The sequence below is a fragment of the Falsiroseomonas frigidaquae genome, assembly GCF_012163145.1.
Classification (GTDB): Bacteria; Pseudomonadota; Alphaproteobacteria; order Acetobacterales; family Acetobacteraceae; genus Falsiroseomonas; species Falsiroseomonas frigidaquae.
This window is the reverse complement of record NZ_JAAVTX010000002.1, coordinates 1-114,237: the sequence shown is the minus strand read 5'-3', so window position 1 is coordinate 114,237 and position 114,237 is coordinate 1. Positions and strand designations below refer to the sequence as shown.

The following is a 114,237-nucleotide window of genomic DNA, read 5'->3' as shown; positions in this document are numbered from 1 at the left end:
GCGCCCCTTCTCGGCCAGGTGCATGCGCGTGGCGGCGGCCATCGTCTCGTCGACGATGCGGCGGATGCCGAGCGCGGCCATGTCGCGTTCCACGCCCAGCTTCTTCGCGATGCCGGTCTCGATGGCGCGCTGCACGGCATTCGGGTCCAGCGCCATCTCGCCGCCGAGGAAGTATTTCGGATCCAACCGGCCGAGCACCAGGTCGCCATCGGTCACGGTGGGTTCCGTTCCGCCGCGGCCGTAGCAGATCGGCCCCGGCTTCGCCCCCGCGCTGCGCGGCCCCACCTTCATCAGCCCCGAAGCCTCATCGACGCGGGAGATGGAGCCGCCGCCGGCCCCGATCTCGATCATGTCCACGACCGAGACCTTCAGCGGCAGGCCGGAGCCCTTCTGGAAGCGCCGCACGCGCCCCGCCTCGAAGTCGAACTTCCGGTCGGGCGCTGCATTCTCCACCAGGCACATCTTGGCGGTGGTGCCGCCCATGTCGAAGGAGACGACATGCATCTCGCCGGTCAGCCGCGCGAGGAAGGACGCCGCCATGGCGCCGGCGGCGGGGCCGGATTCGATCAGGCGGATCGGGAATTCCTTGGCATCCCGCACCGCGGCGATGCCGCCGCCCGAAAGCATCACATGCAGCCGCCCGACGAAGCCCAGCGCGGCCAGATCCGCCTCCAGCTTATCGAGGTAGCGGCGCATCAGCGGCTGCACATAGGCATTGGCGCAGGCCGTGCTGGTGCGTTCGAATTCGCGGATCTCCGGCGCAACGCGGGACGACAGCGAAAGCGGCAGGTCGGGGTACATTTCGGCCACGATGGCGCCTGCGCGAACCTCGTGCCGGTCGGCGTGGTAGGAATGCAGGAAGGCGATGGCGAGCGCCTCGATTTTCTCGACTTCAACGAGGCGCGTCACCGCATCGCGCACCGCCTGTTCATCCAGCGGCAGCAGGGTGGCGCCATGCACGTCGATGCGTTCAGGAATTTCCAAACGGCGGTGCCGCGGCACCAGGGTCGGCGGCGCTTCCAGATACAGGTCGTACAGATCGTAGCGCGTCTCGCGGCCGATCTCGATGACGTCCCGAAAACCGGCCGTGGTCAGCAGGCCGACCGTGGCGCCGGTGCGCTCGATGATGGTGTTGGTCACCAGCGTCGTGCCGTGGACGATGCTGTGCAGGTCGGCGGGCTTGAGGCCCGTCTCCTCCAGCAGCCGCATCGTGCCGGCGATGATCGCCTCGCTGGGATCGTCCGGGGTGGTCAGGCGCTTGCCGGTGGCGACCAGCTTGCGAACCGGATCATGCAGCACGAAATCCGTGAAGGTGCCGCCGACATCGACTCCGATGCGTGCCGTGCCCGCGCTCATGCCTTCACCCCATAGTCACGCATTGCCGCCTCTTCGGTGATGTAGCCGTCGCGGATATCCGCGCGCACGGCTTCGGGGTCGCGCTGCTTCGGATCACCGAAGCCGCCGCCGCCCGGATACAGCAGAGTCACGCGCCGTCCCGTGTCCACGCTGGTGCGGGATTTCGGATGCGGCCTGGTGCCGTCATCGATCGCGATCACCGCCGGCGCGCCGGGGCCACCGCCGAGCAGGCCTTCTGCCGGATGGTCGCGACGATCCGACAGCAGGGAAAGCCGCACCGCGGCCGGCGTGCGCACCTCGATCTCCGCTTCCTGGCCCAGCCCGCCGCGGAACCGCCCGGCGCCGCCGGAATCCGGACGAAGCTGCTTGCGCCAGACCAGCAGCGGCGCGACGCTCTCATAGGCCTCGATGGAGCCGGCGCCGACATTGGTCGGAAACGCCGTGGTCGGCAGTCCGTCGCGATGCGGGCTGGCGCCCATGCCGCCGCTGGCGAACAGCACCTGGGAGAAGCGGTCGCCGTTCTGGTCCATGCCGCTGAACAGCGCGCGCATGGTCGGCGCGCCGCCGCATTCCGCCAGCACCTTGTCCGGCAGCACATCCGCCAGCGCCTTGTAGATCACGCCCGCCAGCAGATGGCCCGTGAGCTGCCGCGCGCTGCAGGGCGCGGGGAAGCGCGGGTTGAGGATGGAGCCCTCCGGCGCCGCGACGGTGATGGCCTGGTAGCTGCCCTCATTGCGCGGCGTGAAGGGATCCAGCGCGCATTTCACCGGATAGACCGAATAGGCATGCGTGTAGTTCAGGACGCAGTTGATGCCGCGATCGATCTGCGGCGAGGTGCCGGCGAAATCGATATGCATCGTCTCGCCCGAGACTGTCACCGCGCAGGTGATGCGCGTGACCAGCTCGTCGAAGCCATCCGCCTCGATGGTGGCGCTGTAGGTGCCGTCCGGCACCTGGGCGATGGCGCGGCGCATCGCCTGGTCGGCGCGGATCTGCAGCGCCTCCGACAGGCCCTGCAGATCGTCCAGCCCGGTGTCGTCCAGGAATTCGGCGCAGCGGCGCACCGCCACCTCATTCGCCACCACCTGCGCCTCCAGATCGCCCATCACCGGGCCCGGGATGCGGACATTGGCGGAGAGCAGCTCCACCAGATCCTCGTTGCGCTGGCCGGCGCGGAACAGGCGCGACGGCGGAATGCGGATGCCTTCCTCGAACAGCTCCCGGCAATCCGCCGACCACAGCGCGCCGCCGACATCCGGCGAATGCGCGATGGACCCCGCGAAGCCCACGATTTTTCCGCCATGGAAGATCGGCGAGACAGCGGTGAAATCCGGCAGATGCCCGGTGGCGAGAAACGGGTCGTTGGTGATCACGCAATCGCCCGGCTGCCACGTCTCGATCGGGAAGCGGGCGAGAAAGTGCTTCGTGGTCTTCGGCAGGATGCAGGAGAAGGAGGCGATGCCGCCAGTGTTCTCCGAGATGGAATCGCCGTTGCGATCCATCAGCACCGTGGCGAAGTCGTTCGACTCGCGGACGATGGTGGAGAAGGCGGTCCGCAGCAGCCCCGTCGCCGCTTCATCGGCGATGGAGATCAGGCGGCTCCAATAGACCTCCAGGGTGATCGGATCGAAGGACTCCAAGGGGCAAGCCTTTCCGTTCATGCGATTGAAACGCTAGTCGCGACGAAACAACCCGTCCAATATCAAACGCATCTATATTGAGAGGTAACGGGTATGGAGCTGCGGCATCTGCGCTACTTCGTGGCGGTGGCGGAGGAACTGCACTTCACCCGCGCCGCGCGCCGCCTCGGCATGGCGCAGCCGCCGCTGAGCCAGCAGATCCAGCAGCTGGAGGCGGAGCTGGCGACACCGCTGTTCGAGCGCGGCACCCGCCGCGTGGCGCTGACGGAGGCCGGCCGGATGCTGCTGCCGGAAGCCCGCGCGGCGCTGGACCAGGCCGCCCGCGCCGCGACGGTGGCGCGGCGGGCCGGGCGCGGTGAGATTGGCGAGCTGCGGATCGGCCTGTTCGCCTCCGCGCCGCTGCTGCCCGTCTTCACCGAAGCCGTTCTGAGCTTCCGCCGCCGGCTGCCGGATGTGCATCTGGCCTTGCAGGAAAGCCCCACGCTGCAACAGGTGGATGCGCTGCGGCGCGGCGCGCTGGATGCCGGCTTCCTGCGCTGCCCCTCTGCCGACGACATCCCGGGCGATGTCACGGCGGTGGAGTTGCTGCGCGAACGCCTGGTGGCGATGATGCGGGAGGATCACAAGCTGGCCCGCCACCCGGGCCCGCTGCCGATCGCGGCGCTGGCGGAGGAGAAGCTGATCTTCTTCTCCCGCTCCGTCGGCACCACCCTGCACGCCCAGTTCGGCGCCCTGTGCCGCGGCGCCGGCTTCACGCCCAACATCACGCAGACGGCGCGGGAGAATTCGACCCTGATCGGCCTGGTGGCCGCCGGGCTGGGCATCGCCGTGATGCCGGCCTCGCTCGCGCAGATCCGCGTGGCGGAGGTGACGCATCGCGACCTGGCGGAGCCGGGTGCCACCACCAGCATCTGGCTTGCCACGCCACGCGGGGCGCCGAGCGCCCTGGCGCGTGCCTTCCTGGATTGCGCCGGGGCCGGCCGGAGCTGATCGCGATCGCGTGATTTGTGCATTGCAACATTGACTTCCATTGGAAACCGGCCAGTATTCATCCAACAAAAACTCCCCGGTTTCCTGAGGTCCCATGCCCCAATTCCCTGGCAGGCAGCTTGTGCCGCGCCTGGCCGTCCTCGGCCTGATCCTGCTGACCGCCGCCTGCGAGGACCAGCCGCGTGGCGCCGCGGCGCAGCCCGCGCCGCCCCCCACGGCGGTCACCGTGGTGACCCTGCAGCGGCAGGAGGTGCCAGTGACCACCCTGCTGCCCGGCCGCACCGCCGCCTTCCAGGAAGCCGAGGTCCGCCCCCAGGTCGGCGGCCTGGTGCGGGAGCGGCTGTTGACCGAGGGCCAGGCCGTCACCGCCGGCCAGCCGCTGTTCCAGATCGACCCGGCCACCTATGAAGCCGCCCTGTCCCGCGCCGAGGCCGCGCTGGCCCGTGCAGAAGCGACACAGCGGGCGGCCGCCGGCACCGCCAACCGCTACCGCACCCTGGTCCGCACCCAGGCGGTCAGCCAGCAGAACCTTGAGAATGCGGAGGCCGCGTTGCGGGAGGCGCAGGCGGATGTGCTCTCGGCCCGCGCCTCGCTGGAGACGGCACGGATCGACCTGGGCCACACCCGCGTCACCTCGCCGATTGCAGGCCGCACCGGGCGGTCCAGCGTGACGGTGGGCGCGCTGGTCACGGCAAACCAGGCGGCCTCCCTGGTGACGGTGACGCAGCTCGACCCCATCCATGTGGACGTCACCCAGCCCAGCGCCGCGCTGCTGCAGCAGCGACGGGACATCGAGAGCGGCGCGCTGCGGCGGGCCTCGGCCGAGATCGCCCCGGCCCGGCTGATCCTCGAGGATGGCAGCCGCTACCCGCATCCGGGCCAGATCCAGTTCTCCGAGGTCATCGTCGACCAGGGCACCGGCTCCGTCACCCTGCGGGCCGTCTTCCCCAATCCCGACCAGCTTCTGCTGCCCGGCATGTTCGTGCGGGCGGAGGTGGAGGAAGGCGTCACCGACCGGGCGCTGATGGTGCCGCAGCAGGCGGTTCTGCGCACCCCGCGCGGTGAGCCGATGGCCTATGTGGTGAATGCCGAGGGCGTGGTGGAACAGCGCATCCTGCAGGCCGGCCGCGCCATCGGCACGGATTGGATGGTGACCGGCGGCGTGCAGGCCGGGGATCGCGTGGTGGTTGAAGGCGTGCAGCGCATCCGCCCCGGCGCCCGCGTGAACGCGACGGAGCGCGGCACCACGCCCGTCGCCGCCGCCGCGCAGCCCCGCAGCTAGGCATTCCGACATGGCACGCTTCTTCATCGACCGCCCGGTCTTCGCCTGGGTCATCGCCATCGGCATCATGCTGGCCGGCGTCCTGGCGCTGCGCACCCTGCCGGTGGCGCAGTACCCGGCCATCGCGCCGCCCGCCATCTCCGTCCAGGTCAGCTACCCGGGCGCCTCCGCCGAGACGGTGCAGAGCACCGTGGTGCAGGTGATCGAGCAGCAGCTCAGCGGCATCGACGGGCTGATGTACTTCTCCTCGCAGACCACGAAGGATGGCGCCGCCACCATCCAGCTCACCTTCGCGCAGGGCACCAACCCGGATACGGCGCAGGTGCAGGTGCAGAACAAGGTGCAGCTCGCCGTGCCGCGCCTGCCGCAGACGGTGCAGCAGCAGGGCATCCGCGTGGCGAAATCCACCAGCAACTTCCTGATGGTGGTGGGCTTCGTGGCGACCGATGGCCGGATGGGCAATGCCGACATCTCGGACTTCCTGGTCGGCACCATCCAGGACCCGATCAGCCGCACGCCGGGCGTCGGCGACTACCAGGTGTTCGGCGCGCAATTCGCCATGCGGATCTGGCTGGATCCGGCCAAGCTGGTGAATTATGGCATGACGCCGGGCGATGTCCGCACCGCCATCCAGGCGCAGAACGTGCAGGTCTCCAGCGGCGAGATGGGCGCGCAGCCCTCGGTGCCCGGCCAGCAGCTCAACGCCACCATCATCGGCCCGTCCTACCTGCAGACGCCGGAGCAGTTCGGCGCCATCCTGCTGCGCGTCCAGGGTGACGGCGCGCAGGTGCGGCTGCGCGACGTGGCGCGCGTCGAGATCGGCGCGGAGAACTACGCCTTCACCACACGCTTCAACGGCCAGCCCGCCGCCGGCATCGGCATCCGCCTCGCCAGCGGCGCCAATGCGCTGGATACCGGATCTGCGGTGCGCGCGACCATCGACCAGCTGCGCCCGAACTTCCCGCAGGGGCTGGAGGTGGTCTACCCCTACGACACCACCCCCTTCGTTCGCCTGTCGATCACCAGCGTTGTGCACACGCTGATCGAGGCGGTGGTGCTGGTGTTCCTGGTGATGTTCCTGTTCCTGCAGAACCTGCGGGCGACGCTGATCCCGACGCTGGCAATTCCCGTGGTGCTGCTCGGCACCTTCGCGGCGCTGTCCGCGGCCGGCTTCACCATCAACACGCTGACCATGTTCGGCCTGGTGCTGGCCATCGGCCTGCTGGTCGACGACGCCATCGTGGTGGTGGAGAATGTGGAACGCGTGATGGCGGAGGAACACCTCTCGCCTATCGAGGCGACACGCAAATCCATGGACCAGATCACCGGCGCGCTGATCGGCATCGGCCTGGTGCTGTCCGCTGTGTTCCTGCCGATGGCCTTCTTCGGCGGCTCCACCGGCGTGATCTACCGGCAGTTCTCCATCACCATCGCCACCGCCATGGCGCTGTCCGTGCTGGTGGCGATCTTCTTCACGCCGGTGCTCTGCGCCACCCTGCTGAAGCCGCACAAGCCGGGGCAGGGCACGCGGGGCTTCTTCGGCTGGTTCAACCGCGGCTTCGATCGCACCACCCGGGTGTATGAACGCGGCGTGCGCGGCAGCATGCGGCGGCCCTGGCGGATGATGGCGATCTACGCGGCGCTGCTGGCCGGCCTCGGCTTCGCCTTCCTGCGCCTGCCCGGCGGCTTCCTGCCGAATGAGGACCAGGGCACCGCCTTCGTGCAGGTCATCGCACCGCCCGGCGCCACCACGGACCGGACGCAGCGCGCACTCAATGAGCTCAACCGCTATCTGCTGGAGGATGAGAAGGACGTGGTGCGGTCCTTCTTCGGCATCAACGGCTTCAGCTTCAGTGGCCGCGGCCAGAATGCCGGACTCGGCTTCATCAGCCTGCGGCCCTGGGATGAGCGGCCGGGCGCGCAGAACAGCGTGCAGGCGCTGACCGGGCGCATCATGCGCCACTTCGCCACTTACCAGGATGCCATCATCGTCGCCTTCGCGCCGCCAGCCATCACGGAACTCGGCAACGCCACCGGCTTCACCTTCCAGCTTCTGGACCGTGCCGGCGCCGGCCATGCGGCGCTGATGCAGGCGCGCGACCAGTTGCTGGGCCTGGCGGCACAGAGCCCGGTGCTGGCCGGCGTGCGGCCGAACGGGCTGAATGACGAGGCGCAGTTCCGCCTTCTGGTGGATTGGGAAAGGGCCAGCGCGCTGGGGCTTTCCGTCTCCGATATCAACACCACGCTGTCCACCGCCTGGGGCTCGACCTATGTGAACGACTTCATGGATCGCGGCCGCATCAAGCGCGTGTACATGCAGGGCATCGCGGAAGCGCGCATGCTGCCGGGCGACCTGGATCGCTGGTTCGTCCGCAATGCCAGCGGCCAGATGGTGCCCTTCTCCGCCTTCGGTCGCACCGAATGGGTCTATGGCTCGCCGCGGCTTGAGCGGTTCAACGGCATCGGCTCGCGCGAAATCCAGGGCGCGCCGGCGCCCGGGCGCACCAGCGGCGAGGCGATGGCGGAGATGGAGCGGCTGGCGACGCAGCTGCCGCCGGGCTTCGGCTATGCCTGGAGTGGCATCTCCTACGAGGAGCGTGGCGCATCCGGCCAGGCGCCGGCGCTCTACGCCATCTCGCTGCTGGTGGTCTTCCTGTGCCTCGCCGCGCTGTATGAAAGCTGGTCGATCCCGACGGCGGTGATGCTGGTGGTGCCGCTCGGCGTGCTCGGCGCGGTGCTGGCCAGCCTGGGGCGTGGCATGTCGAACGACGTGTATTTCCAGGTCGGCCTGCTGACCACCATCGGCCTGTCCGCGAAGAACGCCATCCTGATCGTGGAATTCGCGAAGGAGGGCTTCGACCGCGGACTCAGCCTGGTGGAAGCGGCGGCGGAGGCGGCACGGCTGCGGCTGCGGCCGATCATCATGACTTCGCTCGCCTTCACGCTGGGCGTCGTGCCGCTGGCGATCTCAACCGGCGCGGGGTCCGGCGCGCAGAACGCGATCGGCACCGGCGTGATCGGCGGCGTGGTCACCGGCACGGTGCTGGCCGTGGTCTTCGTGCCGCTGTTCTTCCTGCTGGTGCTGCGCCTGTTTCGGGCCAAGCCGAAGGCGGAGACGACGGCGACGCAACCCCTGCCGGCGCCGGCGGAGTAGCGGCGCGATGACGGTGGAAAACGGCGCGGCAACCGGTGGCCTGGAACGGCGAAAGCCGGGGCGGGACCCGATGCCGGAGGCGATGCGGGCGCGGCTGGTCTGCGATGCGGCCGCCCATGTCTTCCTGCGCGACGGCTATGTGGCGTCCCGCATGGATGACGTGGCGCGCGTCGCCGGCATGTCCAAGCGCACGCTGTACCAGCTTTATCCCTCCAAGGCGGCGCTGTTCGAGGCGACCATCGCGGATGTCCTGGCGCCGCTGCATCTCGACACGGAGATGGAGCGTGATCCGGACCTGCGGCGGTCCCTGAACGGCATCCTGCTGGCTGCGGCACAGCACCTTCTTTCGCCGGCGCAGTCCGCGATCTTCCGCCTGGTGATCGCGGAGGGCCATCGCTCCCCGGAACTGGCGGAGGCGTTCCACCGCGTGAAGCTGAGCCGCGGCGCCAGTGCCCTGCAGCGGCGCCTGGCCGTGGAGATCCAGGCCGGCCGGCTGAAGCTGGCGGATGCGGGGGAGGCGTCGCGCATGCTGTTCGGCATGGTCTGCGGCGCCACCCAGATGATGATGCTGCTCGGCGTCTGCGCGGCGCCGGAGACAACGGATCTCGCCGTGCTGGTGCGCGATGCGGTCGAGGTTTTCCTGGGTGGTGCGCTGCGCCAGGCATCGGCGCCGGTGGTTTGACGCAACGCTTTGCTGCGGCCTAGCATCGGGTCGCAGTTGGCGGGGCGGGCATGACGGCAGCGGGCAGCGTGGCGGAACTCTCGGTCGCCGTGGATGCGGGCGGCACCTTTACCGACATCGTGCTGGTGGACCGCGCCAGCGGCCAGCGCTGGCAGGCCAAGGTGCCCTCCACCCCTGCTGACAGGTCACAGGCTTTCGCGGATGGCATCGCGCAGATACTGGCGCAGGCCGGCCACGTCGCGGCGCAGGTGACGCATGTGCTGCACGGCACGACCGTCGCGACCAACGCGATCCTGGAACACAAGGGCACCCAGGCCGGGCTGCTGACCACGGCCGGCTTTCGCCATGTGCTGGAGATCGGCCGGCACGACATTCCGCGGCACGAGAACCTATATTCCTGGGTGAAGCCGCGCCGCCCGATTCCACCCGAGCATGTGCTGGAGGCGCGCGAACGCCTGGCCGCCGATGGCAGCGTGGTGACCCCACTGGAGGAGGCGGATGTGCGCGAGGCCGCCGCCGAATTCCGCCGCCTCGGCGTGCAGGCCGTCGCCGTGTGCTTCCTGCATGCCTATGCCGATCCGCGCCACGAACAGCGCGCAGGTGCGATCCTGGCGGAGGCGCTGCCGGGCATTCCCATCACGCTGTCCACCGAGGTGCTGCCGGTCTTTCGGGAGTACGAACGCAGCATGGCGACCGCGCTGAACGCCTATGTCATGCCGGCCGTCGCCACTTATGTCCGCCGCGTGGAACAGCGGCTGCGCGACGGCGGCATCGCCGCGCCGCTGCTGCTGATGAAATCGAGTGGCGGCGTGATCCGTGGCGAGGGGGCGGCGCGGCAGCCGGTGCAGACCGCACTCTCCGGCCCCGCGGCCGGCGTGGTGGGGGCGCGCGCGGTGGGGCTGCGGGCAGGCCATCCGCGGCTGATCACGCTGGATGTCGGCGGCACCTCCGCCGATATCAGCCTGATCGATGGCGAGCCACGGCTGACCAGCGAGGGCCGCGTCGGTGACTGGCCGCTGACCCTGCCGATGATCGACATCCACACCATCGGGGCCGGCGGCGGCTCCATCGCGCGGGTCTCGCCGGAGGGTGCGCTGCTGGTCGGGCCGGAAAGCGCGGGCGCCGATCCCGGCCCCGTCGCCTATGGCCGCGGCGGGGAGGCGCCGACGCTGACGGATGCGAACCTGGTGCTCGGCCGCCTGCCGCCCTCGCTGCTGGATGGCGGCATCCGGTTGGATGTGGCCGCCGCCGCACGCGCCATCGAGGCGCAGATCGCGAAGCCGCTAGGGCTCAGCCTGCAGGACGCGGCGCGCGGCATCGTCGCAGTGGCGGACAACGCCATGGCGGGGGCGATCCGCGTGGTCTCCGTGCAGCGCGGCCATGACCCGCAGGATTTTTCCCTGTTGCCCTTCGGCGGGGCCGGGCCGTTGCAGGCGGGGGCGATCGCGCGGCTGCTGGGCATGAAGCGCATCCTGGTGCCGGCGCGGCCCGGCGTTCTCTCCGCGGAGGGTCTGCTGGCCGCGCCGCTGCGCAACGAATTTGCTCGGACTGTGATGCTGCGGGCGCCGCTGACCGATGTGGCACCGCTGGCCAATGCCTTCGGCGCGCTGGATGCGGAAGCCGCGGCCTGGCTCGTCGCGGAATCCGTGCCGGAAGCGGCGCGCGAGATTCGCTGGCGCGCCGGCATGCGCTACATGCACCAGGGCTTCGAACTCTATGTGGACTGGCCCGGCCGCAGCGCCGATGCAGCGTCCCTGGCGGAGGCGGTGGAGCGGTTCCACGCGCAGCACGAACAGCTCTACACCTTCGCGCAGCGCGACACGCCGGTGGAGGTGGTGACGCTGGAGGTCACCGCGCTCGGCCGCCTGCCCGGCCCGGCGGCCGAGGCCGCGCCACCCGCCGGCGAGACCACGCCGGCCGGCGATGCGCTGGTGCATCTGGAGGACGGCCCGGCCCGCGTGCCGGTCTGGCGCCGCGATGCGCTGGGCGCCGGCGCCGTGCTGCGCGGCCCCGGCATCGTCGTGCAGATGGATGCCACCACCTGGCTGCATCCCGGCGACGTCGCGACGCTGGACGCCTTCGGCAACCTGGTGGTGGAGGTGGGGTAACTACCCCGCCATGGCCTGCCACCAGGCCTTGGCATCACGATGCGTGCCGTGGCGGTGGAACAGCGCCGTGTTGTCGGCACGCTGGGCACGCAATGCTGCGGTGGCGTCTTCATCCACCTCGCGATCGGGGCCATCACGCAGCACCACGCCGTAATCGGCGCGTGCGGCCTCGACGCTGACGAAGCCGCCGCGCACATCCTGCCGCACGCGCCAGGCCTCGCGATCGAAGGGATGGCCCCAGCCGCCGCCGCCGGTCGATTCCATCCGCACCACATCGCCGCGCTGCACCGGAATGCCCTGCGCCAGCCGCGGCAATTCGCGTTCGCCCGGCGTGCCGGGGTTGAGCAGGAAGCGCCCGGGGCGGCCGCTCTCGCCGCCCTTCACGCCCCATGGCGGATTCTCGACATTGTCCATGCGCGTGTTCAGCACGGCGCCATCCACCAGCACCTCCATCTCCCGCACCATGCCGCAGCCGCCGCGCCAGCGCCCGGGGCCGCCGGAATCCGCGCGGATCGCGTAGGTGCGGATGCGGACCGGCATGTCGGTCTCCAAAAACTCGATCGGGTAGTTTTGCTGCGCGACGTAGTAGATGACGTCGAGCCCATCGGCGAAGGGCCGCGCGCCCTGGCCGGTGCCGTGGCCGCCGGATTTGTAGAACAGCGAACCATCCGAGGGCTGCCGGCCGGTCAGCGTGTAGATGGTGTAGATGGAACTCGCCGCCGGGCTCTCACCCTCCGTCGCCTGCGCGATCAGGCCGAGGCAGCTGGAGATGACGCGCGCCAGCGTGTTGGAACGCTGGCCGAGCGGCGCCGGGAAGGCAGGCTGGATGATGGTGCCGTCCTTGGTCCGCACATCGGAGATGGCGCGCAGCAGACCCTCATTCATCATCAGACCCGGCTCATCGCGCAGCAGGTACAGGCCGAAGACCGTGTTGGGCACGGTGGGGTTCATCAGGAAGTTGATGGGCCCTTTGGCCTGCGCGTCAGACTCGGTGGTGTCCAGCGTGAAGCCATCCTCCCGCGACTCCAGCGTGAAGCGCACGGTGAAGGGCCCGCCGCCCTTGCCGTCGCCATCCACGCGATCCGCGAAACGCCAGCTATGCCCCGGCGGGAACAGCTCCGCCAGGCGGCGGCGGAAGACGCGGGAGGATTGGTCGATCATCGCCTCCACCGCGCCGAGGAACACCTCCGTGCCGAAGCGGGCGAACAATTCGCCGAGCCGCTTCTCGCCGAGCCGAACCGCCGCTGTCAGTGCCCGCGTGTCGCCGCGCGCATGCTGCGGGAAGCGGGAATTGCGGACGAAGGTCTCGAAAAGGTCTGTGTTCAGCTCGCCTTCCCGATACAGCCGCACCGGCGGCACGATGATCCCCTCCTGGAAGATGCTTTCGGTGCCGGGCGTGTTGGAACCCGGCCAGGCGCCGCCGATATCGCGAAAATGCGCCCAGCTCTGCGCGAAGGCCACCAGATCGCCATCCACGAAGACCGGCGTAGCAAAGACCTGGTCGGAAGTGTGGGAGACGCCGCCGCGGGAGGCGTAGCAGTCATTGTACCAGAAGATGTCGCCCGGCCGAATCTCCGCCGCCGGGAAGCGGTCGAGAATCGGCCGCAGCACATCGCCGAACAGCGGCAGCTTGGTGCCGGTGACGAGCCGGCCATCCGCGCCGTAGAAGCCGATGAAGTAATCCTGCTTCTCCCGGATCACCGGCGACATCGCCGTGCGTTCCAGCAGCGCCTCGCATTCCGCCTGGGCGGATCGCAAGGCGCCCTTGATGATCTCGATGGTGACGGCGTTGACGCTCATTCCGGCCATGCCTGCTCGCCCAGATCCCAGAACAGCCCGGCGGCAATCTCCAGCCCCTCCCGCATGATCGGCAGCAGCGCATGTTCATTCGGCGCGTGCTGGGAACAGCCGCTGTAGGAATGCGGGATGTAGATGGTGGGCAGGCCGAGCGTGACGGCGAAGGTATCGTTGGGAAGCGACCCGCCCGCATTCGGCACGATCATCGGCGTCTTGCCGGTGCTGCGCTGGACGGAGGCCGCGACCATGCGCGGCCAGGGCCCATCCGGATCCATCCGAGTCGCCGCCCATTCGGCACCGGACTTCACCGGATCAACCGTCACGTCATCGAAGCCGGCCGCCGCCAGATGCGCGCGCAGCGCCGGGATGAAGGTGGCGGGCTTGCGGTCCACCGTGTAGCGGATCTGGCAGCGGGCCACGGCCTCTGGCGGCACGGCGTTCACCGGCGCCTCGGGGTGGCCGCATTTGAAGGCAAGCACCTCGAAGGTGTTCCAGCCGAAGACCTTCTCCGCCGCGGTCAGCCCGCGCTCGCCCCACCAATGGTTGATCTGCGGACCGTCCTCGCCGCCATCCACTTCGCAATGCGCCAGCGCGGCGCGCACGCTGTTGGGGATGCGCTCCGGCAGGATGTCGCGCGCCAGCACATGGCCGTCGCGGTCGATGATGGCTGCGATGGCATGCGCCAGCCGCACGCCGGGATTGGCCAGCAGCCCGCCCCAATTGCCCGAATGGTGCCCACCCTCGCGGTACTTCACGCGCAGATCCAGGCTGAGGGCGCCGCGCGTTCCGAGCACCAGCGCCGGCACATCCGGCACCAGGCGTGGCCCGTCCGAGGCGATCAGCACATCCGCCTTCAGCTCATCCCGATGCGCGCGGCAGAACTCGTCAATACCGGGGGAGCCGACCTCCTCGCTGGTCTCCAGCAGGATGATGACATTGAAGCCGAGCTTGCCACGCACCTTCAGCACCGATTCCAGCGCCGCCAGGTTGCAGCAATGCTGGCCCTTGTTGTCGACGATGCCGCGGCCGTACAGGCGTTCCCCGCGCTGCGTCAGCACCCAGGGGGACAGCCCCTCATGCCATTCGGCATCCAGGCCGCGCACCGTATCGCCATGGCCATAGGTCAGCAGGGTGGGGAGCGACGCATCCTCGATCCGGCGGCCGATCAGGAAGGGGCCGCCCTTGCCGGTGGGGTTCGGGTGGATGCTGCAGGTGAAGCCGATGCGCTCCAGATCCGGCGCCATCTCCTGCTCCAGGTAGCGCCACAGATGCGGGCCGCTATCCGGGTCCTGGCTTGCCGTCGGGCAGGCGACGCGGCGGGCGAGCAGCGCCAGCAGGCTGCCATCATCCAACAACCCGCTGGCGGCGGCGATCGCGGCCTCGCGCGTCATGCCGCGACGGCCTGCTGCACGCGGCGGGTGGCGGCGCGCAGTGCGGCGACGAAGCGATTCTGCCCGCGCATCAGCTCCACCTGCGCCGGCTTCTGCAGCGCGGCGTCGAGCTGCGGCAGCTCCGCCGCCACGGCAAGGCCGGGCAGGGGCGGCACGGTATAGGCCGGGTCATGCGCGAAGCGCGCCTCCCGCGTATAGTTGATGGGCACCAGAATTCGGGAAAGTTCATGCACCGCCGCGTTGCGGGCCGCGACCGGCGCAGCGCCCAGCCTGCCGAGTGCCTCACGCAGCCCGGCCACCGCGACCTTGGCCGGGGACAGATCCGCGGCGCCCTGGGAGGCCTTCTCATAGCCCGCGATGGTCGCATCGAATTCGTCGCAGGTCGCGATCCAGTCGAAGGGCAGGGCCTCGGCATTCGCGATGCGCAGCACGGACAGAAGATAGATCTTCATGTCCGTCATCAGCACGCCCTGGTCGGCGATCTCCAGCGTGTCGTTCTCCGTGTGCCAGGCGATGTTCGCGCCGCAGCCGGAGACGTCGTAATAGCCCTTCTCCTTGCGCAGCGCCTCCGGCATCGTGCTGGACAGCATGAAGAAGCTGGGCAGGCCGATATTGTTGAAGGAGTAGTCGCCGGCCTGCGGCGGCCGGATGGTCTTGATCTCCGCATCCGGCACCACGTCCCGGATGGCGCCGGCGGCCAGCGCGGCACTTTCGGTGAAGGCGCGCGTCTGGTGGTAGGAGGTGGCCCAGCGGCAGCCGGGGCTGTCGCAATTCACCTGGGCCAGGCAGTTCTCGTCGAGGTCCTGCGCGAAGGCATCGGTGAACCATGTGGAGCCGGCATAGCGCCCCGTCGAATGTCCCGGCCACCAGGCAATCTTCACGCTGCGCTTCAGCTCGCCCCGCTTCGCCCACAGCACGCGGGCGATCTCCAGCATCGTCGCATCGCCCGTGGCATTGTCGCCGACGCCGACCTCCCAGGAATCGTAGTGGCCGTGCAGCAGCACGAATTTCTCCGGATCTTCCGTGCCAGGAATCGTGACCACCGGAATCTTCTGCGGGAACCAGCCTTCCTGCATGTCCGTCATGATGGTGGCCTCGCCGCCAGCCTCGGCCAGCTCCATCAGCTTCATGCCATCCGGATTGTTCACGGCGACCACCGGGATCTTCGGCTTGCGCGGCAGGTCGTGCAGGTCCGGGCTGCCCCAGATGGTGGTGCAGGTGCCCCAATGGATGTCGATGCCCGGGTTCACGGCAATCAGCCCGACGCCGCCCCATTCCTCGATCAGGCTGGTCAGCGCCGGGTTGCCGAAGCCCTGCATGATGACGATCTTGCCGCCAACCTTGCGCTTCACCTCCTCGACCGAGGTGATGGAGCCGCCGAACAGCGTGGCGATGTCGCGGGTGTAGGACCGCAGCGCCTTCGGGTTGGCGTTCAGCTTCACCAGCGGCGCCGTGCGCCCGCCCGGCACCGGCAGGGCGGAAGAGGGCGGCTTGGCGCGGTAGCGCACGCCACCGGCCGTCACCGCGGCGTCCAGCGGCACGGAGAGGCAGATCTCCGGCTCATGCACCTCCACCGGGATGCCGTGGCGCTGCAGCTTCGCCACGATGACGTCGGCCGCCTTGTTCACATCCTCCGGCCGCCAGCGATGCATGCCGGCGAAGGTGGTCACCAGGTCCCAGGGCGCGTCCAGCGAGACGGCATCGAGGAAGCGCTGTTCTTCGGTGGAAATCGGCATCGGTAGGGGTCCCCTCTCGGCGGCGCGGCGCAGGATGGCAGCACCAGCGGCCGCGCCGCGCAAGCCACCGTGCCGAAAGCCTCTGGGCGATGCCCGGACGCGATCGCGCGCTTCGCAGGAATCTATGGTGTAGCTGGCACGGATTGTGCTGACATCGGGATGCCATCTGGGGACGCCGCCATGAACCGCCGCGCCATGCTGCTCGCCGCTTCCGCTCTCACCGGCCTGTCGAGGCTGCCGCTTGGTGGCGGTTCGGCGCAGGCACAGGCCGCGCAGGGCGACCCGATCCGCCCCCTGGTGCTGCTGACCCGCCCGCAGGCGGCGGCCCCGGCGGCCTATCAGGCGGCGGAGCTGATTGCACAGGAATGGCGCAAGCTCGGCCTGCAGATTGAGCTTCGGCCACTGCCCAACCAGCAGATGAGCCAGGTGGTCTGGTACGAGCGGCAGCGCTGGGACTTCACCATGTGGCAGATGGTCGGCCGGCCGGAGCGCGGGGACCCGGATGAGATGGTCTACAACCTGCTGCATTCCGCCAATATCGCGACCGGCTACAATTTCGTCGGCTACAACAACCCGGCCTATGACCGACTGGCGGAGGCGCAGCGCAGCGAGATGGACCAGGCGCGCCGCCAGGCCCTGGTGCGCCAGGTGCAGGAGGTGGTGAACCAGGACCAGCCCTATGCCTTCCTGGTGCATCCGGTGAACCTGCAGGCCTTCAACAAGCAGGTCTTCGTCGAGTCCAGTGCGGTGAACCAGGCGGGACTCGGCATCCGTAATTTCTGGAACTGGATCAGCCTGCAGCCCACCGGCGCGCAGCGCGACATCATCGTCAACAGCACGGAGCCGGTGAAGGCGACCAACCCCTTCTATGTCAGCGGCGCGCCGGATAGCTGGGTGACGGATCTGGTATGGGACCGGCTGATGCGCGTGGGCCCGGACGGCCTGCCGCAGCCCTGGGCGGCGGAACGCGTGGTGCAGCCGGACCCGCTGCATATCGAATGCACGCTGCGCGACGGCATGGCCTTCCACAATGGCGATCCGGTGACGGCCGAGGATGTGGTCTTCTCCTTCGAGGCGCCGGGCACCGGCAATGAATCGCCGATGTACCGCCCCTTCGTGCAGAACATCGCCAGCGTCGTCGCCACCGACCCGAAGACGGTGCGCTTCACCCTGAAGCGGCCCGATGCCGCCTTCCGCATCGCGGTGCTGGCCAAGCTGAACATCGTGCAGAAGAAGACCTGGGCGCCGGTGCTCGCGGAGTACCAGAACCGCCCGGAGAATCTGGAATCCTATGTCGAGGAACGCCCAATCGGCTCCGGCCCCTACCGCTTCGTCCGGTCCCGCGTGAATGAGGAAGTGGTGCTGGAGGCCAACCCGAACCACTGGGCGAAGCCGAAGGCGGATCGCTGGATCATGCGCATTATCACCAACACGGAAGCCACGCTCGGCGCCTTCCGTCGCGGCGAGATCAACGTGCTGGCCGACTATTTCGGCGACCCCGATCTGGTGAAGGAGATGGCCGAGGCCAATCCCCGCATGATCGCGGTGCGGGAGGAGGTGGATATCGGCTTTCAGTTCGTCGGCATGAACCTGCGCCGTGCACCCTTCTCCGACGCCGCCTTCCGCCGCGCGCTCTCGGCCTCCGTGAACCGGGAGATGATGGCCGGCGCGGCGTGGAACGGGCAGGCGGTTCCGGCGAATTCGATGGTCTCGCCGGCGCTGGAGGCCTGGCACGATGCCGGCATCGTCGGCCGGGTGCCGGGCGGCAACCTGGATGGCGCAAAGCGGCTGCTGCAGGAAGCCGGCTACCGCGTGGTGAATGGAAAGCTGCACTACCCGGCGGGGGTGCGGGAAACCACCACGCCGTTCCAGTGAAGGGCGCCCGCATCTCGTGAAGCGCTTCGCTGGGCGGATTGCGCATGCCGCCTTCGTGCTCTGGGCGGTCGCGACGCTGACCTTCCTGCTGTTCCGGCTGATGCCGGGCGATCCGACGCTGAACTTCCTCTCTGATTCCTTCAGCGAGGAAATGCGTGCGGACCTGCTGGAATCCTTCGGCCTGGATAAGCCGCTGCCGGAGCAGTACCTGATCTATCTTGGCAGCCTGCTGCAAGGCGACCTCGGCGTCTCCTTTCTGCAGAAGCGGCCGGTGCTGGACATTCTGCTGGCGGCTCTGCCCAACACGGCTGCGCTGACCATCACCGCGCTGGTCATCGCCTATGCCTTCGGCATCATCGCCGGCGCCTTCCTGGCATTCGCCCGTGGCACGGTGACGGAGGGAATCGCCATTCCCGCCGCGCTGATCACGCGTGCGGCGCCGGAGTTCTGGCTCGGCATGCTGCTGCTGTCCTGGCTGTCCTTCGCCTGGGGCATCTTTCCCTCCGCGGGTGCCAATGTCGCGGGGTCTGAGTTCACTTCCGAATGGGCGCGGCTGACCTCGGCGGATTTCCTGTGGCACCTGATCCTGCCGGCGCTGACCCTCGCGCTGTACCTGCAGGGCCTGCCGCTGCTTCTGATGCGCGCGACGATGCTGGAGGTGCTGAACGACGAGTTCATCGTCATGGCCCGGATGAAGGGCCTCTCGCGCTGGGCGATCGTGATGCGCCACGCCGCGCGCAACGCGCTGCTGCCGGTGGCGACGGCCTTCGCCCTCGGCCTCGGCAGTTCCTTCGGCGGCAATGTGGTGATCGAGACGGTGTTCTCCTGGCCCGGCCTCGGCCGCGTGCTGGTCTCCGCGGTGCAGGGCGCGGATTACCCGCTGGCGCAAGGTGCCTTCATCATGATCGCGGCGGTGCTGGTGCTGATGAACATGGTGGCGGATCTGCTCTACGCCTGGCTCGACCCGAGGGTGTCCGTCGGTGCCCGGCGCTAGCGCGATGCGGCGCCGGCCGCTGCCAGGTTTCGTCGGGTCGGGCCTGGGCTTCCTGCGCAAGCAGCCCTTCGCGGTCGCGGGCCTGGCCATCTACCTCACCTTCATCCTGCTCGCGATCTTCGCCGACCAGATCGCGACGCATGATCCGCGCGAAATCCTGTTCCGCGGCGCCTATCGCGTGGCGCGCTACCTGCCGCCCTCCGCCACGCATTACCTCGGCACGACGGCTGGCGGGCGGGACGTATTCTCGCAACTGGTCCATGGCACCCGTTCCGCCTTGCAGGTCGGCGTCACGGCGGCTTTCTTCGTGGTGGTGATCGGCACGCTGCTCGGGCTGCTGTCGGGCTATCTCGGCGGCTGGGTGGACCGGGTGATCATGCGGATCTCGGACATCATCCTGGGCCTGCCCTTCCTGCCCTTCGTGCTGGTCATCTCCGCGCTGACTCGGCCCGGCACCACCACGCTGGTCGCCTCCGTCGCGCTGATGCTGTGGCCGAATACGGCGCGCGTCATCCGGTCGCAGGTCCTGTCACTCCGGGAACGCGGATGGGTGGAGGCGGCGCGCGTCACCGGCTGTTCCACGCCGCGCATCATCTTCGTGCACATCGCGCCGCAGGTGGCGCCGCTTGCGGCACTCTATGGCTCCATCGCCGTGGGCTGGGCGATCCTGACGGAGGCCTCCGCCTCCTTCCTCGGCTTCGGCGATCCCAATGCGATCTCCTGGGGCCTGATGCTGCAGGACGCCTTCGCCAACCAGGCGCTGTCGCGCGGCGTCTGGACCTGGTTCGTGCCGCCGGGCCTGTGCATCGTGCTGCTGGTGCTGGCCGGCTTCCTGGTGTCGCGCGGGTCGGAGAAGCTGCTGTTTCCGAAGCTGGGGGATTGATGGACGCGCTGCTGGATGTCCGCGATCTCGCCGTGCATTACCGCACCGCCGCCGGGCCGGTCCGCGCCGTGGATGGCGCCAGCTTCACGGTGCCGGCGGCCGGCATCGTCGGCCTGGTCGGCGAAAGCGGCTGCGGCAAATCGACCCTCGGCCGCGCACTGATGGGCGTGCTTCCGCGCAGCGCATCCATTGCCGCCGGCCAGGCCGTCTTCGAGGGGCGGGACCTCGTCACCCTCTCCCCGGCGGAGCGCCGCAAGCTGCTGTGGCGGCGGCTGGCCTTCGTGCCGCAGACGGCGATGAACGCGCTGGACCCGGTGCAGCGGCTGGCCGCGCAGATGCAGGAAGTGCTGGTGGAACGCGGCGGCCTGTCACGCGCCGCGGCCGGGGCGCGGGCGGTGGAGCTGTTCGCCATGGTCGGCCTCGATGCCGGCCGGCTGCGCGACTGGCCGCATCAGTTCAGCGGCGGCATGCGCCAGCGCGCCTCCATCGCGCTCGCGCTCGCGCTGAACCCGGCGCTGCTGATCGCGGATGAGCCGGTGACGGCGCTGGATGTCATCGTGCAGCGGCAGATCCTGGATGTGATGCGGGACCTGCAATCGCGACTCGGCCTGGCGATGATCCTGGTGACGCATGATGTCGCCGTCGTCGCCTATGCCTGCGACCGCGTGGTGGTGATGTATGCCGGGCGCGTGGTGGAAAGCGGCCCGGTGCGCGCCGTGCTGGAAGCGCCGCTGCACCCCTACACCATGGGCCTGATGAACGCCTTCCCGGACCTGGAGCGTGCGGGGGGCGAGCTGGTGCCGATCGAGGGCGCGCCGCCCTCCCTGCTCAACCCGCCCACGGGCTGCCGCTTCGCCGCGCGCTGCCCCTTCGCGGTGGCGCGCTGCGAAAAGGATCCGGCGCTGCTGGAACAGGCCCCCGATCATCACGTGGCCTGCTGGCGTGCCGCGGAAGCGCCGGCACTGCGGCCACTGGCCTCGGAGGCCGCGACATGGTCCCGCTGATCGCGGCGAATGACCTGGTGAAGGCCTTCCCGGCCTCGCGCAGCCTGCGCGACATGGCGCGCGGCCACCGGCCGGTGCTGCGCGCGGTGAATGGCGTCTCGCTCGCGGTTGCCGCGGGGCGCGCGCTCGGCATTGTGGGGGAGAGCGGCTGCGGCAAGACCACCACGGCGCGCCTGCTGCTGCGGCTGGAGGAAGCGACGAGCGGCACCGTGCTGTTCGAGGGGCAGAACGTCTCCGCGCTGCATGGCGCTGCGCTGCTGCCCTTCCGGTCCCGCGTCCAGCTCGTTTTCCAGAACCCCTTCGACGCGCTGAACCCGCGCTTCACCATCCGCCGCTCCCTGACCGAGCCGCTGCGGAATTTCGGCCTGCCCGCCGCGCAGTGGGAGGCGATGATCCGGGAGGCGATGGCGCGTGTACGGCTCGATCCGGCGGAGGCCTATCTCGACCGCCACCCGCATGAACTCTCCGGCGGCCAGCTGCAGCGCGTGGTGCTGGCGCGCGCGCTGGTGACGCATCCGCGCGCCATCATCGCGGATGAGCCGGTTTCGATGCTGGATGTCTCGGTGCGCGCCGGCGTGCTGAACGTGCTGCGCCGGGCGCGGGACGAACTGCAACTCGCCGCCATCTACATCAGCCACGACCTGGCGCTGATCCGCTACGTCTGTGAGGAGGTGGCGGTGATGTATCTCGGCCGCATCGTCGAAAGCGGACCGACGGCGGAGGTCATCGCCGGCGCCGCGCACCCCTATACCCGCGCCCTGGTCGCCGCCGTGCCGGTGCCGCGGGTGGACCAGGACCGCGGCGATCTGCCGATCATCGGCGGGCTGCCCGACCAGCGCAACCAGCCCAGCGGCTGCGCCTTCCGCGACCGCTGCCCGCTTGCCTTCGCCCGCTGTGCGGAGGAGGCTCCACCGCTGCGCGCCATCGCGCCAGGTCGCCACGCCGCTTGCCATCTCGCCTGAGGATCACCGCGCATGGATGATGTCGCCCCGCGGCTCTGCAACCCGGTTACGCTGGAGATCGTGCGTGGCGCCATCCGCGCCGCACAGGCGGAGATGGAGGCGCTGATCGAGCGCACCGCCATGTCCGCCTTCATCCGAGAGAAGAAGGATTTCTACACCGCGCTCTTCGATGCGGATGGCGTCATGGCCGTCGGTTCCAATGTCCCGGTCTTCGGCGACATCTGCAGCCCCGTCTTCCGCGACTTCCCGATCGAGACGATCCGCGATGGCGACCTCTATTGGTACAATGACTGCTACGGATCGCGCGGCGCCGTCAGCCATTCCAATGACCAGGTGTTCCTCGCGCCCGTCTTCCTGAATGGCGTCCGCGTCGCCTTCGTCATGGGCTGGGCGCATTTCGCGGATATCGGCGGGCTGCGCCCCGGCTCGATCAGCCCGGATGCGACGGAGATTTTCCATGAAGGCGTCATCATCCCGCCGACGCGGCTGATCACCGCGGGCGAGACCAACCACGCCGCGCTCGCCATCTTCTACCGCAATTCACGCTACCCCGAACAGGCTCAGGGCGATACGCGCGCCTTGATGGCGAGTGTCGAGCTCGGCGTGGTGCGGATGCGGGAAGTGGCGGCGCGCTTCGGTGCGCCCGTGCTGGCCGATGCGCTCCGGCAATTGCTGACACGTACGCGCGACACGGTGCGGGACCGGTTGCGGCGGACCTTTCCCGTGGGCACGCACCGCTTCACCGATCGCATCGATGGCGACGGGCATGGCAGCGGCACGCTGCGCCTGCGCTTCGCCCTGACGCGCACGGCGGAGGATCGCTTCATCCTGGATGCGACGGAGACGGACGACCAGTCGCCCGGTCCGGTGAACTTCCTGATGAATCCGGATGTGCCGGGCATGGCGCTCGGCCTGTATTTCCTCGGTGGCGATGCGACGCAGGTGGTCAATGCAGGCGGACCGCGATCGCTGGATGAGGTGCGGCTGCGGGAGGGTTCGCTGCTGCAGCCGCGCTTCCCGGCGGCCCTTGGCATGCGCGGCCTGACCATGATGCGGATGCTGGCCGCGCTGAACGGCCTGGTTTCCGTGGCGGGTGGCGAGGCGCCGGCGGCGCATGCGGCCTATGTCATCATGCTGCTGCGCGGCACGATGAACGGAAGACCCTTCCTGATGAGCGACGGCATCGGCGTCGGTTATGGCGCGCGCGGCTTCGCCGACGGCATCGACGGCGTGTATTTCGTGGCGCAGGAGAATTACCCGGTCGAGTTCCTGGAACTGGAATACCCGGTGCGCCTGCGCGAATACGCGCTGAACTGCGACAGCGGCGGGCCGGGCCGCTGGCGCGGCGGTTGCGGCATCATCCGCGAATATGAGGTGATGGCGGAGGAGTCCGTCCTCGCCATCCGCATCGATGGCGTGGAGAACCCACCCTGGGGCGCCGCCGGCGGTCAATCAGGCCGGCCGGGCCGCGTGGTGCTGAATCCCGGTACGCCGCAGGAACGCGAGCTGCGCCCACTCTCCGACGGCAACCGCGTGGTGCGCGGCGACATCTTGCGCATCGAGACCGGCGGTGGCGGTGGCCGCGGCCATCCCTTCGACCGTCCGGCGGCGGCGGTGCTGGAGGATGTGCTGGGCGGCCTGGTCTCTCCCGAAGCGGCGCGCCACGACTACGGCGTGGCCATCGCCGGCCTCGGCATCAATGCCGACGCCACCGCCGCCCTTCGCGCGCAGCGTCCGCTGACAAAAGCCTTTCATCGCCGGAGCTATGCCGATGTCCTTGACTGAGACGCGCCCGCTTTCGGTCGCGGTCGATATCGGCGGCACCTTCACCGACATCACCTTGCAGGATGGCGCGACCGGCCGCGCCTGGACCGCCAAGACGCCCTCCACCCCGCACGATCCCTCCGAGGCTTTCCTCACAGGCGTGCGTCTGGCGCTGGAGAATGCGGGGGAATCAGCGGCGCGGATCGGCCGTGTGCTGCATGGCACCACCATCGCCACCAACCTGATCCTGGAGAACAAGGGCGCCACCACCGCGCTGGTCACGACGAAAGGCTTCCGCCATGTGCTGGAGATCGGCCGCCAGGACATTCCGCGCCGGGCGAACCTGCATGCCTGGGTGAAGCCACGCCGGCCCGTGCCACCCTCCCGCGTTTTCGAGGTGACGGAGCGTGTCGCCGCCGATGGCACGGTGCTGCTGACGCTGGATGAGGCCAGCGTACAGCGCGCGGCGGAAGCCTGCCGCCAGGCCGGTGTTGCCGCCGTCGCCATCTGCCTGCTGCACGCCTTCACCGCGCCGGCGCATGAACGTCGCGTCGCGGAACTGCTGCGCGCGGCGCTGCCGGGCGTCGCCGTCACCGCCTCCGTCGATGTGCTGCCGGTGGTGCGGGAATATGAGCGCTCGCTGGCCGCCATCCTCAACGCCCAGGTCATGCCCGCCGTCTCCACCTATGTGCGGCGGCTGGAGGAAAGGCTGGCGGAGGATGCGATCGAGGCGCCGCTGCTGCTGATGAAATCCAATGGCGGCGTCGCCGGCGCCGCTTCCATCCGCCGCGCCCCCGCCGTCACCGCGCTCTCCGGCCCCGCGGCCGGCGTGGTCGGCGCGCGGGCGATGGCGGAGGCGGCGGGCGTGCCCCGCATCCTCACGGTCGATATCGGTGGCACCAGCGCCGATATCTGCCTGATGCAGGGCGGCGCCATCAACCTGACGCAGCGCGGCAGCGTCGGCGACTGGCCCCTGCCATTGCCGATGCTGGACATGGTGACGATCGGCGCCGGTGGTGGCTCCATCGCGCGCGTCACGGCGGAGGGTGCGCTGGCGGTCGGGCCGGAAAGCGCCGGCGCCAATCCCGGCCCTGCCTGCTATGGCCGCGGCGGGCAGCGGGCCACAGTGACGGATGCGCATGTCGTGCTCGGCCATCTGCCCACCGCGCTGCTCGGCGGCCGCATGCATCTGGACGCCGCGGCGGCGGAGGCGGTGGTGCGGCGCGAGGTGGCGGAACCGCTGAACCTGTCGCTGCACGAGGCCGCGCGCGGCATCCTCGCCGTGGTTGATTCCAACATGGTCGGCGCGCTGCGCGTGGTGTCCGTCGAGCGCGGCCATGACCCGCGCGACTTCACACTGGTGCCCTTCGGCGGCGCCGGGCCGCTGCATGGCTGCGCGCTGGCGGCGATGATCGGCATCGACCAGGTGCTGGTGCCGCCCTCGCCGGGCGTACTCTGCGCGCAGGGGCTGCTCTCGGCCGATCTGCGTGCGGAATTCAGCCGCTCCGTCCTGCCCGGCCGGGCGGATGTGGCGGCGATCGAGGCTGGCTTCGAGGCGCTGCTGGCGGAAGCCGAGGCCTGGTTCCTGGAGGAGGCCGTGCCCCCCGCGGCGCGCCGCACCGCCCGCGTGGTGCTGATGCGCTATGCCGGGCAGGGCGGCGAATTGCCCGTGCCCTGGCATGGTGCGGATGCCGCGGCGGATTTCGCCGCCGCGCATCGCGCGCTGTACGGCTTCGACCTGCCGAAGGGCCAGGCGGAGATCGTCACCCTGCGGCTGGAGGCGGTGGGCGCGCTGCCCCCGCCGCATCTGGCCACGCTGCCCCCCGGTCGCGGTGCGCAGCCCCATGCCACGCAGACCGTGCATTTCGAATCCGGCACCGCGCAGGCGGCGCTGTATGATCGCGCCGTGCTCGGCCAGGGCGACACGCTGCACGGCCCCGCCATCGTCACGCAGCTTGATGCCACCACGCTGATCCCGCCCGGCTGGACGGCGGAGGTGCTGGCGCATGGCGCGATGCTGCTGCGCCGAAGCTGAGAAAGCCCGACCCCATGATGCACCTCGCCGCCTTCCTGTTCACGCCGGGCAGCCATTCCGCCGGATGGCGCCACCCGGACGCCATCACCGAATGCGACATGGAGTTCGCACAATATGTCCGCATCGCGCAGGCGGCGGAGCGCGGCAAGATGGACACGATCTTCTTCCAGGACACCGTCGCGGTGAATGGCAGCGGCGCGCTGGATGGCGTCAGCCGCTACCGACCGGGCCAGGGGCGCACCGCCTATCTGGAACCCACCACGCTGCTGGCGGCGCTGGCCGTGGTGACGCAGCGCATCGGCCTGATCGCGACCGCCACCACCACCTATAACGAGCCCTACAACATCGCGCGCCGCTTCGCCTCCATCGACCACATCAGCAATGGCCGCGCCGGCTGGAACCTGGTGACCTCGCAGATCGAGGACGAGGCCGGCAATTTCGGCGCCGACCACCACATGCTGCACGCCGAGCGCTATGAACGCGCCGAGGAATTCTACGACGTGGTGGCCGCGCTGTGGGACAGCTTCGGCGAGGGTGCGCTGATCCGCGACAAGGACAGCGGCAACTACATCGACCCCACGAAGATCCATTTCCAGGATCATGTCGGCAAGCATTTTCGGGTGCGCGGCCCGCTGAACGTGGCGCGCTGCCCGCAGGGGCGGCCCGTGGTGACCCAGGCCGGATCTTCCGGTCCCGGCATGGAACTCGCGGCACGCACCGCGGACCTCGTCTTCACCGCGCAAAGCGACCTGGCGGAGGCGCAGGCCTTCTATCGCGACCTCAAGGCGCGCGCCCGAAAGCACGGGCGCGATCCGGCACATGTAAAGGTCATGCCCGGGCTGATGACCATCATCGGCGCGACGGAGGAGGAGGCCCAGGCCAAGTACCGCGACCTGCAGGGCCTGATGTCGGACGAGAACGCCATGCGGCTGCTGGCGCGGCTCTGCGGCGACCTCGATATCTTCGCCCTGCCGCCGGACGCGCCGCTGCCGCCGCTGCCACTCAGCAATGCGGCGCAGGCGCGGCAGCGGCATCTGATGGACAAGGCGAAGCGGGACAACCTCTCCATCATCCAGACCGCGCGCTACCTGGCGACCTCGCTCGGCCACCACCTGCTGGTCGGCACGCCCGCGCGCATCGTGGACACCATGCAGCATTGGGTGGAGCAGGGCGCCTGCGACGGCTTCACCCTGCTGTCGCCGCACTACCCACTGCCGCTGGAGCAGTTCGTGGACATGGTGGTGCCCGAATTGCAGCGGCGCGGCCTGTTCCGGCAGGACTACACCGGCACCACGCTGCGCGATCATCTCGGCCTGCCGGTGCCGCCCAACCGCTACGAGGCGTAGCCTACAGGCCCAGGGCGCGCGCCTTCACCCGGATCAGCGCCGCCAGCATCTCCAGCGTCGGCATCCGCACGCCGGTCAGCGCGGCCAGTTGCAGCGGCACGTTGTACAGCGCGTCGATCTCCATCGGCCGGCTGGCCTGCAGGTCCTGCAGCACGCTCGGGCGATGGCCGAGGTGCATGTTGATGCCGACGATGCGCTCCACATCGATCTCCGCCTGGCAGCCGAGTGCGGCGATCAGCTCCGCCGTCTCCGCCAGCACGCGGCGCGACGCCTCGATCAGCACCGGCTCCTCATGCGTCGATCGCACCGGCGTTTCCGTCAGCACGCAGAGCGGACCGGCGCTGAGGTTGAAGGCCAGCTTCTCCCAGATCCGGTCGCGGATGCGGGTCTCCACCTGCACCGGCAGGCCGGCCCTCTCCAGCGCCTGCTGCAACAGCACGGCGCCGGGCGAGATGCTGCCATCCGGCGCGCCGAGGATGGTGGGCCGGCTGCGCGGATCGGTCAGCCGCACCACGCCAGGCTGCGGCACCGAACTGGCGGGCCAGGCGATGCCGCCCACCAGCCGGCGCGGCCCGATGGCGGACCACAGCACGTCGCCGGGGTCGAGGGTTGGCAGGCGTCGCCCATCCCAGGCGCCGCCATGTCCGTGGAAGTACCACCACGGCACGCCATTGGTCAGGAAGGTTACCGGCGTATCCGGCGCCAGCAGCGGTCCGATCAGCCCGGCAACGCTGGGCAGGGACGGCGCCTTCACGGTGACGAAGACACCGTCCTGCACCCCGAGATCGGCCGGATCCTCGCTGGCACGGACCTGCACGGTGAAGGTCTCGTCGCGCGTTTCCACCGTCAGCCCGCGGGCGCGGATGGCGGCGAGGTGCGAGCCGCGGGCGACGATGGAAACATCGATGCCGGCGCGCGCCATGTAGGCGGCAATGAAACCGCCGATTGCGCCGGCGCCGAAGATGCAGATACGCATGTCACGAACCCTTCAGGCTGATGTGGACAGGGGCGCCGCACTGTAACCGAGGCGGGCTCGACTGTGACAAAGATTGACACAGAGGTTGAGCAGCGTGAAATAACGCCAATGGTAACCCGCCGGACCAGAAACGTTTCCCTGACGACACAGCTCGATGCCTTCATCGATGCCCGCGTTGCCTCCGGCCGGTTTCGTAGTTCCAGCGAGGTCGTACGCGCCGCGTTGCGCCTGCTGGCGGAGGCCGAGGACGGCCGGTCCGGGCCTCCCCCGAATTCGGCGCCGCCCCTCCCGGCTCCCCGCTTCGCCCGGCCGCATGAGGACGCATTGTTCCTCGAGGTGGCGGAGGACGCCCCGGCGATGCTGTGGATCGGCGACGACCAGGGAAGCTGCGTCTTCCTCAACCGCGCGCTGCGCGACTTCTGGGGCGTAGCCGCCGATGGCCTTGCCACCTTCGCATGGAGCCAGATCCTGCACCCGGAGGATGTGGCGGCCGTGGGTGGGCCCTTCGCCGCCGGCATGCGCGATCAGGCGCCCTTCGTCGCGGAGGGGCGCTACCGCCACGCCGCCGGTGGCTATCGCCTGCTGCGGACCGAGGCGAAGCCGCGCTTCGGCACCGATGGCCGCTTCCTCGGCATGGTCGGCATCAATATCGACGTGACCGACATCCGCCATGCCGAGGCGGCACGGCGCGAAGGCGAGGACCGGCTGCGCGACCTGGTGGCGACGCTGGACCTCGCCGCGGTGCTGGTGCGTGACCTCGACGGCACGATCCGCTTCTGGTCCGCCGGCTGTGAGCGTCTCTATGGCTGGACAGCGGCGGAGGCGGAGGGCCGCCTTGTCCACACGCTGCTGGCCTCACGCTTCCCCGTGCCCCAGGCCGCGGTGGAGGCGGCGCTGCTGGAGGAGGGGCAGTGGCAGGGCGACCTGCGCCAGCTGCGGCGGGACGGCACGCCCTGCATCGTCGCTGTGCAGAAGTCGCTGCGGCGGAATGCGGCGGGCCGCCCGGTGGCGGTGGCGGAGAGCGTGACGGATGTCACGACGCTGCGGCAGACCGCGACCGACCTGCGGGTGAGCGAGGAGCGCCTCCGCCTCGCGCAGGAGGCGGGGGGCATCGGCATCTTCGAATTGGACCTGGCGAGCGGCCGCGTCGACTGGTCGCCCGAGATGTTCCGCCTGCATGACCTTGACCCGGCCACGCCGCCCGAAAGCCTTTTCGCCGCCTGGCTGGAGCGCGTCCATCCGGAGGATCGCGGCCTGGTCGAGGCGCAGCTCGCCGGCCTGATGGCGGAGACTGGCCCGATGCAGGTCGAGTTCCGCATCACGCTGCCGGATGCCGGGACGCGCTGGATCCTGGCGCGCGGCGTCATGGTGCGGGATGAGGTGGGGCAGCCGCTTCGCGTCCACGGCGTCAACATGGACATCTCCGACCTGCGCCACGCCGAGGCGAAGGCCCGCGAGAGCGAGGCGCAGCATCGCGCCCTGTTCGATGCCGCGCCCTTCGCGATCATCGTCATCGATCCGGCGACGCATGACATCCTGGACGTCAACCAGCGTGCCTGCGACGACTACGGCTACAGCCGTGCCGAGTTCCTGCGCCTCGCAATCGGCGACATCGACACGATGGTCGATCCCGAGGCGATGCGCGCCCGTGGCCGGCAGGGCCGCCTGAGCAACGGCGCGCAGGAATTCGAGGCGGAGCACCGGCTCCGCAACGGCGCCATCCGGGATGTGCTGGTACGCGTGGTGGGCGTGGAGGTCGGCGGGCGCAACATGACCTATGGCGCGCATATCGACATCACCGATCGCAAGAGGGTCACGACGGCGTTGCGGGCCAGCGAGGCGCGGCTGCGACTGGCGCTGGAGGCGGCTGGCTTCGGCACCTGGGAATACGACATCCGCCGCGACCGGGGGGCGCGCAAAGGCCTGTTCGCCAACGATTTTCCCGGCGTCCCGGCAAAGGATTTCACCCTGGCCACCTGGCTGTCGCCGGTTCATCCGGATGACCGCCCGATGGTCGAGGCCCGGCTGCGCGCCGTTCTTGAACGCCGCAGCGCCGGCTACGAGGCCGAATTCCGCGTGCCGCGGCCGGAAGGCGGGTGGCGCTGGATGGCGTCCCGAGGGGCGGTGGTGGAGACCGACCCGCACGGGGAGCCGCTGACCCTGGCCGGCATTGCGCGCGACATCACTGAGAGCCGCCAGGTGGCGGAACGCCAGGCGCTGCTGGCGCGCGAAGTGGACCACCGCGCGAAGAACGTGCTGGCGGTGGTGCAGGCGGCCCTGCGCCTGACCAAGGCGGCGGACCTGCCCTCCTATATCCGCGCCATCGAGGGGCGGGTCGCGGCGCTGGCCCGCACGCAGACGCTGCTGGCGGAAAACCAGTGGAACGGCGCCATGCTGGGCCTGCTACTGCAGGGCGAGATCGCCCCCTTCGCCGGCGACCAGCGCGCGACGCTGGAAGGCCCGGCCGTGGCGTTGACGCCGGCGCTGGCGCAGGCGCTGGCCATGGCGATCCATGAACTGGCCACCAATGCCGTGAAGCATGGCGCGCTCTCCACCCTGTCGGGGCGGGTTCGGGTGGCCTGGCACGTTACCGGCGACGCGCCCGGCCGGCTGCACCTCGAATGGTCCGAGACAGGTGGTCCGACGCTGGATGGCGCGCCGGCGCGGCGCGGCTTCGGGTCCCGCGTGCTGGAGGCGACGCTGTGCGGGCAACTCGGCGGCCAGGTGTCGCTGGACTGGCGGGCCGAGGGGCTGGTCTGCCGGATCGCCGTGCCGCTGGCCCGGCGCGGCGACTGACCTTTCCGGGCTTCCCAGGCGACGGCGGCCCCCCCGTTTATAGCGCCCCGGTCTATGGCGCCCCGGTCTATGGCGCCCCGGTCTATGGAGCCCAGGGCTCCGGTGCGCGGCAGTCGATGTCGGTCGCCACATCCACCACCACCGTCTCCTCCGCCGCCAGCGCCTCGGCCAGAGCTGCGGCAATGTCGCCCGGGCGTTCCACGCGGATGCCGCACAGGCCGAACTGGCCGGCGAGGGCCGCGAAATCCGTCGGCCCGAAGCGCAGCACCTGTTCCGCCGCCACCGGGCGGTTGCCGGCCTGCTTCAGGTAGTTCGGCCAGCCCTGGCCGAAGCCCGAATTGTTGTTCACCACCAGCACCACCGCGATGCCGCGCCGCTTCGCCGTCTCCAGCTCCGTCAGGTGGTAGTACAGCGCGCCGTCGCCGGACCAGCACACCACCTTGCGCCCCGGCGCCGCGCATTTGGCCCCCAGCGCGGCCGGGAAGGCCCAGCCGAGCGAGCCCGCGGCGCGGAGGTAGGTCTGGCCCGGCGCCAGGTCGATCAGCGTGCCGGTCCAGATGCCGGAATAGCCGGTATCGGCCACCAGGATGCCATCCGCCGGCAGTGCGCGGGTGATCTCGGCCGCCAGCCGCGCCGGGTCGATCGCCGTGGCCTCGCTGGCCAGGCGCGGCGCCATGGCGGCACGCCATTCCGCCATCGCCGCCTGCGCCTCCGCCAGCAGGGTGCCGTCCCGCAGCGGTTCGCCGAGTTCGGTCAGCAGCGCCGCCAGCGTGGCGCGCGGGTCGCCGAGCAGGGCGACCTCCGTCGCGTAGCTGCGTTCGAATTCCAGCGGGTCGGCGTCGATCTGGACGATGCGCGTGCCAGGGGCCGGGATGCGCCAGGCATGGGTAAGCTGGTCCCCGGTATCGCAGCCGATGAACAGCACCAGCTCCGCCGCATGGATGATGCGGTTGGCGGGCGGCGCCGAATAGCTGCCGACAACGCCGATGGCATGCGGGTCCCGCGTGTCGATCAGCCCGCGCGCACCGAGCGAGGTGGCGACGGGCGCCCGCAGCAGCCGTGCCAGGGCAAGCAGCTCCGCCCCGCAGCCGGACAGGGCCGCGCCGTCCCCGGCCACGATGGCGATGCGGGCGGTGGCGCGCAACGCGGCGGCGGCGGCGCGCAGGTCAGTGGCATCCGCCACCGGGCGGTGGCGCGGTGCCGTCCACGCATCCAGCGCCGCGGGCTCGGCCGTGGTCTCACTGACCTCGACGAACTCTCCCATCAGCCCCTTCAGGTCCAGATGCACGGGGCGGGGTGGCGCGCTGGTGGCAGCGGCCCAGGCCTGGCGGAATTGCCGTGGCAGGTCGGCCGCCTCATCCACCTGCGCCGCATGCCGCGTGACGGGCGCAAACAGCGGCGCATGCGGCACTTCCTGATAGGCGTTGCGATGCTGGTGATCGAGCGGCTTGTGCCCGGTCAGCGCCAGCACCGGGCTGCGGCCCAGCCAGGCATCCTGCAGCCCGGCCGCCAGGTTTGCCGCCCCCACCGATTGCGCCGCCACCACGCCGGGCCGGCCGGAGATGCGGCCATAGGCATCGGCCATATAGGCGGCGGCCTTTTCCGTATGCGCCAGCACCGGCTGCACGCCAACGCGCTCCATCTCCAGCAGCGTGCGGCGCAGCACCGCATCGACGAAGAAGAAATGCGTCTGGCCGGAGGCCTTGAGGCTGCGGGCCAGCCATTCGGCGCCATTCATCGCGGTGTCTCCTCCATGTTCAGCCGGTAGATGCGGGCCGCCGTGCCGGCGAAGAGCGCGGCGCGTTCCGCCGGGTTGAAGCCGGTGCTCATGCGCTTGAAGGCGTTCCACAGCACGGCGTAGTCGCAGCAGCCCTTGTCCACCGGGAAATTGCTCTCGAACATGCAGCGCGCCGGGCCGAAGGCCTGGATGCAGGGCTCGATCCAGGGCCGGAACAGCGAAGCGAGCTGTTCGGAAGTTGGCGGTAGCGCCGGTTCATGCAGGTTGAAGCCGCCCACCCGCATGCCCAGCCCGCCGAGCTTCACCACCACATTCGGGCAGGCCGCCAGCGCCGTGATGCCGGCGCGCCAATGGGCCGCGACCTCCGCCCGCATCGTCGCATAGCGGGCGACGCCGATCGGGCCGCCGACATGGTCCAGCACGATGGTGGTCTCGGGGAAGGCACGCGCCAGGTCGAGCAATTCGTGCAGCTGCGTGTGGTACAGCCAGGCATCGAAGCTCAGCCCGTGCCGCGCGAGCTGCGCGAAGCCGCGTCGGAAGGCCGCATCGCCCAGCAGCCCGGCGGGGGGCGGGACGGAGGTGCTCTGCACCGCCGGATCGGCGTCATGCGCCGAGATGTGGCGGATGCCGCGCAGCCTTCCGCCGGCCGCCGCCGCATGGGCTTCCAGCACCTCCGCCACCGCATCGCCCAGCCGCAGCTCGGCATGAGCGACGATGCCGGCGGCAAGCCGGGTGGGGCCCTGGTGGCGCGCGGCGATATCGGCAACGAATTCCGTCTCGCCGACCGGGCGCAGCGCCTCCGGCCCCGTCTGGCGCCACATGGCGCGGCATTCGATGAAGACGGTGGCCAGGATATTGTGGCCGGCGCCGACATCGGCGGACAGCTCCTCCGCCAGGTAGCGCCCGCGGTGGTCGTCCCACAGATGGTGGTGCGGGTCGATCACCGGCAGCGACGGCTCCAGGATCGGCTCCCGGTGCTGCGCCAGCCAGGCTTCGCGAACGGGCACGTGCGGGCTCTTCGGCCCTGCCTCTTGCGCCATCTTGCATGTCTCCTCCCGGCCAGGGGTAAAGCGGGTGCTTGCGCCTGTCGAGCCTTGACGGTTCGCACCCCAGCGCGGAGGCTTGGCGGCCATGGCCCGCATCGCCCTCGAATTCCGGCATCTCGAGGCATTCCGCGCCATCATGCGCAGCGGCACCGTCACCGGCGCGGGCGCGCTGCTCGGCGTCTCCCAGCCCGCCATCAGCCGGCTTCTGGCGCAGACCGAGACCATCGCCGGCTTTCCACTGTTCGAGCGTGTGCGCGGCCGCCTGGTGCCGACCCCGGCGGCGCAGGCGCTGCATGAGGAAACCGAGCGCATCTTCACCGGCGTCGAGGAGCTCGGCGCGCTGGCCGAGCGCCTGCGGGCCGGCGCGCCGCGCCGCGTGGTGATCGCGGCGCTGCCGACCATCACCCTCTCCGTGCTGCCGGAAGCTGTCGCCGCCTGGCGCGCGGGCGGGCGGGCGGAGACGCTGTCCATCCATTCCCGCACGGCGGGCGGCGTGCTGGGGCTGGTCGCCTCCCGCCAGGCCGATCTCGGCGTGACCATCGCCGCGCCAAGCATTCCGGGCGTGCGCTCCTCCCTGCTGATGCGCAGCCGCGCCTTCTGCGTGCTGCCGAAGGGCCACCGCCTGGCGCGCCGCGCCGTGGTGCGAGCGACCGATCTGGATGGCGAGGCCTTCATCGCCCTGTCGCGGGAGGAGGGGCGGCAGGGGCTGGTGGAGGACGCCTTGCGCAGCAGCGGCGCCAGGGTGCGGGAGGCTGTGGAATGCCGCATGGCGACCGGCGCCGTCGCGCTGGCCGCCGCCGGCACCGGCATCACCCTTGCCGATGCCTTCGCCGTCGCCACCTTCCTCGGCCGGGGCATCGTGCTGCGGCCCTTCGAGCCGGCGGTGACCTTCGACTATCGCTTGATCTGGCCGGAGGCAGTGCGCGACAATTTCGGCCGCGCCACGCTGGCGCAATGTATCCGGGAGGCGGCGCGCGCGGTGCGCGACCGGGTCGCCGCGCATACCGCATAACCGATTCATATGGGCCGCGGGGCACGCTTCATGCGAGCCTCCGCCGGATGAGTGATGCCATCTTCGCCCCGGGTTTCCAGGACACCCCCTATTGGTGGGAGGCGGCGCCGCCCGCCGAAAGTCAGGCCGCGCTGCCGGAGACGGCCGAGGTCGTCATCATAGGCGGCGGCATCGCCGGCCTGTCCACCGCGCTGGAGCTCGGCCGCAACGGCGTGAAGGCGCTGGTGCTGGACCGCGAGACGATCGGCTGGGGCGCATCCTCCCGCAATGGCGGCGCGCTGTCCGGCGCGGGCAGCCTCGGCAAGGTGCGGGCCGATCTGAAGGAGGCCTTCGGCGCCCGCTTCGTCGCCGAGATGGCGGAGGAGGGCGAGGCGGCCTTCGAGGATTTCGCCGCGCTGATCGAGCGTGAATCGCTCGACTGCGACTTCACCCGCAGCGGCCGCTTCGTCGGCGCCCATGCGGCGAAGGCGATGGAGGGGCTGAAGCGCCGCGCCGAATTGCTGAACGAGGCCGCGGGCGCGGAGGAAGCCTTCGTCGTGCCGCGCGACGGCGTGGCGGCGGAGATCGCGACGGAGAAGTATCATGGCGGGCTGGTGATGCTGCGCGCCGGCGGGCTGCATCCGGCGAAATATGTCCGGTCGCTCGCCCAGGCCGCAGCGCGGCATGGCGCGACGCTCGCCTCCGGTGTCGCGCTGCAAGGCTATGCGCGGCAGGCGGATGGCAGCTTCGTTCTGGAGACCAGCAAGGGCCGCCTGCACGCGAAGCACCTGATGCTGGCGACCAACGGCTATACCGGCGCCGCCACGCCCTGGTTCCAGCGCCGGCTGATCCCGGTGGCGAGCTACATGATCGCGACGGAGGAGCTGGGCGAGGAACGTGTGCGCCGCGCGCTGCCGAAGCTGCGCGTCTATGGCGACACCAAGAAGATCCTCTACTACTTCCGACCATCCCCGGATCATCGCCGCATCCTGTTCGGCGGCCGCGCCAGCTTCGTGCAGACCGACCCGAAGCTCGCGGCGGCGACACTGCACCGCTTCCTGGTGGACCTGATTCCGGACCTGGTGGGCGTTCGCATCACGCATGGCTGGAAGGGCAATGTCGCCTTCGCCTTCGACATGATGCCGCATGTCGGCATCCAGGATGGCGTGCATTATGCATTGGCCTGCAATGGCAGCGGCGTGGTCGGCATGACGCATTTCGGCCGCGTCGCGGCGCAGCAGATCCTCGGCGGCTCCAACCGCGTCTCCGCCTTCGCGCGGCTGCCCTTCGAAACCCGTCCGCTTTATACGGGGAACCCTTGGTTCATGCCGATCGTCGGCACGGCCTATCAACTGCGCGACCGGCTGGATGGCTGGCGTGTCAAGACAGGAGTTGAATGACCATGCCTGTCCGCAAGACCCTGCGCCGGCTGCTCGCCCTTGGCGCCGTGTGCCTGCCGCTGGCCGCGGCACCCGCCGGCGCGCAGACGCTGACCATGGCGGTGCAATCCACCTTCGGGCTCGACCCGCATTTCTTCTTCAACGGCCCGAACATGGCGGCCGCTCGGCACATCTACGACACGGTGATCAGCCGCGACGAGAACAGCCGCCAGGTGCCCGGCGCGGTGCAGTCCTGGCGCGCGGTGGAGCCGACCATCTGGGAACTGAAGCTGCGGCCCGGCGTCACCTTCCATGATGGCTCGCCCTTCACGGCGGAAGACATCGCCTTCTCCATCGCCCGCATCCCCAACGTGCCGGGCAATATCGGCCCCTACACGATCAACCTGCGGACGATCGACCGCGTCGAGATCGTCGATCCGCTGACGGTGCGGCTGCACACCTCCGTTCCCAACCCGACAATTCCGGGCCAGCTCACCAACGTCTTCATCGTTTCCCACCGCGCGGCGGCAACCGCCGTGCCGCAGGATTTCAACGCCGGCCGCGCCGCCATCGGCACCGGGCCGTTCCGCGTGGTTGGCGGTGTCTCGCCCTCCGGCATGAAGCTGGAGCGGAATGCCACCTACTACGGCACGCAGCCGGCATGGAGCGAGGTGGATGTGCGCGTCGTCTCGAACGATGCGGCGCGGCTGGCCGGGCTGCTGGCGGGCGACTACGACCTGATCGAGGATGTGCCGCTTGGCGATGTCGGGCGGCTGCGCCGGGAAGGGCGGGTGAATGTCGCCAGCCGGCCGACCGACCGCATCATGTATCTCTCGGTCAATGTGGCGCCGGATTCGCTGCCGCTGGTGGTCGGCGCGGATGGCCAGCCGCTGCCGGTGAACCCGCTTTCGGATGTGCGGGTGCGCCGCGCGCTGTCCATGGCGATCGACCGCACGGCGCTGACGGAACGCATCATGGAAGGGCTGGCGGTGCCCTCCGCCCAGCTGACGCCGGAGGGCTTCGGTGGCCACGACGCGTCTATCCGCGTGCCGCCGGGTGATCCCGCCGGGGCGCGGCGCCTGCTGACGGAAGCGGGCTATCCGGATGGTTTCGGCCTGACCATCTCCTGCTCCAACGACCGCTACGTGAATGATGCGCGGGTCTGCCAGGCGCTGGGCCAGATGCTGTCGCGCGCCGGGCTGAAGATGACGGTGGATGTCACGCCCAGCACGGTGTTCTTCCCGCGCATCCGCCCGGCGCGGGTGACGCTGCCGATGCATTTCGTCGGCCGGTCCTTCTCCTCCGGCGATGCGTCCTATGTGCTCACCACCTCCTTCCACACGCGCGACCTGCCGCAGAACCTGGGCGGCGCCAACCGCAACGGCTTCAGCGTGCCGGAGATCGACCGCAAGATCCGGGAGGTGATGGTGCGCATGGATGATGGGCGCGAGGCGGCGCTGCGCGAATTGATGGCGGAGGTGGAGGCGCTGTATCCGCAGATCCCGCTCTATGTGCAGATGAGCGCCATCGGCACGCGCCGCGGCATCACCTATACGCCGCGGATGGATGAGCAGGTGGTCGCCGTCCACGCCCGGCCGGCCCAATAGCGATGGCCTTTCGCCCCACCCTGTATGGCACGCGCCACGCCGTCTCGGCGGGCCATTACCTGGCCACCGCCGCGGGCCATGCGGTTCTGGAGGCGGGCGGCAACGCCATTGATGCCGGCGTCGCCGCCGGCATCGTGCTCGGCGTGGTGCAGTCGGACATTGTCAATGTCGCCGGCGTCGCGCCGATCATCCTGCGCACCGCCGCGGGGCAGGTCGAGACGATTGCGGGCCTCGGCCACTGGCCGATGGCGATGCCGGCCGATCTGTTCATGCGCGAGCACAAGGGCAAGATGCCGCCGGGCGTGCTGCGCACCGTGGTGCCGGCGGCACCCGATGCCTGGATCACCGCGCTGCAACGCCACGGCAGCATGAGCTTCGGCGAGGTCGCCGCGGCCGCCATCCGCCATGCGCGGGATGGCTTTGCCATGCACCCGACCATGGCGAAGAACCTGGTGCAGAAGTTCGACTCCTATGCGCGCTGGCCGAGCACCGCCGCGATCTACCTGCCCGGCGGGAAGGCGCCCGCGATCGGTGAGAAATTCGTGCAGACGGACCTCGCCGCCATGCTGTCCTACATGGTGGATGAGGAAGCCGCAGCCGGTGGCGACCGCGCCGCCGGCCTCGCCGCCGCGCATGCCGCCTTCTACAAGGGCGAGATCGCCGCGAAGATCGTCGCCTTCCAGCAGGATCAGGGCGGCTTTCTCTCGCGCGAGGATCTGGCGAATTTCCGCAGCCGCATCGAGCCGGCGGTGACGCGCATGTGGCGCGGCCATGCCATCTCCACCTGCGGCCCCTGGTGCCAGGGGCCGGCGCTGCTGGAGGCGCTGCTGGTGGCGGAACGCATCGGCCTCGACGGCCTGGCCCACAACAGCGCCGCCTACCTGCATGTGATTGCGGAGGCGCTGAAGGCGGCGCTGGCAGACCGCGAATACCATTTCGGCGATCCCGCCATGGTCGATGTGCCGCTGGACCAGTTGCTCTCCGCCGCCCATGTCGCCGCCCGCGCCGAGGCCTTCCGCGCCGACGCCGCCTGCCCGGACATGCCGCCGCCGCTGATCGGCAATGGCACGGAGATTCCCGCGGCGATGGTCGAAAAGCCGCCGGAGGTGGAGGCCGATACCTCCTATGTCTGCGTCGTCGATCGCTGGGGCAATGCCTTCAGCGCCACGCCCTCCGACGGGTCCTGGAATGCGCCGGTGGTACCGGGCTTGGGCATCGTACCCTCCGCCCGCGGATCGCAGAGCCGGCCGGACCCGGCGCATCCCTGCGGCGTCGCGCCGGGCAAGCGGCCGCGGCTGACGCCGAACCCGGCGCTGGCTGTGCTGGCCGATGGCGGGGTGATGCCGTTCGGCACGCCGGGCGGCGATGTGCAGGTGCAGTCCATGCTGCAGGTGCTGCTGAACGTGCTGCATTTCGGCATGGAGGTGCAGGACGCCATTGAGGCGCCTCGTATCGCGACCTACGCCTTCCCCTCCTCCTTCGCGCCCTTCGAGTATTTCCCGCGCAAGCTGGCCGTGGAATCGCGCATCCCGGCCGAAACGCGCGCCGCGCTGGCCGGGCTGGGGCATGAGATCCAGGCCTGGCCCGACTGGGCCTATGCCGCCGGCAGCGTGGAGGCGATCCGCACCGATCCGGCAACCGGCCTGATGGCCGCCGGCGCCGACCCGCGCCGCCCCGCTTACGCCATCGCGAGCTGAGCGCGGCGGCGTTCGTAGCCCGGCAGGACTTCCGGATTCACCAGCCGCGGCAACGCCTCGCCCCGCGCCGCGGCGATGAAACCCTCCGCAGCGAAGCGGCCGACGCGGGCGCGGCTTTCCTGCGTCACGCCGGCGGTATGCGGCGTGGACACCACGCGCGGATGCGCGAGCAGCGGATGGTCGGCCGGCGGCGGCTCGCGTTCCCACACATCCAGCCCGGCGCCGGCGATGTGGCCGGATTGCAGCGCGGCGAGCAGGGCGGCCTCGTCATGGATATGGCCGCGTGCCGTGGTGACGAAGATGGCGCCCGGCCGCATCGCGGCGAAGGCTTCCGCGCCGATCAGGCCGCGCGTCTCAGCCTCCAGCGGGCAATGGACGGAGACGATGTCGCTGGCCGCCAGCAGCGCCGGCAACTCCACCTTGGTGGCGCCGCGCGCGGCGCAATCGGCGGCGGAGAGGTAGGGATCGCAGGCCAGCACCTGGCAGCCGAAGGCCAGGCGCAGGATCTCCGCCACGCGCCGCCCGACATGGCCGAGCCCGATCAGCCCAACCGTCCGCCCCGCCAACTCCCGCCCCATGAAGGCGCCGCGATCCGCGGCGCCGCCGGCACGCATGGCCTGCTGCGCTTCCGGCATCCGCTTCAGCAGCGTCAGCATCATGCCGACCGCGTGTTCCGCCACGCCTTCCGCATTGCCGCCCGCCTGGTTCAACACGGCAACGCCGGCCGCGGTGCAGGCGGGGACGTCGACGGTGTCGTAGCCGGCGCCATAGCTGGAGACGACGAGCAGCCCCGGCAGGCTGGCGAGCAGCGCCGGCGTGGCGTGCCAGGCCAGCGGCAACTCATCCCGCGCCGCCTGCACGTAATAGCCCTGGCAACTGGCCAGGCCGGCGCGGATGCTCTCCGCCCCATCCGCCAGGGACAGGCGGATGATCTCAAGCTCCGGCGCGGCGGATGCGGTGTCGAGGAAGCTCTGGTGCATCGGCCGGTCGAGATAGCCGACACGGAAACGCAGACGGGACATGCGGCTCTCCTATCGCCAGGCGCATTGCTGGCCTCGCCGGGCGCCGCTGTCCAGCCTGCCCATCCTGCTCAGATGCGGGTGACGCCCTTCTCGGTCAGCAGCTTGCGGACCCAGGCGCGATCGGCGCGGCCTTCGTCGATGCCTCGGATCGTCTCATGTTCCTTCCGCGCATGCGCCTCGGCGGCGGCGACCACCTCCGCGGCATCCTCCCGCGGCACCACCACGATGCCATCCTCATCCGCCGCGATCAGGTCGCCCGGCATGACGACGAGGCCGCCGCAGGATACCGGGTAGCCGATTTCCCCGGGGCCGTCCTTGTACGGCCCCGCGGGCGTCACGCTGCGCGCCCAGACGCCGAGATGCAGTTCCGCCAGCCCGGCGATGTCGCGCACCGCGCCATCGACGATGATGGCGGCGATCCCGCGCTTGGCCGCGTGGCGCGCCATGATGTCGCCCATGATCGCGGTGCCGAGGTCGCCACCGGCATCGCAGATCACCACGTCGCCGGGCTGCGCCAGGTCCAGCGCCTCATGCAGCATGAGGTTGTCGCCCGCCCGTGCGCGCACGGTCACCGCCGGGCCGGCCAGGGCTCGGCGCCCGCCATAGGCCTTGAAGCCGCCACGCATCGACTGCATGCGGTTGACGACGTCGCCGATGTTGGCGGCCGGCACCGCCACCGCGCGTGTCGCGAGGGCGGCATCCACCCGCGTGAAATCGGCCTTGATCCTGAATCCGACAGTCATGCGTGCAATCCTCTATTCGGCGCTGATGCCGGCGTTGCGAACGATGCGGGTCCAGTTGACGATTTCCGCCCGGACGAAATCCGCGAACTCATCGGGCCCGGCATAGAAGGGCTCGTTGCCGAGCTGCTCGAACCGCGCCACGGTCTGTGGGTCCTGCATCGCGGCGCGCGTGGCGACATCGATCTTCGCGACGATCTCGGGCGGGGTGCCGGCGGGGGCGAAGACACCGCTCCAGGTGCTCATCTGGAAGCCCGGCAGCGTCTCCGCCACCGCGGGCACGTCGGGCATGGCCGGCCGCCGCTGCGGCGCGCAGGTGGCGAGCAGCCGCACGCTGCCCTTGCGGGCCAGCGGCAGGGCGGAAGTCGAGGTATCGAACATCATCTGGATCTCGTTGCCGAGCAGCGAGGCCGTGGCGGGGGAGGTGCTGCGGAACGGCACGGTCAGCACGTCGATGCCCGCCTGCGCCTTGAACATCTCGCCCGCCAGATGGGTGGAGGTGCCGTTGCCACCATGGCCATAGGCGAGCGCGCCCGGCCGCGACTTGGCCAGCGCGATCAGCTCCGCGACGCTGTTCGCCGGCACGGAGGGATGCACCACCAGCACGTTGTAGCCGGTCGAGACCCGCGTGACCGGCGCGAAATCCCGCACCGGATCATAGCTCAGGCGCGCGCCATACATCGGCACGTTCACCGCATGCGTGGTGATCGAGCCCATCAGCAGCGTGTAGCCATCCGGCGTTGCGCGCGCCGCGACCTCGGTGCCGATGATGCCGGATGCGCCGGCGCGGTTTTCCACCACCACGGGCTGGCCCAGTTCCACCTGCATCCGTGCCGCGATCAGCCGCGCCATGATGTCCGTGGCGCCGCCGGGGGCGAAGCCGACGATCAGGCGGATGGGCTTGTTCGGCCAGGCGGCCTGCGCGAGAGCGGGGCGGGCGAGCGCGGCACTGCCGAGCAGCAGCGCGGGAATTTGGCGACGCGTGAGGCGCATGGCGGTGACTCCTTATCGGCACCCGGTGCGGTGCTGCCAGAAGGCGAGCGGCTTCATGTCATCCTGGCAGGAGGGGGCGCCCGATGGAGCGCCGGCGCGCGTGGCGCATCGCCTTCGAAGCATGCCTTGGGTTCCTCCGACCTGCCCCTGTGCCGGGGCTTCGAGGATCAGACATTAGATCGATCTAACTGGCAAGGGCCTTCGGCTTGAGGCAGGCTGCGGCGCATGTCGGATCGAATCACGCTGAAGCACGTCGCCGCCCATGCCGGCGTTTCCCGGGCGACGGTTTCACTGGTGCTGCGCGACAGCCCGCTGATCGCGGCGCCGACCAAGGCGCGGGTCCGGCAGTCACTCGCCGCGGTGGGCTACCTGTACAACCGCGGCGCCGCGACGATGCGCGCGACCGGCACTCAGACCGTCGGCCTGCTGGTCAACCAGATCGATAACCCGTTCTTCGCGGAACTGACCGCCGGCGTCAGCGCCGCGCTGGATTCCGCCGGCTACATCGCCTTCCTGTCCGTGACGGAGGATGTGGTGGAACGCCAGGCGCGCGCGATCCTGCGGCTGCGCGAACACCGGGTGGATGGCGTCATCCTGTGCCCGGCCGCGGCCACCACCGGGCAGGACATGGCGCATCTGGCGGAGGCCGGGATGAAGCTGGTCCAGGTGATGCGCTTCGTGGAGGGCAGCGCCGGTGACTATGCCGGGCCGCAGAACACGCATGGTCTCGGCCTGCTGACCGAGCATCTGATCCGCCTGGGCCACCGGCACTTTGCCTATGCCGGCGGGATGGCGCTGCATTCCGCCAATCGCGAACGCATCGGCGGCGTCACCGACGCGCTGCGCCGCCATGGGCTCGCCGGGCCGCATTTCCTGCCGGTGGAGAATACGCGCCTCGGCGGCATGCAGGCCGCGGCGCAACTCTGCGCCTTGCCGCAGCGCCCCACCGCGCTGATGTGCGGCAACGACGTCACCGCCTTCGGGGCCATGGTGGGCCTGCAGCAGCGGGGGCTGGTGGTGGGCCGGGATGTGGCAGTCACCGGCGTGGGCGACGTGCCGGAAGCGGCCGCCTGCCAGCCTGGCCTCACCACCCTGGCGGCCAGCCCGCGCCGCATCGGGCAGGAGGCCACGCGCCTGCTGCTGCGCCGCATCGCCGATCCGGCCCTGCCGGCGGAGCGGCTGGCCCTGCCGATGCGCCTGGTGGTGCGCGGGTCCTGCGGCAGCGGCGTGGCGCAGCCATAGGCCTTACCGCGCGAGTTGCGGCGCCGCGGCCTCCCAGATCGGCAGGATCTCGGCGCTCGGCAACACGTCGTAGCGGGACCGCTGCACCAGCAGGGACGCGGCGTGCAGCTCCGGGTCGTGGTTGGCCACCGCATCCTCCACCACCACCGGGTAGTAGTCGTAGAAGCCCGCATCTCGCGCGGTGGATTCCACGCAGCCCTGGGTGATGAAGCCGCAGCACACCACGGTGCGGATCCGGTGCACGCGCAGCAGCATGTCGAGGTTGGTGCCGACGAAGGCAGAGCTGCGCCATTTCTGCACCACGATGTCGCTGCCCGCTGGCTGCAGCTCCGGCACGAAATCCGCGCCCCAGCTTCCGGCGAGACACACCTCCGGCTCCTCCGTGATGCCGTTGCGCACGGTGAGGAAGCGCAGCCAGGCGGGGGAGGTGGAGTGGCCATGCGCCAGCTTCTGGTTCTGGATGAAGAACACCTGCACCCCTGCCGCGCGGGCCCGGTCCATCAGCCGGGCGCAGGCCTGGATGGCGGCGGGGAAGGCGGACATGTCCTTGCCGGCACGGGCGAAGATGCCGCCCTCGGCGCAGAAGTCGTTCTGCGGGTCGATCACCACCAGCGCGGTATGCGCGGGGTCCACCAGCTCCGATGTCTCGGTGAAGACCTGCTGGTTGTCGATGGTGATCATGGCGTGGCTCCATGTGGCAAAGTGCGGTGCAGGTGTTCGGCAATATCGCGCCGCCTTGCGACCCAGACATCGCCGCCGCGAGCCTTCAGCGCACGCAGAATGCCCTCCACCGCGCGGAAGCGGGCGGGGCGGCCGCAGATGCGGAGATGCAGGCCGATATTCAGCAGCTTCGGCACGCCGCGCGCGCCTTCCTCGATCAACTGGTCCATCGCGGCCTCCGCATAGGCGACGAACTGGTCGGGCAGCACGAAGCCGTTCGGGTGGAAGAACTTCATGTCGTTGCAGTCCAGCGCATAGGGCAGCACCAGCATGCCTGCATCCCAATAGGGCAGGTCGTCGTCGAAGGCGTTGCTGTCGTAGCGGTAGCCATGCCTGGCCAGCAGCCCGCGCGTCCAGGGCGATGCGCTGCCGCGGCAGAAGAAGCCCACGGGGCGCTCGCCGGTCGCGGCCTCGATGGCGGCGGTGGCGCGCAGCAGCCCGGCTTCCTCCTCCGCCTCGGTCGCGTAGTCAGCATGCGGGCGCCAGACCCAGCCATGGTTGGCCGCCTCATGCCCGCGCCGCACCACCTCCGCCGCCAGCGCCGGGGTGCGTTCCACGGCGCGGCCGCACATGAAGAAGCTGGCCTTCACCCCATGCCGGTCGAAGGCCTCCAGGAAGCGCGGCAGCCCGGCGCGCAGGCCATAACCAAAAATCTGTTCCTGGCCGATGTCGCGGCGGCCGGGCGGCACCACGCTGATGACCTCCCCGATGCGCTCATTCTCCGCATCGCCTGCCTCCACCGCCATCTCCGCCCCTTCCTCGTAATTCACCACGAGGGAGACGGCCAGCAGCGCGCCGCCCGGCCAGGCGATCCGCGGCGGGTCGAAGCCATATCCCACCAGGTCGCGGCGCATCCTGCTTCTCCTGCTTGCTGGCCCGGATGTTGCAATACCCGTGCCGCATCCGCTGCCAGGAGAGTGCTCATGAAATGTCTCAAGCGCCGGCTCGCAGCCGGCCTGTTCGCCGCCGCGACCACGCTCGGCCTTGGCGCCACGGCCCAGGCGCAGGCGCCCATCCCGCTGCGCGTCGCCGGCAATTTCAGCCAGAACACCAAGCATGTGGATGGCGTGGAGCGGCCCTTCTTCGCAGGTCTCTCCGCCGCCGCGAACACGCCGCTGGCCGTCACCTACAACCCGTTGGACGTGCTCGGCATCCAGGCCGCCGACAGCCTGCGTCTGCTGCGCTCCGGCGCGTTTGACGTGATGAGCGTGCAGATCGGCATGGTCGCCCGGGACGATCCCTTCTTCGAGGGGCTGGACCTGATCGGCGTCTCCACCACCGTGCCGGAGCTGCGCCGGGCGGTGGAATCCTATCGCGAGGCCTTCGACCAGCGCCTGCAGCAGCGTTTCGGCACGCGGGTGATGACGCTGTGGCCCTTCGGCCCGCAGATCATCTACTGCAACGCGCCCATCACCTCCGTCCGCGATCTGCGCGGCTTGAAGGTGCGCTCCTTCACGCCGACCATGTCCGCCCTGCTGCAGCATCTGGGCGCAACGCCGGTGACGCTGCAGTTCAGCGAGGTGTACCCCGCCCTGCAGCGCGGCGTGGCGAGCTGCGCCATCACCTCCGCCACCTCCGGCAACACCGGCAACTGGCCGGAAGTGACCAGCCACATCCTGCCGCTGGGCCTGTCCGGCGCGGTGCAGGGCCATTTCATGACCATGGCCGCCTGGCGCCGCTTCTCGCCGGAACAGCAGACGGCGATGACCCGCGAGTTCCGCCGGATGGAGGATGCGATGTGGAACATCGCGACCAATTCCAATGGCGATGCGCTGTCCTGCTCCACCGGCGGCCCCTGCACGGAACACAAGCCCTTCCGCAACACGCTGGTCGCGGTGAATGACGCCGATGCGGCGCTGGTGCGCGAGGCGGTGAGCGCGGTGATCCTTCCGAGCTGGCGCGACACCTGCAACCGCGTCTGGGCGCAATGCACGCAGACCTGGAACGGCACCGTCGGCGCCGCCCGCGGCTTCACCATCAACTGATCCTTGTCCGAAATGCTGGCGCATTTCGGCCCTCAGACGCCGGGCGGGCCGCATCCGCGGCCCTTGGCTTCGCCGCACAAGCGGCGGCGGCCGTTCGGCCGCTCGGCCGGCAAAGCATGCCGGCCGCCTTTTCTGGCGGTGAAGCGCCTATCCGAAGCGCTCCACCGCGCCCGCCGCGATGCGGAAGGCGGCGGCGAAATCATCCATCTCCATCGCCTCCGCCGGGTTGTGGCTGCCGCCATCATTGCGGATGAACAGCATGGCGGAGGGCACGCCCTGGCCCGCGAAGGTCGCGCAATCATGCCCGCCGCCGGAGGCGATGGGCATGGTGGGAATCCCGGCCTCCGCCGCCGCCGCGCCCAGCGCCGCGCGCAGCCGCGGGTCCATCAGGGCCGGGGGCACATGCAGCGCCGGGCCGTAGTCGATCGCGACGCCGTTTCGCGCCTGCGCCTCCGTCGCCGCCTGCGCCAGCCAGGCCTCGGCCCGCGCCAGGGTCGCCACATCCTCGCTGCGGATATCCAGCGTGAAGCGCACCTCCCCGGGCACGCGGGTCGGCGCGTGGCGCGTGGCGTCGGTGCAGAATTCACCAATGGTGCAGACCAGATCCGCCCCGGCTGCTTCCTCCGCCGTCCAGAGATCATCCAGCCCCGCCACCAGGCGCGCGGCGGCGATCACGGCATCGCGACGGTTGCGCCGCGGAGCGCCTCCCGCATGGGCATCCTGCCCGATCGCGCGGCAGTTGCGATGGCGCAGCGAACCGCGGATGCCGGTGACGATGCCGGCGGGCAGCCCGGCCTCCACCAGCACCGGCCCCTGTTCGATATGCGGCTCCAGGAACCAGGCGATGCGCGCGGCATCCAGGCTGGCGCGGCCCTGGCGGATGAAATCGGGGTCGAAGCCCTCCTCGGCCATGTGCTCGGCCAGGCTCCGGCCGCTGTCGGCCCGCCGCAGCGTGTCCGGCGCCTCGCGCGGCAGCAGGCCGAAGGCGGCGCGGCTGCCGAGGTAATTGGCCGGGAACCAGACCATCTCCTCCGCCCGGATCGCCAGCACGGTCAGGTCCCGGTCCAGGCGCCGGTCCAGGTGGCGCAGCCGCGCCGCAACGGCCAGGCCCATCGCCACCCCCGCCGCGCCATCGAAATTGCCGCCATGCGGCACGCTGTCCGCATGGCTGCCGATGATCCCGGCGGGCAGGCTGCGGTCGGTGCCGGGCAGGGTCATGGACAGGGTGCCGATCGGATCCACGCGGATTTCCAGCCCCAGCCCCTCCGCCGCCTCCCGCGCCCTTGCATGCGCCAGCCGCTCCCCGGCGCCGTAGGAGGCGCGGGTGACGCCCGGCGCATCCAGGCTGCCGTCGCGGATCGCGTCCAGGAAACCGGCGGCAAGGTCAAGCGCGCGGGCTTCGGCGGCGGCGATGGTCATGGAGATCTCCGATGAGCAGGATCGTGACGGCAGAGGCGCTGATCGCCGGCGCCACGGACCCGGTGGCGCGGGAAGGCGAGGGGGTGCTGGTCGGCGCCGATGGCCGCATCGCCGCCCTCGGCCAGGTGGCGGAGCTGGTCGCGGCCGCGCCGGGTGCGGAGCGCCTGCACCTGGAAGGCTGCGTGCTGATGCCCGGCCTGGTGAATGCGCACCAGCATGGCCGCGGTCTGACGCAATTGCAGCTCGGCTTCCCGGACATGATCCTGGAGGCCTGCAGACCACCAAGCGGCGGCGTGGCTGGCTCGACCCGGCGGCGATGGTGCCACTGGCGGCGATGCAGATGCTCGCCTCCGGCGTCACCGCCACCATCCACGCCAATACCACCTGGGGCGCGGCCGGAAGGCAGCCGGATGATTTGGTGCGCACCATCGCCGCCTATGATGCGGCCGGGCTGCGCGCCGTGGTCGGCATCGGCGCGCAGGATCGCGCCAGCCTGGTCTTCCCCGCCGAGGCGCAGCCCGGCTTCCTGGCTTCCCTGTCCGAAGACCTGCGCGCGCTGGTCGGCGACCCGGACCCGCCGATCTTCGCCCGTACGGCGGCGGAGGCGGAGGCGCTGTTCGATGACCTGTCGGCCAGGTTGCCCGGCCATGGCCGCATCCGTCTGGCCTTCGCGCCCGCCGGCCCGCAATGGGTCAGCGATGCGCTGTTCAGCGGGCTGGCTGCGGCGGCGAAGGCGCGTGGTGCGCCGATCCACATGCATGCGCTGGAAAGCGTGGCGCAGGCCGCCGCGGCGCCCGGGCTGTATCCGGAGGGCACGCTGGCGCGGCTCGAATCGCTGGGCGTGCTCGGCCCGCTGACCCCGCTGGCGCATGCGGCGCAGTTGACGCCGGGCGATATCGTGGTGGCGGCGCGCAGCGGCACGCGGCTGGTCCGCAACCCGGCCAGCAATCTGCGCCTCGGCTGCGGCCAGGCGCCGCTCGCGGCCTATTGGGCGGCCGGCGTGCGCGTTGCGGTCGGCACGGATTGCCAGACGATGGATGACGACGAGGATCTGTGGAAGGAACTGCGCCTGGCCGCGCGCCTGTCCACCGAACCCGCGTGGCACGGTGCCGGCCCGCCGGATGCCGCGCGGCTGCTCGCCATGGCGACGACGGAAGGCGCCGCCGCCATGGGGCTGGCTGGGCAGGTGGGCAGGCTGGCGCCGGGCCTGGCGGCGGACCTCATCGCCGTGGATCTGCGTCGGGTGCGCGGTGCCTATGCCGATCCCTCCGTCCCGCTGCTCGACCTGCTGCTGGCGCGTGCCGATGCGCGGGATGTGCGGCTGACCATGGTGGATGGCCGCGTGCTGTACCGCGACGGCCACTTTCCCAACCTGGACGCCGCCGCCATCACCGAAGCCGCCGCGCAGGCCGCGCAGCGCGCCCGCGAGCCCTGGACCCCGGCGCGGGAGGCGCAGGTGGCCGCGCTGGTGGCGGCGGTGCGCGGCCACTACGCGGCCCGCTAATCGAAGGCCAGCCCCGGTAGCCACAGCGCGATGCCGGGGAAAGCGATCAGCAGCAGGATCAGCAGCACCATCGCCGCCAGGAAGGGCAGGGTGCCCTGGATCACCTCACCCACCGAACCGCTGCTCCGCACCCCCTGCACCACATACAGGTTCATGCCCACCGGCGGCGTGATCAGCGCGATCTCGCACATGATGACCAGGAAGATGCCGAACCACACCGGGTCCACGCCGAGCGCCACCACGATCGGCACGACGATGGGAATGGTCCCCACCATCATCGACAGCGTCTCCAGGAAGCAGCCGAGCACAAGGTAGAAGACGAACAGCACGAACAGGATGCCAATGGGGCCCACACCGAGCGAGGTGACGAAGGCGGACAGCGCCTGCGGCACGCCGAGGATGCCCAGCACGAAGTTCAGGTAGAAGGCCGCCGCCACGATCAGCAGGATCATGGAGCTGACGGTCACCGTCGTCTCGAAGCATTCATGCAGCAATTGCACGCGGAAGCGGCCATGCAGCACGGCCAGCACGAAGGCGGCCACCACGCCCACCGCGGCGCTTTCCGTGGGCGTCGCCCAGCCGGCATAGATGCTGCCCATCACCATCACGAACAGCCCGACCGGCGCCGCCAGCCCGCCCAGTGCGCGGACCCGCTCCCCCAGCGGCAGCCGTGCCTCCGGCGCCCCGCCCAGCGCCGGCCGCCACAGGCACAGCCCCGCCGCCACCAGCATGAACAGCCCCGTCAACAGCAGCCCCGGCACCACCCCCGCCGCATACAACCGCCCGACGGAGGTATTGGTCATCGCCCCATAGATGATCATGTTGATCGAGGGCGGGATCAGGATGCCGAGCGTGGCACCCGCCGCAATGGTACCGAGCACCAGCCGCGGATCGTAACGCCGGCTTTCGAAATTCGGCAGCGCCACCGTGCCGATCGTGGCCGCCGTGGCAACGGAGGAACCGGAGACGGCCGCGAACATCGCGCAGGCCCCGATATTCGTGTGCAGCAGCCCGCCCGGCAGCGGCCCGAGCCAGGCGGCCAGCGCCTTGTACATCCGATCCGTCGCGCCGCCCTTCACCAGCAACTCGCCGAGCAGCACGAAAAGCGGCACGGCGAGCAGCGTGAAACTGTCCGTGGCGCCCCAGAGCTGGGTGCCCAGCGCATTGATCACCGGCGCGCCGAGATAGAGATCCGCCCCGACCAGCGCCACCGCCGCCATCGCCACGCCGACATGCAGGCCGGAGAACAGCATGGCCAGCATCAGCACGAAGCCGATGGCGGCCTGCGCCACCCCGAAGCCGGTCACTGCAGCTTGCTCCGGCCGGTTTCCGCCGCAATTTCCTCATCCACCGTGGGCGGGCCGTACCAGGCATTGACCTCCCGCACCCGGCCGCGCATCAGCAGCGACGCCGCGTGCATCGCCAGCACCAGCGCCACCAGGCCGAACAGCGCCAGGCCGGCAAACCAGACGCCCTGCGGAATCCACAGCGGCACCTGCAAGGGGCTGGTGGAGACGGACATGAACTCGATGCTGTCCGCAACCTCCGCCCAGCCGCGGCTGGCGGCGAAGACCGCGAAGGCAGCGATGGCCAGCGCCGCCACCACATGCAGCACGGACCGCGCCACGGCCGGCATGCGCGACAGGAACAGGTCGATCCGCGTATGCCGGCGCACCACCAGCGTATGCCCGAAGCCGAAGGCGGCCAGCGCCGCCAGCGTATAGCCGCCGATCTCATCCGTGCCCTGCAGCGACACGCCGAAATAGCGCCGCGCAACCAGGTCGGCGCAGACCAGCAGGCTGTAGCCGAGCAGCCACCAGCCGCACAGCAGGCTGAAGAAACGCGTGGCGGGATTGAGCCGCGCGGCAACCGGGTTGGTGGGCGCGCGGGAGTCGGAGAGCGAGGCCATGGCCACCCTGTTGCTGAGTCCTGGCGGGACCAAGCAACATCGGTGCCACGGCAGCCGCTACGGCGCGCGCATCGCCACCAGCGCGTCCAGCGCCACGCCGCCTTGCGCCTGCACCAGGAAGGGGTTGATCTCGATGCTCTCGATCCCCGGCTGGGCCGCCGCGAAGGCGGCAACGGCACACAGCGCCTGCACCAGCGCCGCCTTGTCCAGCGCCGGCGCCCCGCGCCAGCCCGCCAGCAGCCGTGCGCCCTGCACGGACTCCACCAGCGCCGCCGCACGTTCCGGCGTCAGCGGCGCGGAGGCGAAGGCGACGTCGCGGAACAGCTCGACGGAGACGCCGCCGAGGCCGAACATCACCATCGGCCCGAAGATCGGGTCGCGCTGCACGCCGATGATGGTCTCGACACCGCCGCGAACCATGGGCGCCACCAGCACGCCATCCAGCTTCGCATCCGGGCGGGCGGCGCCGGCGCGCTGCATCAGCGTCGTGAAGCCCTGCCGCACCGCATCCGCATCCGGCAGGTTCAGCAGCACGCCGCCGATCTCCGTCTTGTGCGGGATGTCGTCGGACAGGATCTTCATCACGACGGGATAACCAACAGCGTCTGCCGCGAGCACGGCCTGCCCGGCTTCCGCACAAACGTGCTCGGGCAGAACCTTCACGCCGATCTCGGCGAGCAGCGCCTTGGCCGCGGCCTCGTTCCCCGCGGCGACATGGCGGGGCGCGGCGGCTGCGACATCCTTCGGCGCCGTAGCCGCTGCCTGCAAGGCGCGCAGCCGCGCGGCGCCGGTCACCGCCTTCACGGCGCGGGTCGGATCCTCGAACACCGGCACGCCCAGCGCTTCCAGCCGCGTGCGGATTTCCTCGACCGAGGTCATCACCGCCACGACAAGCCGATCCGGCGCCGCCTGGCGCAGCGCGGCCAGCGTCTGCTCCAGCGGCGGGAAGCGCGGCACGTTGCGGCCGAGATGCGCCAGGTAGAACAGGAAGCAGCCCAGCTCCGCACCACGCAGCATCTCCTGGCTGATCGCCTCGAAGACATGCATGCGGCCATTGAGCTGCGCCGTCGTGTCGATCGGGTTGCGGCCGCCGGCGACGGGCTGGATCTCGCGGATGCGCGCCATGGCGGCATCCGGCATCGGCGGCACGGAGAGCCCCGCCTCGATGCAGGCATCCGCCATCAGCACGCCGATGCCGCCGGAGACGGTCAGCACGCCCACCGCATCATTCGGCGGCAGCGGCGCGATGGCGCAGAGATAGGCAATGTCGATCATCTCCTCGATCGACTGGGCGCGATAGGCGCCGCATTCGCGGAACACCGCGCTGAAGATGCGATCCTCGCCGGCCAGCGACCCGGTATGCGTGGCGGCCGCCGCGGCGCCGACCTCCGTGGTGCCGACCTTCATGATGATCACGGGCTTGCGCGCCGCCGCCGCCTTCAGCAGCGCGCGCCGCAGCGCCGCGCCATCCTTGCAGCCTTCGAGCGAGGCGCAGATCACCCGCGTGCCCGCATCCTCCGCCAGGTAGTCGATGGCCGCGGCGACATCGATATCGGCTTCGTTGCCGGTGGCGATGGCGCGGCTGATACCGATGCCGCGCAGATGTGCCGCGGCGTAGATGTGGCTGCCATAGGCGCCGCTCTGCGTGGCCACGCCGATCACGCCCGGCCCCGGCTGCGCGGTGGCGAGCAGGGAGGAGAAGGTGCCGAAGAAGCCATCCGGCGGGCTGATGCTGCCCAGCGCATTCGGCCCCGTGATCCGCATGCCATGCCGGCGCGCCAGCGCCGCCACGCGGTCCTGCATCGCGGCCCCTTCTGCGCCCTCCTCGGCAAAGCCGGAGGACAGCACCTGCACATGCAGGATGCCCTTCGCCGCGCATTCCTCCAGCGCCGGCTCCACCAGCGGCGCGGGCAGCAGCATCAATGCCGAATCTGGCACTTCTGGCAGGTCGCGCACGCTCGGCCAGGCGGGCAGGCCCTGGACCTGCTTTGCGGTGACGTTGATCGGGTAGATGCGGCCGCGATAGCCGAGTTCCCGCAGATGCAGCAGCGTGCGGCCGCCCAGCTTGTCGGGATCGTTCGAGGCGCCGATCACCGCGACCGAGGCGGGGCGGAACATCTTCTCCAATTGGTGCATCGTGGTCCCCGTCACGCGACCTGCGCCAGCAGGCGGTCTGCCTGGAAGCTGCGGTCGCCAAACTCGAACTCAGCCATCATCACGCGGCGTGCCAGGCGGATGGCGGCGACACCCTCGGTCAGGCCCATGCCGCCATGCATCTGGATGGTCTCATGCGCCACCAGACGCCCGGCCTCGCCGAGCCGCAGCTTGGCCAGCGCGATATCGCGCCAGGGCAGCGCATCCGTCGCCGCGGCCTCACGCAGCGCATGCGCCACCAGGCCGCGCAGGTTCTCGTACTCCACATACATCTCCGCCACGCGATGGCGTAGCGCCTGGTAGGAGGCGAGCGGCGCGTTAAACTGCACGCGGTCGGATAGGAAGGCGATGGTCTGCTCAATGATCGCGCCCATGGCGGAGACACCCTCGACGCAGGTGATCAGCGCGCCGAGGTCGCGGGCACGATCCGCTTGGTCGGCGATGCCGCGCGCCAGCACCTGCTCCTGCGCCACCGCCACGCCCACGAAATGCCAATCGGCGGCGAGCCGCCCGTCGATCCGCATCGAGAGGCTTCGGGTGATGCCGGGCGAGTCGACCGACAGCAGCAGAAGCTCACCCGCCTTCGTGGCCAGCAGCAGATGCGTCGGATCCGGCGGTGTCTCCACGCCGACCACGCCGCCTTCCAGCGTCCGGTCGAAGCTCAGCCTCGTCGCGCCGGGATCCTGCGCGGCATCGGGCAGAATCACGCAGATCCGCGCGGCACCCTCCGCCACCTGCGCGAGCATGTCGCGCGCGCCCGCAGCGGCCAGCAGGGCAGGGGCGACGACGCAGGCGGTGGCTATGGGCAGCGGCAGGCCGCCGCGCCCGGCACCACAGGCCAGCGCCGCGACGTCGGACAGGTCGCCGCCCGCGCCCCCCGCATCCTCGGCCACCATGGTCGCCATCCAGCCAAGGCCGGCGATGGCATCCCAATGCCGGCGCAGGCAGGCCAGTTGCTCGCCCGCGTCAGACAGCGCGGAAAGCTCCGCATCGACCTCGAGCGCCAGGCGCTGGGCCATCTCATAGGCATCGCCGCCGACCAGCGGGCTTGCGGTGAAGGGCATGGCGTCAGGACCCGAAAAGCTGCTTGGCGATCACGTTCTTCTGCACCTCGCTGCTGCCGCCATAGATCGTGCGCACGCGCATATACATGTAGTTCTGCACCCACTCGATGCCCGGCGCCTCGGCATTTGGCCCACTGCCATCGATGCGGCGGAAGCGCGGCGCCAGCCGTTCGCCGACGGCATCCATAGCCACCTCCGCCACATGCTGGTGCGTGACGCTGGTGGAGAGCTTCAGCACCGAGGGCAACAGGCCGAGCGGCCGGCCTTCCATCACCGCCGCCACCGCTTCCTTGCCCAGCGCCAGCGCCCCGCGCAGTTCCGCCTCCGCCAGCAGCAGCCGAAGTTCCAGCGCCGCACGCTTCGCACGATGCGTCTCGCCGGCCAACTCCTGCGCGACCAGTTCGCGCGTGCGCTCCAGGTTCTTCAGCGCCGGTGCGACATTGGCGCCGCCGAGGCGCTCGCGCTCCAGCAGGAACTTGCCATAGGTCCAGCCCTTGCCTTCCTCGCCGATCCGGTTGGCGACCGGCACGCGCACATTGTCGAGGAACACCTCGTTCACATGGTGCCAGCCATCGATGGTGCGGATCGGGCGGATGGTGATGCCGGGCGAGTTCAGCGGGATCAGCAGCATGGTGATGCCCTGCTGCTTCTTCGCCTCCTTGGAGGTGCGGACCAGCGTGTACATCCAATCCGACTCATGCGCGTGGGAGGTCCAGGTCTTCTGGCCGTCCACGATGTATTCATCGCCCTCCCGTCGCGCCGCGGTGCGCAGCGAGGCAAGGTCCGACCCGGCGCCGGGTTCGGAATAGCCCTGGCACCACCAGTCCTCGCCGCTGAGGATGCCGGGCAGGAAGCGCGCCTGCTGCTCCGGCGTGCCGAATTCGATGATGACCGGGCCGATGTGGCGCAGCCCGTGATGGTATTGCGGCGGGCAGTCATTCTCCGCCATCACCTCGTCGAAGATGTGCCGCTGCTGCGGGTCCCAGCCGGTGCCGCCGAACTGCTTCGGCCAGCTCGGCGCGCCCCAGCCATGCGCGTGCAGGATCTGCTGCCAGGGCTGCCAGATCTTGCGCGACAGCTTGCGATAGGTGGCGACGACGGCGCGGATTTCGGGCGGGCAGCGCGTCTGCGCGAACTCCGTCACCTCGCGCCGGAAGGCCTCGTAATCCACTTCCATCTCAGCGGCCCTTGAAGACGGGCTTGCGCTTCTCGAGCTGCGCGGCGCGGGCCTCCTTCGCATCTTCCGTCTTCGCCAGCTCGTAGGTGAAGTTCTGCTCGAAGCGATAGGCGTCCTTCGCCGGCATCAGCTCCACCATGTTGCAGCTGTTCTTGGCGTATTTGATGCCGAGCGGGCTCTTCTGCGCGATGCGCGTGGCCATCGCCATGGCGGCGGGCATCAGCTCCTCCACCGGCCAGACCGAATCGATGACGCCGAGCCGGTACAGGTCGCTGGCCGGTAGCCGGTCCCCGGTGAACATCAGGCGGCGCGCATAGGATTTGCCGAACAGCTCGTTGATCATCGCGGCGCCGCCCGCCAGGCCGACATCGATCTCCGGCATGCCGAACACGGCGGTGTCGGAGGCCAGCATGATGTCGCAGGCGGCCATCAGCCCGAAGCCCGCGCCGAGCGCTGCGCCGTTCACCGCTGCGATCACCGGCTTTGCGCATTCCTTGATGGCATTGCCGGTTTCCCGCGTGATGCGGTTGTGGTGCCAGAAGGTGCCGGCCTTGGTCGGGTCCGGCCGCTGCTTCAGGTCGGCGCCGGCGCAGAAGATCTTGCCCTGGCCGGTCAGCACCACCACGCGGATGTCGTCGCGGTCCGTCACCTCGTCGAAGATCTCGATGATGCGGTTGCGCATCTCGGCATTCACGGCATTGACCGGCGGCCGGTTCAGCGTCGCCACCGCCACGTAGTCCGAGACTTCCAGCTTCACGACATCCGACGACATGGCGCTTCTTCCTCCTGGCTCTGAAACCGACCGATCGGTCGGGAGGCTATGCGCGCGCGGGGCGTCGCGCAAGTGGCGAAGATGCGCCTTGCCTAGTCCGCGGCCTTCACGTTGCGGCGCGTCGCCTTCTTCGGCGCCTCGGCGCGCAGGCCATCCAGCAGCATGTCGCAGAACTGGCCTGCGATCTCCGGCGCCTTGAGCGGGCCGGCCGGGTTGTACCAGCGCGGCATCCAGTTGATCGTGCCGAGCACAAGACGCCCGGCAATCTTCACATCCGTGCTGCGCAATTCCCCGGCCTCGATGCCGGCCTGCAGGATGTCCCGCAGCAACTGCTCGTAACGGTCGCGCCAGGCGATGCGTTCCTTGCGCGCCCTGGCCTCCGGATCCGACCAGAAGGCGGTGGAGCCGGCGATCCAGGCCCAGCGGAAGGCCTCGAAGAAGGTCGCAGTCTCCACGACGAAGCGCCGCAGCCGGTCCACCGCCGGCAGCGTGACATCATCATGCCGCGCCACATGCAGGTAGATCGATTTCGTCGCGCCCATGGCGAGTGGGCGCAGGATCGAATCCTTGTCCGGGAAATAATGGTACAGCGTCGCCTTCGAGATCCCGCATTCTGCGGCGATGTCGCGCATCGAGACGCCATCGAAGCCGCGTTGCGCGAATTGCCGGCAGGCGACTTCATAGATCTGGATGATGCGGCCGCTCGGCACCTCGCCATTGCCGTCAAGCCCCAGCAGGCCGGCCAGATCGTCCGCCGCAAGGGGCGCGGCGACCTGGCGTGGCTTTGCCCTAGCGCGGGGTGATGCCCACGCGGCGGATGACTTCACCCCACTTCGCGACTTCGGTTCGGAGTAGGCCACCCAGTTCCTCCGGTGTGCTCGAGACCGGCGGAGATGCGCCGGCCGCCCGCATTCTCTCACGCAGCGCCGGGTCCGCAAGCACCTTCACCAGCGCCTGGTTCAGCCGCTGGATGATGGGCTGCGGCGTGCCGGAGCGGACGCAGACGTAGTTCATCACCGTCACCTCGAAGCCCGGCAGCGTCTCCGCCACCGTCGGCACGTTCGGCAGATCGGGCGACCGGCGGGCGCTGGTCACGGCGATGGGACGCAAATTGCCGGCCTCAATGAGCGGGATCATCGGTCCGTAGGTGTCGATGGAGACGTCCACGCGCCCGGCCGCCACATCCTGCAGCGCCAGGCCGGTGCCGCGATAGGGCACGTGAGACATGCGGATGCCGGCCTGCATGCACAGCAATTCACCCGACAGGTGGCTGCCCGCGCCGATGCCGGAGCTGGCGAAGGTCAGCTCGCCGGGCCGCGCCTTCGCCAGCGCGATCAGATCCGAGACGCTGCGCGCCGGAACGTCCTTGTTCACCACCATCAGATAGGCGCCCTGCGTCAGCAGGCTGACCGGCGCGAAGTCGCGGTCCGGGTCGTAGGGCAGGTTCGCCATCAGGAAGCGGTTCGTCACCAGCGGTCCCGGCGTGCCGTACAGCAGCGTATACCCATCCGCCGGGGCCTGGGCCACGGCGGCGGTGCCGATCGTGCCGCCGGCGCCACCGCGATTTTCCACCACCACGGTCTGGCCGAGCTCCGCGCCCAACGGCTCCGCCACGAAGCGGGCGGTCAGGTCGGCGCCGCCACCTGGTACGAAGGGCACGATCATGCGGACCGGCCGGGTCGGGTAGGATTGCGCCAGGCTGCCGCGTGGCAGCAGGGCGGCGGTGGCGAGCGAGGCAGCGGCCGCGAATGCGCCGCGTCGGCCAATGCCACCCTTCTCGTGGTGCTTTCCGGTCATGTCGATGCTCTTTCCCCGTTCCGGCGACGCTCCTTCGACGGCGCCGCATCTGGACCAACCGATCGGTCGGTGCTGATCGCATAGCGTCATCCGGCATCGCCACGCAAGACGCCCCCGACTCATGCCCCGCCTTCATCCTCATGGCTTGCGGCAGCGGCGGCGGGCGCATAGTCTGCGGGAACCAACCGATCGGTCGGCATCCGATCAGTCGCACACAGGAGCGCCGGAATGGCGCCGCGGGAGGGAACAGCAGATGCGCCAACATGTTCGTCGCAGCACTCGGTCCGGCGCCTTGCGCCACGTGATCGCGGCGCTGGCGGCGCTGCCGCTCAGCGCCGGGATGGCGGCCGCGCAGACCCTCAACATGGGCATCGGCTCGCCCGTCTCCTCCATCGACCCGCATTACCATTTGCTGCGCAGCAACAGCGAAGTGTCGCAAATGCTGTTCGACACGCTGCTGACCACCGACGCGCAGGCGCAGCTTCGCCCGGGGCTCGCCGAGAGCTGGCGGGCGATGGGCGAGGAGGGCTGGGAGTTCAGGCTGCGCGAGAACATCCGCTTCCATGATGGCACGCCCTTCACGGCGGATGATGTTGCCTTCACGCTGGAGCGCATCCCGACCATCACCGGGCCCGGTGCATCCTTCACCACCCATATTCGTCCCGTCAGCCGGGTGGAGGTTGTGGATGCACGCACCGTGCGGCTGTATACGCGGGCGCCCTCGCCACTGCTGCCGGTCTATCTCAGCCAGGTTCCCATGCTCGGCCGGCGGCTGCATGCGGATGCGACGACCGCGGATTTCAACAGTGGCCGGGTCGCCATCGGCACCGGTCCGTTCCGCTTCTCCAGCTACACGCCCGGAGACCGGCTGGAGGTGACGCGCAACGAGGCCTATTGGGGCGAGAAGCCCGAATGGGCCAGCGTGAACTACCGCATGATCTCGAATGACGGCGCGCGCACCGCGGCCCTGCTGGCCGGAGACGTGGATTTCATCGACCAGATCCCGACCGCGGACCTGGACCGCCTGCGCGCTGACAACCGCTTCCGCGTGGCGGAGACCACCAGCCTCCGCGTCATGTACATCACGCTCGATGCGGAACGCACGCCGCCGGTGCCGCAGATGGCCGCCGCCGATGGCGGCCCGCTCCAGCGCAACCCGCTGGCGGACCAGCGGGTGCGGAAGGCGCTGTCGCTGGCGATCGATCGGCGCCTGATCGTGGAACGCGTGATGCAGAAGGCCGCGCTCGCCACTGGCCAGTTCATGCCGCCCGGCGCCTTCAGCCATATCGACAACCACCCGGTCCCGACGGCGGATGCGGATACGGCGCGCCGCCTGCTGGCGGAAGCGGGCTATCCGCAGGGCTTCCAGATCACCCTCGCGGGGTCGAATGACCGCTACATGAACGATTCCCGCGTGGTGCAGGCGATCGGCCAGATGTGGACCCGCATCGGCGTGCGCACGACGGTGGAGGCGCAGCCCTATGCCACCTTCATCGGCCGCGCCACGCGGCGGGAATTTCCGGCCGCGCTGCTGACCTGGGGCAACTCCACCGGCGATGCCTCCGTGCTGCTGAACTCCGTGCTCCGCACCCGCAACCGGGACCGTGGGCATGGCGCCGCCAATCGCACGCATTACAGCAACGCCGAGGTGGACCGGCTGACCGGCGAGGCGGAGCGGGAGATGGATGACGCCAAGCGCGACCGCCTGCTGCAACAGGCCAGCCTGGCCGCGATCGATGATGTCGCGCTGGTGCCGCTGTACCTGCAGAACGCGCTGTGGGCCATGCGCCGGGACCTGACCTACACCGCGCGTGCGGATGAGCGGAACGACCCCACGGCGGTGCGGCGCACCCAACGCTGACGGTGCGCCGCACGTCGCGCTAAGCCCAGGCCGTACCCTTGTCTTGCACCCCGGCAGCGCGCATTGCACGCTGCCGGGATTCGAGGCGGGGAGATGTCGTTGAACAATTCTGTAGCCCTGCCAGCCGCACCGCCAGGCCGGGTTCTGGTCATCGGCGCCGGGATCGTCGGGCTGGCGCTCGCGTGGCGCCTGCGACGCGGCGGCGCCACGGTCACGGTCGTGGATGCCGAGCCGCCGGGTGAGGGTGGCGCCAGCTTCGGCAATGCGGGCGCCATCAGTTCCAGCTCCGTGGCGCCCCTGGCGATGCCGGGCCTGCTGCGCCAGGTGCCGCGCATGCTGCTGGACCGCGCCGCGCCGCTGCATGTGCCTGCCAGCTACTGGCTGCGCGCCGCCCCCTGGCTCGCCCGTTTCGTCGCCGCGGCGCGCCCCGCCGCGGTGTTGCGCGCGACCGCGGCACTCGACGGGCTGCTGCATCTCGCGACGGAGCAGCACCACGCTCTGGCACAGGAGATCGGTGCGCCGGAATTGCTGCGTCCGCATGGCCAGCTCTACCTCTACCGGAATGCGGCGCAGCTCGCGAAGGACGCAGCGGCCTGGGAGATCCGCCGCGCGCATGGCGCCAGGCTGGAACAGCTGGACCGCGCCGGCATCCTGGCGCTGGAGCCTTCGGTCGGCCCCGCCTACCAGCTTGCGATGTTCCTGCCGGACCACGCGCATTGCGCCTCCCCACTCCGCTACGTTCGCGCATTGGCGCAGGCCTTGGAGCAGGCGGGCGGCACGATCCTGCGCGATCGCATCGTCGCGCTGACGGTGGCGGATGGCCGCATCAGCGGCGCGACGGGGGCTGGCGCGCTGCATGCGGCGGATACGGTGGTGCTGGCAGCTGGCGCCTGGTCCGCGCGGCTGGCGGCGCCGCTCGGCTACCGCATCCCGCTGGAATCGCAGCGCGGCTACCATGTGGACCTGACGCAATCCGGCATCAGCCTCACCCGCCCGGTGATCCCGGCCGACCGCAAGGTGTTCATCACGCCGATGGAGAATGCGCTGCGCGTCGCTGGCACGGTGGAATTCGGCGGGCTGGACCGTGCGCCGGACGCGGCCCGCGCGAAGCTGCTGTATGACGATCTGGCGGCGGTGTTCCCGGACGCGCAGGTGACCCAGGCGGATGGCTTCTGGATGGGCCACCGCCCCTGCCTGCCGGATTCGGTGCCGGTGATCGGCCCGGCGCAGCGCGTGCCCGGGCTGTGGTTCGCCTTCGGCCATGGGCATCTCGGCCTGACCGGCTCCGCACCGACGGCCGAGCTGCTGGCCCCTTCCATCCTCGGCCAGCCCAGCAACCGGGATCTTGCGCCCTATGCGGCGGAGCGCTTCTGAGGTCAGCTGGCGCGTATGCCGGCCTCGGCGATCAGCTTCTCCCACTTCGCGGTTTCCGCGGCGACGAATTGCCGTGCCGCCGCGATGTTGCGCTCCGCGGCCGGCGGCACCTCGACGCCCAGCTCGGTCAGGCGCGCCTGCAGGGCCGGCTCGCCCAGCGCGGCGGTAACGGCTTCCGAGATTGCTGCCAGCGTCGCATCCGGCGTGCCGGAGGGCGCCAGCACGGCGTTCCAGGTTGTGGCCGCGAAGCCCGGCACCGTCTCCGCCACCGTCGGCAGGTCGGGCAGGGCGGAGGAACGGCGTGGGCCCGTGGTGGCGATGCCGCGCAGCGTGCCGCCGCGCACCTGCGCCGCACCGGTCGCGACGCTGTCCATCACCAGCGCGATGCGTCCGGCGATCAGGTCCACCACGGCGGGCGCCGTGCCGCGATAGGGCACATGCTCCGCCCGCACGCCCGTCATGCTCTTCAGCAGTTCGACGCCGAGATGCGAGGACCCGCCGGCACCGCTGCTGCCATAGGCGTGCTGGCCGTCGCGCAGGTAGCGCAGCAGCCCGGGCACGTCCCGCACCGGGCTTTCGGGCGGCACCATGATGACCTGCGGCACCACGCCAACCAGCGCCACGGGCGCGAAATCGGCGGTGGGATCGAAGGTCAGCCGTGTGCCGTGCAGCGCGCGGTGCACGGCATGCACCACGGTGGTGAACAGCAGCGTGCTGCCATCCTTCGGCGCGCGCGCCACCGCCTCCGTCCCGATCAGCGCGCCGCCGCCGGCGCGGTTCTCCACCACCACGCGCTGCGGCAGGCTGGCGGAGAGGCGTTCCGCCAGCAGCCGCGCCACCGTGTCCGTCGGGCCGCCAGCGGCGTAGGGCACCACCAGCCGGACCGGCCGGTCCGGCCAGACCTGGGCGCGAGCCCGGGTTGCGACCAGCGGCAGGGCCAGGCCCCCCAGCAGAGTGCGGCGCATCAGCATGTCGGTGTCTCCTCCTGGCCCTCGATCGCGGCCTTCAGCCCGTGATCTTGGCCGCTTCGATCACGCGGCGCCAGCGGTCCAGGTCGCGTTCCAGGAAGGCACCGAATTCCGCGGGGGTGGAGGCGGTGACGATGGCGCCCAGCGACTTCAGCCGCTGGTTCGTCTCCGGCTTTTCCAGCGAGGCGCGGACCGCGGCGTTGAGCCTGGCCACCACGGGTTCCGGCGTGCCGGCGGGGGCGGCGATGCCGAGGCCCTGGCTGTAATCCTCGAAGCCCGGATAGCCGATCTCCCGCATCGTCGGCACCTGCGGATAATCCGGGCTGCGTTCCGCGGTGGATACGCCGAGCGGGCGCAGCGAGCCGCGCGCGATGTGATCCGCCAGGCCGATCATCGGATAGAACATGAAGGAGACGCGGCCCGACATCACCTCCGTCAGCGCCGGCGCGTTGCCGCGGAAGGGCACATGCGTCATCTCCGTGCCGGACTGCACCGCCAGCAGCGCGGCGGCCAGATGCGCGGAGCCGCCATTGCCGGCGGAGCCATAGGTCACCTCGCCCGGCTTCGCCTTCGCCGCATCCACAAGCTGCGCCAGCGTGCGGTACGGGGTGGTGGCGCCGGTCACCGCGATCAGCGGCAGCACGGCCAGCAGGCTGACCGGCGCGAAGTCGCGCAGCGGATGGTAGCGCGCATTCGGCAGCAGGATGGAATTCACGCTGTGCGACAGCGTGGTCACCATCAGCGTGTAGCCATCCGCCTGCTCCCGCGCCACCGCCTCCGTCGCCACCAGGGCATTCGCACCCGTGCGGTTCTCAACGATGACGGATTGGCCCAGGCTGGCCGACATGTCCTGCGCCACCACGCGCGCGATGACGTCGGTCGGCCCACCGGCGGCGAAGCCGACGACGAGGCGGATGGTGCGGCTCGGAAAGCTCTGCGCCCGTGCAAATCCGGGCAGCGCAAGCGCGCCGAGCAGGCCCGCGCCGGCCTGTCGCCTGGTGATGTTCATTATTGTTTCTCCCCCTGTTTTTGTTGGCGCCCTGGTCTTCAGGCCGCCAGGCGCGCGTAGTCCAGTGTCGCCATCACCTGCACGCGCAGGATGTAGCGTGGCTCATCGGCACGGTAATCCGCGACGGCGTTGTGCGTCGTGGCGATGTTGTCCCACATCAGCACGTCGCCCGGCGTCCAGCGATGCGAGTACAGGTACTTCTCCTGCGACTGATGGCGGAACAGGAAGTCCAGCATGGCGTCGCTCTCCGCCTCCTCCATGCCCTCGATCCGCATCGCATAGCCGGGGTTGCAGTACAGCACGCGGCGGCCGGTGATGGGGTGGGTGCGGAAGATCGGCTGGCTCACCGGCGGCTTGCGGCGGAGCTGTTCCTCGGTCAGCGGTGGCCGGGTGGAGCCGGGGCGCTGGCGCATCATCTCCCAGAACTTGTTGAAGTCGTGGATCGCGGTGCGGCCTTCCAGGCGCTGCTTCACCTCCGCCGGCAGATCCGCATAGGCCGCATGCATGTCGAGGAACTGCGTGTCGCCCAGCGGTCGCCCGTCGCGCACCGGCACCTGCTTGGCGTGCAGGATGTTGGCGAGCGCGATCTCCGTGGAATAGCTCATGTCGGTGTGCCAGCCCTGGCCGGCATCGTTCAGCCCGACCGGCTTGCCGTCCTGCACCACGTTGGACAGGATCATCACCTCCGGATGGCCGTCCGGGTGGAACATGTTGGCGACGTTGTGCTCCAGCGTGCCGAAGCGGCTGCCCAACGCACTGATCTGCGGTGCTTCCAGCGACTGGTCCGGCGCGCAGAGCACGCCATGCGTGCCAAGCGCGCGCAGCAGCGCGCGGAAATCGGCATCCGTCAGCGGCCGGGCGAGGTCCACGCCGCGTACCGTTGCGCCGACTCCGCCCTGATTTGCAATGACCTGCATCGGGCATCCTCCCTCATCTTGCGCGGGAGGCTCCCCGAGCCCCGGTCGCGGGTCAACCGCCGTTGCAGCATGCTGCGCCGATTCCACATATATGAAGCGGTGCCGAGCGGGAGGCGAGGATGGATGGCGTGGTGAAATCCGCGGGCCGGGTGCTGGAGATCTTCGAGTTCTTCGCCCATCGCCATGCGCCAGCCACAGTGACGGAGGTTGCCGCGGCGCTTGGCTTCCCGTTGAGCTCGACCTCGGTCCTGCTGAAATCGCTGCTGTCGCTGGGCTACCTGGAATACGAGCCACGCGCGCGGGACTACCAGCCCACCATCCGCTTCGCCGTGCTCGGCACCTGGATCTTCGATCGCTTCTTCGCCGAGGAAGGCGGCATCCCGCGCCTGATGGATGAGTTGCAGGCGGAGACGGGGGAGACGATCGTACTGGCGATGCAGCACGGCGAATACGTGGACTACATCCGCATCCTGCAATCCATCCGCCCGGTGCGCTTCCACATCAAGCCCGGCTCGCGCCGGCCGATCTTCCTGCCTGCCGCCGGCAAGGTGCTGCTGGCACAGCAGAGCGACGCGGAGGTGGCGCGGCTGCTGCGGCGCATCAATGCAGGGCGCGGCGCCGTGCCGCTGGCGGTGGCGCCGCTGCTGGCGGAGCTGGCGCAAATTCGTGTGCAGGGCCATGCGCGCAGCGAGGGCGCGGTGGTGCCGGATACGATGATGCTGAGCATGGCCCTGCCGGTGACGGAAGGGCATCGCCCGCTGGCTGTCGCCGTCAGCGGGCCGCTCGCGCGCATGCGGCGCAGCCGCGGCGGCATCCTGCGCCTGATGCGGGAGAAGATCGCGACGCTGCGCCCGCTTTCCACGGATCGACGCTGATCTGCGCGCGCTGTCTGGTGCGCGCGCCATGCGCTGGCTAGGTTGGTGGTGGAGAGGAGAACACCATGCAAGACCTGGCCGCACGGCTGAAGACGATCGGCGATTCCTACCCTTTCACCACGCGCTGGCACGTGAAGGATCTGCGCCGCGACGCGGAGGCGCATCATGAGGGCGATGTGCCGATGCCCTCCGCCAGCGTACGCAAGATCTCCATCATGATGGCGGCGCTGGCCGCGGTGCATGAAGGCAAGCTGCGGCTGGATGATCCGGTGGAGATCGAGGCGCGGCTGCAGAAGGACGTTGCCTCTGGCACCTATCGCTACATGACGCCGGGCTGCATTATCCCGTTGCGCGACGTGATCGTGAACATGATGATCACCAGCGACAATGTCTGCACCCAGGCGGTGCTGGAACGGCTGGGGCCGGAGACGATGACCGACTATTGCCGCGGCATCGGCATGCAGGGCACCGACCATCGTGGCCTGATCCCGCCGCTCGGCATCGGCTGGGATCATCCGCCGGAGGCGGTGGCGACGACAACGCAATCGGACCAGGTGCTGCTGCTGGACCTGATCCTGCGCGGGACGGAGGATGCGGCCGTGGCGAAGCGCTTGGGCAGCTCGCCGGAGCTCTGCCGCCTGGCGATGGATATCCTGAGCTGGCAGATCCTGCGGAACCTGATTCCCTCGCTGCTGCCCTATGGCACGAAGGTCGCGCACAAGACCGGGCGCGGCCGGCGCGGGCGGATGGATGCAGGCATCGTCTTCGATGGCGGCAAGCCCCTGTTCATCCTGGCCGCCGCCACGGATTGGGTGCCGGAGACGATGCCGGACGGCCTGCCCGGCTTCGCCGCCTCCTTCGCCAGCATCGGCCGCATCGCGCGCGGCTGCTGGGACGCCCTGCGCTAGCAGGCACAAAAAGCCCTCTCCCCCCGCATGGGGGGAGAGGGTTGGGTGAGGGGGCCTTACCAACCGGAGCTCAGTTGGCCGGGCGCACATCCTGCGGCCGGGTCCGCTCATCCGTGCGCGGCGTGTGGGCGAAGCCCTGTCGCATCGCCCAGACATTGCGCTGCACATGCGTCGGGATGATCGCCTGGTCGGCCATCGCCATGCGCATCGCCTCCTGCAGCAGCGCCTCCCGCTTCGCGTCATCCAGCTCCCGCATGCCGCGCATCAGCAGTGCATCGAATTCCGGATTGGAGTAGCGGCCGCGATTGACCGCGCCCATGCCGCGCGACCGATCGAAGGTCGCGAGCACCGAGCGCATGCCGCCGGAAGGCTCGCCCGTCGAGCTGCCCCAGGAGACGAGGAACGACGAGAATTCCTGCCGCGAGGCGCGCGTCACGAAGCTGGAGAAGGGCTGCACATCCACCGCGGTGCGAACGCCGATGCGCGACCACATCTGCGCCACTGCCTGCACGATGCGCGCATCGTTCGGGTAGCGGTCATTCGGGCCGTGCAGCGTAATGCGGAAGCCCTCCGGGTAGCCGGCCTCGGCCAGCAGGCGGCGTGCCTGGGCCGGGTCGGCCGGCGGCGGCGGCGCCAGTTCCGGCGCGTGGCCGAAGGCGCCCGGCGGCATGAACTGGTTGATCGCCGCCGCATTGCCTTCCATCACCCGCTCGACGATTGCGGCGCGGTCCACCGCCAGCGCCAGCGCGCGGCGCACGCGCACATCGCGCAGCGGGTTGCGCGGCAGCGGCTGGCCGGCGTTGTCGGTGATGAACGGCGAAGGCCCGTCCCGCATGTGGTCGAAGTGGAAATACACCAGGCGCAGGCTGTCGATTTCCGAGATGCGGATGCTCTCGTCCCGCCGCATCCGCGCCAGGTCGGCCGTCGGCACCTGGTCAATGAAATCCACGTCGCCCGCGAGCAGGGAGGAGGTGCGCGCGGCGGCGTTGGTCACCATGCGGTATTCCACCCGCTGCCACGGTTCCGCCCCGTCCCAATAGCTGTCGTTGCGCTCCAGCTCGATCCGGTCCGGCGACCGGCCGCCGATGATGCGGAACGGGCCGGTGCCGATGGCGAGGCGGCCGGAATTGAAATCCTCCGTGCTGGCGCCCTCATGGATCTTGCGCGACAGCATCGGCACCTGGGACAGGTTGGCGGGCAGCACCGGGTCGGGCCCGCGCGTCTGCAGCCGCACCGTGAGCGGGTCCACCACCTCCACGCCGATGATCGAATGGGTGTAGGTGCGGAAGGAGCCGGGGCTGTTCACCACCTTCGGGATGCGGTCCAGCGTGAAGGCCACATCATCCGCGGTGAAGGGCGTGCCGTCGTGGAAGGTCACGCCGGCGCGCAGCTTCAATTCCCACACATCCTCGCCGATCGGCCGCCAGCTTTCGGCCAGCGCCGCCACGGGGCGCGAATTCGGGTCCATCTCCATCAGGTTGGAGAAGATCGTCGCGGCGAAGGCGTTGTTGGGGGAGATGTTGTGGTAGTGCGGGTCCAGCGACGTGACCTGCGCGCCCACCGCCATGCGCAGCGTCTGCGCGCCCGCGCTCTGCCCGCCGGCCGTCTGCACGACGCCCGCGCCGAGCACGCAGCCGGCCAGCAACAGCGTCTTGAGGGTTCCGGTCTTCATCGTTTCTCTCCCTGTCTTGTTTCTTGTCGCGTCAGCCCAGCAGGTATGCGGCACCTCCGCGCTCGCAGATCGCGCGGATATGGCGGTCCAGCGCGGGCGGCACCGGAATGCCGTCCCGCAGGCGCCGGGCCCGTGCCGTTTCCTCCGGGTCGCCGGCCACCTGTACCGGGCGGGCCGGATCGGCGGCCGGCGTGGCGCGCAGCACGTCGATGGCCTCATCGAGATCGTGCTCGAATTCGCCCTCCTCGCGGAACGCCGCAGGATTCAACGCCATGAAGAAATGCCCGAGCCCGTCCGGGTCCTTCTCCGACTGCGTGCGGTTGCGGATCGGCGAGAAGCTGGCGCCGACCAGCGTGCCGCCCAGGATGTGCACCATCATCGCCAGGCCGTAGCCCTTGTGGCTCGCCATCTCCGGCGTGCCGCCCAGCGGAGTCAGCCCGCCTTCAGGGCGCTGCATGACGAATTCATGCGCGAGGTGCGGGTCCGTGACGCTGGCGCCGGCGCCGTCCATCACCCAGCCGGCCGGCACCGGGCGGTCGTTCAGGTGGTAGACCTTCACCTTGCCTGCGGCGACCGTGGTGGTGGCCATGTCCAGCACGAAGGGCGGGTTGCGCCCGGTGGGGGCGGCGAAGGCCAGAGGATTGGTGCCGAGCACCGGCACCGCGCCACCCGTCGGCACCATGGAGATGCCGCGCGTGGCGCTGGTGACCATGCCGACCGCGCCGCGCTTCGCCGCGAGGCGCGCATAGATTCCGGCCGCGCCGAAGTGGTGGGAATTGCGCACGCCCACCACCGCCACGCCGGTCTGCATGGCCTTGTCCACCGCCAGGTTCATGGCGAAGACGGAAACCGGGTGGCCGAGCCCCGCGCCCGCATCCACCAGCGCCGTCGCCGGCCCCTGGCGGATGATGCGCGGGCGGGCCTGCAGGTCCAGCTTGCCCTCCCGGTACCGCGCCTCATAGGTCATCAGCATAGAGATGCCGTGCGAATCCACGCCGAGCAGGTCGGTCTCGACCATCATCTCCGCCGTCGTCGCCGCCAGATCCTCCGCCATGCCCCAGCTATTGAGAATGGCCAGGATCTGCGCGTGCACACGCTCCGCCGGCACCATCAGCCGGGCCTCCGCCGTGGTGGCGCTCATGCTTCCTGTTCCTCAACCACGGGGTTGCGCAGCGTGCCGAGGCCGGTGATCTCCACCTCGAAGACATCGCCGGCGCGCATCCACAGCGGCGGCGTGCGGCGGGAGCCGACACCTTCCGGCGTGCCGGTGGCGATGATGTCGCCCGGCTCCAGCCGTGTGATGGCGGAGACATAGGCGAGCAGCGTCGGGATGTCGTAGATCAGGTCGCCGGTGGAGGCGTGCTGCACCTCCTTCCCGTTCAGGCGGGAGACGAGGGTCAGCTTCGTCGCATCCCCCACCTCATCCGCCGTCACCAGATACGGGCCGCAGGCGCCGGATCGGTAGAAGTTCTTGCCGGAGGTGGTGGTGTGCTGCTGCCAGTCGCGCAGGCTGCCATCGGTGAAGCAGGCATAGCCGGCGATGTGGTCGAAGGCGCGGTCCTTGGCGATGTGGCGGCCCGGCTTGCCGATGATAAGCGCCAGCTCACCCTCATAGTCGAATTGCTCCGACGCCTTGGGCCGCCACAGCGCCGCGCCATGGCCCACCACCGAATCGTTCCAACGGCCGAAGACGCGCGGGAAGGGCGGCGGTGCGCGGCCGGATTCCTCCGCCACATGGGACCGGTAGTTGAGGCCGATGCCAATGATCTTCTTCGCATCCGGCACCACCGGCAGGAAGGCCACGGCATCCAGCGCATGGTCCACGCCCTGCTCCGCGCGGGCGGCTTCCAGCGCCGGCGCGCCGCCGGCCAGCAGCGCCCGGAGCGATGGGTAGCGCGTGCCCAGGCGACGACCGAGATCGACCACGCCGCCGGCTACCGCGGCGCCGTAGCTGGCGCCGGCGGCGGTCTCGAAGCTGAGCAGCTTCATCGTGCGGCGGCCATCGCCGGCTGGGGCATGAAGCCAGGCTGGAAGACGCGGTCGGCCATCACCTGGCAGCGCTTCATCATGCGCGGCTCATCGGCACGGTAATCCGGCAGGGCGTTGTGCAGCGTGCCGATATTGTCCCAGATCAGCAGGTCACGCTCCGCCCAGACATGGGTGTAGATGAAACGCTTCTCCAGCTGATGCGCGAAGAGCTGCTCCAGCACCCGGTCGCTCTCGGCCTCGTCCAGCTCGTTGATCCGCATCGCGTAGCCGGGGTTGCAGTACAGCACCTTCCGGCCGGTGATCGGATGCGTCAGGAAGACCGGATGGACCGAGGGCGGGCGGCTGGCGCGCTGCGCGGCGGTCAGCGGGCCACGGCCGCTGCCCTTGGCCAGCATGCCTTCCCAGAACTTGTTGAAGTCGTGCGTGGCGGTCATGCCGTCCAGCCGCTGCTTCAGGGCGGGGTCCAGCGCCTCATAGGCTGCATGCATATTGGCGAAAAGCGTGTTGCCCAGCGGCTTGCCGTCGCGCACCGGCACCTTGTGCGCGTTCAGCACGTTCACGAAGCCCATCGTGTCGCGATAGGACATGTCGGTGTGCCAGTCCTGGCCGGCATCGGCGATGCCGATCGGCTTCCCGTCCTCGACGATGTTGGAAAGAATGCCGACTTCCGGCACCTGCGGGTCCTGGAACTTGCCGGTGACGGAGGCCTGGATGCTGCCGAAGCGGGCCGAGAAGTCACGCAGCGCCGCCGGTTCCAGAAGCTGCTCCGGGAAACGCAGCACGCCGTGCTCGCCCAGGGCGCGCAGGATGACGGCGAAGTCGCCGTCGGACATCGGGCGGGACAGGTCGATGCCGGTGACGGTCGCACCAAGCACATCGCCGGTGGGGCGGATATCGGGCATGGGTTTCCTCCTGACCAGTTTCTCGGGCCGACGCTGAACTGCCAGTTTCACCTTGGCAGGAACAGCGCCGTTTCCCACATTTTGGGAAAGTTAAGCCCGCACCCCCGTCGCTCGCAACCCCCATTCGCGGTATCAAGCTCGTCATGTCCTCCCAGACGCCATCCCAGATACGTACCGAGATGCTGCCCGGAGCCACGCCGGAGGTGCCCGTTGAAGCGCCCGCGGTGGCCGCGCCGGGCAGCCTGGTGCGGATGCTGGAGGTGCTGGACCAGTTCACCCCGGACCAGCCGGTGATCCGGGTGGATGATCTGCAGGCGCGGCTCGGCTACACGAAATCCACCGCCTATCGTTACGTGAAGGCGCTGTGCGATGCCGGGCTGCTCGCCCAGGCATCCCAGGGCCGCTACTCGCTCGGCCCCCGCATCGTCGAGCTGGAGCGGCTGATGCGGATCGCCGACCCGCTGCTGCAGGCGGGCGAGGCGGTGCTGCCGGAACTGGCGGCGGAGATGCCCAACAGTATGGTCCTGCTGTGCAGCCTGTACCGCGACAAGGTGCTCTGCGTGCACCGTGAGGGGCCCGAGGCGATCGAGGCCGGCGGCCGCCGCATCAGCATCCTGCGCGCCCGGGGACTGCCGCTGCCGCTGTTCCAGGGCGCCGCCTCGCTGGTCATCCTCGCCAGCCTGCCGACGCCGCGCATCCGCGCCCTGTTCGTGCAGCGCCAAGCGGAAATGGCGGCGGCGGGGCTGGGGGCGGACTGGGCTGCGGTGCGCCAGCGCCTGGCGGGCATCCGGCGGGATGGCCAGGTCACCACCGTCGGCCGCTTCAACCGGCATCTGGCGGCGGTTTCCGTGCCGGTGCGGTCGCGTGACGGCGCGCAGGTCGCCGGCAGCCTCACCCGGATCATGCCGGCAGAAGCCTATCCGGGGGAGGATCCAGCCCTGCTGTTGCAGCGGCTGCAGGCCTGCGCGGCGCAGGTTTCCGCCCGGCTGGCCTGAGCCGGGCCGGGGAACTTCCCGCTTGCCACTCCGTTGCACCGCCAATGGCAGCATCCCAGGACGACCACGAAACGGGGCGGCAGGGCTCCGCCGCCGCCGGCGGTGGCCGCCTGCTGGCTGTGCTCGCCGCCCTGGCCCTGGCCGGCCTGGTCGCCTGGTATTTCCTCTGGCCCTCCACCAGCGAGGACCGCGCCGAACCCGCCGCGCCACCACCCACCCCGGTGGTGCTCGCCACCGCGGAGGCGGCGCGCCTGGTGCGGCAGGTGCAGGCACTCGGCACCGTCCAGGCCAGCAGCAGCATCATGCTGGCCGCCGAGATCACCGGCCGGGTCACCGAGCTGAGCTTCGAGGAAGGCGCGGAAGTGGCGCAGGGCGAGGTGCTGGTCACCCTGGACCCCGGTGCCGCGGAGGCCGAGTTGCGCGCCGCCCAGGCCGAGGCGACGGAGCTTGAGCAGCAGCTTTCTCGTTCCTCCCGCCTCGCCCGGGGCGGCTTCGCGCCGCGCGGTGACGTGGCCGACCTGCGCCAGCGCCTGGCCGGGGCCGAGGCCCGCTCCGCCGCCGCGGAATCGCGCCTGTCGCAGTCGCGCATCGTCGCGCCCTTCGATGGGCGGCTGGGCTTGAAGCAGGTCAGCGTCGGTGCCCTGGTGCAGCCTGGCACGCCGCTGGTGGCGCTGGATGCGGTGGACCCGATCGAACTGCATTTCGCGGTGCCGGAGCAGGAGATCGGGCGGGTCGAAGTGGGTGCCACGGTGATCGCCACCTCCTCCGCCATGCCGGGCCGTGAATTCGAGGGCCGGGTCCAGGTCATCGCCCCGCGCGTCGATCCGGCGTTGCGGACCGTGACCGTAGTGGCCCGGCTGCCCAATCTGGACCGCCGCCTGCGCCCCGGCATGCTGATGCAGGCCACGGTGGCGGCGGAGGTGGTGGAACAGGCCGTCACCGTGCCGCCCCGCGCCGTGGTGATGCAGGGGCCGCAGCATTTCGTCTTCCGCGTGCAGGACGGCGTCGCCCGCCGCACCCAGGTCCGGATCGGCCAGCGCACGCCGCAGCGGATGGAGATCCAGGACGGGCTGATGGCCGGTACCGAGGTGGTGCTGGAAGGCCTGCAGGGCCTGCAGGACGGCGCCCGCGTCCAGGCCGCTTCACCCGCCGCCGTGGCGGAACGCTGATGCGCAGCGCCTTCGACCTGCCGGTGCTGCGCCCCGTCGCCGCATTGGCCTTCAACCTGCTGCTGATCGCCATCGGCATCGGTGCGGCCTTCACGCTTTCGGTGCGCGAATACCCGGATGTGGACCCGCCGGTCGTTTCCGTCCGCACCCTCTACACCGGCGCCCCGGCCGAGGTGGTGGAGCGCGAGGTGACGCGCAACATCGAGGACAGCCTGTCCGGCATCGCCGGCATCCGCATCATCCGCTCCATCACCCGCGACGAATCCTCCGTCGTCATCATCGAGCTGAACACCGGCACGGACCTGAACGCCGCCGCCGCCGAGGTGCGCGACAAGGTCGCCGCGACGCGCCGCGACCTGCCCGACGGCATCGAGGACCCGGTGGTGGAAAAAGCCTCGGCCGACGAGGATGCGGTGATGTACCTCACCCTCCGCGCCGAGGGGCTTGATACGGCCGAGCTGACGGATCTCGCCGAGCGCCGCCTGGTGGATGCGCTGGGCATCGTGCCGGGCGTGGCGGGCGTCGAGATCTTTGGCGGACGCCGCTACGCCATGCGGATCTGGCTCGACCAGCCGGCGCTGGCGGCGCGCGGGCTGACGCCGGTGGATGTGGCGAACCGGCTGCGCGCCGAGAACCTGGAAGTGCCGGCCGGCCGCCTGGAAACCGGCCGGCAGGAACTGACGCTGCGGGCGCTGACCCGGCTGGGCTCGGCCGAGGAATTCGCCGCCCTGGTGCTGCGGGAGGGGGAGGGTACCGGCCGTGTCCGCCTCGGCGACGTGGCGCGGGTCGAGATCGGCGTGGAGAATTATCGCTCCGCCTTCCGTGTCGGCGGGGAACAGGCAATCGCCATCGGCATCCTGCGCCGCGCCGATGCCAATGCGCTGGAAGTGTCCAGCGGCATCGCGGAGACGGCGGAGCGGCTGGCCGGCGCGCTGCCGCCGGGCGTGCGGCTGGAACTGTCCTATGACGAGGCGCTGTTCATCCGGGAGACGCTGGCCAACGTCGCCTGGACCCTGGCGCTGACCATCGGCATCATCGTGCTGGTCATCTACCTGTTCCTCGGCTCACTGCGCGCCACGCTGATCCCGGCGCTGAACATCCCGGCCTCCATCATCCCCGCCATCGCGGTGGCGGCGGCGCTGGGCTATTCGATCAATGTCCTGACCATCCTGGCGGTGATCCTGGCCATCGGCTTCTGCGTCGACGACGCCGTGGTGATCCTGGAGAACATCCGCCGCCGGCAGCAGGAAGGCGAGCCGATCCTGCTGGCCGCGGTGCGGGCGACGCGGCAGGTGGGCTTCGCGGTCTTCGCCTCCTCCGCCGCGCTGCTGTCCGTGATCCTGCCGCTGGCCTTCCTGCAGGGCAATGTCGGGCGGCTGTTCGCGGAATTCGCGGTGATGCTGGCGGCGACCGTGGTGTTCTCCACCGCTGCCGCGCTGACGCTGGCGCCGCTGCTTTCGGCTCGCTTATTTGCGGGTGCAGAACATGATGGCCGCGTCGCGCGCGCCAGCCTGCGCGCCCAGCATTGGCTGCGGGACCACTACCGCGCGGCGCTGCGCCGGCTGCTGGCGCGGCCGGCCCTGGTGCTGCTGGGCGGCCTCGCCTTCGCCGGGGCGGGCGGGCTGGCCTGGGTGGCGCTGCCGCAGGAACTGGCGCCGGATGAGGATCGCGGCGCGGTGCTGATCATCGCCGAAGGCCCGCAGGGCGCCGGCTACCCGGACACGCTGGCGGCTGTGGAGCGGATCGAGGCGGCGCTGTCGCCGCTGGTCGGCGATGACGGCCCGGCCGAGGAATTCCTCAGCATCGTCGCCCCCGGGCGTGGCGGCGCGGCGCAGACCAACCGCGCCATCGTCATCCTGCGGCTGAAGCCCTGGGGCGACCGGGATCTGGGGCAGGCGGCGCTGGTGGCGGATCTGCGCGGCCGGCTGGCCGCCATCCCCGGCATCCGCGCCTTCGCCGTCGCGCCGCCCAAGCTCGGCCAGCGCCGCAGCGGCCGCCAGTTCCGCTTCGCCGTGGCGGGGACGGAGCGGGAACGGGTGCGCGAATGGGGTGCCACCATGCTGGAGCGCAGCGGTGACATTCCGGGGCTGGTGGCGCTCGATACCTCCTACAAGCCGACCAAGCCGCAGCTCGAGATCCGCATCGACCGTGACCGCGCTGCTGTGCTCGGGCTGGATGCCGCGACGATCGGCGAGACGCTGGGCGTGCTGTTCAGCGACCGCGAGGTGACGCAATGGCTGGACCGTGGCGAGGAGTACGAGGTGATCCTAGGCGCCGAGCCGGCGGCGCGGGCGGCGCCGGGCGATATCCGCAACGCCTACCTCCGCGCCCGCAACGGCGAGCTGATTCCGCTGTCTTCGGTGGTGGAGCTGCGCGAGGTCGGCACGGTGCAGGAACTGCGCCGCGTGGACCGGCTGGCCGCGGTGGAGATCGGCGCCAACCTGGTCCCCGGCACAACGCTCGGCGCTTCCATCGAGGAGGCCGAGGCCGCCGCCGCCGAGGCCCTGCCGCCCGAGGCGACGCTGCGCTGGCTCGGTGAAAGCCTGGACCTGCAGGAAACCGGCCAGGCCATCCTGGTGATCTTCGCGCTGGTGCTGGTGCTGACCTTCTTGGTGCTGGCGGCGCAGTTCGAGAGCTTCATCCACCCGCTGGTGGTGATGACGGCGGCGCCGCTGGCGGTGGCCGGCGGGCTGCTGACGTTGCTCGCAGCGGGGCTTACGGTGAACATCTACAGCCAGATCGGCATGGTCCTGCTGGTGGGGCTGGTGGCGAAGAACGGCATCCTGCTGGTGGAATTCGCCAACCAGCTTCGCGACCAGGGGATGGAGCCGGCCCAGGCGGCGGAGGATGCGGCGGCGCTGCGGCTGCGCCCGATCCTGATGACGACCGCGGCCAGCATCCTGGGCGCGTTGCCGCTGGCGCTGGCCAGCGGGGCCGGCGCCGAATCGCGCAGCACCATCGGACTGATCATCGCCGGCGGCCTGACGCTGGGCACGCTGCTGACCCTGTTCGTGGTGCCGGTGGGCTATGTGCTGCTGGCCCGCTTCACCGCCGCCCCCGGTGCCCGCGCGGCGGAACTGCGCAGGCAGGAGGAAGCGGGGCGTCCGCCGGAAGCGCAGCCGGCGGAATGAGCATGTCGCCGCCCTCAGCGACGGCGGCTGCGCCGGAACATGCCCCAGAGGCCGCGCAGGATGGCGATGTTGCGGATAAGTCTGAACATGGTGGTCTCCTTCCAGATGCGTCTCAGGGTCAGCGCCTGATGCCGCCCCTGGTTGCAGGCGCGCGTGGCCGGCAGGGGGCGTCCTGGTGGCGCCTGCCCTGGCGCACGCTGCGCGAATCCTCGCGCCAGCATGTGCTGGACGAGGCCGGCGGCGTCGCCTTCTTCATGCTGCTTGGCCTCGGCCCGGCGCTGACGGCGCTGGTGTTGCTGTCCGGCCTGATCTTCGATCCGGCCCGGGCGACGCAGGATCTCATGCAGTTCACCCCTGTGATCCCGGAGGAGACCGCGCAGCTGGTCGGCAGCCTGCTGGAACGGCTGGCGCGGCAGGACCGCGATGCGCTGGGCCTCGGCGCCGCCGCCGGCCTGGCCGTGGCGCTGTGGAGCGCCAACCGGGCGATGCGCGCGCTGCTGCGTGCCCTGAACCATGTGCGCGGGGCGGAGGAGACGCGGGGCTGGCTGGCGCGTCGCCTGCTGGCGCTGGCCTTCACATTGGGTGGGCTGTTGCTGACGGCGCTGGCGATGGCCGCGGTGGTCGGCCTGCCGCTGGCCTTGCAGCTGATCGGGCTGGATGGCGCCGCGGATCTGGCGCTGCGGCTTGTGCGCTGGCCACTGCTGATCGCCGCGGTGGCGCTGTTCCTGGCGCTGCTGTACCGCTACGGGCCGTGCCAGGCGGAACCGGCCTGGCGCTGGGTGAGCTGGGGCAGCACCGTGGCGACGCTGCTGTGGCTCGCCGGCTCGGCCGCCTATTCCTGGTATGTCGGGCGGTTCGGCGGCCGCGATGGCGCCTATGGGCCGCTCGGCGCGGTGATCGGCTGCATGACATGGTTCTGGCTCTCGGCCGCGGCGGCGCTGCTCGGGGCGGTGCTGAATGCGGAACTGGAGCGGATGACGGGCGAACCGCCGCCCGAGGATCGCCCGGGCTGAAGCGGCGGTATGTTGCGAATAAATCGCATTTGCGATAAGGCGGCCTCTCCCGTTGGACTTGGGGTCCCCTTCATGCAGTACCGCCGCGCCATGCGCCTGGCCTCACCCGTTGCGCTGCCGCTCGGCCTGTCCGTGCTCCTGCCTGGGCTGCTGGCTGGACCCGTCGCCTTCGCGCAGACCGTCCTGCCCGGGGCGGAGACGGCCGCGCCGGCCGGCGAGGTGCTGCAACTCCCCTCGGTGGAGGTCCAGGCCACCGCCTGGCGTGCCTGGGAGCCGGTGCCCGGCTACGTCGCCCGCGTCACCACCACCGGCAGCAAGACCGACACGCCGCTGATCGAGGCGCCGCAATCCATCGGCGTCGTCACCCGCGACCAGATCGACGACCAGGGCGCTGCCAGCGTGGCCCAGGCGCTGCGCTACACCGCCGGTGTGCTGCCGGAGGTGCGGCCCTCCGCCCGCTATGACAGCGTCTTCGTGCGCGGCTTCGGCGGCCAGGGCACGGCGGCGGCCTTCGTCAACTACCTGGACGGCCTGCGCCAGGGCCGCGGCGGCGCCTTCGGCGTGCCCAACACCGACCCCTGGCTGCTGGAGCGGATCGAGGTGCTGCGCGGCCCGGCCTCCGTCCTGTACGGCCAGACCGGTGCCGGCGGCCTCGTCAACCTGGTCAGCCGCCGCCCCACCGCGACGCCGGTGAACGAGGTGCGGCTGGAAGCCGGCACCGATGCGCTGCTGCAGACCGCCTTCGACTTCGGCGGCCCGGCAACGGAGGATGGCCGCTTCCAGTACCGCCTGACCGGCATCGCCCGTACGGCGGAGAACCAGGTGGACCATGTCGGCGAGCAGCGCATCGCAATCGCGCCGTCACTGACCTGGCGGCCCGGCGACAACACCACGCTGACCTTCCTGGCTTCCTATCAGAACGACCCGGAGGGCGGCTTCTACAACTTCGTGCCCGCCACCGGCACGGTGCTGGCCAACCCGAATGGCCGCATCGGCCGCAACTTCTTCGGCGGCGACCCATCCTACGACGTGTTCAACCGCACCCAGGCCTCGATCGGCTACCAGTTCGAGCACCGGGTCGATGACACCTGGACCCTGCGGCAGAACTTCCGCTACGCGCATATCGATGCGGAGGTGAAGGTGCTGTCGATCCGCAGCATTGCCAACCAGCGTACCGGCACCCGCCTGGCCAGCTTCGTCTCCGACCATTCCAATGCCTATGCGCTGGACAACCAGGCGCAGGCCACCTTCCGCACCGGCGCGCTGCGCCACACCGCGCTGTTCGGCGTGGACTGGTTCCGCAATTCCGCGCGCACCCGCCAGGGCAGCAGCACCGCGGTCTCGACCATCGACCTGTTCGACCCGGTCTATTTCACCGCCAATCCGCAGATCAACACGGGCCTGAACGGCCTGACCAACCAGGAGCTGGACCAGCTCGGCTTCTACGCGCAGGACCAGATGGCGCTCGGCCGCTGGCGCTTCAATCTGGGTGTCCGCTTTGACAGCGCCCGCATCGGCACCACCACCCACCAGGCCAGCGGCGCCAACGCCACGCAGCTCTCGCAGCTCGACCAGGAAGTGACCTGGCGCGCCGGCGCGCTGTACCTGTTCGACAATGGCCTGGCGCCCTATGCCAGCTACTCGACTTCCTTCCTGCCGAACACCGGCACCGCCGCGCCGCAGCGGGGCGGCGGCACCTTCGATCCGACGACGGGCGAGCAGTACGAGGTGGGTGTGAAGTTCCAGCCGCCCGGCATGGACAGCTTCGTGCAGCTCGCCGGTTTCCACATCCGCCAGCAGAACGTGCTGACCGCCGACACGGTGTACGCCACCTACTCGACGCCGACCGGCGAGATCCGCTCCCAGGGCATCGAGCTGGAGGGCCGCGCCAGCCTGGACGACAACCTCGACCTGATCGGCACCTACGCCTACATCGATGCCGAGATCACCCGCTCCACCACCGCCGGCGTTACCGGCAACCGGGTGCCGCAGGTGCCGAACCACATCGCCAGCGGCTGGGCCAACTACCGCTTCACCGAAGGCCCGCTGCGTGGCCTCGGCCTTGGCGGCGGCGTGCGCTACATCGGCTCGACCTACGGCAACGACACGAACACCTTCGAGGTGGATGACGTGACGCTGTTCGATGCCGCCATCCGCTACGACCTCGGCGCCCGCTTCGAACGCGCCCGCGGCGTGGAGCTGTCTCTGAACGCGGCGAATATCGCGGACAAGGAATACATCGCGAGCTGCAACTCGGTGACCAACTGCTATTTCGGCAATGGCCGCACCGTGCTGGCCGGGCTGCGGATGCGTTGGTAGCCGAGGACGCGGTCCGGCTGCCGCGCAGCCTGGCGCGGGATGTCGCCGGCCACCGGCTGCTGGTCGCCTGGCCGGACACCCCGCCGCCGCCGGCCGGGCATCGCCTGCTGCTGCTGCTGGATGGCAACGCCACCTTCGCCACGGCCGTCGCGGCGCTGCGCCTGCAATCCGGTCGCGCGGAGGCCACCCATGTCGGCCCGGCGCTGATCGTGGGTCTGGGCCATGCCGGCGATGCGCCGCACGATCCGGTCGGTCGGCAGCGCGACTACACGCCGCCGCTGCCGGATGGCCCGCCGGGCAGCGGCGGCGTCGCCGCCTTCATCGCGCTGCTGGAGGCGGAGATCCTGCCGGCCATCGCCGCGCAATTTCCGCTGGATGCCGGCAACCGCGCGATCTTCGGCCATTCCCTCGGCGGGCTCTGCGTCGCCTGGACCCTGCTGCACCGCCCCGGCCTGTTCCGCCACCACATCGCCGCCAGCCCCTCGCTGTGGTGGGGGGAGGGGGAGGTGCTGCGCCAGGCGGCCGATTTCGCCGCCGCGCCGCCGGCCGCCGCCGCCGGGCTGCGCCTGCTGGTCACCCATGGCGGGCTGGAGAGCCACGACCCGGCGATGCCGCCGGACCGCCAGGCGCGGCTCGCCGCCCGCCAGCTGGGCGCGCGCGCCAGCGCCTTCGCGACCACGCTGGCCCCTGTGCTGGACACGGTGCGGGAGGTTGCGTTTCCCGGCGAGAACCACGGCTCCGTGCTGCCCGCCGCGCTGTCCCGCTCCCTCCGCTTCGCCCTGGACCCCGCCCTATGACCCCCGCCCCATGACCGAGCACCCCGCCCAGCCCTGGACCGCGCGCTGGCGTGGCATGCGTCGCCTTGCCGTGCTGCGCGCCGCCGCCGTCACGCCGGGGCTGCGCCGCATCACGCTGGGCGGGCCGGAGGGGCCGGGGCTCGATGGCGGGCCCAACCTGAAGCTGCTGCTGCCGCCGCGCCCCGGGGTGCCGCTTCACCTGCCGCCACGCGGTGCGGACGGCAAGCCGGTGTGGGTGGAGGACGCGCTGAAACCCGTCATCCGCACCTACACCGTCAGCCGCATCGACCCGCTGGCCGGCGAGCTGGACATCGACTTCGTGCTGCATGGGGATGAGGGTGTCGCCTCCGCCTGGGCCGCCCGCGCGCGGCCTGGCGATGCGGTGGGGGTGGCGGGCCTAGGTGGCCGCACCGTGCGCCCGGCGGCGCGCACCATCCTGGCTGGCGACCATACGGCGCTGCCCGCCATCACCAACATCCTGGCGGCACTGCCGCCCGAGGCGCGCGGCGAGGCCTTCCTGCAGGTGCCGGGGCCGCAGGAACAGGTGGGGCTGCGTCACCCGCCGGGCGTCAGCGTGACCTGGCTGCATGCCGACCCGCATAGTGATGCGCTGGTCCGCGCCGTGCAGGCGCTGGCGATCGCGCCGGGCGAGGATGTCTTCGCCTGGGTCGGCACCGAATCCACCGCCGCCCGCGCCCTGCGCGCGCATCTGCGCGACAGCTGCGGCGTCGATCGTCGCCGCATGCTGGTGATCGGCTACTGGAAGCTCGGCATGAGCGAGACGGAATACGGCCGCCAGCTCGACCACGACCGCGACGCCGACTACCACGCCGTCGCGCGGGAGGAAGCGGCCGGCCACAACCGCAATCAGGACGCCGCAGCATGAGCAAGCTGACCCGCCGCGCGCTGGCCGTCGCCTTCGCCGGCATTGCCGGCGCCGCCCGCGCCCAGGCGCCACGCCGCATCACGGACCTGCTGGGGCGGGAGGTTTCGCTGCCCGGCCCGGCGCGCCGGCTGGTGCTCGGCCAGGGCCGGCATGTGCTGGCCCTGGCGCTGCTGCATCCCGATCCGGTTTCCCTGCTCGTCGGCTGGTCCGGCGACCTGCGGCAGATGAACCCGCCGGACTATGCCCCGGTGCGCGCCCGCTTCCCGGCCGCCGATGCGGTACCGCTGGTCGGCCGCAACACGCTCGACACGCTCTCCGTCGAGGCCATCCTGACGGCACGGCCGGATGCGGTGGTGCTGAGCCGGGGCGGCGCCTCCGGCGGCGATGCCGGGGCGCTGGCGGACCGGCTCGGCAGCTACGGCATCCCGACGCTGGTGATCGATTTCTTCGCCGACCCGCTGCGCGACGCGCTGCGCAGCATGGCCATCCTCGGCGCGCTGATCGGCGCGGAGGACCGGGCGCGCGAATTCGCCAGCTTCCACACCGAACATCTGGCGCAGGTCGATGCCGGGCTGGCCGGCGTCGCGGCGCGGCCGCGCATCTTCATCCACGCCCATGCGGGCGGCACGCCCTGCTGCGCCTCCCCAGGCCGCGGCGTCTTCGATTCCTTCGTCCAGCGCGCCGGCGGCATCAACCTGGGGGCGGAGGTGCTGCCCGGCCTGGCCGGCACCGTGTCCCTGGAGCAGGTGCTTTCGCGCAGCCCGGATGTCTATGTCGCCACCGCAGGCCCCTTCGCGACGCGCGGCGGCATCGCCATGGGCAGCGGCGTCAGCCCGCAGGCGGCGCGGGACGGGCTGCGCACGGTGCTACAACGGGAACACCTTGTCGGCCTGCCCGCCGTCGCCGCCGGCCGCGCGCATGCCATGTGGCACGGCTTCAACGACACCCCCGCGCATGTCGTGGCGGTGGAGGCGCTGGCCCGCGCCCTGCATCCGGAACGCTTCGCGACGCTCGACCCGGCGGCGACGGTGGCGGAGCTGAACCGCCGATTTCTGTCCATCCCGATGCAGGGCACCTATTGGGTGGACCTGGCGTCCGGATGAGCATCCACGCCGAGATCGGGCATGCCGAGGCCGGCTACCGCCGGCTGCTGCTGCGCCGCGCCACGCTGCTGGTGTTGCTGGCGGCGGGGCTGGTCCTGGCCTTCCTGCTGGATGTCGCCACCGGCCCGGCGAGGCTGTCGCTCGGCACGGTGCTGCAGACCCTGCTGGCCGGGCCGGGTGCGACGGGGCCGGGGGCAGAGGGCATGAACGGGTTGATCATCTGGCAGGTGCGCCTGCCGCAGGCGCTGATGGCGATCCTGGTCGGCGCCGCGCTGGCACTGGCGGGGGCGGAGATGCAGACGGTGCTGGACAACCCGCTGGCCAGCCCCTTCACCCTCGGCGTGTCCTCCGCCGCCTCGCTGGGTGCGGCGCTGGCGCTGGTGCTGGGCAGCGGCGTGCCCTTCGTGCCGCAGGCCTGGCTGGTGCCGGCCAACGCCTTCCTGTTCTCGCTCGGCGCCATGACGCTGCTGCTCGGCCTGGCGCGGCTGCGCGGGGCGGGGGTGCAGGCGCTGGTGCTGTTCGGCATCGCGCTGGTCTTCGCCTTCAACGCGCTGGTGGCGCTGCTGCAATTCCTCGCCACCGAACAGGCGCTGCAGCAGCTGGTGTTCTGGACCATGGGCAGCCTGAGCCGGGCGAGCTGGCCGCAGGTCGGCGCCCTGGCCGCGGCGATGGCGCTGGTGCTGCCCTTCACCGCGCGGGCCGCCTGGCGGCTGACGGCGCTGCGCCTGGGCGAGGACCGTGCGCGATCCTTCGGCGTCGATACCGCGGCGACGCGGCGCGGTGCGCTGCTGCGCGTCAGCCTGCTGGCCGGGCTGTCGGTCGCCTTCGTCGGCACCATCGGCTTCGTCGGGCTGGTCGGCCCGCATGCGGCGCGGCTGCTGGTGGGGGAGGATCACCGCTTCTTCCTGCCGGCCTCCGCCCTGTGCGGTGCGCTGCTGCTGGCGCTGGCCTCGGTGATCGGCAAGCTGGCGGTGCCGGGGCTGATGCTGCCGATCGGCATCGTCACCGCGCTGATCGGCGTGCCGGTCTTCCTGGCGCTGGTGCTCGGCCGCGGACGCATGGCGTGAAGCCCGACCTGACCATCCAGGGGCTGCGCGTCGCCTATGGAAGCCGCGTGGTGGTGGAGGGGCTGAACCTGCCACCGCTGCGCCCCGGCACGCTGACCGCGCTGGTCGGCCCCAATGCCGCCGGCAAATCCACCCTGCTGCGCGGCATGGCGGGGCTGGTGCCGCGCACCCGCGGCGTGGTGCGGCTGGGCGAGCAGGACCTGCTGGCGATGCGAATTCCGGACCGCGCGCGCCATCTGGCCTACATGCCGCAGGGCCTGCCGGGCGGCGTTGCGCTGACCGTGCTGGAAACCCTGGTCGGCGCCCTGCGCGCCGTTCCGGGCGACAGGCCGGTCAGCGGGGCGGAGGCGACGCGCCGCGCGCTGGACCTGCTGCAGCGGCTGCAGATCGCCGACCTGGCCCTGCTGTCGCTGGACCGGCTCTCGGGCGGCCAGCGCCAGCTTGTCGGCCTGGCGCAGGCGCTGGTGCGCCGGCCGGATGTGCTGCTGCTGGACGAACCCACCAGCGCGCTGGACCTGCGGCACCAGCTTTCCGTCATGGACCTGGTGCACCGCATGGTGCGGGAGGAGGCGGTGATCGGCGTGGTGGTGCTGCACGACCTTGGCCTTGCCGCGCGCTTCGCCGACCGCGTGGTGGCGCTGAGCCAGGGCGCCGTGCAGGCCGATGGCACGCCGGAGGCGACGCTGACGCCGGGCCTTCTGGCCGCGGTCTATGGCGTTGCCGGGCGCGTCGAACGCTGCTCGCAGGGCCACCTGCTGGTGCTGCCCGACGCGCCCCTGCCGCCTTCAGTCTGAAGGCCGTCTCAGACTGGCGGCAGCTTCGCCCGCGCATCGTGCCGCGCCAGGCGGGACAGCAGGTATTCCACCTCCTGCCGCGCCGTGGCCGACATGGCGGAGGCCGGCCGGCGCTGCGCGTCGGAGGCGATGACGCCACGGCGCATCAGCACGTATTTCCGCACCGCCAGCCCGACGCCCGGCTGCAATTCGTAGCGGATCAGCGGCAGGTGCGCGTCGAACAGGTCATGCGCGCGGTCGCGCTCTCCCGCCTGGGACAGCTTCACCAGCTCCACCAGCATGTCCGGGAAGGCGTAGCCGGTCATCGCGCCATCGGCGCCGCGCGCCATCTCGAAATCCAGGAAGATGCCGCCATTGCCGCAGAGGATGCTGATCGGCCGCATCGAGCCATCCGCCTGGAAGCCGCGCAGCGCGGAGATCTTCTCCAGCCCCGGCCAATCCTCATGCTTCAGCATGACGCAGGAGGGCAGGTCGCTGACGATGCGGCGGATGATGCCGGGCGTCATCTGCACCTGGAACAGCTGCGGATAATCCTGCAGCACCCAGGGGATGTCCGGGCCGATCGCCTCGATCGCCTGGTGGAAATAGCCGATGATCGCCTCGTCATGGCGCAGATGGCTCGGGGGGGCGATCATCACGCCGGCCGCGCCGGCATCCATCACGCCGCGTGCGAGGGACCGCATGGCGGCAAAGCCCGGGGCGGTGACGCCGACGATGATGCCGGCCGACGCGGCGCGGCGGATGATGCGGCGGCTGAGTTCCAGCGATTCCGCGCCATCCAGCTTCGGTGCCTCCCCCATCACGCCGAGGATGGTCATGCCGGCGCAGCCGGCGCCGAGGAAGAAATCCGTCATCCGGTCCAGGCTGGACTCGTCGACGCGCCCATCCGGGTGGAACGGCGTCGGCGCGATGACGTAGACGCCCTTGGCAGTGACATCGAGTGGCATGATCGGGTCTTCTTCCTGGATGCGCGGTTTATCCGGCCGGCGCCGCCTTGCGTAAACCCCCGCGCCGAGCCTTCGGCGCCGCCTCCGCCCGGGCCCTTGGCGCGCCATCGGCGCGACGAAGCGCCTCCACGATACTGCTCATCAGGTTACGCGCCGCAGGCGAAAGCTGGCGTTCCCGCGGGCTAAGCAGGCCGACGCGCCGGGTCAGCGCCGGGCGGACCAGCCGCAGGGTCGCCAGGCTGGCCGGCAGCGGCTCCGGCAGGGCGGAGGCGGGCAATGCGACGATGCCGGCGCCGGCCGCCACCATGGCGATCGCCGTGGCCAGGTGTCGCACCTCGACGCGCCAGGTCGTGGGCACCCGCGCTTGGTCCAGCGCCGCATCGACCAGCCGCCGGTTCTCGCTGATGGCATGGGTGGAGACCATCTTCTCGTCGCGCAATTCCGCCCAGGCCGCGGACCCGCGCTGCGCCAGGCGATGATCCGCCGGCACCACCAGGAAGAAGGGCTCGTCGAATAGCGGCACGCGCTCCACGTTCCAGCGCTCCGCGCCGATCGCGGCCAGCGCGAAATCGATCCGGTTGGCCTCCAGCATGCTGCGGATCTCGGTGGCCGAGCTTTCATGCACCACCACCTCGGAATCCGGCCAAGCCCGCGCATGCGCGGCCAGGACTGGCCCAAGGTGCCGCACGGCGAGCGTCGGCAGGCAGCCGATCTCCACGCGCTGGCCACGATCCGGGTCCACCGCCCGGCGCATCGCCTCACGCAGCCGCGCGATCGCCTCCTGCGCCTCCGGCAGCAGGGATGTGCCGGCGGCGGTCAGGCGGATCGGCTGGGCGCGGCGGTCCAGCAGTTCTGCCCCCGTCACCCCCTCCAGCCGCTGCACGCGCCGCGTCAGCGCCGGCTGGCTGAGGCCGAGCCGGCTGGCGGCACGGCGGAAGGAGCCGAGTTCGGCCACGGCGATGAACGCCTCCAGCCCCGGCAGGTCGAGATACATGGCGAACATGATGCATCGGACGCATCACGCAGTCACCATATTGCATTGGACGCGGCGCGCCGCCGGGGCAAGACTTCCGGCTGGAGGAAACCACAATGCCCGATACGCACGCGCAGCCCGGCGACATGTCCGGCTGGATCGGCCGCCAGGAAGTGCTGGAGGATGAGGTGGCGCTGCCCATCGTCCGCCGCCTGGCCGCCCTGCTCGACCAGGACCCGATGCAGTACCGCCGCGGCGATGCGCTGCCGGAAGGCTGGCATTCCGTGTTCTTCGCGCCCATCGCCCGCCAGTCCCAGCTCGGCCCGGATGGCCACCCGCGGAAGGGCGATTTCCTGCCGCCGGTGCCGCTGCCGCGCCGCATGTTCGCCGGCCGCCGGCTGCGCTACCTGGCGCCGATCACCATCGGCGCGGAAATCCGCCGCACCTCCACCATCGCCTCGATCACGCCGAAGACCGGCCGCACCGGGCAGATGATTTTTGTCCGTGTCGATCATGTGGTGGAGATGGATGGCAAGCCGGTGCTGACCGAGCTGCACGACATCGTCTATCGCGAGGAAGCCAGGCCCGGCGCCGGCGCGCCGCCCAAGGCCGAGGCGCCCGTCGAACTGCCCACCCCGGACGAGACGCAGGTCTATGCGCCGGAGACGACGCATCTCTTCCGCTATTCCGCGCTGACCTATAACGGCCACCGCATCCACTACGACCAGCCCTATACGACGCAGGAGGAAGGCTACCCCGGCCTGGTCGTGAATGGCGGCCTGCATGCGCTGTTCCTGCATGAGATGGCACGCCGCAACCTGCCGGGCGGCAGGCTCGGCCGCTTCTCCGTGCGCAACGTGAACCCCTTCTTCGTCAACCGCACCGGCGAATTGCGCTGCAAGCGGGCGGAGGATGGCAGCCTCTCGCTCTGGGCGCTGAACGAGGCGGGCAGGATCGTGGCGCAGGCCGAAGCCGCCGCCGAGCCGGGCGAGATGGTGTGAGCCAGCCCGCCACCAAACGCGGCCCGCTCGCGGGCATCCGCGTGCTGGACTGCACCGGGGTCATCGTCGGCCCGACCTCCACGCTGCTGCTGGCCGAGCAGGGCGCGGAGGTCATCAAGGTGGAGCCGCCGGAAGGCGACCTGATGCGCAAGCTGGGCGGCAAGGCACCGGCCAATGCGCCGGGCATGTCGCCCAAATTCATGCATTTCAACCGCAACAAGCGGTCCATCGTGCTCGACCTGAAGGCGCCGGAGGGGCAGGAGGTGATCCGCCGCCTGGCCGAAACCTGCGATGTCTTCGTCAGCAACATGCGCCCGCGCGCCCTGGCCTCGCTCGGCCTGACCTGGGAGACGCTGTCGGCGCTGAACCCGCGGCTGGTGCATTGCACCATCGCGGGCTTTGCGACGGGCGGCCCCTATGATGGCGCGCCGGCCTACGACACCATCATCCAGGGCCTGTCCGGCGTCGCCGCCTGCCTGGAGGCGGTGATCGGCGAGCCGCGCTTCGCCCCCTTCGTGCTGACGGACCACATCGTCGGCATCATCGCCGCCCAATCCATCTGCGCCGCGCTGGTGGCCCGCGCGACGACCGGCGAGGGCCAGGCGATCGAGGTGCCGATGTTCGAGAATGCGGCCGCCTTCGTGCTGTCCGAACATCTCGGCCAGCGCACCTTCGACCCCGAGGGCAGCTTCGGCGATCCGCGCATCATGACGCCCGATGCGCGGCCGATGCAGACGCAGGATGGCTACATCTGCGTCTCCGCCAATACGGACCCGCAGGCGCGCGGCTTCTTCACCGCGATCGGGCGGCCGGAGCTGATGGACGATCCGCGCTTCCGCAACGTCTCCGCCCGCCTCGCCAATGTCGCGGATTACTTCGCGCTGCGGGCGGAGGTGCTGCGCGGGAAGACCACCGCCGAATGGGTGGCGCTGCTGCGCCGCCACGATGTGCCCGCCATGCCCTACAATACGCTGGCGAGCCTGCTGGAGGATCCGCAACTGCGGAGCTCCGGTGTGCTGACCAAGGAAGAAGGGGAGGATGAAAACATGCTGGGATTGCGACACGCAAACCGCTTCTCGGGCTCCAGCCTGCCGGAATCCCGGCTGGCGCCGCGCCAGGGGGAACATGCCGAGGAGATCCTCGCGGAACTCGGCTATGGCGCGGAAGATCGCGCGCGGCTGATGGGGAAGGGGGGCGCGGCATGAACCGGCGCCAGCTTCTCGCCGCCACCGCCGCCACGCTGGCGGCGCCCGCCGTGCAGGCGCAGGGCGCCTGGCCGAACCGGCCGATCCGGCTGATCGTGCCCTTCCCGCCGGGGGCGGCGAATGACACGCTGGGGCGCGCCATGGCGGACCAGCTCTCGCCCCGCCTCGGCCAGCCCGTGGTGGTGGAGAATCGCGGCGGCGCCGGCGGCACCATCGGGTCGGAAGCCGTGGCGCGTTCGGCGGCGGATGGCTACACGCTGCTGCTCGGCCACATCGGCACGCTGGCGGTGAATGTCGCCATGTACCCCAATCTCACCTACAGCCCGGTGCGCGACTTCGCGCCGGTGGCGATGATCGCCACCACGCCGAACGTGCTGGTGGTGCATCCGCGCCAGCCCTACCAGGACCTGCGCGGCCTGGCCGACTACGCCAAGGCCAATCCCGGCAAGCTGCGCTACTGCACCGCCGGCAATGGCAGCGCCGGCCACACCGTCATGCTCGCCTTCCTGCATGCGACGAAGCTGGAGATGGAGCATGTGCCCTATCGCGGCCTCGGCCCGGCGCTGAACGACCTGGTGGCGGGGCATGTCGACCTCACCTGGGGCGGCGCGCCGACGGTGATGCCGCTGGCCCGCCAGGGCCTGCTGCGCGCGCTCGGCGTCTCCTCCGCCCAGCGCGTGCCGAGCCTGCCGGATTTGCAGACCGCGGCGGAGACGGTGGCGCCGGGCTTCGACGCCGTGCCCTGGTACGGCATCGCCGCGCCCACCGGCACGCCTGATGCGGTGATCCGCCGCCTCAATGCCGAGATCAATGCCAGCCTGAACACGGCGGAGGTCTCCGCGCGGCTGCGGCAGGATGGCGCGGAGCCGTCCCCCACCACGCCGGAAGCCTTCGGCACCTTGATCCGCAGCGAGGTGGCGCGCTGGAGCGAGCTGATCCGCGCCGCCGGCGTGACGGCGAACTGACATGACCCAGACCCAACGCGCCGCCACCTGGCGCTCCATGCTCTACGTGCCGGCCAATGTGCCGCGCTTCGTCACCAAGGCGCCGGGCGCGGGCGCGGATGCCATCATCCTCGACCTGGAGGACAGCGTGCCGGTGGCGCAGAAGGATGCGGCGCGGGACGGGCTGGCCGATGCGGTGGCCACCTGCCGCACCGGTCCCTCCGCGGTGCTGGTCCGCATCAACCGACCCCTGCGCATGGCGGTGCGGGACATCGAGGCGGCGATCGCCTGCGGCGTGGACGGCATCCTGGTGACCAAGGCGATGGATGGCGGCCATGTCCGCCTCCTCGCGGAGATCGTCGATGAGCTGGAAGGCCCCACGCCGCGCTGCGTGCTGCTGCCCCTGATCGAAAGCGCCTCCGCCATCGACCGCATGGCGGAAATCGGCGCGGCGTCCCCACGGGTCGCCGGGCTGCTGGTGGGCGCGGAAGACCTGGCGGCGGAAATCGGCTGCACCTCGGATGACGAGGTGATGGTCGCGATCAAGCGCCGCATGGCGGTGGCCGCCGCGCAGGCGGGCGTGGCGGCGATGGGCACGCTTGGCTCCATCGCGGATTTCCGGGACCAGGAGAAGCTGCGCGACGTGGTGGCCCGGTCCCGCCGCGCCGGCTTCACGGGGGGAAGCTGCATCCACCCGGCGGTGATCCCGATCCTGAACGAGGGCTTCGCACCCAGCGAGAAGGAACTCGACCTGGCCCGGCGCCAGATCGCGGCGGCGGAGGCGGCGGAAGCCGGGGGACGTGGATCCTTCGAGGTGGATGGCCGCATGGTGGACGAACCCATCCTGCGCCGCGCCCGGCGCATCCTCGCCTCAGCGCGCTGAAGCCAGCAGCTCCAGCGTGCGCGTATCGGCGGCATTGTTGAAATGCCGCCGCAGCGCCGCGCCGAACACCGGCTGCTCCGGCCAAGCCGCATTGAACAGCGTCATGCAGGAGCGGAACTTCAGGTCGTCGGGGCTGCCGAAGATCGCGTGCACCGAGCGATCCGGCACGGCCAGCACCAGCTCCGTGCACGCCACCAGCCGCGGCCCGAGCAGCGGATGCGCCGCATAGGCCTGCGCCTCGGCCAGCGAGCCGATGCCGTAATGTCGTGCGGTGGCACTGCGTCCCAGCTCGCGCAGCTGCGGGAAAACGAACCACATCCAGTGGCTGCGCTTGTGGCCCTGCCGCAGCTCCTGCTCGACCGCCGCCATCACAGGGTCCTGCGCCTGCACGAAGCGCGCCAGGTCGAAGGGGTCCGGCATGGTCAGCCGGGCCTGATCCAGTCGGAGGCCTTGGGCACGGATTTCGTGATGGCGAGCACGGAATTGTCGCGGATCCGCACCTCCTGCATGGCGCGCAACTCCGCCAGATAGCTGCCGGGCAGGTCCATCAGCGGCCGGCGATTGGTGTGCTGCCAATGGCCGCAGGAATCCGGCGTCAGGTAGATCTGGTCGGGCTCCCGCGCCGGCCATTCCGGCACATGCAGCCACAGCCGCATCAGGTGGCGCCGCTGCGTGACGTCCTCCGCATCCTCGTAATCGGTGCGGCCATGCAGGATGGCGCGGTTGTTGAGGAACTGGATGTCACCGGGCTCGAAATCCATGTCGAGGTGGAATTCCGGCGACCGCGCCAGGCGCTGCCATTCCTCCAGCGCCTCCACCTCCGCCGCGGAGAAGGCGATGCCGCCCTGTTCCACCGCATAGCGGATGCAGCCGGAGGCGGAGCAGGTGATGCGGCCATCGCGCTGCGACACGAAGGGCAGACGATGGTCCGTCTGCAGCGGCACCATCGGCGAATGCAGCGCATCCATCTCGTGGTTGCGATGGTGGAAGCCGCGATACAGCACTTCCAGCAGGTCCGGCCGTGTCTCCAGCAGGTGGTTGTGCAGCGCGGCCGCGCTGACGATGCGGCTGGCCCCACCGGCGCGGGCGCCGCGCAGGCACATCAGGGATACGATGTCGCAGGCCGTGCCATCGACGTGGAACATCATCTCCCCGGCCTGGTTGTAGCCGCGGGTGCGTTCGACGATGTCGCTGATGTTGATGACGCTGCCCAGCAGCTCCCCCTTCCAGGATTGCGCCAGCGGGCGGCCCAGATGGGCACCGATCCCGACATAGATGCGCGCCATCTCATCCGCCGTGTAGCGTTCACGCGGAAAGCCGCGCAGCAGGCTGGCGCCACGGCCGTTCAGCAGTGCGTCCTTGACCCGCCGCAGTGTTCCGCCCAGCACCGGGGCCGGGAAGCGCTCCGCCGTGATCTCCGGGATATCCAGGTCCTGGCAGCGCCGCAGCGCCGCATCGATCTCGGCGATCTCGACCGGCGAGAGGACGTGCATCATCTCCGTCCGGTAGTCGATGTCCGGCCCTTTCCAGGCCATCGGGGAGTCGATCTTCTGCAGCCGCATGGCCTCGGTTTCCCTACGCGTGCCGCCTCGCAGCTTCCGCCCGTTCGCTCCGGCCCGCAATGCCCAAGCGGCGTCAGTAACAGACACGCAGCGTGTCCGCAGGCGGCGGGCGGCGTCCTGCGCGGGACGTCGCCTGTGGTTGCCCGGATGGCGGCAGCAGGCGGGTCAGCGCCGCGGTAAGGGCGGCGCGGTCCACCGGCTTGCGCAGCAGCGCGGTGCGGCCCTGCCCACCCTCCGGCGTCCAGCCGCCGGGCAATTCGCTGTAGCCGGTCGCGAAGACCACCGGCACATCGCGCTGCACAAGCAGGTTCGCGACCGGGAACGCCGCGTGCCCGCCGAGATTGACGTCCAGCACGGCGCCGTCGAGGTGCCCCGCCTCCTGCTCCGCCAGGCGCAGGGCCTCGGCCAGGGTGGCGGCCGGGCCGACAACCTCGCAGCCCAAGCCGTGCAGGATCGCCTCGACATCCATGGCGACCAGCGGCTCGTCCTCAACCACCAGGATGCGCTTCTGCCGCAGGCTGCGACGCGCCTGTTCCTCGGCCGGAGCATGGTCCGGACCGTGCCGCGGCCCGGCGCCGGGCGCCACTGGCCCCGCGCCTTCGGGTGCCGCTGGCCATGCGCCTTCGGGCGCCATTGGCCCCGCGCCTTCAGGCGCCATTGGCCCCGCGCCTTCAGGCGCCATTGGCCCCGCGCCTTCAGGCGCCATTGGCCACGCGTCTTCAGGCGCCACCGGCTCCGCGCCATCCGGTGCCAGCGGCCATTCGCCTTCCGGCGCCACCGGCAGCACCCGGTCCGGGGCGATCAGCAGCTCGCAGCGCAGCCCCGCCGGGGGCCATCCGAAGGTGACGCTGCCATGCAGCTGGCCGGTCACGGTGGCAATGATCATGCGGCTGCCGAAGCCGCGCCGTTGCGGCGGCCCGGGCAGGGCCGTCGGCAGGCCGGATTCGGACCAGGTCAGGCGCAGGCCGCCCTCGGGCCGCATCGTCCAGCTCACCTCCAGGTGGCCGCCGGGCGCGGCGAGCGCGCCGTGCTTGGCCGCATTGGTGGCAAGTTCGTGCAGCACCAGGGAAACCGGCTGCACGGCGTCCGGCACCAGTCGCACCGCCGGCCCGTCCAGGCGCAGGCGGCCCGCCGCGGCATAGGGCGCGAGTTCGGTCTCAATCAGCTCCCGCAGATCGCCGCCGCCCCAGCGTTCCCGCGCCAGCAGGGTATGCGCGCGCGCCAGCGCATTGACGCGGCCTTCGACCGCCGCCGCGAAATCCTGCTGCCCATCCGCGCGGGTAAGCCGCAGGATGGACTGGACGACGGCCAGCGCATTCTTGGCGCGGTGGTCCACCTCCCGCATCAGCAGGACCTGCCTGGCCTCCGTCGCGCGACGCTCCGTGATGTCCTCGCCCGAGGCGACCACGGCGATCAGCACGCCATCGGGATCGTGCAGGATCGTGTTGCGCCAGATGATCAGGCGTTCCTCGCCATCGGCGCGCAGGACCGGGTTCTCATATGAACCCGGTATCACGGCCCGGCCCGCCAGGATGTCCTGGAACACCGCGCGTACCGGCTCGCGCAGCCGATGCGGCAGGAAGCTGTCGAACCAGTCGCGCCCCACGGCCTGCGCCTCCTCCTCGAGCCCCAGGACGAGAAGACCGTGCCGATTGATGCTGCGGACGGTGCCATCCGGGCCAAGCACCACAAGCACCGCATGGGCGACGTCGAAATACAGCCGGGCGCGATCGCGTTCGGACCGCAGAAGCTGCGCGGATTCCTCCGCGGCGGCGGCACGACCCTCGGAGACGGCGCGCGCGCGGGTGGCCTGGGATGCGCGCGCCAGGGCATGGCGCAGCGCCTCGAACTCCGCCACCGGCGAAGGCGGCGCGGGCGGCGGCGGTGGCGCCGCCGCGGCGACCGCTTCCGCCTCCCGCACCAGGGCCTGGACCGGGCGCAGCAGGCTGCGGGCGAGCAGGCCGGCGAGGGCCAGCGCCGCCGCGATCAGGGCCGCGGCGCCGATGGCCAGCCGTTCCAGCGGGGTGCGCCAGGCAGCTTGGTATTCGGCGCGAGAGGCGGTGACCACCACCGCCCAGGGCACCCGGTCCAGCCGATGGAAGGCCGCGACGATCGGCGGACCTTCGAGCGATGACCCGGAGGCGAGGCCGATCTCCCGCTCGCGCAGCGGCGCCGCGACCCAATCCGGCGCCGGCTGGCCGCTCGCCTCGGCTTGGCCGATGGACCGCGCGACGATGGTGCCGTCCGCCACCTGGATCAGCCCGGCGATCTCGCCATCGCGGACATAGGTCAGCAGCCTGGCCAGGCGGCTCGGGTCGAAGGCGAGGAGCAGCGCGAGCGGCACAGCCGGCACCGGCTGTGCCACGCCGGACTGCGGCACGGGAACTCCGAGCCCTGGATCCACCGGCACGACAACGGCGAGCACGCGCCGCTGCGCCACGCTGCCGACGAAGAGATTGCTCACGACGGGTGCGCCGGTATCGATGGCCTGGGCGATCCAAGTCACGCCCTTGGCCACCGGCAGCTCCGAATTCAGGGGCCGCTGCGTGTTGAAGACCTGCCTTCCATCCGCCTGGACCAGGACCACCCAGCCACCGAACGCCTCGCCGACGGCGCGCGCGCGCTGATAGAGATCGGACAGAGTCCCGTTATCCTGGGCCTGCGGCCAGGCCTGCGCGAATTCGCGGAGCGCCCGCGACCCTGCCAGGGAGCTTACCGCCGTGACGGCAACCTCAATCTCCCGGTCGATCGTCACGGCCAGCGTCCTGGCACCGCCCTGCAGGGCCGACTGGACCACCTCCCGGTATGCGCGGCCAAGCTGCCAGGCCGTCAGCCCCCCGGCGAACAGGGCGGGAAGCAGAACCGCCAGGGTGAGGAGCAGGAGATGGACCTTGAGCGCCAGCGGCCGACGCGTGCGCTGCGGGCGCCCGGGTCTGCCCGGGCGATCCATCTCGTTCATACGATATCGGCTCCCCTGGACCTGCCTCGCCCCGGCGTTGCGCGCGGCGGGTCTGTCGCGGAGCATTCCGCCTCATGCACAACCCATGCGACGACGCGAAGTTCCCCCGGTCCGCGGCGCAAGGAAAGCCTCGCGCCGGAAAATCGCCGGGTCCGTTGTGCACGATTCCGCCGCCATTCATGATGCACCGCGCGGGATAGGGGAGAGGCAGGGCGATGCAACTGAGTGATTTCCGGATTCTGACCTTCGACTGCTACGGCACGCTGATCGATTGGGAGGGCGGCATCCACGCCGCGCTGCAGCCCCTGCTGGCCAGTGCCGGTACGGCGATCGGCCGCGAGGCGGCGCTGCAGGCCTTCGCACGGCTGGAGGCGGACCAGGAGGCCCTGACGCCGGACATGATCTACTCCGACCTGCTGGCCGAAGTGCATCGCCGGCTGGCCCGCGAATGGAATGTCCCGATGGATGAGGCGGCGCATCGTCGCTTCGGCGCATCCGTGCCGGATTGGCCCGCCTTCCCGGATTCCGCGGAGGCGCTTGCCTACCTCAAGCGGCATTTCAAGCTGGTGATCCTGTCCAACGTCGATCGCACCAGCTTCGCCGGCAGCAACCGCCGGCTCGGCGTGGAATTCGACGCGATCTACACGGCGCAGGACATCGGCAGCTACAAGCCCTCCGACCGCAATTTCACCTATATGCTGGAGAAGCTGGCGGCGCTTGGGCATGGGAAGGGCGAGATCCTGCATACGGCGCAGAGCCTGTTCCACGACCATGCCCCGGCCCGCCGCGCCGGCCTCGCCACCGCCTGGATCGACCGGCGGCACGACCAGGATGGCTGGGGCGCCACGCCGCCGGCGGAGGCGGGGCATGATTTCCGCTTCACCAGCCTGGCGGCCCTGGCGGCGGCCCATGCCGCGGAGCGGCAGAGCTGAAGCCGGCGGAGCGGCAGAGCTGAAGCGGCGGAGCGGCAGGGCTGATGCCGGCGGAACAGGGCGGCTGAACCCTATTCCGGCGGCGCCAGTTCGAAGCGTGTCATCTCCTCCAGGCTGTCGCCGAACCAGGCCTTGATGCCGGAGGTCTGACGGCCGATCGGGCGCGGCACGCCATTCTCCACCACCATCGGCAAATCATGGCCGGGGATCAGCAGGCAGCCAGGGCGGGTGCGGCAGATCTCCCACACCATCTCCACCGTCGCGCGGCTGATCGCAGCGTCATAGGTCATGTCGGTGCGCCGCGTGGTCAGCTCCACGCGGTTCTTCACGGCGTCCTGCAGCAGCACGCAATCCTGGCCGTCACCCTCGATGATGAAGATCAGGTGGCCCGGCGTGTGGCCGGGGGCCAGATGCGCGGTGATGCCCGGCAGCACCGTGTCCCCCTCATCCACCAGGTGCAGCGTCGGCCAGGTGGACAGCGCCAGGATGGTGTGTTCCGGCACCGGCGTGGTGCCCCATTCCACGCCGAGCGCCCAGGCCATCTCCTTCCGGCCGATGGCGATGCGGGCCTGGCGGAACAGCGGCCAGTTCACCGCATGGTCGTGATGCGAGTGGCTGAGCAGCAGGTCCGTCACCTCGCCGGGTGCCACGCCATGCTTCGCCAGCGCATCCACCAGCGTGCGCCGCTGGCCGAAGCCGCCGCCATCCAGCACCACGATGCGGCCATGGCCGCGCAGCAGCGCGATGGTGCTCCAGCCGAGGCCGCCATGCTGCGTCGCCTTGCCGGGAAAGCCCGGCACGAGGATGTCCAGAACCCAACCGCCGCCCTGCCACTGCATCTGCGCGCTCCCTCAGTCCAGCCGCACGCCGGAGGCTTCGACCACCGGCAGCCACAGCGCCAGCTGCTGTTCCCAGAAGCGCTGCAACTCCGCCGTGGTGCTGCCCGCCGGCTCCGCCCCCGCCTCCCGCAGCCGTCGCGCCAGGTCGGGCTTGGCGACGGCGGCGCGGATCGCGCCTTCGAGCCTGGCAATGGCGGAAGCCGGCGTGCCGGATGCGGCGAAGACCGCCATGATGTTCATGATCTCGAAATCCTCGAAACCCTGTTCGATGGCCGTCGGCACGTCCGGCAGCGCCGGATTGCGTTCCCGCGCCAGCACCGCCAGCGCGCGGACATTGCCGGAACGGACATGCGGCGCCTGGGAGGAAATGCCCTCCACCAGCCAATCCACATTGCCGGCGATGAGGTCGGCATAGACCAGCCCGGCACCGCGATAGGGCACATGCACCGCCTGCGTCCCGCTGCGCAGGTTGAACAGATGCGCGCCGAGATGGTTGATGCTGCCGGCGCCGGCCGAGCCATAGGTCAGGCGGCCCGGCGACTCCTTCATCACGGCGACGAATTCCTGCAGCGTATTGGCGCGCACATGCTTGCCCACCGTCAGCACCATCGGCAGCGTCGCGACCAGCGACACGGGGGTGAAGGCGGTGCGCGGATCCAGCCGCGGGTCGCGCATCAGCCCCGCATTCAGCACCGCGTTGGTGATGGTGAACAGCGCCATCGCGTGGCCATCCCGCGGTGCGCCCAGCAGCGCCTCCGCGCCGATGACGCCGGCAGCGCCGCCCCGGTTCTCGACCAGCACGGTGCGGCCGCCCAGCGCCTCCTGAATGCCGGGGGCGAGGATGCGCCCGACCACATCCGTCGCGCCACCGGGCGCGAAGGGCACGATCATGCGGACGGTCTGGCTGGGAAATTCGGATTGCGCGCGGGCCGGCGCGGCCAGCCCCGCGGCGGCCAGGCCGCCCAGGGCACGTCGGGTGATGTTCATTGTCGTTGCCTCCCTTTTTTGTCGTTGCCTATGGCATCAGGCACGGCACCCCGGCGCGTTCACAGACGCCGCGCAGCTGCCGCGCCAGGCTTGCGGGCACCGGGATGCCTTCCGCCAGGCGGCGGGCGCGGCTGGCGACTTCCGGATCGCCGGCGACCAGCACGGGCTTCGCCGGGTCGGAAGGCGGCGTCGCGTGCAGCACCTCGATCGCCTCGTCCAGGTCGGCCTCGAATGCGCCTTCCTCGCGGAAGCAGTCCGGGTCGATCGCCATGAAGAAATGGCCGAGATTATCCGGATCCTCCGGCCGCTGGGTGCGGTTGCGGATCGGCGAGAAGCTGGCGCCGGAGAGCACGCCGCCCAGGATATGCACCATCATCGCCAGGCCGTAGCCCTTGTGGCTGGCCATGTCCGGCGTGCCGCCGAGTGGCGTCAGCCCGCCCTGATGCGTCACCCGCAGCCGGTGCCAGGCCTCCGTCGCATCCGTCACCGGCTGGCCGGCCTCGTCCAGCACCCAGCCGGCGGGCAGGGGCTTGCCTTGCAGGTCGTGCACCTTGACCTTGTTGCTGGCGCAGCTGCTGGTTGCCATGTCGAGCCGGAACGGCGGGTTGCGCCCGGCCGGCGCGGCGAAGGCCAGCGGGTTGGTGCCGAGCAGCGGGATGGAACCGCGTGTCGGCACGACGGAGATGCTGCGCGTCGCGCTGGTCACCATGCCGACCAGCCCCTCCGCCGGGGCCAGCGCCGCGTAGTAGCCGGCGGCGCCGAAATGGTGGGAGTTCCGCACCGTCACCACGCCGACGCCCGCCACCTTCGCCTTGGCCATCGCCAGCTTCATGCCGAAGACGGCGGCCGGGTGGCCCAGCCCGGCATCGGCATCGACCAGCGCCGTGACGGGATTTTCCCGGATGATGCGCGGTTGCGCCTGCAGGTTCAGCCGGCCCTTGCGGCGGCTTTCGTCGTAATCCATCAGCATCGAGATGCCGTGGCTGTCGACGCCGGCGAGGTCCGTCTCGATCATCACCTCCGCCGTCACGCGCACCGTCTCCGGCGCCATGCCCCAGGCGGTGAGGACCGAGGTGATCTGCGCGCGGCAGGTCTCGGCGGGCACCAGATGCATGTCGCTCATTCCGGCTTGAGGCCCGCGATCTCGATGGCACGGCGCGCCTTCGCCAATTCACCCTGCAGGAAGCGGGCGAGATGGTCGGTGGTCAGCTCCTCCGGCGTCGGCGGCGTGACGCTGAAGGAATCCAGCCGCGCGCGGATCTCGGGATCGCGTGCCGCCTCGCCGACCAGCGCCTGGATACGGCCGAGGATCGGTGCCGGCGTGCCGACCGGTGCGAAGAGCCCGACGAAGGAGGCGGCGAGGAAATCCTTGTAGCCCGCCTCGATGAAGGTCGGCACCTCCGGCACCTGCGGGGAGCGCTGCGGGGCTGCGATGCCGAGGATGCGGCCGCGGCCATCGCGGTGCAGGTCCAGCACGCTGGACAGCTCGATGAGGATGCCATCGACATTGCCGGCGACGAAATCCGGCAACGTGGCGCCGCCGCCGCGATAGGGCACATGCACCAGGTTGGCGCCGGTCTCCGCCTTGAACAATTCCAGCGGCAGGTGGTTGGCGCCGCCGATGCCGGAGGTGCCGATCGTCACCCCCTGGCGGCGCGCCTTCGAGAAGGCCACCAGTTCCGGCAGCGTGCGCACGGGCAGGGATGGGTTGACGATGATCACCATCGGCACCTGGCCGAACATGGCGACGAAGGTGAGGTCGGTGATCGGGTCGAACCGCTTGTTCGCCAGCAGCAGCGGGCTGTTGACGATGGAGCCCGGGCTGCCGATGAGGAAGCTGGTGCCATCGGCGCGGGACCGGATCACGGCCTCCGTCCCGATCGCGCCGGAGGCACCGCTGCGGTTCTCCACCACGATGGGCTGGCCGAGCTTCGCCGAGATATGGGTGCCGTAGAGGCGCGCCAGCACGTCGGTATTGCCGCCGGCGGCGAAGGGCACGACGAAGCGGATCGGCCGGTCCGGCCAATTGCCCTGGGTAGCGTTGCCCTGCGCCATGGCGCCGCGCGCGGCCAGCGTCGCCGCGGTGGCGCCCAGCAGCAGGCGCCGCCCGAAGATCGGGTTCATAAGCAGTATCCTCCCTTGAATCCGCTCTGCGGCGGATTGCGAAAACCTCAGGCCCAGTAGGGGGGGTAGGCGGAGCCCTTCTGCTCAGCTTCGAGGCGCCGCAGCATCGCGTGCCATTCCAGCACGCCATAGGGGCGGCGGGCGCCGGGCTGGTACAGATGCGCGGTCTTGGCCAGCGTCGCCTCATCCGGCACCAGCAGTTCGGTGCGCGAATTCATCGCATCCACCTGGGCGCGGCAGGACATCTCAAGCTGGTACATGGTGTTGAAGGCCTGCTGAAGCGTCGCGCCGCAGGTCAGCAGCCCATGGTTGCGGAAGATCAGCGCATCATGCGGGCCGAGATCGGCGACGATCCGCTCCCGCTCCGACAGATCCACCGCCGGGCCCTCATAGTCGTGGTAGCCGAGATGGCCGACGAAGCGGATGGAGGTCTGGCTGAGCGGCAGCAGCCCGCACTTCATCGCCGCCACGGCCATGCCGGCGCGGGTATGCGTGTGGATCACCGCCGCCACATCCGGCCGCGCCTTGTGGATGGCGCCATGGATGACGTAGCCGGATTTGTTGATGCCGTAGTCGGTATCCGGCTTCCAGATGATGTTGCCCTCGACATCGATCTTCACGAGCGAGGTCGCCGTGATCTCCTTGTACAGCAGGCCGTACAGGTTGATCAGCAGATGTTCCGTGCCGGGAATGCGGAGCGTGATGTGGTTGTAGATTAGGTCCGTCATGCCGTAGGCGTCGATCAGCCGGTAGCAGGCGGCCAGGTCGCAGCGCGCCTGCCATTCCTCGGCGCTGACTTCGTCCCGGATCGAGGGCCAGTTGGTGTCGTAGCGCGGGGCGGCGATGTCCATGCGCGTTTTCCTCATCCGCGGTTGCTTTGGCGCGGATGGTCGCGCAGCCGGCAGGCCGCGTCCAATAGGAAGCTTTGGGCTACCCATTGATCCCGTCAATGACCTTCCGGCAGCAGACCCTCCGCCCGCAGCACGTCGCGCAGATGCGCCACGAAGCGGGCCAGCACGGTGGAATCCGGTGTGCCGCGCGGCCGGATCAGCACCGTCTCGAAGGCGACCGGCGGGTCCAGTGGGCGGGCCACCAGCCCGGGGAAATCCAGGCTCCGCAGCATCAGCGGCTCGACCAGCGCGATCCCGGCGCCATGCCGCGCCAGCATGATGCCGGTGAGGGAAACGGTAACCTGCGCCACGATGCGCGGCGAGATGCCGGCCTCGGCCAGCGCCTTGTCCACATGGAAGCGGAACAGGTTCTGCGGCAGGTAGGTGATGACCGGGTGGTCCTCCAGCGCCGCCAGGGGGATCCGCTCCAGCCGCGCCAGCGGGTGCGTGGCGGGCAGCACGGCGGCCAGCGCGCTGCGCAGCAGCAATTCGGTGTCCACCTCCGTGCTGCCGACCGGCTCGTGCACCACGCCGAGTTCCACCTCCCGGCTCGCCACCCGGTCCACCACCTGCGGCGTGGTCAGGGATTGCAGCGCCATCCGCATGCCGGGCCGCCCGGTCAGGAAGCTGGCCACCGCGCGGGCCATGTAGCCATTGGCAATCGGGAAGGCGGCGGCGACGGACAGCGTACCGAGCCGCCCGCCCGCCAGGTCCTGCGTCAGCCGCTGCACCGCCGCCAGGCGGCTGAACACGGCGTCGATGTCCGGCAGCAGCGCCTGCGCCTCCGGCGTCGGCTGCAGCCGGCCGCCGATGCGGTTGAACAGGCGAAAGCGCAGCTGCGCCTCCAGGTGCTTCAGCACGGTGCTGACGGAAGGCTGGGTGACGTTCAGCAGCCGCGCGGCGCCGGTCACCGTGCCGGTCCGCATGATGGCGTGGAACACCTCGAACTGCCGCAGATTCATGGGGGGAAGGCTAGGGCATAAAGCCGGTTGATGGAAACCATCGCGATCCGTATCTGGACGGAGGCCGCCGCCGGGGCGAGCCTGCGCGCATGAGCACCCGACCCCTGCCGCCCGACCACCTGCCGCCCGACCACCTGCCTCCGGGCGCCTGCGACTGCCACACCCATGTCTTCGAGGAAGGCCATTTCCTCGACCCCGCCCGCAGCTACACGCCGGGGGTGATGACCGCCGCCGGGCTGCGCGCGCATCTGGATGGGCTGGGGCTGGACCGTGTGGTGCTGGTGCAGCCCAGCACCTATGGCACCGACAATTCCGGAATGGAACGCGCGCTGGCCGAACTCGGCCCGGCCCGGGCGCGCGGCGTCGCGGTGATCGATGCGGCGACGGAGGATGCCACGCTGCGCCGCCTGCACGCCGCCGGGGTGCGCGGCGTGCGGATCAACCTGCACACCGCCGGCCGCGCCGATCCCGCCGCGGCGCGCGCCATGCTGGCCGAGGCGGCCGCGCGGGTCGCGCCGCTGGGCTGGCATGTGCAGGTCTATACGGAAATGCCGGTGATCGCGGCCCTGGCCGAGGACATCGCCGGCCTGCCCTGCGGCGTGGTGGTGGACCATTTCGGCCGGGCGCAGGGCGCGGGCGGCATTGGCCAGCCCGGCTTCGCCGCGCTGCTCGACCTGCTGCGGCAGGGCTGCGTGCATGTGAAGCTCTCCGCCGCACATCGCATGTCCGCCGCGCCGGACCTGGCGGACATGGCGCCGATCGCCCGCGCGCTGATCGCGGCCAATCCGGCGCGCGTGGTCTGGGCCTCCGACTTCCCGCATTCCGGCGTGCGGCCGGGCCTGGCGCCGGATGCGGTGCATCCCTTCCACCCCATCGACGATGCGCGTGCCCTGGCGCGGCTGGCGGACTGGGCCGGGGATGCGGCGACGCTGCACCGCATCCTGGTGGAGAACCCGGCGCGTCTCTACGGCTTCTGAGTCACGCCACCGTATGCGCGCCGTTGTCGGCATGCACGACGGACCCGCTCATCGGCGCCGCCGCCTCGCTGGCCAGGAAGGCGGCGATCCGCCCCACATCCTCGATGCCGACCAGCCGGCCCGAGGGCGTGCGCGCCCGCACCCGGTCCAGCAGGTCATCGAAGCGGTCGATGCCCGAGGCCGCGCGGGTGCGGATGGCGCCGGCCGAGATCGCGAAGGCGCGGATGCGGCGTGGCGCCAGGTCCGCTGCCAGGTAGCGCACGCTGGATTCCAGCGCCGCCTTCACCGGCCCCATCAGGTTGTAGTTCTCCACCACCCGGTCGGCACCGTAGAAGCTGACCGTCATCAGGCTGCCACCCTCCGTCATCAGCGGCGCCGCCAGCTTCGCCATCCGGATGAAGGAATGGCAGGACACGTCCATCGCCATGGCGAAGCCCTCCGCCGAGCAATCCACCAGGCTGGCGTGCAGATCCTCCCGCGGTGCGAAGGCGATGGAATGCAGCAGGAAGTCCAGCCGGCCCCAATCGCCTGCGATGCGGTCGAAGACCGCCTCAAGCTGCCCCGGGATGCGGACATCGCAGGGCAGCAGCAGCGCCGTGCCCAGACCCTCCGCCACCGGCTGCACGAAGGGCAGCGCCTTGTCGTTCAGATAGGTCAGCGCCAGCTCCGCCCCGGCCTGGCGGAAGGCCCCGGCGCAGCCGGCGGCGATGCTGTGGCCATTGGCGATGCCCACCACCAGGCCCCGCTTGCCCGTCAGGTCCACGATCGGAATCATCCGGGCACATCCTTCTTCGGCGTCGCGCGACCTTTGCCGCAGTCCCGCGCGGAGGAACAGTGACGATCCGGGGGGCTGTCGCGCCGCGCCCGGCAGCGGCACCATGCCGCGCCTCGACCGGAGCCCGCGCATGACAGACCGCCCCCGCACCATCCTCGTCACCGGCGCCGCCAGCGGCATCGGCGCCGCCTGCTGCCGGGCGCTGGCCGGGCCGGGCATCGCCATCCTGGTGCATACGCGGAAGAACGCGGAGGGCGCGGCGCGGACGGCGGAGGCGGTGCGCGCGGCGGGCGGGCTGGCGGAGGTGGCGCTCGGCGACATCGCCGACCCGGCGCTGCCGGCGGCGCTGGTGGCGCAGGCGCAGGCGCGCTTCGGCGGGCTGGATGTGGTGGTGGCCAATGCCGGCTTCGCCGACCGCACGCCGGTGGCGGCGCTGACCGATGCCGGCTTCGCGCAGTCGATGGACACCGTGCTCTGGGCCTTCCTGCGCCTGGCGCGCGCCGCGCTGCCGGTGCTGGCGGCGGGGGATGCGCCACGGCTGATCGCCATTTCATCCTTCGTCGCACATGTCTTCCGCACGGATGCCACGCTGTTCCCCGCCACCGCCGCGGCCAAGGCGGGGGTGGAGGCGCTGGTGCGCGCCCTGGCGGTGGAGGCGGCTTCCAGCGGCACCACGGTGAACGCGGTCGCCCCCGGCTTCACCCAGAAGGACGCGGCCGGGCATTCCGCCATGACGCCGGCGCAGTGGGATGCGGTGCGGTCGCGCATCCCGCTCGGCCGGCTCGGGACGCCGGCGGATGTGGCCCAGGCGGTGGCCTTCCTCGCCTCGCCGGGGGCTGCCTACATCACCGGGCAGGTGCTGCATGTGAATGGCGGGCTGGTCTGATTGACGCCACGGCGCGGGGCTGCCTTGCTGGCGGCTGCAACAGGGGAAACGCTGCCATGATCCACGTCCTTGCTTTCATCACCACCAAGCCCGGCATGCGGGACGCCGTGCTGGCCGAGATGCGCGCCAACATCCCCGCCGTGCTGGCCGAGGAAGGCTGCCTGGAATACGGCCCGGCGATCGATGCCGACGGCATCGGCCCGATCCAGACCGCGATCGGCCCGGACAGCTTCGTGGTGGTGGAGAAATGGTCCAGCCCCGAGACCCTGGCCGCGCATGGCGCCGCGCCGCATATGAAGGCCTATGGCGCCAAGGTGCGGGACATGGTGGCCAGCCGCGTCATCCATGTGCTGAGCCCCGCGAGCTGAAAACGGGCGGCCTCAGGGCCGCCGCAGCCGCCCCACCGGCTGCCCCGCCGCCAGCACCAGCGCCCGGCCCCAGCGCTGGCCGGGCTTCTCCACCAGGTGGAACAGCAGGGCGGAGGCAGCCAGCGTCGCCAACAGATAGGCCAGCAGGGGCAGCCCCTCCGGAAAGCCGCGGCCTTCCAGCAGGAACTTCACCCAGACCTTGATCAGGTAGTGGCTGAGATAGGTGGAGTAGGAAACCAGGCCGAGCCATTCCAGCCCGCGATTCTCCAGCAGCCGCGCCAGGCCGTTGCGCCCGTCCAGCAGGTGGAAGATCAGCAGCACGAAGCCGAGCGGCGCAAGCAGGTAATCCGCCACGAAGGCGACGGAGCCGAGGCACAGCAGCGCACCCAGCGCGAAGGCGGGGCCGGCGGCGGGCGCGCCGCCCCGCAGGGCGCAGACCCGGTGGATGCACATGCCGATGCCGAATTCGATGACGCAGCGCAGCAGCCCGAAGCGCGGGATGTCGCTGCCCAGGCCACCGCCCTGCCACCAGGTGACGCCGCCCAGCAGCAGCAGAAGCCCGCCCAGCAGCGCCAGCGTCGCGCCGGCGGTCCGCAGCCGCCGGGTGATGGCCAGAACCAGCAGCGGGAAGACCAGGTAGGCGAACCATTCGGTGCTGATCGACCAGGCCGGGATGTTCCAGCGCAGCTCGTCGAACATTCCCCAATTCTGGATCAGCAGCAGGCTGGCCACATAATATTCGGGATCAAACCCGGCCTCCGGCAACCCGCTGCGGGAGAACAGAACGAGCGCCGCCGGCACCGACAGATAGGCCAGCAGCATGAACAGGTGCAGCGGATAGATCCGCGCCAGCCGGAAGCCGTAGAAGGTGAGAAGGCCCCGCGCATCGGCGCCACCCTCGAACTGCCTCGCGTAGTTCAGCGCGATGACGAAGCCGCTCATCATGAAGAACAGGTCCACCGCCAGGTAGCCATGCGCCGCGGCCAGCTGCACCCAGCCGGGCGTGGCGGCGGGCAGGGCCTCGCGGAAATGGAACACCACGACGAACCAGGCGGCGATGCCGCGGACGGAGGTGAGGGCCCTTACGGGCTGCGCTGCTGCCAAGGCCAATCTGCCGTCACTGCGCCCGCAGCCGGGTGGCCACGGCAGGGCGGGTGCGGGCGGGTCGGCCCTGGCGCGCCGCCGCGCCCTCCGCATCGCCGGAGGCGACCGCGGCGCTGGCCCGCCGGGCGTAATGCAGCGTGCAGGAGGACAGGGCGAAGATGTACCAGAGCATCGGCTGGAAGGCGACGCCGATGAAGGCGCCGCAGGCCAGCATGACCACCAGCGAGACCTGCAGCGCGAAGGCCAGGTCCTTCACCTTCTCCATTCCGGGCGTCCGGCGGCCGATCCGCGCGGCCTTCTGCAGCGACAGGAAGCTGGTCAGGATCAGCCCCAGGAACAGGGCGATGCCCGGCCAGCCATGCTCGCCCAGCACCTCGAAATAGATGCTGTGGAAGGCCTTGCCGCGCGTCACCACGCCTTCGGGGAACTGGGCGTTGCCGGGGAAGGTGATCTCGTTGATCTGGTAGGAATGGAAGCCGCCGCCGAAGATGTTCTCGGAGACGAAGCCGAGCGTCCATTGCCAGACCAGGATGCGGCCAAGCGCCGAATCCTCGGTCTGGAATTCGTTGATGGTGGAAACCCGTTCGTTCCAGTCATCCGAAGTGAAATGCGTGATGGCCAGCGCCGCTATGGCGCCCACGATCAGGCCGAGGATCTTGCGGTCCGAGCGCAACCAGATGGCGCCGGCCAGCACGATCAGCCCGATCAGCCCGGTGCGCGCATAGGTGCCGATGGCGCAGGCCACCATCACCACGGCGAGGCCGATGAACATCGCATCGGTGAGCGGCGAGCGGGGTATCAGCGTGCCGTGCTTGCGGAGGTAGAAGACCAGCGGAATCAGCATCAGCGCGACCGCGGCCAGGGTGCTGCCCTCGCCGAAGCCGGAATTGCCCTGCACCACGCCGAGGCCCATGCCGTAGCCGCCGCCGCTGATCATGGTCTTCAGGCCGGTCGGCAGGAAGTGGATGGCGGCCGCGAACACATAGGTGGCGATGAAGGCCTCGATCTGCACCAGGGACCGGAAGACCAGCGGGATGAAGGCGGAGAACAGCACCGTCTTGAAGGCCCAGTCCCACTTGTCCCAGGCCGCCTCGGGCGCCACCGCGAACTGCACCGTGGTCAGCGTGATCCAGCCCGCGAACAGCAGGGTCAGCGCGGCATGCATGCCGAAGGGGGCCGGGGACCGGCGATCCGCCGCCAGGTAGCCGCCGATCGCCAGCGCGCCGATGAAGGCCGAGACCGGGAACTGGTTGAGCAGGATGTAGGCGATCTGCTGCGGGCGGAAGGTGTCCACCCAGACATAGCCCAGGCTCAACACGAAGGGCGCCAGGGCGCCCAGGCCCAGGAAGGCGCAGTAGACGAAGATGAGATAGAGGCTACGGAGCATCGATGCGCGCCCTCCAGCCGGTGCTGGCCGGACGCGCGGCGGGGGCAGGGGAAGCGGCGGCCGGCTCCTCGGCACCAGTGGCGCGCGGGGTGGCGCGGGTGCGCCGGCCCTGGCGCTGCGCCGCGGTCCCTCGTGGCACCGCGCCCGCCTCGGCGGCGGCGCCGGGCAGGCCGAACCACGGGATCAGCCGGTCGAGCTGCACCGCACGGAAGGCCACCAGCAGGCAAAGCCCGCTGCTGAACAGGATACACGCCAAGTCGATCATGCCAGCATCCTGCAGAATTCCGGTGCCAGGGTTCGACAGCATCCTACCGGCGGGCTGTGTCGGCCGCCACGGCAAGAGCATCGAAAATGAAAGAGGCACGCCGATTTGACGAGGATTGTCCATAAAATTGCATTTCTCGTATAATGCAATTTTTTTGACCTGGAATTACTTGGTGAATTTCCCGTTCCGCCATCAGTGTGGCCGAGGCGCGCCACCGACGGCAACGACCGGCTTCCAGCGGTGCCGCACGCGTGACAGGCTGGCGCCGGCCGGATCGCGGCCTGGTTCAGGGGAGGATGATTTGCCGATACGCCGCATTGCGGAAGAACAGCGCCTGTCCGGCGCCGTGGTGGGTGGGGGGCTGATCTGGCTCGCCGGCCAGGTGGCCGATGACGCGACGCTGGATACCGAGGGCCAGACCGCCGACATCCTGGCGCAGATCGACGCCTTGCTGGCCGAGGCCGGCACGGACAAGCGCGCCCTGCTCAGCGTCACCATCGTGCTGGCCGATATCAAGGACGCGCCGGCGATGAACCGCGCCTGGGATGCCTGGCTGGACGCCGCCGCCAAGCCCGCCCGCATGACCATCGAGGCGGCGCTGGTCGATCCGCGCTGGAAGGTGGAGATCACCGGCGTCGCCAAGGCGCCCTGAGGCCCGCGCCGCGGAGGCATCCCGGGGCCTGCGCCGTCGAGGCGCCCCGGGGCCTGCGCCACCAGGGCGCCTTGGGGCCTGCGCCGCCGGGTGACCTCGGGACGGATCGTCTCCGCCCGGCCCTCTCGACCTCGGCGCCCGCGACGGGCATTTTGCGGGAACATTGCGCGGACGGCCTTCGCGGCGCCCGCGCTTGGCCGCGCGACTGCCGCAATCGGCCGCGATAGTGATGCCGACCGAGGAGCCTGCATGAACATCCTGCTGACCGGCGGCCTGGGCTTCATAGGCTCCGCCGTCGTCCGCCGCCTGATCGCCACCACCGACCACGTGGTGGTCAATGTCGACAAGGAAACCTACGCCGCGAGCCATGAGGCGCTGGGCGCCGCGCGTGGCGATGCCCGCCATGTCCACGTCAAGGCCGACATCTGCGATGTGGAGGCGATGGCCGCCGTGCTGGCGCAATGGCAGCCGGAGGTAGTGATGCACCTGGCGGCGGAAAGCCATGTGGACCGCAGCATCGACGGCCCGGCCGAGTTCATCCGCACCAATGTCGTCGGCACCCAGGTGCTGCTGGAGGCCGCGCGCGCCTATTGGTCGGCGCTGCCCGAGGCCGCCCGCGCCCGCTTCCGCTTCCACCACATCAGCACGGATGAAGTGTTCGGCAGCCTGGAAACGCTGGATGCGAAGCCGTTCGACGAGCACACCCCCTACGACCCGCGCAGCCCCTACAGCGCGTCGAAGGCGGCGTCCGACCATCTGGTGCGGGCCTGGCACCACACCTACGGCTTCCCGAGCTTCGTCTCCAACACGACCAACAACTACGGGCCGTGGCAATTCCCCGAGAAGCTGATCCCGCTGGTCTCCCTGAACGCGCTGGAGGGCCAGCCACTGCCGGTCTATGGCGACGGCGCCAATATCCGCGACTGGATCCATGTGGAGGATCATGCGGAGGCGCTGTGCCTGGCCGCGCTGCAGGCCGGCAAGCCCGGCGGCACCTACTGCATCGGCCCACGCCAGGAACGCAGCAACCTCGACGTGGTGCGCGCCATCTGCGCCGTGCTCGACCGGCTGCGGCCGGACCCGGCCGGGCCGCGGGAGCGGCTGATCACCTTCGTCAAGGACCGCCCGGGGCATGATTTCCGCTACGCCATGGACCCGTCCGGCGCGGAAAAGGTGCTGGGCTGGACCGCGCGTTACGATTTCGAAAGCGGCCTGGAGCACACGCTGCGCTGGTACCTCGGGAATGAGGCCTGGTGGCGCCCGATTCGGGCGGCGCGGTATGCCGGACAGCGGCTCGGCAAGGCTGGATAGGAGTTGAAGCCCTCTCCCCCATAAGCGGGGGAGAGGGCTTGCGAGGCGACGCAACTGAGGAAGTCACGAAGATGGATGGCTGGCGCGGCAAGCGCGTATTGGTGACGGGCGGCGCCGGCTTCCTCGGCAGCGGCCTGTGCCATGCCCTGGCGGCGGAGGGCGCCCGCGTGGTGGCGCTCGATGCCATGGAGCCGGAGGGCGGGGCCAACCCGCTCAACCTCGAAGGCAGCAACGTGATGCTGGTGCGCGGCGACATCCGCGACGCGGAACTGCACAGCCTGTGCAACGGCATCGACGTGCTGTTCAACATGGCGGCGCAGACCAGCCACATGGGCGGCCAGCGCGACCCGGTCTCCGACATCGCCATCAACGCCGTGGCGCAGGTGCGGCTGATCGGCGTGATGCGGGAGGCGGCGCCGAAGGCCACCGTGGTGCATGCCTCCACCCGGCAATTCTACGGCCGCCCGCAATACCTGCCGGTCGATGAGAAGCACACGGTGAACCCGCCGGATGCCAATGGCGTGTCCAAATGGGCCGGCGAGCAGTACTGGCTGCTGGAGAACCGGGTGCATGGCCGCCCGGTGGTATCCCTCCGCCTGACCAATTGCTACGGGCCGCGCCTGCGCATCAAGGACGCCAAGCAGACCTTCCTCGGCATCTGGATCCGCCGGGTGCTGGAGGGTGATCCATTCGAGGTCTGGGGCGGCGAGCAGCTGCGCGACCTCACCTACCTCGACGACGTGACGGATGCCTTCCTGCGCGCGGGTCTCCAGGCTTCCAGACCGGAAGTGAACGGCAAGGTCTTCAACATCGGTGGTCCGCCGCCACTTTCGCTGCATGAACTGGCGGAGCGCCTGATCGCCGCCAATGGCGGCCAGGGCAGCTTCGTGACCAAGACCTTCCCGGCCGACCGGGCGCAGATCGACATCGGCAGCTATGCCGCCGACGACCGTGCCTTCCGCGCTGCCACCGGCTGGTGGCCTCGCATCGAGGTGGATGAGGGGCTGCGCCGTTCGCTGGAATGGTACCGCCCGCGCCTCGCCGAATACATCGCCTGATCCCGCCCATACCAGGGAACGCCGCCATGAACGCCCCCATCCTTACCGTGCCGCAGGCCGACCCCGGCGCCGGCTACCGCGCCCACAAGGACGAGATCGACGCCGCCGCGCTGCGTGCGCTCGGCTCCGGCTGGTACATCCTCGGCGCCGAGGGTGCGGCCTTCGAGAAGGAATTCGCCGCCTGGCAGGGCGCCGCCCGCGCGGTGGGCTGCGCCAATGGCACGGATGCGCTGATGCTGACGCTGCGCGGCATGGGCATCGGCGCCGGCTGCACCGTGGTCACCGTTTCCCACACCGCGGTCGCCACCGTGGCGGCGATCGAGATGGTGGGCGCGACGCCGCTGCTGGTCGATATCGACCCGGACACCTTCACCATGGATGCCGACGAACTCGTCGCCGTGCTGAACGATCCGCCGCCGGGCCTGCCGCCGATCCGCGCCATCATCCCCGTCCACCTCTACGGCCAGTCCTGCGACCTGGAGCCGATGCTCGCCGCCTGCCGGGAACACGGCGTGATGGTGATCGAGGATTGCTCCCAGGCGCATGGCGCGACGCTCGCGGGCCGCAAGGTCGGCACCATGGGCGATGCCGCCTGCTTCTCGCTCTACCCCACCAAGAACCTCGGCGCGCTGGGCGATGGCGGCGTGATGTCCACCGATGATGCGGCACTCGCCGACCGCATCGGCGCGATCCGGCAATATGGCTGGAAGGAGCGCTACATCAGCGACACCATCGGAGTGAACAGCCGGCTGGACGAGATCCAGGCCGCCATCCTGCGCGTACGCCTGCCCTACCTCGACGCCACCAATGCCCGCCGGGCGGAGATCGCCGCGCAGTATGACGCGGCGCTGGCCGGTGGGCCGATCGCCCCGCCGGTGCGCCGCGCCGATGCCGGGCATGTCTATCACCAATACGTCCTGCGCGTGCCGAACCGCACCGCGCTGATGGCCCGCCTGCGGGCGGAGGGCGTGGCCACCGCCATCCACTACCCGGCGCCCGTCCACCTGCAGCCCGCCTATCGCGGCCGCACGCCGATGGGCCCCGCCGGCTGCGCCGAGACCGCCCGCGCGGCCGGGGAGGTGATGAGCCTGCCGATGTTCCCGGAACTGACCGAGGCGCAGGTCGCGCATGTCTGCGGGGTGCTGCGCGGCCTGTAAGCCGCCGCCGCATTCCGTGCTGGCGTCCGGCCCCTTCGCAGGTGCAGCATCCGCACCATGGACCGGACGCAACAGGCGCTCGCCGCCGAACCCCGCCCCCTCGCCACGCCGCGTGACGCGGACCGCATCGGCGAAACCATCTCCGAACTCCTGCTACGGCTGCGGGAGGCGCGGGAGGCCGCGGCGACCGACCCCTTCGGCGATCCTGTCCTGCTCATCGCGCTCGCCATCAGCCGCCGGCTGGATGACGGGCGGCTGGATGCGGCCGCGATCGGAGAGCTGATCGCGCGGCTCGCCGATACCGCCGCCGTGGACCGCGCCCGGCGGCTGGCCGCCTATGTCGGGCTGGATCGCGGCGCCGGCACGCTGGATGCGCTGGCCGCCCGGCTGGTGCGGCCGGATCCGGAGGACAGCCCGGTGCCCTTCGCCGCGTATCGGGAGGTTGTGGAGCGTCCCCGCTTCGCCGCCGTCTTCACCGCCCACCCCACCTTCTCCCTGCCCCCCGGCACCGGCGCCGCCGTGGCCGCCGCGGCTTCCGACGCCGATTTCCCCGCCGGCCTGTCGCACCGCCCCGCCGCGCCGACGCTCACCGAGGAATTCGTCCAGGCCGTCGCCGCCATCCAGCGCGGGCGGGATGCGCTGGATGGGCTGAACGGCGCGCTGCTGCGGGCGGCGCGCGGCATCTGGGGGGATCGCTGGCAGGCGCTGCTGCCGGCGCCGATCCTGCTGAGTTCCTGGGTCGGCTACGACACGGATGGCCGCACCGATATCGGCTGGTGGGACACGATCGGCCTGCGCCTGACCATGAAGCGCCTGCAATTGCAGCGCCTGGCCGCGCAGCTCGCCCCGCTCGGCGACTGCGCCGCGCCGCTCGCCGCCCGCACCGCCCAGGCCGAGGCCGCCGTCGCCCGCCAGCTGGAAGCCCTGCCGCAGACCCCCGTGCCGGAGGCACCCCAGACCCCGGTGCCAGAGGCGGTGCAGCATTTCGCCGCGGTGCTGATCGGCGATCGGGAGGCGGCGCTGGTCGACCCTGCCCCGCTGCTCGCCCTGTTCCCCGCCGCCCTGGCCGCGGCGCCGGATGATGCGGCGCGGCTGACCCTGGCCACCGCGCGGGCGGGGCTCGCCGCGCATGGGTTGGCCCTGGCGCATACCCACACCAGGCTGAACGCCAGCCAGATCCACAATGCGCTGCGCCAGCGCCTGGGGCTCACGGCCAGCCCGGACGACATGGCCAGCCGCCGCGGCCTGCTGGCGCAGGTGAATGCGGCGCTGGCGGAGGTCACCGCCCAGCCTGTCGATTTCGGCGCGCTGCTGGCCGAACAGGCCTCCGCCGTGCGGCTGATGATGACGGTGGCGCAGATCACCAAACATATCGATGCCTCCCAGCCCGTGCGCTTCCTGATCGCGGAGACGGAAAGCGGCTACACGCTGCTCGGCGCGCTCTGGCTGGCGAAGCGTCTGGGCATCGCGCGCCATGTCGAGATCTCGCCCTTGTTCGAGACGGCGGAGGCGCTGGAGCGTGGCGACAAGGTGGTGGAGGAGGCACTCCGCAGCCCCTTCTTCCGCGACTACCTGCGCGCCCAGGGCCGGTTGTGCCTGCAATTCGGCTATTCGGATTCCGGCCGCTATGTCGGGCAATTGCCGGCCAGCTACCTGGCGGAACGCCTCAAGCTGCGCCTGGCCGACCAGCTGCGCCGGCACGGCCTGTCCGAGATCGAGCTGGTGCTCTTCGACACCCATGGCGAGAGCATCGGCCGCGGCGGGCACCCGGATAGCCTGGCGGATCGCCTCGACTACCTATCCCCGCCCCAGGCGCGGGCGGCGCTGGGGCGGGCCGGGCTGAAGCTGCGGGAGGAAAGCAGCTTCCAGGGCGGCGATGGCTACCTGCTGTTCGGCACCCCGGCCCTGGCCGCGGCGACCATCGCTCGCATCGCCGAGCACGCCTTCGCGCCGCCGGCGGCGGAGCCGGACCCGATCTATGCGGAAAGCGACTATGGCGCGGATTTCTTCGCCACCATCCGGCGGGAGATGCAGATCCTGGTGGAGGATCCGGGCTATGCCGCACTGCTCGGCGCCTTCGGCCCGGGGCTGCTGGACCGCACCGGCTCGCGCCCGGCGGCGCGGCAATCCGACATGGGCGGGCCGGCGCGCATCACCCACCCCTCCCAGCTTCGCGCCATCCCGAACAACGCCATCCTGCACCAGATGGGCTGGCTGGCGAATACGCTGCACGGCCTTGGCGCCGCCGTTGCCGCCAATCCCGATGGCTTCGCGGATATGCTGGCGCGCAGTCCGCGCTTCGCCCGCGCCGTCGCCATGGCGGCGCGGGCGGCGGCCTGTTCCGACCTCGGCGTGCTGCGGGCCGGGGTTGATACGCTGGACCCCGGCCCCTGGCTCGACCGCGCCGGCGCGACGCGGCGCCCCGGAAGGCGGGAGGAGCTGATGCATGTGGCCGCCGCGCTGGAACGGCTCGGCCTGTCATCCGATGTGCGGCGCATGTTCCGGCATCTGCAGTCGGACCACCTGGCGCTGCGTGCCGCCTGGCCCGAATTGCCGCGCATGCCGGACCGGCTGGTGCTGCTGCATGCGCTGCGGCTGGCGCTGATCCACCGCATCTGGCTGCTGGCGGTGCAGATTCCCGAATTCAGCCCCCGCCACGGCGCGACGCGGGAGGCGCTGATCCGCGGCATCCTGCAGCTCGACGTCGATCGCGCCCTGTCACTGCTGGCGGAGGTCTTCCCGGCCCGGCCGGACCCGGCGAGCAGCCTGGATTTCCACGAGCCCGCGCCGGGCCGCGGCGGTGCCTCCTACGCCGCCGAGCACGCCGCGATCTTCGCCCCGCTGGCCGGGCTCTTTGCCCAGGTGCGGGAATGCTCGGCGGCGATTGCGCATGAGGTGGGCACCTTCGGCTGAACCCGCGGCGGTGCCTCTCGTTCAGCTTCGGCTGAACCGGAAGGACCGCCGCCATGGGCTATGGCCGCTTCGCCGCGATGATCGCGACCTCCACCCTCGTCATGTTCGGGCTGATGTACCTGAACACCTGGGCGCTGGACCACGTTGCCTTCAGCCAGACGCGGCTGTGGATGGCGCTGCTGATGGGCGGCACCATGGCCGTGATCATGATGGGCTTCATGTTCACCATGTACCCGAACCGCCGCGCCAACTGGGCGATCCTGGCCGGCGGCGTGGTGGTCTTCGCCGCCTCGCTCTGGCTGGTCCGCAGCCAGGCGACGGTGGGGCAGGAGGCCTGGATGCGGGCGATGATCCCGCACCATTCCATCGCCGTGCTAACCAGCACCCGCGCCACCATCCGCGACCCCCGCGTGCGCGACCTGGCCGACCGGATCATCGAGACCCAGATGCGTGAGATCGCTGAGATGCGCGACCTGCTCGCCAGCCTGGAACGCCAGCCGAGCCCCGCCGAAGCCCCGGCGCTGCCGCCGCGCGGGCCGTAGAGCGTGATCCGCGAAGGCGGCATCGCCGTTGCGGTGAATCACTCTCTCGGTAAAGGTCTAGGCTCTGCACTCATAAAGCTTGCGGCGCGGCGGCCAGGTTGATTCAAGGCTCCTGATTGGTGGGAGCCTTGGGATGGCGCGGTTTGACCTGGCGGACG

General features: G+C 70.5%; 94 protein-coding genes (1 of these 94 only partly in view). 49 read left to right on the top strand and 45 right to left on the bottom strand.

From position 1 onward, the window contains the following. A protein-coding gene (locus HB662_RS04955) for a hydantoinase/oxoprolinase family protein (RefSeq protein ID WP_168047817.1) crosses the window boundary here: on the bottom strand, positions 1-1,356 show its 5' portion. 750 nt of this gene lie to the left of the window's left edge; only the first 1,356 of its 2,106 coding nucleotides appear in the window; it begins with the start codon at positions 1,354-1,356; the stop codon falls past the left edge of the window. After that, positions 1,353-2,996, bottom strand: coding sequence for a hydantoinase B/oxoprolinase family protein (locus tag HB662_RS04950; protein ID WP_209443121.1), 1,644 nt, complete (start codon positions 2,994-2,996; stop codon positions 1,353-1,355). The genes HB662_RS04955 and HB662_RS04950 overlap by 4 nt, the downstream gene beginning before the upstream one ends. 93 nt (positions 2,997-3,089) lie before the next feature. On the opposite strand from HB662_RS04950, the gene HB662_RS04945 reads away from it, so the two are divergent. The 5 genes from HB662_RS04945 (at position 3,090) to HB662_RS04925 (ending at position 11,212) form a co-directional block, all read left to right on the top strand. Continuing rightward, positions 3,090-3,986 carry a LysR substrate-binding domain-containing protein gene (locus tag HB662_RS04945; RefSeq protein ID WP_168047813.1) on the top strand — a complete coding sequence of 299 codons (897 nt, stop codon included), beginning with the start codon at positions 3,090-3,092 and terminating at the stop codon, positions 3,984-3,986. Between the two features lie 94 nt (positions 3,987-4,080). After that, on the top strand, positions 4,081-5,268 hold the full coding sequence (locus HB662_RS04940) for an efflux RND transporter periplasmic adaptor subunit (protein ID WP_168047811.1): 1,188 nt from the start codon (positions 4,081-4,083) through the stop codon (positions 5,266-5,268). Between the two features lie 10 nt (positions 5,269-5,278). Beyond that, positions 5,279-8,422: an efflux RND transporter permease subunit gene (locus HB662_RS04935; RefSeq protein ID WP_168047809.1), complete on the top strand. Its 3,144-nt coding sequence runs from the start codon at positions 5,279-5,281 to the stop codon at positions 8,420-8,422. A gap of 7 nt (positions 8,423-8,429) precedes the next feature. Next, positions 8,430-9,104 (top strand): TetR/AcrR family transcriptional regulator, encoded by a 675-nt coding sequence (locus tag HB662_RS04930; RefSeq protein WP_168047807.1) that lies wholly within the window; start codon positions 8,430-8,432, stop codon positions 9,102-9,104. A gap of 50 nt (positions 9,105-9,154) precedes the next feature. Further along, positions 9,155-11,212 carry a hydantoinase/oxoprolinase family protein gene (locus HB662_RS04925; RefSeq protein WP_168047805.1) on the top strand — a complete coding sequence of 686 codons (2,058 nt, stop codon included), beginning with the start codon at positions 9,155-9,157 and terminating at the stop codon, positions 11,210-11,212. On the opposite strand, the gene HB662_RS04920 is transcribed toward HB662_RS04925, so the two are convergent. Genes HB662_RS04920 through HB662_RS04910 form a run of 3 tightly spaced genes read right to left on the bottom strand, consistent with a single transcriptional unit; the run spans position 11,213 to position 16,136 of the window. After that, positions 11,213-13,012 (bottom strand): hydantoinase B/oxoprolinase family protein, encoded by a 1,800-nt coding sequence (locus HB662_RS04920; RefSeq protein ID WP_168047803.1) that lies wholly within the window; start codon positions 13,010-13,012, stop codon positions 11,213-11,215. After that, on the bottom strand, positions 13,009-14,400 hold the full coding sequence (locus HB662_RS04915) for a M20 family metallopeptidase (protein ID WP_168047801.1): 1,392 nt from the start codon (positions 14,398-14,400) through the stop codon (positions 13,009-13,011). Before HB662_RS04915 ends, HB662_RS04920 begins: the two co-directional genes overlap by 4 nt. Further along, positions 14,397-16,136, bottom strand: coding sequence for a M28 family peptidase (locus HB662_RS04910; RefSeq protein ID WP_168047799.1), 1,740 nt, complete (start codon positions 16,134-16,136; stop codon positions 14,397-14,399). Before HB662_RS04910 ends, HB662_RS04915 begins: the two co-directional genes overlap by 4 nt. A gap of 180 nt (positions 16,137-16,316) precedes the next feature. Here HB662_RS04910 and HB662_RS04905 point away from each other — a divergent pair, with 180 nt between their 5' ends. From HB662_RS04905 to HB662_RS04870, 8 genes are read left to right on the top strand one after another with little or no spacing between them, the layout of a single operon-like run. Further along, the gene (locus HB662_RS04905) at positions 16,317-18,011 is read left to right on the top strand and encodes an ABC transporter substrate-binding protein (protein ID WP_168047797.1); all 1,695 of its coding nucleotides are present in this window, start codon (positions 16,317-16,319) and stop codon (positions 18,009-18,011) included. Between the two features lie 16 nt (positions 18,012-18,027). After that, the gene (locus tag HB662_RS04900) at positions 18,028-19,005 is read left to right on the top strand and encodes an ABC transporter permease (RefSeq protein ID WP_209443120.1); all 978 of its coding nucleotides are present in this window, start codon (positions 18,028-18,030) and stop codon (positions 19,003-19,005) included. Further along, positions 18,992-19,888, top strand: coding sequence for an ABC transporter permease (locus HB662_RS04895; protein ID WP_209443119.1), 897 nt, complete (start codon positions 18,992-18,994; stop codon positions 19,886-19,888). Before HB662_RS04900 ends, HB662_RS04895 begins: the two co-directional genes overlap by 14 nt. Continuing rightward, on the top strand, positions 19,888-20,892 hold the full coding sequence (locus HB662_RS04890; RefSeq protein ID WP_168047793.1) for an ABC transporter ATP-binding protein: 1,005 nt from the start codon (positions 19,888-19,890) through the stop codon (positions 20,890-20,892). Before HB662_RS04895 ends, HB662_RS04890 begins: the two co-directional genes overlap by 1 nt. Further along, positions 20,880-21,854, top strand: a complete 975-nt coding sequence (locus HB662_RS04885) for an ABC transporter ATP-binding protein (protein ID WP_168047791.1) — start codon at positions 20,880-20,882, stop codon at positions 21,852-21,854. The genes HB662_RS04890 and HB662_RS04885 overlap by 13 nt, the downstream gene beginning before the upstream one ends. Positions 21,855-21,866: 12 nt before the next feature. Further along, the gene (locus HB662_RS04880) at positions 21,867-23,639 is read left to right on the top strand and encodes a hydantoinase B/oxoprolinase family protein (RefSeq protein ID WP_168047789.1); all 1,773 of its coding nucleotides are present in this window, start codon (positions 21,867-21,869) and stop codon (positions 23,637-23,639) included. After that, complete coding sequence (locus tag HB662_RS04875) at positions 23,626-25,653, top strand: hydantoinase/oxoprolinase family protein (RefSeq protein WP_168047787.1); 2,028 nt, start codon at positions 23,626-23,628, stop codon at positions 25,651-25,653. Before HB662_RS04880 ends, HB662_RS04875 begins: the two co-directional genes overlap by 14 nt. Positions 25,654-25,667: 14 nt before the next feature. Continuing rightward, positions 25,668-26,999 carry an LLM class flavin-dependent oxidoreductase gene (locus HB662_RS04870; RefSeq protein ID WP_168047785.1) on the top strand — a complete coding sequence of 444 codons (1,332 nt, stop codon included), beginning with the start codon at positions 25,668-25,670 and terminating at the stop codon, positions 26,997-26,999. Position 27,000: 1 nt separating this feature from the next. Here the strand turns inward: HB662_RS04870 and HB662_RS04865 are convergent, their stop codons facing one another. Then, the gene (locus HB662_RS04865; RefSeq protein ID WP_168047783.1) at positions 27,001-27,975 is read right to left on the bottom strand and encodes a ketopantoate reductase family protein; all 975 of its coding nucleotides are present in this window, start codon (positions 27,973-27,975) and stop codon (positions 27,001-27,003) included. A 108-nt stretch (positions 27,976-28,083) separates the two neighbouring features. Here HB662_RS04865 and HB662_RS04860 point away from each other — a divergent pair, with 108 nt between their 5' ends. Then, entirely contained in the window at positions 28,084-30,771 is a 2,688-nt protein-coding gene (locus tag HB662_RS04860) for a type II toxin-antitoxin system ParD family antitoxin (RefSeq protein WP_168047781.1), read from the top strand. 82 nt (positions 30,772-30,853) lie between these two features. Here the strand turns inward: HB662_RS04860 and HB662_RS04855 are convergent, their stop codons facing one another. Further along, the gene (locus HB662_RS04855) at positions 30,854-32,509 is read right to left on the bottom strand and encodes a thiamine pyrophosphate-binding protein (protein WP_168047779.1); all 1,656 of its coding nucleotides are present in this window, start codon (positions 32,507-32,509) and stop codon (positions 30,854-30,856) included. Then, positions 32,506-33,549, bottom strand: a complete 1,044-nt coding sequence (locus tag HB662_RS04850; RefSeq protein WP_168047777.1) for an amidohydrolase family protein — start codon at positions 33,547-33,549, stop codon at positions 32,506-32,508. The genes HB662_RS04855 and HB662_RS04850 overlap by 4 nt, the downstream gene beginning before the upstream one ends. Positions 33,550-33,640: 91 nt before the next feature. Between HB662_RS04850 and HB662_RS04845 the strand changes: the two genes are divergently transcribed. Genes HB662_RS04845 through HB662_RS04830 form a run of 4 tightly spaced genes read left to right on the top strand, consistent with a single transcriptional unit; the run spans position 33,641 to position 39,229 of the window. Then, entirely contained in the window at positions 33,641-34,567 is a 927-nt protein-coding gene (locus HB662_RS04845) for a LysR substrate-binding domain-containing protein (RefSeq protein WP_168047775.1), read from the top strand. A gap of 47 nt (positions 34,568-34,614) precedes the next feature. Then, a complete protein-coding gene (locus HB662_RS04840; protein ID WP_168047773.1) occupies positions 34,615-35,946 on the top strand; it encodes an NAD(P)/FAD-dependent oxidoreductase in 1,332 nt (443 codons plus the stop codon). Further along, positions 35,943-37,532, top strand: a complete 1,590-nt coding sequence (locus HB662_RS04835; protein ID WP_168047771.1) for an ABC transporter substrate-binding protein — start codon at positions 35,943-35,945, stop codon at positions 37,530-37,532. Before HB662_RS04840 ends, HB662_RS04835 begins: the two co-directional genes overlap by 4 nt. A gap of 2 nt (positions 37,533-37,534) precedes the next feature. Next, positions 37,535-39,229 carry a gamma-glutamyltransferase family protein gene (locus tag HB662_RS04830; RefSeq protein ID WP_168047769.1) on the top strand — a complete coding sequence of 565 codons (1,695 nt, stop codon included), beginning with the start codon at positions 37,535-37,537 and terminating at the stop codon, positions 39,227-39,229. Here HB662_RS04830 and HB662_RS04825 read toward each other — a convergent pair. The 3 genes from HB662_RS04825 to HB662_RS04815 form a co-directional block, all read right to left on the bottom strand. After that, positions 39,211-40,251, bottom strand: a complete 1,041-nt coding sequence (locus HB662_RS04825; RefSeq protein WP_245185460.1) for a hydroxyacid dehydrogenase — start codon at positions 40,249-40,251, stop codon at positions 39,211-39,213. The two genes, HB662_RS04830 and HB662_RS04825, sit on opposite strands and share 19 nt — an antisense overlap. Positions 40,252-40,319: 68 nt before the next feature. Beyond that, positions 40,320-40,994 carry an RraA family protein gene (locus HB662_RS04820; RefSeq protein WP_168047767.1) on the bottom strand — a complete coding sequence of 225 codons (675 nt, stop codon included), beginning with the start codon at positions 40,992-40,994 and terminating at the stop codon, positions 40,320-40,322. Positions 40,995-41,006: 12 nt separating this feature from the next. Beyond that, positions 41,007-41,984: a Bug family tripartite tricarboxylate transporter substrate binding protein gene (locus HB662_RS04815; RefSeq protein WP_168047765.1), complete on the bottom strand. Its 978-nt coding sequence runs from the start codon at positions 41,982-41,984 to the stop codon at positions 41,007-41,009. Positions 41,985-42,209: 225 nt separating this feature from the next. Between HB662_RS04815 and HB662_RS04810 the strand changes: the two genes are divergently transcribed. After that, the gene (locus HB662_RS04810) at positions 42,210-43,226 is read left to right on the top strand and encodes a LacI family DNA-binding transcriptional regulator (protein ID WP_168047763.1); all 1,017 of its coding nucleotides are present in this window, start codon (positions 42,210-42,212) and stop codon (positions 43,224-43,226) included. Positions 43,227-43,229: 3 nt separating this feature from the next. Here the strand turns inward: HB662_RS04810 and HB662_RS04805 are convergent, their stop codons facing one another. Both HB662_RS04805 and HB662_RS04800 read right to left on the bottom strand, forming a co-directional pair. Continuing rightward, positions 43,230-43,907, bottom strand: a complete 678-nt coding sequence (locus HB662_RS04805) for a cysteine hydrolase family protein (protein WP_168047761.1) — start codon at positions 43,905-43,907, stop codon at positions 43,230-43,232. Next, a complete protein-coding gene (locus HB662_RS04800; RefSeq protein WP_168047759.1) occupies positions 43,904-44,800 on the bottom strand; it encodes a polysaccharide deacetylase family protein in 897 nt (298 codons plus the stop codon). The genes HB662_RS04805 and HB662_RS04800 overlap by 4 nt, the downstream gene beginning before the upstream one ends. 69 nt (positions 44,801-44,869) lie before the next feature. Here HB662_RS04800 and HB662_RS04795 point away from each other — a divergent pair, with 69 nt between their 5' ends. Then, the gene (locus HB662_RS04795) at positions 44,870-45,931 is read left to right on the top strand and encodes a TRAP transporter substrate-binding protein (RefSeq protein WP_168047757.1); all 1,062 of its coding nucleotides are present in this window, start codon (positions 44,870-44,872) and stop codon (positions 45,929-45,931) included. Between the two features lie 147 nt (positions 45,932-46,078). Here HB662_RS04795 and HB662_RS04790 read toward each other — a convergent pair whose 3' ends face one another. Continuing rightward, complete coding sequence (locus HB662_RS04790; protein ID WP_168047755.1) at positions 46,079-47,350, bottom strand: hydantoinase/carbamoylase family amidase; 1,272 nt, start codon at positions 47,348-47,350, stop codon at positions 46,079-46,081. Continuing rightward, the gene (locus tag HB662_RS04785) at positions 47,347-47,568 is read right to left on the bottom strand and encodes a hypothetical protein (protein ID WP_168047753.1); all 222 of its coding nucleotides are present in this window, start codon (positions 47,566-47,568) and stop codon (positions 47,347-47,349) included. The genes HB662_RS04790 and HB662_RS04785 overlap by 4 nt, the downstream gene beginning before the upstream one ends. Before the next feature lie 98 nt (positions 47,569-47,666). Between HB662_RS04785 and HB662_RS04780 the strand changes: the two genes are divergently transcribed. Further along, a complete protein-coding gene (locus HB662_RS04780; RefSeq protein WP_342449443.1) occupies positions 47,667-48,854 on the top strand; it encodes an amidohydrolase family protein in 1,188 nt (395 codons plus the stop codon). Here the strand turns inward: HB662_RS04780 and HB662_RS04775 are convergent. From HB662_RS04775 to HB662_RS04740, 8 genes are all read right to left on the bottom strand, one after another. Further along, a complete protein-coding gene (locus HB662_RS04775) occupies positions 48,851-50,161 on the bottom strand; it encodes a TRAP transporter large permease (protein ID WP_209443118.1) in 1,311 nt (436 codons plus the stop codon). The genes HB662_RS04780 and HB662_RS04775 overlap by 4 nt on opposite strands. Further along, a complete protein-coding gene (locus HB662_RS04770; protein WP_168047751.1) occupies positions 50,158-50,763 on the bottom strand; it encodes a TRAP transporter small permease subunit in 606 nt (201 codons plus the stop codon). Before HB662_RS04770 ends, HB662_RS04775 begins: the two co-directional genes overlap by 4 nt. A gap of 57 nt (positions 50,764-50,820) precedes the next feature. Further along, positions 50,821-52,914 (bottom strand): acetate--CoA ligase family protein, encoded by a 2,094-nt coding sequence (locus HB662_RS04765; RefSeq protein ID WP_342449442.1) that lies wholly within the window; start codon positions 52,912-52,914, stop codon positions 50,821-50,823. Next, positions 52,911-53,981 (bottom strand): acyl-CoA dehydrogenase family protein, encoded by a 1,071-nt coding sequence (locus HB662_RS04760; protein ID WP_168047750.1) that lies wholly within the window; start codon positions 53,979-53,981, stop codon positions 52,911-52,913. Before HB662_RS04760 ends, HB662_RS04765 begins: the two co-directional genes overlap by 4 nt. Before the next feature lie 4 nt (positions 53,982-53,985). Next, positions 53,986-55,158 (bottom strand): acyl-CoA dehydrogenase family protein, encoded by a 1,173-nt coding sequence (locus HB662_RS04755; protein ID WP_168047749.1) that lies wholly within the window; start codon positions 55,156-55,158, stop codon positions 53,986-53,988. A 1-nt stretch (position 55,159) separates the two neighbouring features. Beyond that, complete coding sequence (locus HB662_RS04750) at positions 55,160-55,930, bottom strand: enoyl-CoA hydratase/isomerase family protein (RefSeq protein ID WP_168047748.1); 771 nt, start codon at positions 55,928-55,930, stop codon at positions 55,160-55,162. Positions 55,931-56,022: 92 nt separating this feature from the next. Continuing rightward, entirely contained in the window at positions 56,023-56,640 is a 618-nt protein-coding gene (locus HB662_RS04745) for a TetR/AcrR family transcriptional regulator (RefSeq protein ID WP_168047747.1), read from the bottom strand. 79 nt (positions 56,641-56,719) lie between these two features. Beyond that, positions 56,720-57,727 carry a Bug family tripartite tricarboxylate transporter substrate binding protein gene (locus HB662_RS04740; RefSeq protein ID WP_168047746.1) on the bottom strand — a complete coding sequence of 336 codons (1,008 nt, stop codon included), beginning with the start codon at positions 57,725-57,727 and terminating at the stop codon, positions 56,720-56,722. A 253-nt stretch (positions 57,728-57,980) separates the two neighbouring features. On the opposite strand from HB662_RS04740, the gene HB662_RS04735 reads away from it, so the two are divergent. Both HB662_RS04735 and HB662_RS04730 read left to right on the top strand, forming a co-directional pair. Next, on the top strand, positions 57,981-59,588 hold the full coding sequence (locus tag HB662_RS04735; protein WP_168047745.1) for an ABC transporter substrate-binding protein: 1,608 nt from the start codon (positions 57,981-57,983) through the stop codon (positions 59,586-59,588). Positions 59,589-59,687: 99 nt separating this feature from the next. Continuing rightward, complete coding sequence (locus HB662_RS04730) at positions 59,688-60,962, top strand: NAD(P)/FAD-dependent oxidoreductase (RefSeq protein ID WP_209443117.1); 1,275 nt, start codon at positions 59,688-59,690, stop codon at positions 60,960-60,962. Between the two features lie 2 nt (positions 60,963-60,964). On the opposite strand, the gene HB662_RS04725 is transcribed toward HB662_RS04730, so the two are convergent. From HB662_RS04725 to HB662_RS04715, 3 genes are read right to left on the bottom strand one after another with little or no spacing between them, the layout of a single operon-like run. Then, positions 60,965-61,933, bottom strand: a complete 969-nt coding sequence (locus HB662_RS04725; protein ID WP_168047743.1) for a Bug family tripartite tricarboxylate transporter substrate binding protein — start codon at positions 61,931-61,933, stop codon at positions 60,965-60,967. A gap of 34 nt (positions 61,934-61,967) precedes the next feature. After that, positions 61,968-62,939 carry a Bug family tripartite tricarboxylate transporter substrate binding protein gene (locus tag HB662_RS04720; protein ID WP_168047742.1) on the bottom strand — a complete coding sequence of 324 codons (972 nt, stop codon included), beginning with the start codon at positions 62,937-62,939 and terminating at the stop codon, positions 61,968-61,970. Between the two features lie 38 nt (positions 62,940-62,977). Continuing rightward, positions 62,978-63,856, bottom strand: a complete 879-nt coding sequence (locus HB662_RS04715) for a TauD/TfdA dioxygenase family protein (protein ID WP_168047741.1) — start codon at positions 63,854-63,856, stop codon at positions 62,978-62,980. 128 nt (positions 63,857-63,984) lie between these two features. Between HB662_RS04715 and HB662_RS04710 the strand changes: the two genes are divergently transcribed. Next, complete coding sequence (locus tag HB662_RS04710; protein ID WP_168047740.1) at positions 63,985-64,731, top strand: IclR family transcriptional regulator domain-containing protein; 747 nt, start codon at positions 63,985-63,987, stop codon at positions 64,729-64,731. Positions 64,732-64,796: 65 nt separating this feature from the next. After that, positions 64,797-65,639 carry a serine hydrolase gene (locus HB662_RS04705; RefSeq protein WP_168047739.1) on the top strand — a complete coding sequence of 281 codons (843 nt, stop codon included), beginning with the start codon at positions 64,797-64,799 and terminating at the stop codon, positions 65,637-65,639. A gap of 70 nt (positions 65,640-65,709) precedes the next feature. On the opposite strand, the gene HB662_RS04700 is transcribed toward HB662_RS04705, so the two are convergent. From HB662_RS04700 to HB662_RS04685, 4 genes are read right to left on the bottom strand one after another with little or no spacing between them, the layout of a single operon-like run. Then, complete coding sequence (locus tag HB662_RS04700; protein ID WP_168047738.1) at positions 65,710-67,311, bottom strand: ABC transporter substrate-binding protein; 1,602 nt, start codon at positions 67,309-67,311, stop codon at positions 65,710-65,712. Between the two features lie 31 nt (positions 67,312-67,342). Then, positions 67,343-68,452, bottom strand: a complete 1,110-nt coding sequence (locus HB662_RS04695; RefSeq protein ID WP_168047737.1) for an Ldh family oxidoreductase — start codon at positions 68,450-68,452, stop codon at positions 67,343-67,345. Next, on the bottom strand, positions 68,449-69,300 hold the full coding sequence (locus HB662_RS04690) for a fumarylacetoacetate hydrolase family protein (RefSeq protein ID WP_168047736.1): 852 nt from the start codon (positions 69,298-69,300) through the stop codon (positions 68,449-68,451). Before HB662_RS04690 ends, HB662_RS04695 begins: the two co-directional genes overlap by 4 nt. Next, a complete protein-coding gene (locus HB662_RS04685; protein WP_168047735.1) occupies positions 69,297-70,202 on the bottom strand; it encodes a TauD/TfdA dioxygenase family protein in 906 nt (301 codons plus the stop codon). Before HB662_RS04685 ends, HB662_RS04690 begins: the two co-directional genes overlap by 4 nt. 143 nt (positions 70,203-70,345) lie before the next feature. Between HB662_RS04685 and HB662_RS04680 the strand changes: the two genes are divergently transcribed. The 10 genes from HB662_RS04680 to HB662_RS04635 all read left to right on the top strand — a co-directional run bounded on the left by HB662_RS04680 (position 70,346) and on the right by HB662_RS04635 (position 83,476). After that, positions 70,346-71,197 carry an IclR family transcriptional regulator gene (locus HB662_RS04680; RefSeq protein WP_168047733.1) on the top strand — a complete coding sequence of 284 codons (852 nt, stop codon included), beginning with the start codon at positions 70,346-70,348 and terminating at the stop codon, positions 71,195-71,197. Between the two features lie 44 nt (positions 71,198-71,241). Beyond that, on the top strand, positions 71,242-72,366 hold the full coding sequence (locus tag HB662_RS04675; RefSeq protein WP_168047731.1) for an efflux RND transporter periplasmic adaptor subunit: 1,125 nt from the start codon (positions 71,242-71,244) through the stop codon (positions 72,364-72,366). Further along, a complete protein-coding gene (locus tag HB662_RS04670; protein WP_168047729.1) occupies positions 72,366-75,497 on the top strand; it encodes an efflux RND transporter permease subunit in 3,132 nt (1,043 codons plus the stop codon). The genes HB662_RS04675 and HB662_RS04670 overlap by 1 nt, the downstream gene beginning before the upstream one ends. A 128-nt stretch (positions 75,498-75,625) precedes the next feature. Continuing rightward, entirely contained in the window at positions 75,626-76,510 is an 885-nt protein-coding gene (locus HB662_RS04665) for a YihY/virulence factor BrkB family protein (protein ID WP_168047727.1), read from the top strand. Positions 76,511-76,582: 72 nt separating this feature from the next. Beyond that, the gene (locus tag HB662_RS04660) at positions 76,583-78,829 is read left to right on the top strand and encodes a TonB-dependent siderophore receptor (protein WP_245185458.1); all 2,247 of its coding nucleotides are present in this window, start codon (positions 76,583-76,585) and stop codon (positions 78,827-78,829) included. Then, positions 78,823-79,626, top strand: a complete 804-nt coding sequence (locus tag HB662_RS04655; protein ID WP_168047725.1) for an alpha/beta hydrolase — start codon at positions 78,823-78,825, stop codon at positions 79,624-79,626. Before HB662_RS04660 ends, HB662_RS04655 begins: the two co-directional genes overlap by 7 nt. A 10-nt stretch (positions 79,627-79,636) precedes the next feature. After that, a complete protein-coding gene (locus tag HB662_RS04650) occupies positions 79,637-80,512 on the top strand; it encodes a siderophore-interacting protein (RefSeq protein WP_168047723.1) in 876 nt (291 codons plus the stop codon). Beyond that, a complete protein-coding gene (locus tag HB662_RS04645) occupies positions 80,509-81,615 on the top strand; it encodes an ABC transporter substrate-binding protein (protein ID WP_168047721.1) in 1,107 nt (368 codons plus the stop codon). Before HB662_RS04650 ends, HB662_RS04645 begins: the two co-directional genes overlap by 4 nt. Beyond that, the gene (locus tag HB662_RS04640; protein WP_168047719.1) at positions 81,612-82,682 is read left to right on the top strand and encodes a FecCD family ABC transporter permease; all 1,071 of its coding nucleotides are present in this window, start codon (positions 81,612-81,614) and stop codon (positions 82,680-82,682) included. Before HB662_RS04645 ends, HB662_RS04640 begins: the two co-directional genes overlap by 4 nt. Continuing rightward, the gene (locus HB662_RS04635) at positions 82,679-83,476 is read left to right on the top strand and encodes an ATP-binding cassette domain-containing protein (RefSeq protein WP_168047717.1); all 798 of its coding nucleotides are present in this window, start codon (positions 82,679-82,681) and stop codon (positions 83,474-83,476) included. The genes HB662_RS04640 and HB662_RS04635 overlap by 4 nt, the downstream gene beginning before the upstream one ends. An 8-nt stretch (positions 83,477-83,484) precedes the next feature. On the opposite strand, the gene HB662_RS04630 is transcribed toward HB662_RS04635, so the two are convergent. Together HB662_RS04630 and HB662_RS04625 are read right to left on the bottom strand one after the other, a co-directional pair. Then, entirely contained in the window at positions 83,485-84,423 is a 939-nt protein-coding gene (locus tag HB662_RS04630) for a dihydrodipicolinate synthase family protein (RefSeq protein ID WP_168047715.1), read from the bottom strand. Positions 84,424-84,451: 28 nt separating this feature from the next. Next, positions 84,452-85,426: a LysR family transcriptional regulator gene (locus tag HB662_RS04625; RefSeq protein WP_168047713.1), complete on the bottom strand. Its 975-nt coding sequence runs from the start codon at positions 85,424-85,426 to the stop codon at positions 84,452-84,454. Between the two features lie 86 nt (positions 85,427-85,512). Here HB662_RS04625 and HB662_RS04620 point away from each other — a divergent pair, with 86 nt between their 5' ends. The 4 genes from HB662_RS04620 to HB662_RS04605 are packed head-to-tail and all read left to right on the top strand — an operon-like array spanning position 85,513 to position 89,429. Continuing rightward, positions 85,513-86,397, top strand: coding sequence for an FAS1-like dehydratase domain-containing protein (locus HB662_RS04620; RefSeq protein ID WP_168047711.1), 885 nt, complete (start codon positions 85,513-85,515; stop codon positions 86,395-86,397). Further along, a complete protein-coding gene (locus tag HB662_RS04615; RefSeq protein ID WP_168047709.1) occupies positions 86,394-87,602 on the top strand; it encodes a CoA transferase in 1,209 nt (402 codons plus the stop codon). Before HB662_RS04620 ends, HB662_RS04615 begins: the two co-directional genes overlap by 4 nt. Beyond that, a complete protein-coding gene (locus HB662_RS04610; RefSeq protein WP_168047707.1) occupies positions 87,599-88,567 on the top strand; it encodes a Bug family tripartite tricarboxylate transporter substrate binding protein in 969 nt (322 codons plus the stop codon). Before HB662_RS04615 ends, HB662_RS04610 begins: the two co-directional genes overlap by 4 nt. 1 nt (position 88,568) lies before the next feature. Beyond that, positions 88,569-89,429 carry an HpcH/HpaI aldolase/citrate lyase family protein gene (locus tag HB662_RS04605; RefSeq protein WP_168047705.1) on the top strand — a complete coding sequence of 287 codons (861 nt, stop codon included), beginning with the start codon at positions 88,569-88,571 and terminating at the stop codon, positions 89,427-89,429. On the opposite strand, the gene HB662_RS04600 is transcribed toward HB662_RS04605, so the two are convergent. The 3 genes from HB662_RS04600 to HB662_RS04590 form a co-directional block, all read right to left on the bottom strand. Next, positions 89,418-89,849 carry a DUF1810 domain-containing protein gene (locus HB662_RS04600; RefSeq protein WP_168047703.1) on the bottom strand — a complete coding sequence of 144 codons (432 nt, stop codon included), beginning with the start codon at positions 89,847-89,849 and terminating at the stop codon, positions 89,418-89,420. The genes HB662_RS04605 and HB662_RS04600 overlap by 12 nt on opposite strands. 2 nt (positions 89,850-89,851) lie before the next feature. Continuing rightward, positions 89,852-90,991 (bottom strand): TauD/TfdA family dioxygenase, encoded by a 1,140-nt coding sequence (locus tag HB662_RS04595; RefSeq protein WP_168047701.1) that lies wholly within the window; start codon positions 90,989-90,991, stop codon positions 89,852-89,854. A gap of 73 nt (positions 90,992-91,064) precedes the next feature. After that, complete coding sequence (locus HB662_RS04590) at positions 91,065-93,950, bottom strand: HWE histidine kinase domain-containing protein (RefSeq protein WP_168047699.1); 2,886 nt, start codon at positions 93,948-93,950, stop codon at positions 91,065-91,067. Positions 93,951-94,165: 215 nt separating this feature from the next. Between HB662_RS04590 and HB662_RS04585 the strand changes: the two genes are divergently transcribed. Then, positions 94,166-94,882 carry a haloacid dehalogenase type II gene (locus HB662_RS04585; RefSeq protein ID WP_168047697.1) on the top strand — a complete coding sequence of 239 codons (717 nt, stop codon included), beginning with the start codon at positions 94,166-94,168 and terminating at the stop codon, positions 94,880-94,882. 71 nt (positions 94,883-94,953) lie between these two features. Here the strand turns inward: HB662_RS04585 and HB662_RS04580 are convergent, their stop codons facing one another. The 6 genes from HB662_RS04580 to HB662_RS04555 all read right to left on the bottom strand — a co-directional run bounded on the left by HB662_RS04580 (position 94,954) and on the right by HB662_RS04555 (position 100,684). Further along, entirely contained in the window at positions 94,954-95,721 is a 768-nt protein-coding gene (locus HB662_RS04580) for an MBL fold metallo-hydrolase (RefSeq protein WP_168047695.1), read from the bottom strand. 12 nt (positions 95,722-95,733) lie between these two features. Then, on the bottom strand, positions 95,734-96,708 hold the full coding sequence (locus HB662_RS04575; protein ID WP_168047693.1) for a Bug family tripartite tricarboxylate transporter substrate binding protein: 975 nt from the start codon (positions 96,706-96,708) through the stop codon (positions 95,734-95,736). A gap of 28 nt (positions 96,709-96,736) precedes the next feature. After that, positions 96,737-97,822, bottom strand: coding sequence for an Ldh family oxidoreductase (locus HB662_RS04570; protein WP_209443116.1), 1,086 nt, complete (start codon positions 97,820-97,822; stop codon positions 96,737-96,739). A gap of 5 nt (positions 97,823-97,827) precedes the next feature. Further along, the gene (locus tag HB662_RS04565; RefSeq protein WP_168047689.1) at positions 97,828-98,832 is read right to left on the bottom strand and encodes a Bug family tripartite tricarboxylate transporter substrate binding protein; all 1,005 of its coding nucleotides are present in this window, start codon (positions 98,830-98,832) and stop codon (positions 97,828-97,830) included. 47 nt (positions 98,833-98,879) lie between these two features. Beyond that, positions 98,880-99,683 carry a class II aldolase/adducin family protein gene (locus HB662_RS04560; RefSeq protein ID WP_168047687.1) on the bottom strand — a complete coding sequence of 268 codons (804 nt, stop codon included), beginning with the start codon at positions 99,681-99,683 and terminating at the stop codon, positions 98,880-98,882. Between the two features lie 95 nt (positions 99,684-99,778). Next, entirely contained in the window at positions 99,779-100,684 is a 906-nt protein-coding gene (locus HB662_RS04555) for a LysR family transcriptional regulator (protein WP_168047685.1), read from the bottom strand. A gap of 89 nt (positions 100,685-100,773) precedes the next feature. Here HB662_RS04555 and HB662_RS04550 point away from each other — a divergent pair, with 89 nt between their 5' ends. Then, on the top strand, positions 100,774-101,661 hold the full coding sequence (locus HB662_RS04550) for an amidohydrolase family protein (RefSeq protein WP_168047683.1): 888 nt from the start codon (positions 100,774-100,776) through the stop codon (positions 101,659-101,661). Between the two features lies 1 nt (position 101,662). On the opposite strand, the gene fabI is transcribed toward HB662_RS04550, so the two are convergent. Next, complete coding sequence (gene fabI, locus HB662_RS04545; protein WP_168047681.1) at positions 101,663-102,436, bottom strand: enoyl-ACP reductase FabI; 774 nt, start codon at positions 102,434-102,436, stop codon at positions 101,663-101,665. A 130-nt stretch (positions 102,437-102,566) separates the two neighbouring features. Here fabI and HB662_RS04540 point away from each other — a divergent pair, with 130 nt between their 5' ends. Next, positions 102,567-103,322, top strand: coding sequence for an SDR family NAD(P)-dependent oxidoreductase (locus tag HB662_RS04540; RefSeq protein ID WP_168047679.1), 756 nt, complete (start codon positions 102,567-102,569; stop codon positions 103,320-103,322). A 56-nt stretch (positions 103,323-103,378) separates the two neighbouring features. Continuing rightward, positions 103,379-103,690 (top strand): putative quinol monooxygenase, encoded by a 312-nt coding sequence (locus tag HB662_RS04535; RefSeq protein WP_168047678.1) that lies wholly within the window; start codon positions 103,379-103,381, stop codon positions 103,688-103,690. Positions 103,691-103,702: 12 nt separating this feature from the next. On the opposite strand, the gene HB662_RS04530 is transcribed toward HB662_RS04535, so the two are convergent. From HB662_RS04530 to HB662_RS04520, 3 genes are read right to left on the bottom strand one after another with little or no spacing between them, the layout of a single operon-like run. Continuing rightward, positions 103,703-104,794, bottom strand: a complete 1,092-nt coding sequence (locus HB662_RS04530; RefSeq protein ID WP_168047676.1) for an acyltransferase family protein — start codon at positions 104,792-104,794, stop codon at positions 103,703-103,705. Between the two features lie 13 nt (positions 104,795-104,807). Then, positions 104,808-106,181: a putative O-glycosylation ligase, exosortase A system-associated gene (locus HB662_RS04525; protein ID WP_168047674.1), complete on the bottom strand. Its 1,374-nt coding sequence runs from the start codon at positions 106,179-106,181 to the stop codon at positions 104,808-104,810. Further along, complete coding sequence (locus tag HB662_RS04520; protein ID WP_168047672.1) at positions 106,171-106,446, bottom strand: hypothetical protein; 276 nt, start codon at positions 106,444-106,446, stop codon at positions 106,171-106,173. The genes HB662_RS04525 and HB662_RS04520 overlap by 11 nt, the downstream gene beginning before the upstream one ends. Before the next feature lie 301 nt (positions 106,447-106,747). On the opposite strand from HB662_RS04520, the gene HB662_RS04515 reads away from it, so the two are divergent. From HB662_RS04515 to HB662_RS04490, 6 genes are all read left to right on the top strand, one after another. Continuing rightward, complete coding sequence (locus HB662_RS04515; RefSeq protein ID WP_168047670.1) at positions 106,748-107,098, top strand: RidA family protein; 351 nt, start codon at positions 106,748-106,750, stop codon at positions 107,096-107,098. A gap of 249 nt (positions 107,099-107,347) precedes the next feature. Then, positions 107,348-108,409, top strand: a complete 1,062-nt coding sequence (rfbB, locus tag HB662_RS04510; RefSeq protein WP_168047668.1) for a dTDP-glucose 4,6-dehydratase — start codon at positions 107,348-107,350, stop codon at positions 108,407-108,409. A gap of 71 nt (positions 108,410-108,480) precedes the next feature. Continuing rightward, positions 108,481-109,467 (top strand): NAD-dependent epimerase/dehydratase family protein, encoded by a 987-nt coding sequence (locus HB662_RS04505; RefSeq protein ID WP_168047666.1) that lies wholly within the window; start codon positions 108,481-108,483, stop codon positions 109,465-109,467. Between the two features lie 26 nt (positions 109,468-109,493). Further along, positions 109,494-110,624 carry a DegT/DnrJ/EryC1/StrS family aminotransferase gene (locus HB662_RS04500; RefSeq protein ID WP_168047664.1) on the top strand — a complete coding sequence of 377 codons (1,131 nt, stop codon included), beginning with the start codon at positions 109,494-109,496 and terminating at the stop codon, positions 110,622-110,624. A gap of 57 nt (positions 110,625-110,681) precedes the next feature. After that, positions 110,682-113,537, top strand: coding sequence for a phosphoenolpyruvate carboxylase (locus tag HB662_RS04495; RefSeq protein WP_168047662.1), 2,856 nt, complete (start codon positions 110,682-110,684; stop codon positions 113,535-113,537). A gap of 53 nt (positions 113,538-113,590) precedes the next feature. Continuing rightward, positions 113,591-114,079 carry a DUF305 domain-containing protein gene (locus HB662_RS04490; protein WP_168047660.1) on the top strand — a complete coding sequence of 163 codons (489 nt, stop codon included), beginning with the start codon at positions 113,591-113,593 and terminating at the stop codon, positions 114,077-114,079. Positions 114,080-114,237: the final 158 nt, after the last annotated feature.

Excerpts from the sequence above, each read along its gene's own strand:
- HB662_RS04945 (WP_168047813.1), top strand. The coding sequence starts at position 3,090 with ATGGAGCTGCGGCATCTGCGCTACTTCGTGGCGGTGGCGGAGGAACTG.
- HB662_RS04940 (WP_168047811.1), top strand. The coding sequence starts at position 4,081 with ATGCCCCAATTCCCTGGCAGGCAGCTTGTGCCGCGCCTGGCCGTCCTC.
- HB662_RS04935 (WP_168047809.1), top strand. The coding sequence starts at position 5,279 with ATGGCACGCTTCTTCATCGACCGCCCGGTCTTCGCCTGGGTCATCGCC.
- HB662_RS04930 (WP_168047807.1), top strand. The coding sequence starts at position 8,430 with ATGACGGTGGAAAACGGCGCGGCAACCGGTGGCCTGGAACGGCGAAAG.
- HB662_RS04925 (WP_168047805.1), top strand. The coding sequence starts at position 9,155 with ATGACGGCAGCGGGCAGCGTGGCGGAACTCTCGGTCGCCGTGGATGCG.
- HB662_RS04920 (WP_168047803.1), bottom strand. The coding sequence starts at position 13,012 with ATGAGCGTCAACGCCGTCACCATCGAGATCATCAAGGGCGCCTTGCGA.
- HB662_RS04915 (WP_168047801.1), bottom strand. The coding sequence starts at position 14,400 with ATGACGCGCGAGGCCGCGATCGCCGCCGCCAGCGGGTTGTTGGATGAT.
- HB662_RS04910 (WP_168047799.1), bottom strand. The coding sequence starts at position 16,136 with ATGCCGATTTCCACCGAAGAACAGCGCTTCCTCGATGCCGTCTCGCTG.
- HB662_RS04905 (WP_168047797.1), top strand. The coding sequence starts at position 16,317 with ATGAACCGCCGCGCCATGCTGCTCGCCGCTTCCGCTCTCACCGGCCTG.
- HB662_RS04890 (WP_168047793.1), top strand. The coding sequence starts at position 19,888 with ATGGACGCGCTGCTGGATGTCCGCGATCTCGCCGTGCATTACCGCACC.
- HB662_RS04885 (WP_168047791.1), top strand. The coding sequence starts at position 20,880 with ATGGTCCCGCTGATCGCGGCGAATGACCTGGTGAAGGCCTTCCCGGCC.
- HB662_RS04880 (WP_168047789.1), top strand. The coding sequence starts at position 21,867 with ATGGATGATGTCGCCCCGCGGCTCTGCAACCCGGTTACGCTGGAGATC.
- HB662_RS04875 (WP_168047787.1), top strand. The coding sequence starts at position 23,626 with ATGTCCTTGACTGAGACGCGCCCGCTTTCGGTCGCGGTCGATATCGGC.
- HB662_RS04870 (WP_168047785.1), top strand. The coding sequence starts at position 25,668 with ATGATGCACCTCGCCGCCTTCCTGTTCACGCCGGGCAGCCATTCCGCC.
- HB662_RS04865 (WP_168047783.1), bottom strand. The coding sequence starts at position 27,975 with ATGCGTATCTGCATCTTCGGCGCCGGCGCAATCGGCGGTTTCATTGCC.
- HB662_RS04860 (WP_168047781.1), top strand. The coding sequence starts at position 28,084 with ATGGTAACCCGCCGGACCAGAAACGTTTCCCTGACGACACAGCTCGAT.
- HB662_RS04855 (WP_168047779.1), bottom strand. The coding sequence starts at position 32,509 with ATGAATGGCGCCGAATGGCTGGCCCGCAGCCTCAAGGCCTCCGGCCAG.
- HB662_RS04850 (WP_168047777.1), bottom strand. The coding sequence starts at position 33,549 with ATGGCGCAAGAGGCAGGGCCGAAGAGCCCGCACGTGCCCGTTCGCGAA.
- HB662_RS04845 (WP_168047775.1), top strand. The coding sequence starts at position 33,641 with ATGGCCCGCATCGCCCTCGAATTCCGGCATCTCGAGGCATTCCGCGCC.
- HB662_RS04840 (WP_168047773.1), top strand. The coding sequence starts at position 34,615 with ATGAGTGATGCCATCTTCGCCCCGGGTTTCCAGGACACCCCCTATTGG.
- HB662_RS04835 (WP_168047771.1), top strand. The coding sequence starts at position 35,943 with ATGACCATGCCTGTCCGCAAGACCCTGCGCCGGCTGCTCGCCCTTGGC.
- HB662_RS04830 (WP_168047769.1), top strand. The coding sequence starts at position 37,535 with ATGGCCTTTCGCCCCACCCTGTATGGCACGCGCCACGCCGTCTCGGCG.
- HB662_RS04825 (WP_245185460.1), bottom strand. The coding sequence starts at position 40,251 with ATGTCCCGTCTGCGTTTCCGTGTCGGCTATCTCGACCGGCCGATGCAC.
- HB662_RS04820 (WP_168047767.1), bottom strand. The coding sequence starts at position 40,994 with ATGACTGTCGGATTCAGGATCAAGGCCGATTTCACGCGGGTGGATGCC.
- HB662_RS04815 (WP_168047765.1), bottom strand. The coding sequence starts at position 41,984 with ATGCGCCTCACGCGTCGCCAAATTCCCGCGCTGCTGCTCGGCAGTGCC.
- HB662_RS04810 (WP_168047763.1), top strand. The coding sequence starts at position 42,210 with ATGTCGGATCGAATCACGCTGAAGCACGTCGCCGCCCATGCCGGCGTT.
- HB662_RS04805 (WP_168047761.1), bottom strand. The coding sequence starts at position 43,907 with ATGATCACCATCGACAACCAGCAGGTCTTCACCGAGACATCGGAGCTG.
- HB662_RS04800 (WP_168047759.1), bottom strand. The coding sequence starts at position 44,800 with ATGCGCCGCGACCTGGTGGGATATGGCTTCGACCCGCCGCGGATCGCC.
- HB662_RS04795 (WP_168047757.1), top strand. The coding sequence starts at position 44,870 with ATGAAATGTCTCAAGCGCCGGCTCGCAGCCGGCCTGTTCGCCGCCGCG.
- HB662_RS04790 (WP_168047755.1), bottom strand. The coding sequence starts at position 47,350 with ATGACCATCGCCGCCGCCGAAGCCCGCGCGCTTGACCTTGCCGCCGGT.
- HB662_RS04785 (WP_168047753.1), bottom strand. The coding sequence starts at position 47,568 with ATGCTGGTGCGCATTCACCAGGCCGGGCATCAGCACGCAGCCTTCCAG.
- HB662_RS04780 (WP_342449443.1), top strand. The coding sequence starts at position 47,667 with ATGGTGCCACTGGCGGCGATGCAGATGCTCGCCTCCGGCGTCACCGCC.
- HB662_RS04770 (WP_168047751.1), bottom strand. The coding sequence starts at position 50,763 with ATGGCCTCGCTCTCCGACTCCCGCGCGCCCACCAACCCGGTTGCCGCG.
- HB662_RS04760 (WP_168047750.1), bottom strand. The coding sequence starts at position 53,981 with ATGCCCTTCACCGCAAGCCCGCTGGTCGGCGGCGATGCCTATGAGATG.
- HB662_RS04755 (WP_168047749.1), bottom strand. The coding sequence starts at position 55,158 with ATGGAAGTGGATTACGAGGCCTTCCGGCGCGAGGTGACGGAGTTCGCG.
- HB662_RS04750 (WP_168047748.1), bottom strand. The coding sequence starts at position 55,930 with ATGTCGTCGGATGTCGTGAAGCTGGAAGTCTCGGACTACGTGGCGGTG.
- HB662_RS04740 (WP_168047746.1), bottom strand. The coding sequence starts at position 57,727 with ATGACCGGAAAGCACCACGAGAAGGGTGGCATTGGCCGACGCGGCGCA.
- HB662_RS04735 (WP_168047745.1), top strand. The coding sequence starts at position 57,981 with ATGCGCCAACATGTTCGTCGCAGCACTCGGTCCGGCGCCTTGCGCCAC.
- HB662_RS04725 (WP_168047743.1), bottom strand. The coding sequence starts at position 61,933 with ATGCTGATGCGCCGCACTCTGCTGGGGGGCCTGGCCCTGCCGCTGGTC.
- HB662_RS04720 (WP_168047742.1), bottom strand. The coding sequence starts at position 62,939 with ATGAACATCACCAGGCGACAGGCCGGCGCGGGCCTGCTCGGCGCGCTT.
- HB662_RS04715 (WP_168047741.1), bottom strand. The coding sequence starts at position 63,856 with ATGCAGGTCATTGCAAATCAGGGCGGAGTCGGCGCAACGGTACGCGGC.
- HB662_RS04705 (WP_168047739.1), top strand. The coding sequence starts at position 64,797 with ATGCAAGACCTGGCCGCACGGCTGAAGACGATCGGCGATTCCTACCCT.
- HB662_RS04700 (WP_168047738.1), bottom strand. The coding sequence starts at position 67,311 with ATGAAGACCGGAACCCTCAAGACGCTGTTGCTGGCCGGCTGCGTGCTC.
- HB662_RS04695 (WP_168047737.1), bottom strand. The coding sequence starts at position 68,452 with ATGAGCGCCACCACGGCGGAGGCCCGGCTGATGGTGCCGGCGGAGCGT.
- HB662_RS04690 (WP_168047736.1), bottom strand. The coding sequence starts at position 69,300 with ATGAAGCTGCTCAGCTTCGAGACCGCCGCCGGCGCCAGCTACGGCGCC.
- HB662_RS04685 (WP_168047735.1), bottom strand. The coding sequence starts at position 70,202 with ATGCCCGATATCCGCCCCACCGGCGATGTGCTTGGTGCGACCGTCACC.
- HB662_RS04680 (WP_168047733.1), top strand. The coding sequence starts at position 70,346 with ATGTCCTCCCAGACGCCATCCCAGATACGTACCGAGATGCTGCCCGGA.
- HB662_RS04675 (WP_168047731.1), top strand. The coding sequence starts at position 71,242 with ATGGCAGCATCCCAGGACGACCACGAAACGGGGCGGCAGGGCTCCGCC.
- HB662_RS04670 (WP_168047729.1), top strand. The coding sequence starts at position 72,366 with ATGCGCAGCGCCTTCGACCTGCCGGTGCTGCGCCCCGTCGCCGCATTG.
- HB662_RS04665 (WP_168047727.1), top strand. The coding sequence starts at position 75,626 with ATGCCGCCCCTGGTTGCAGGCGCGCGTGGCCGGCAGGGGGCGTCCTGG.
- HB662_RS04660 (WP_245185458.1), top strand. The coding sequence starts at position 76,583 with ATGCAGTACCGCCGCGCCATGCGCCTGGCCTCACCCGTTGCGCTGCCG.
- HB662_RS04650 (WP_168047723.1), top strand. The coding sequence starts at position 79,637 with ATGACCGAGCACCCCGCCCAGCCCTGGACCGCGCGCTGGCGTGGCATG.
- HB662_RS04645 (WP_168047721.1), top strand. The coding sequence starts at position 80,509 with ATGAGCAAGCTGACCCGCCGCGCGCTGGCCGTCGCCTTCGCCGGCATT.
- HB662_RS04640 (WP_168047719.1), top strand. The coding sequence starts at position 81,612 with ATGAGCATCCACGCCGAGATCGGGCATGCCGAGGCCGGCTACCGCCGG.
- HB662_RS04630 (WP_168047715.1), bottom strand. The coding sequence starts at position 84,423 with ATGCCACTCGATGTCACTGCCAAGGGCGTCTACGTCATCGCGCCGACG.
- HB662_RS04625 (WP_168047713.1), bottom strand. The coding sequence starts at position 85,426 with ATGTTCGCCATGTATCTCGACCTGCCGGGGCTGGAGGCGTTCATCGCC.
- HB662_RS04620 (WP_168047711.1), top strand. The coding sequence starts at position 85,513 with ATGCCCGATACGCACGCGCAGCCCGGCGACATGTCCGGCTGGATCGGC.
- HB662_RS04610 (WP_168047707.1), top strand. The coding sequence starts at position 87,599 with ATGAACCGGCGCCAGCTTCTCGCCGCCACCGCCGCCACGCTGGCGGCG.
- HB662_RS04605 (WP_168047705.1), top strand. The coding sequence starts at position 88,569 with ATGACCCAGACCCAACGCGCCGCCACCTGGCGCTCCATGCTCTACGTG.
- HB662_RS04600 (WP_168047703.1), bottom strand. The coding sequence starts at position 89,849 with ATGCCGGACCCCTTCGACCTGGCGCGCTTCGTGCAGGCGCAGGACCCT.
- HB662_RS04595 (WP_168047701.1), bottom strand. The coding sequence starts at position 90,991 with ATGCGGCTGCAGAAGATCGACTCCCCGATGGCCTGGAAAGGGCCGGAC.
- HB662_RS04590 (WP_168047699.1), bottom strand. The coding sequence starts at position 93,950 with ATGAACGAGATGGATCGCCCGGGCAGACCCGGGCGCCCGCAGCGCACG.
- HB662_RS04585 (WP_168047697.1), top strand. The coding sequence starts at position 94,166 with ATGCAACTGAGTGATTTCCGGATTCTGACCTTCGACTGCTACGGCACG.
- HB662_RS04580 (WP_168047695.1), bottom strand. The coding sequence starts at position 95,721 with ATGCAGTGGCAGGGCGGCGGTTGGGTTCTGGACATCCTCGTGCCGGGC.
- HB662_RS04575 (WP_168047693.1), bottom strand. The coding sequence starts at position 96,708 with ATGAACATCACCCGACGTGCCCTGGGCGGCCTGGCCGCCGCGGGGCTG.
- HB662_RS04570 (WP_209443116.1), bottom strand. The coding sequence starts at position 97,822 with ATGCATCTGGTGCCCGCCGAGACCTGCCGCGCGCAGATCACCTCGGTC.
- HB662_RS04565 (WP_168047689.1), bottom strand. The coding sequence starts at position 98,832 with ATGAACCCGATCTTCGGGCGGCGCCTGCTGCTGGGCGCCACCGCGGCG.
- HB662_RS04560 (WP_168047687.1), bottom strand. The coding sequence starts at position 99,683 with ATGGACATCGCCGCCCCGCGCTACGACACCAACTGGCCCTCGATCCGG.
- HB662_RS04555 (WP_168047685.1), bottom strand. The coding sequence starts at position 100,684 with ATGAATCTGCGGCAGTTCGAGGTGTTCCACGCCATCATGCGGACCGGC.
- HB662_RS04550 (WP_168047683.1), top strand. The coding sequence starts at position 100,774 with ATGAGCACCCGACCCCTGCCGCCCGACCACCTGCCGCCCGACCACCTG.
- fabI (WP_168047681.1), bottom strand. The coding sequence starts at position 102,436 with ATGATTCCGATCGTGGACCTGACGGGCAAGCGGGGCCTGGTGGTGGGC.
- HB662_RS04540 (WP_168047679.1), top strand. The coding sequence starts at position 102,567 with ATGACAGACCGCCCCCGCACCATCCTCGTCACCGGCGCCGCCAGCGGC.
- HB662_RS04535 (WP_168047678.1), top strand. The coding sequence starts at position 103,379 with ATGATCCACGTCCTTGCTTTCATCACCACCAAGCCCGGCATGCGGGAC.
- HB662_RS04525 (WP_168047674.1), bottom strand. The coding sequence starts at position 106,181 with ATGCTCCGTAGCCTCTATCTCATCTTCGTCTACTGCGCCTTCCTGGGC.
- HB662_RS04520 (WP_168047672.1), bottom strand. The coding sequence starts at position 106,446 with ATGATCGACTTGGCGTGTATCCTGTTCAGCAGCGGGCTTTGCCTGCTG.
- rfbB (WP_168047668.1), top strand. The coding sequence starts at position 107,348 with ATGAACATCCTGCTGACCGGCGGCCTGGGCTTCATAGGCTCCGCCGTC.
- HB662_RS04505 (WP_168047666.1), top strand. The coding sequence starts at position 108,481 with ATGGATGGCTGGCGCGGCAAGCGCGTATTGGTGACGGGCGGCGCCGGC.
- HB662_RS04500 (WP_168047664.1), top strand. The coding sequence starts at position 109,494 with ATGAACGCCCCCATCCTTACCGTGCCGCAGGCCGACCCCGGCGCCGGC.
- HB662_RS04495 (WP_168047662.1), top strand. The coding sequence starts at position 110,682 with ATGGACCGGACGCAACAGGCGCTCGCCGCCGAACCCCGCCCCCTCGCC.
- HB662_RS04490 (WP_168047660.1), top strand. The coding sequence starts at position 113,591 with ATGGGCTATGGCCGCTTCGCCGCGATGATCGCGACCTCCACCCTCGTC.